This window comes from Streptomyces vietnamensis (assembly GCF_000830005.1).
In the GTDB taxonomy this organism is placed as follows: domain Bacteria; phylum Actinomycetota; class Actinomycetes; order Streptomycetales; family Streptomycetaceae; genus Streptomyces; species Streptomyces vietnamensis.
Genome location: NZ_CP010407.1, coordinates 1026843 through 1142185, shown reverse-complemented (window position 1 = coordinate 1142185; position 115343 = coordinate 1026843). Strand labels below are relative to the sequence as shown.

At 71.3% G+C, this 115343-nt stretch carries 99 protein-coding genes and 4 pseudogenes (2 of these 103 cut by a window edge); 49 read left to right on the top strand and 54 right to left on the bottom strand.

All coding sequences use genetic code 11. The annotated features are described in order from the left end of the window. The 3 genes from SVTN_RS04900 to SVTN_RS04890 form a co-directional block, all read left to right on the top strand. Window positions 1–200, top strand: partial view of a TetR/AcrR family transcriptional regulator gene (locus tag SVTN_RS04900; protein WP_041127946.1) — the 3' end only. It extends 496 nt beyond the left edge of the window; the window shows 200 of its 696 coding nt (coding positions 497–696); the start codon falls outside the window, past its left edge; it ends in the stop codon at window positions 198–200. A 99-nt stretch (window positions 201–299) separates the two neighbouring features. Beyond that, window positions 300–1499 (top strand): sensor histidine kinase, encoded by a 1200-nt coding sequence (locus SVTN_RS04895; protein WP_078908209.1) that lies wholly within the window; start codon window positions 300–302, stop codon window positions 1497–1499. Window positions 1500–1534: 35 nt separating this feature from the next. Next, window positions 1535–2200: a response regulator transcription factor gene (locus SVTN_RS04890; RefSeq protein ID WP_041127944.1), complete on the top strand. Its 666-nt coding sequence runs from the start codon at window positions 1535–1537 to the stop codon at window positions 2198–2200. A gap of 68 nt (window positions 2201–2268) precedes the next feature. On the opposite strand, the gene SVTN_RS04885 is transcribed toward SVTN_RS04890, so the two are convergent. The 11 genes and pseudogenes from SVTN_RS04885 to SVTN_RS41855 all read right to left on the bottom strand — a co-directional run. Further along, window positions 2269–3012, bottom strand: a complete 744-nt coding sequence (locus SVTN_RS04885; RefSeq protein WP_041133595.1) for a maleylpyruvate isomerase family mycothiol-dependent enzyme — start codon at window positions 3010–3012, stop codon at window positions 2269–2271. A 33-nt stretch (window positions 3013–3045) separates the two neighbouring features. Continuing rightward, window positions 3046–4269: an MFS transporter gene (locus SVTN_RS04880; protein ID WP_041127943.1), complete on the bottom strand. Its 1224-nt coding sequence runs from the start codon at window positions 4267–4269 to the stop codon at window positions 3046–3048. 145 nt (window positions 4270–4414) lie between these two features. Then, window positions 4415–5473, bottom strand: coding sequence for a recombinase RecA (gene recA, locus SVTN_RS04875; protein WP_052498973.1), 1059 nt, complete (start codon window positions 5471–5473; stop codon window positions 4415–4417). After that, the gene (locus SVTN_RS44170) at window positions 5454–5768 is read right to left on the bottom strand and encodes a hypothetical protein (protein WP_159026422.1); all 315 of its coding nucleotides are present in this window, start codon (window positions 5766–5768) and stop codon (window positions 5454–5456) included. The genes recA and SVTN_RS44170 overlap by 20 nt, the downstream gene beginning before the upstream one ends. 29 nt (window positions 5769–5797) lie before the next feature. Then, a complete protein-coding gene (locus SVTN_RS04865; RefSeq protein ID WP_052498972.1) occupies window positions 5798–6280 on the bottom strand; it encodes a single-stranded DNA-binding protein in 483 nt (160 codons plus the stop codon). Beyond that, window positions 6277–6912: a zinc finger domain-containing protein gene (locus SVTN_RS04860; protein ID WP_159026421.1), complete on the bottom strand. Its 636-nt coding sequence runs from the start codon at window positions 6910–6912 to the stop codon at window positions 6277–6279. The genes SVTN_RS04865 and SVTN_RS04860 overlap by 4 nt, the downstream gene beginning before the upstream one ends. A 224-nt stretch (window positions 6913–7136) precedes the next feature. Beyond that, window positions 7137–7649 carry a hypothetical protein gene (locus SVTN_RS04855; RefSeq protein WP_041127940.1) on the bottom strand — a complete coding sequence of 171 codons (513 nt, stop codon included), beginning with the start codon at window positions 7647–7649 and terminating at the stop codon, window positions 7137–7139. After that, complete coding sequence (locus SVTN_RS04850) at window positions 7646–8572, bottom strand: ATP-binding protein (RefSeq protein WP_041127939.1); 927 nt, start codon at window positions 8570–8572, stop codon at window positions 7646–7648. Before SVTN_RS04850 ends, SVTN_RS04855 begins: the two co-directional genes overlap by 4 nt. Before the next feature lie 251 nt (window positions 8573–8823). Continuing rightward, window positions 8824–9867: a Holliday junction branch migration DNA helicase RuvB gene (gene ruvB, locus SVTN_RS04845; RefSeq protein ID WP_041133592.1), complete on the bottom strand. Its 1044-nt coding sequence runs from the start codon at window positions 9865–9867 to the stop codon at window positions 8824–8826. A 59-nt stretch (window positions 9868–9926) separates the two neighbouring features. Continuing rightward, a complete protein-coding gene (gene ruvA, locus SVTN_RS04840) occupies window positions 9927–10553 on the bottom strand; it encodes a Holliday junction branch migration protein RuvA (protein ID WP_041133591.1) in 627 nt (208 codons plus the stop codon). Window positions 10554–10808: 255 nt separating this feature from the next. Beyond that, window positions 10809–11255: pseudogene (locus SVTN_RS41855) on the bottom strand (crossover junction endodeoxyribonuclease RuvC); the annotation flags it as partial. Window positions 11256–11433: 178 nt separating this feature from the next. Here SVTN_RS41855 and radA point away from each other — a divergent pair. From radA to SVTN_RS04820, 4 genes are all read left to right on the top strand, one after another. After that, window positions 11434–12882, top strand: coding sequence for a DNA repair protein RadA (gene radA, locus SVTN_RS04835; RefSeq protein ID WP_041127938.1), 1449 nt, complete (start codon window positions 11434–11436; stop codon window positions 12880–12882). A 9-nt stretch (window positions 12883–12891) separates the two neighbouring features. Continuing rightward, complete coding sequence (locus tag SVTN_RS04830) at window positions 12892–13896, top strand: RecB family exonuclease (protein ID WP_078908207.1); 1005 nt, start codon at window positions 12892–12894, stop codon at window positions 13894–13896. Beyond that, the gene (locus SVTN_RS04825) at window positions 13847–15073 is read left to right on the top strand and encodes an ROK family protein (RefSeq protein WP_041127937.1); all 1227 of its coding nucleotides are present in this window, start codon (window positions 13847–13849) and stop codon (window positions 15071–15073) included. Before SVTN_RS04830 ends, SVTN_RS04825 begins: the two co-directional genes overlap by 50 nt. Before the next feature lie 186 nt (window positions 15074–15259). Next, on the top strand, window positions 15260–16039 hold the full coding sequence (locus tag SVTN_RS04820) for an SAM-dependent methyltransferase (RefSeq protein ID WP_041133589.1): 780 nt from the start codon (window positions 15260–15262) through the stop codon (window positions 16037–16039). A gap of 10 nt (window positions 16040–16049) precedes the next feature. On the opposite strand, the gene SVTN_RS04815 is transcribed toward SVTN_RS04820, so the two are convergent. Together SVTN_RS04815 and SVTN_RS04810 are read right to left on the bottom strand one after the other, a co-directional pair. Continuing rightward, window positions 16050–16634, bottom strand: coding sequence for a DUF4865 family protein (locus SVTN_RS04815; protein WP_041127936.1), 585 nt, complete (start codon window positions 16632–16634; stop codon window positions 16050–16052). A gap of 28 nt (window positions 16635–16662) precedes the next feature. Further along, complete coding sequence (locus SVTN_RS04810) at window positions 16663–17238, bottom strand: TetR/AcrR family transcriptional regulator (protein WP_041127935.1); 576 nt, start codon at window positions 17236–17238, stop codon at window positions 16663–16665. Window positions 17239–17385: 147 nt separating this feature from the next. Between SVTN_RS04810 and SVTN_RS04805 the strand changes: the two genes are divergently transcribed. From SVTN_RS04805 to SVTN_RS04795, 3 genes are read left to right on the top strand one after another with little or no spacing between them, the layout of a single operon-like run. Further along, window positions 17386–17685 (top strand): SHOCT domain-containing protein, encoded by a 300-nt coding sequence (locus tag SVTN_RS04805; protein ID WP_041127934.1) that lies wholly within the window; start codon window positions 17386–17388, stop codon window positions 17683–17685. Continuing rightward, window positions 17682–18452 (top strand): ABC transporter ATP-binding protein, encoded by a 771-nt coding sequence (locus tag SVTN_RS04800; protein WP_041127933.1) that lies wholly within the window; start codon window positions 17682–17684, stop codon window positions 18450–18452. The genes SVTN_RS04805 and SVTN_RS04800 overlap by 4 nt, the downstream gene beginning before the upstream one ends. Continuing rightward, window positions 18449–21007, top strand: coding sequence for an ABC transporter permease (locus SVTN_RS04795; RefSeq protein WP_041127932.1), 2559 nt, complete (start codon window positions 18449–18451; stop codon window positions 21005–21007). Before SVTN_RS04800 ends, SVTN_RS04795 begins: the two co-directional genes overlap by 4 nt. 19 nt (window positions 21008–21026) lie before the next feature. Here SVTN_RS04795 and SVTN_RS04790 read toward each other — a convergent pair whose 3' ends face one another. Both SVTN_RS04790 and SVTN_RS04785 read right to left on the bottom strand, forming a co-directional pair. Then, window positions 21027–21620 (bottom strand): ATP-binding protein, encoded by a 594-nt coding sequence (locus tag SVTN_RS04790; RefSeq protein ID WP_174518231.1) that lies wholly within the window; start codon window positions 21618–21620, stop codon window positions 21027–21029. A gap of 172 nt (window positions 21621–21792) precedes the next feature. After that, window positions 21793–22110, bottom strand: coding sequence for a hypothetical protein (locus SVTN_RS04785; RefSeq protein ID WP_041127931.1), 318 nt, complete (start codon window positions 22108–22110; stop codon window positions 21793–21795). Window positions 22111–22297: 187 nt separating this feature from the next. Here SVTN_RS04785 and cds1 point away from each other — a divergent pair, with 187 nt between their 5' ends. After that, on the top strand, window positions 22298–23428 hold the full coding sequence (gene cds1 / locus SVTN_RS04780; protein ID WP_041127930.1) for an L-cysteine desulfhydrase Cds1: 1131 nt from the start codon (window positions 22298–22300) through the stop codon (window positions 23426–23428). Here the strand turns inward: cds1 and SVTN_RS04775 are convergent. The 3 genes from SVTN_RS04775 to SVTN_RS04765 all read right to left on the bottom strand — a co-directional run bounded on the left by SVTN_RS04775 (window position 23388) and on the right by SVTN_RS04765 (window position 25277). Then, on the bottom strand, window positions 23388–23888 hold the full coding sequence (locus SVTN_RS04775) for an SRPBCC family protein (protein ID WP_041127929.1): 501 nt from the start codon (window positions 23886–23888) through the stop codon (window positions 23388–23390). The two genes, cds1 and SVTN_RS04775, sit on opposite strands and share 41 nt — an antisense overlap. A 121-nt stretch (window positions 23889–24009) precedes the next feature. Further along, window positions 24010–24450 carry an SRPBCC family protein gene (locus tag SVTN_RS04770; protein WP_041127928.1) on the bottom strand — a complete coding sequence of 147 codons (441 nt, stop codon included), beginning with the start codon at window positions 24448–24450 and terminating at the stop codon, window positions 24010–24012. Further along, window positions 24447–25277, bottom strand: a complete 831-nt coding sequence (locus SVTN_RS04765; RefSeq protein WP_041127927.1) for a DeoR/GlpR family DNA-binding transcription regulator — start codon at window positions 25275–25277, stop codon at window positions 24447–24449. The genes SVTN_RS04770 and SVTN_RS04765 overlap by 4 nt, the downstream gene beginning before the upstream one ends. A 134-nt stretch (window positions 25278–25411) precedes the next feature. Here SVTN_RS04765 and SVTN_RS04760 point away from each other — a divergent pair, with 134 nt between their 5' ends. After that, on the top strand, window positions 25412–27796 hold the full coding sequence (locus SVTN_RS04760) for a hypothetical protein (protein WP_041127926.1): 2385 nt from the start codon (window positions 25412–25414) through the stop codon (window positions 27794–27796). Here SVTN_RS04760 and SVTN_RS04755 read toward each other — a convergent pair. The 5 genes from SVTN_RS04755 to SVTN_RS04735 form a co-directional block, all read right to left on the bottom strand. Then, complete coding sequence (locus SVTN_RS04755) at window positions 27766–30186, bottom strand: right-handed parallel beta-helix repeat-containing protein (RefSeq protein ID WP_041127925.1); 2421 nt, start codon at window positions 30184–30186, stop codon at window positions 27766–27768. The two genes, SVTN_RS04760 and SVTN_RS04755, sit on opposite strands and share 31 nt — an antisense overlap. Window positions 30187–30380: 194 nt before the next feature. Further along, window positions 30381–30989, bottom strand: coding sequence for an Rv1733c family protein (locus SVTN_RS04750; RefSeq protein WP_041127924.1), 609 nt, complete (start codon window positions 30987–30989; stop codon window positions 30381–30383). Window positions 30990–31135: 146 nt separating this feature from the next. Then, window positions 31136–31969 (bottom strand): MOSC domain-containing protein, encoded by an 834-nt coding sequence (locus SVTN_RS04745; RefSeq protein ID WP_041127923.1) that lies wholly within the window; start codon window positions 31967–31969, stop codon window positions 31136–31138. A 53-nt stretch (window positions 31970–32022) separates the two neighbouring features. Beyond that, window positions 32023–32523, bottom strand: a complete 501-nt coding sequence (locus SVTN_RS04740; RefSeq protein WP_041127922.1) for a DUF6643 family protein — start codon at window positions 32521–32523, stop codon at window positions 32023–32025. A 382-nt stretch (window positions 32524–32905) separates the two neighbouring features. Continuing rightward, complete coding sequence (locus SVTN_RS04735; protein WP_041127921.1) at window positions 32906–33691, bottom strand: IclR family transcriptional regulator; 786 nt, start codon at window positions 33689–33691, stop codon at window positions 32906–32908. A gap of 128 nt (window positions 33692–33819) precedes the next feature. Here SVTN_RS04735 and hutH point away from each other — a divergent pair, with 128 nt between their 5' ends. The 3 genes from hutH (at window position 33820) to SVTN_RS04720 (ending at window position 38848) form a co-directional block, all read left to right on the top strand. After that, entirely contained in the window at window positions 33820–35355 is a 1536-nt protein-coding gene (gene hutH, locus SVTN_RS04730; protein WP_041127920.1) for a histidine ammonia-lyase, read from the top strand. A 102-nt stretch (window positions 35356–35457) separates the two neighbouring features. Next, entirely contained in the window at window positions 35458–38175 is a 2718-nt protein-coding gene (locus tag SVTN_RS04725) for an aminotransferase class I/II-fold pyridoxal phosphate-dependent enzyme (protein ID WP_099055162.1), read from the top strand. A gap of 103 nt (window positions 38176–38278) precedes the next feature. Next, the gene (locus SVTN_RS04720) at window positions 38279–38848 is read left to right on the top strand and encodes a HutD/Ves family protein (RefSeq protein WP_041127919.1); all 570 of its coding nucleotides are present in this window, start codon (window positions 38279–38281) and stop codon (window positions 38846–38848) included. Between the two features lie 92 nt (window positions 38849–38940). On the opposite strand, the gene hutG is transcribed toward SVTN_RS04720, so the two are convergent. Both hutG and hutU read right to left on the bottom strand, forming a co-directional pair. Next, on the bottom strand, window positions 38941–39921 hold the full coding sequence (gene hutG / locus SVTN_RS04715; protein ID WP_052498971.1) for a formimidoylglutamase: 981 nt from the start codon (window positions 39919–39921) through the stop codon (window positions 38941–38943). Further along, window positions 39918–41603 carry a urocanate hydratase gene (gene hutU, locus SVTN_RS04710; RefSeq protein ID WP_041127918.1) on the bottom strand — a complete coding sequence of 562 codons (1686 nt, stop codon included), beginning with the start codon at window positions 41601–41603 and terminating at the stop codon, window positions 39918–39920. Before hutU ends, hutG begins: the two co-directional genes overlap by 4 nt. Window positions 41604–41788: 185 nt before the next feature. Between hutU and hutC the strand changes: the two genes are divergently transcribed. After that, the gene (gene hutC / locus SVTN_RS04705; protein ID WP_052498970.1) at window positions 41789–42565 is read left to right on the top strand and encodes a histidine utilization transcriptional repressor HutC; all 777 of its coding nucleotides are present in this window, start codon (window positions 41789–41791) and stop codon (window positions 42563–42565) included. Between the two features lie 53 nt (window positions 42566–42618). Here the strand turns inward: hutC and SVTN_RS04700 are convergent, their stop codons facing one another. Next, entirely contained in the window at window positions 42619–43455 is an 837-nt protein-coding gene (locus tag SVTN_RS04700) for an IclR family transcriptional regulator (RefSeq protein WP_041127917.1), read from the bottom strand. 145 nt (window positions 43456–43600) lie between these two features. On the opposite strand from SVTN_RS04700, the gene SVTN_RS04695 reads away from it, so the two are divergent. After that, window positions 43601–45028 carry an amino acid permease gene (locus SVTN_RS04695; RefSeq protein ID WP_041127916.1) on the top strand — a complete coding sequence of 476 codons (1428 nt, stop codon included), beginning with the start codon at window positions 43601–43603 and terminating at the stop codon, window positions 45026–45028. Between the two features lie 42 nt (window positions 45029–45070). Here SVTN_RS04695 and SVTN_RS04690 read toward each other — a convergent pair whose 3' ends face one another. Continuing rightward, window positions 45071–45880, bottom strand: coding sequence for a bestrophin-like domain (locus SVTN_RS04690; protein ID WP_041127915.1), 810 nt, complete (start codon window positions 45878–45880; stop codon window positions 45071–45073). Window positions 45881–46053: 173 nt separating this feature from the next. Beyond that, complete coding sequence (locus tag SVTN_RS04685; protein ID WP_041127914.1) at window positions 46054–47232, bottom strand: glycosyltransferase; 1179 nt, start codon at window positions 47230–47232, stop codon at window positions 46054–46056. Window positions 47233–47290: 58 nt separating this feature from the next. On the opposite strand from SVTN_RS04685, the gene SVTN_RS04680 reads away from it, so the two are divergent. The 9 genes from SVTN_RS04680 to SVTN_RS04640 all read left to right on the top strand — a co-directional run bounded on the left by SVTN_RS04680 (window position 47291) and on the right by SVTN_RS04640 (window position 58028). After that, entirely contained in the window at window positions 47291–48082 is a 792-nt protein-coding gene (locus SVTN_RS04680; RefSeq protein ID WP_041127913.1) for a glutamate racemase, read from the top strand. 130 nt (window positions 48083–48212) lie between these two features. Then, the gene (locus tag SVTN_RS04675; protein ID WP_041127912.1) at window positions 48213–48785 is read left to right on the top strand and encodes a hypothetical protein; all 573 of its coding nucleotides are present in this window, start codon (window positions 48213–48215) and stop codon (window positions 48783–48785) included. Between the two features lie 82 nt (window positions 48786–48867). After that, a complete protein-coding gene (lnt, locus tag SVTN_RS04670; protein ID WP_041127911.1) occupies window positions 48868–50466 on the top strand; it encodes an apolipoprotein N-acyltransferase in 1599 nt (532 codons plus the stop codon). A 61-nt stretch (window positions 50467–50527) separates the two neighbouring features. Continuing rightward, window positions 50528–51010, top strand: coding sequence for an NUDIX hydrolase (locus tag SVTN_RS04665; RefSeq protein ID WP_041127910.1), 483 nt, complete (start codon window positions 50528–50530; stop codon window positions 51008–51010). 55 nt (window positions 51011–51065) lie between these two features. Next, window positions 51066–51905: a 3-hydroxybutyrate dehydrogenase gene (locus SVTN_RS04660; RefSeq protein WP_245727442.1), complete on the top strand. Its 840-nt coding sequence runs from the start codon at window positions 51066–51068 to the stop codon at window positions 51903–51905. A 68-nt stretch (window positions 51906–51973) separates the two neighbouring features. Then, the gene (locus tag SVTN_RS04655; protein ID WP_041127909.1) at window positions 51974–53869 is read left to right on the top strand and encodes a helix-turn-helix domain-containing protein; all 1896 of its coding nucleotides are present in this window, start codon (window positions 51974–51976) and stop codon (window positions 53867–53869) included. Window positions 53870–53994: 125 nt separating this feature from the next. Further along, window positions 53995–55386 carry a DHA2 family efflux MFS transporter permease subunit gene (locus SVTN_RS04650; RefSeq protein ID WP_041127908.1) on the top strand — a complete coding sequence of 464 codons (1392 nt, stop codon included), beginning with the start codon at window positions 53995–53997 and terminating at the stop codon, window positions 55384–55386. A gap of 135 nt (window positions 55387–55521) precedes the next feature. After that, window positions 55522–56415 carry an alpha/beta fold hydrolase gene (locus SVTN_RS04645; RefSeq protein WP_041127907.1) on the top strand — a complete coding sequence of 298 codons (894 nt, stop codon included), beginning with the start codon at window positions 55522–55524 and terminating at the stop codon, window positions 56413–56415. A gap of 65 nt (window positions 56416–56480) precedes the next feature. Further along, window positions 56481–58028, top strand: coding sequence for a class I adenylate-forming enzyme family protein (locus tag SVTN_RS04640; protein ID WP_041127906.1), 1548 nt, complete (start codon window positions 56481–56483; stop codon window positions 58026–58028). A gap of 61 nt (window positions 58029–58089) precedes the next feature. On the opposite strand, the gene SVTN_RS04635 is transcribed toward SVTN_RS04640, so the two are convergent. Beyond that, a complete protein-coding gene (locus SVTN_RS04635) occupies window positions 58090–59460 on the bottom strand; it encodes an MFS transporter (RefSeq protein ID WP_041127905.1) in 1371 nt (456 codons plus the stop codon). 510 nt (window positions 59461–59970) lie between these two features. On the opposite strand from SVTN_RS04635, the gene SVTN_RS46360 reads away from it, so the two are divergent. Beyond that, window positions 59971–60231: a hypothetical protein gene (locus SVTN_RS46360; protein WP_174518230.1), complete on the top strand. Its 261-nt coding sequence runs from the start codon at window positions 59971–59973 to the stop codon at window positions 60229–60231. 111 nt (window positions 60232–60342) lie between these two features. On the opposite strand, the gene SVTN_RS04625 is transcribed toward SVTN_RS46360, so the two are convergent. After that, window positions 60343–61818 (bottom strand): APC family permease, encoded by a 1476-nt coding sequence (locus SVTN_RS04625; protein WP_078908205.1) that lies wholly within the window; start codon window positions 61816–61818, stop codon window positions 60343–60345. Window positions 61819–62269: 451 nt separating this feature from the next. On the opposite strand from SVTN_RS04625, the gene SVTN_RS04620 reads away from it, so the two are divergent. Further along, the gene (locus SVTN_RS04620) at window positions 62270–64432 is read left to right on the top strand and encodes an ATP-binding SpoIIE family protein phosphatase (protein WP_041127903.1); all 2163 of its coding nucleotides are present in this window, start codon (window positions 62270–62272) and stop codon (window positions 64430–64432) included. A 43-nt stretch (window positions 64433–64475) separates the two neighbouring features. Here the strand turns inward: SVTN_RS04620 and SVTN_RS04615 are convergent, their stop codons facing one another. Next, window positions 64476–65120, bottom strand: coding sequence for a TetR/AcrR family transcriptional regulator (locus SVTN_RS04615; RefSeq protein ID WP_041127902.1), 645 nt, complete (start codon window positions 65118–65120; stop codon window positions 64476–64478). Window positions 65121–65293: 173 nt separating this feature from the next. Beyond that, on the bottom strand, window positions 65294–66565 hold the full coding sequence (locus SVTN_RS04610; RefSeq protein WP_099055278.1) for a flavin monoamine oxidase family protein: 1272 nt from the start codon (window positions 66563–66565) through the stop codon (window positions 65294–65296). A gap of 806 nt (window positions 66566–67371) precedes the next feature. On the opposite strand from SVTN_RS04610, the gene SVTN_RS04605 reads away from it, so the two are divergent. From SVTN_RS04605 to SVTN_RS04585, 5 genes are all read left to right on the top strand, one after another. Further along, a complete protein-coding gene (locus SVTN_RS04605) occupies window positions 67372–68721 on the top strand; it encodes a flavin monoamine oxidase family protein (protein ID WP_041127900.1) in 1350 nt (449 codons plus the stop codon). An 8-nt stretch (window positions 68722–68729) separates the two neighbouring features. Beyond that, window positions 68730–70439, top strand: coding sequence for an aldehyde dehydrogenase family protein (locus SVTN_RS04600; protein WP_052498968.1), 1710 nt, complete (start codon window positions 68730–68732; stop codon window positions 70437–70439). 70 nt (window positions 70440–70509) lie between these two features. Further along, complete coding sequence (locus SVTN_RS04595) at window positions 70510–72075, top strand: long-chain-fatty-acid--CoA ligase (protein WP_041127898.1); 1566 nt, start codon at window positions 70510–70512, stop codon at window positions 72073–72075. Between the two features lie 100 nt (window positions 72076–72175). After that, window positions 72176–73063: a 3-hydroxybutyryl-CoA dehydrogenase gene (locus tag SVTN_RS04590; protein ID WP_041127897.1), complete on the top strand. Its 888-nt coding sequence runs from the start codon at window positions 72176–72178 to the stop codon at window positions 73061–73063. A gap of 145 nt (window positions 73064–73208) precedes the next feature. After that, complete coding sequence (locus SVTN_RS04585) at window positions 73209–74189, top strand: NAD(P)H-dependent flavin oxidoreductase (protein ID WP_041127896.1); 981 nt, start codon at window positions 73209–73211, stop codon at window positions 74187–74189. A gap of 156 nt (window positions 74190–74345) precedes the next feature. Here the strand turns inward: SVTN_RS04585 and SVTN_RS04580 are convergent, their stop codons facing one another. The 3 genes from SVTN_RS04580 to SVTN_RS04570 all read right to left on the bottom strand — a co-directional run bounded on the left by SVTN_RS04580 (window position 74346) and on the right by SVTN_RS04570 (window position 77756). Further along, window positions 74346–75950 (bottom strand): sodium:solute symporter family transporter, encoded by a 1605-nt coding sequence (locus SVTN_RS04580; protein ID WP_041127895.1) that lies wholly within the window; start codon window positions 75948–75950, stop codon window positions 74346–74348. A gap of 4 nt (window positions 75951–75954) precedes the next feature. Further along, window positions 75955–76140 (bottom strand): hypothetical protein, encoded by a 186-nt coding sequence (locus tag SVTN_RS04575; protein ID WP_041127894.1) that lies wholly within the window; start codon window positions 76138–76140, stop codon window positions 75955–75957. A gap of 362 nt (window positions 76141–76502) precedes the next feature. Next, the gene (locus tag SVTN_RS04570) at window positions 76503–77756 is read right to left on the bottom strand and encodes an acyl-CoA dehydrogenase family protein (protein ID WP_041127893.1); all 1254 of its coding nucleotides are present in this window, start codon (window positions 77754–77756) and stop codon (window positions 76503–76505) included. Between the two features lie 554 nt (window positions 77757–78310). Here SVTN_RS04570 and SVTN_RS44165 point away from each other — a divergent pair. Then, window positions 78311–78766: a Zn-ribbon domain-containing OB-fold protein gene (locus SVTN_RS44165; RefSeq protein ID WP_159026420.1), complete on the top strand. Its 456-nt coding sequence runs from the start codon at window positions 78311–78313 to the stop codon at window positions 78764–78766. A gap of 407 nt (window positions 78767–79173) precedes the next feature. Here the strand turns inward: SVTN_RS44165 and SVTN_RS04560 are convergent, their stop codons facing one another. Next, window positions 79174–80469 (bottom strand): flavin monoamine oxidase family protein, encoded by a 1296-nt coding sequence (locus SVTN_RS04560; protein WP_041127892.1) that lies wholly within the window; start codon window positions 80467–80469, stop codon window positions 79174–79176. A gap of 1381 nt (window positions 80470–81850) precedes the next feature. Continuing rightward, entirely contained in the window at window positions 81851–82339 is a 489-nt protein-coding gene (locus SVTN_RS04555) for a hypothetical protein (RefSeq protein WP_041127891.1), read from the bottom strand. Between the two features lie 518 nt (window positions 82340–82857). Between SVTN_RS04555 and SVTN_RS04550 the strand changes: the two genes are divergently transcribed. From SVTN_RS04550 to menC, 3 genes and pseudogenes are all read left to right on the top strand, one after another. Continuing rightward, the gene (locus tag SVTN_RS04550; protein ID WP_041127890.1) at window positions 82858–83490 is read left to right on the top strand and encodes a TetR/AcrR family transcriptional regulator; all 633 of its coding nucleotides are present in this window, start codon (window positions 82858–82860) and stop codon (window positions 83488–83490) included. A gap of 290 nt (window positions 83491–83780) precedes the next feature. Further along, a complete protein-coding gene (locus tag SVTN_RS40895; protein ID WP_052498966.1) occupies window positions 83781–84344 on the top strand; it encodes a TetR/AcrR family transcriptional regulator in 564 nt (187 codons plus the stop codon). A gap of 310 nt (window positions 84345–84654) precedes the next feature. Next, window positions 84655–85435 (top strand): annotated as a pseudogene (gene menC, locus SVTN_RS04540) (o-succinylbenzoate synthase); the annotation flags it as partial. A gap of 514 nt (window positions 85436–85949) precedes the next feature. Here the strand turns inward: menC and SVTN_RS46355 are convergent. Beyond that, window positions 85950–86294, bottom strand: a complete 345-nt coding sequence (locus tag SVTN_RS46355; protein ID WP_342669707.1) for a hypothetical protein — start codon at window positions 86292–86294, stop codon at window positions 85950–85952. A 165-nt stretch (window positions 86295–86459) separates the two neighbouring features. Between SVTN_RS46355 and SVTN_RS04535 the strand changes: the two genes are divergently transcribed. After that, complete coding sequence (locus SVTN_RS04535) at window positions 86460–87569, top strand: DUF6183 family protein (RefSeq protein ID WP_041127889.1); 1110 nt, start codon at window positions 86460–86462, stop codon at window positions 87567–87569. A gap of 39 nt (window positions 87570–87608) precedes the next feature. On the opposite strand, the gene SVTN_RS44160 is transcribed toward SVTN_RS04535, so the two are convergent. After that, the gene (locus tag SVTN_RS44160) at window positions 87609–87776 is read right to left on the bottom strand and encodes a hypothetical protein (RefSeq protein WP_159026419.1); all 168 of its coding nucleotides are present in this window, start codon (window positions 87774–87776) and stop codon (window positions 87609–87611) included. 42 nt (window positions 87777–87818) lie between these two features. Then, complete coding sequence (locus SVTN_RS44955; RefSeq protein ID WP_174518229.1) at window positions 87819–88532, bottom strand: toxin-antitoxin system YwqK family antitoxin; 714 nt, start codon at window positions 88530–88532, stop codon at window positions 87819–87821. A 301-nt stretch (window positions 88533–88833) separates the two neighbouring features. Between SVTN_RS44955 and SVTN_RS04520 the strand changes: the two genes are divergently transcribed. Beyond that, the gene (locus SVTN_RS04520) at window positions 88834–89760 is read left to right on the top strand and encodes an IS630 family transposase (RefSeq protein ID WP_425428945.1); all 927 of its coding nucleotides are present in this window, start codon (window positions 88834–88836) and stop codon (window positions 89758–89760) included. 28 nt (window positions 89761–89788) lie between these two features. On the opposite strand, the pseudogene SVTN_RS45350 reads toward SVTN_RS04520, so the two are convergent. The 6 genes and pseudogenes from SVTN_RS45350 to SVTN_RS04505 form a co-directional block, all read right to left on the bottom strand. Beyond that, window positions 89789–89878: pseudogene (locus tag SVTN_RS45350) on the bottom strand (IS5 family transposase); the annotation flags it as partial. A 78-nt stretch (window positions 89879–89956) separates the two neighbouring features. Continuing rightward, window positions 89957–90085, bottom strand: a pseudogene (locus tag SVTN_RS46555) (transposase); the annotation flags it as partial. A 335-nt stretch (window positions 90086–90420) separates the two neighbouring features. After that, window positions 90421–91245, bottom strand: a complete 825-nt coding sequence (locus SVTN_RS44155; RefSeq protein ID WP_218922678.1) for a hypothetical protein — start codon at window positions 91243–91245, stop codon at window positions 90421–90423. A 683-nt stretch (window positions 91246–91928) separates the two neighbouring features. Beyond that, on the bottom strand, window positions 91929–93446 hold the full coding sequence (locus SVTN_RS04515) for a type 1 periplasmic-binding domain-containing protein (RefSeq protein WP_041127888.1): 1518 nt from the start codon (window positions 93444–93446) through the stop codon (window positions 91929–91931). Beyond that, entirely contained in the window at window positions 93443–95410 is a 1968-nt protein-coding gene (locus SVTN_RS04510; RefSeq protein ID WP_041127887.1) for a hypothetical protein, read from the bottom strand. Before SVTN_RS04510 ends, SVTN_RS04515 begins: the two co-directional genes overlap by 4 nt. Before the next feature lie 855 nt (window positions 95411–96265). Further along, window positions 96266–97222, bottom strand: coding sequence for a transposase (locus SVTN_RS04505; RefSeq protein WP_245727441.1), 957 nt, complete (start codon window positions 97220–97222; stop codon window positions 96266–96268). Window positions 97223–98222: 1000 nt separating this feature from the next. Between SVTN_RS04505 and SVTN_RS04500 the strand changes: the two genes are divergently transcribed. Continuing rightward, window positions 98223–98585 carry a GNAT family N-acetyltransferase gene (locus tag SVTN_RS04500; RefSeq protein ID WP_245727440.1) on the top strand — a complete coding sequence of 121 codons (363 nt, stop codon included), beginning with the start codon at window positions 98223–98225 and terminating at the stop codon, window positions 98583–98585. Window positions 98586–98844: 259 nt separating this feature from the next. On the opposite strand, the gene SVTN_RS04495 is transcribed toward SVTN_RS04500, so the two are convergent. Further along, window positions 98845–100041 (bottom strand): agmatine deiminase family protein, encoded by a 1197-nt coding sequence (locus SVTN_RS04495; RefSeq protein WP_041127885.1) that lies wholly within the window; start codon window positions 100039–100041, stop codon window positions 98845–98847. A 156-nt stretch (window positions 100042–100197) separates the two neighbouring features. On the opposite strand from SVTN_RS04495, the gene SVTN_RS04490 reads away from it, so the two are divergent. The 3 genes from SVTN_RS04490 (at window position 100198) to SVTN_RS04480 (ending at window position 101725) form a co-directional block, all read left to right on the top strand. Next, window positions 100198–100653, top strand: coding sequence for a hypothetical protein (locus tag SVTN_RS04490; RefSeq protein WP_041127884.1), 456 nt, complete (start codon window positions 100198–100200; stop codon window positions 100651–100653). A 155-nt stretch (window positions 100654–100808) separates the two neighbouring features. Further along, on the top strand, window positions 100809–101081 hold the full coding sequence (locus tag SVTN_RS04485; RefSeq protein WP_159026417.1) for a hypothetical protein: 273 nt from the start codon (window positions 100809–100811) through the stop codon (window positions 101079–101081). A 23-nt stretch (window positions 101082–101104) separates the two neighbouring features. Beyond that, a complete protein-coding gene (locus SVTN_RS04480; RefSeq protein ID WP_041127882.1) occupies window positions 101105–101725 on the top strand; it encodes an HNH endonuclease in 621 nt (206 codons plus the stop codon). Here SVTN_RS04480 and SVTN_RS04475 read toward each other — a convergent pair. Both SVTN_RS04475 and SVTN_RS41820 read right to left on the bottom strand, forming a co-directional pair. Beyond that, window positions 101708–102283 carry a GNAT family N-acetyltransferase gene (locus SVTN_RS04475; protein ID WP_041133576.1) on the bottom strand — a complete coding sequence of 192 codons (576 nt, stop codon included), beginning with the start codon at window positions 102281–102283 and terminating at the stop codon, window positions 101708–101710. The two genes, SVTN_RS04480 and SVTN_RS04475, sit on opposite strands and share 18 nt — an antisense overlap. Before the next feature lie 497 nt (window positions 102284–102780). Continuing rightward, window positions 102781–103089, bottom strand: a complete 309-nt coding sequence (locus SVTN_RS41820) for a response regulator transcription factor (RefSeq protein WP_342669655.1) — start codon at window positions 103087–103089, stop codon at window positions 102781–102783. Here SVTN_RS41820 and SVTN_RS46350 point away from each other — a divergent pair. Beyond that, window positions 102995–103351, top strand: coding sequence for a trypsin-like serine protease (locus SVTN_RS46350; protein ID WP_342669654.1), 357 nt, complete (start codon window positions 102995–102997; stop codon window positions 103349–103351). The genes SVTN_RS41820 and SVTN_RS46350 overlap by 95 nt on opposite strands. Before the next feature lie 522 nt (window positions 103352–103873). On the opposite strand, the gene SVTN_RS04465 is transcribed toward SVTN_RS46350, so the two are convergent. After that, window positions 103874–104728, bottom strand: coding sequence for a hypothetical protein (locus SVTN_RS04465; protein WP_052498965.1), 855 nt, complete (start codon window positions 104726–104728; stop codon window positions 103874–103876). A 394-nt stretch (window positions 104729–105122) separates the two neighbouring features. On the opposite strand from SVTN_RS04465, the gene SVTN_RS04460 reads away from it, so the two are divergent. The 4 genes from SVTN_RS04460 to SVTN_RS04445 are packed head-to-tail and all read left to right on the top strand — an operon-like array spanning window position 105123 to window position 110482. After that, window positions 105123–107204, top strand: coding sequence for a HAMP domain-containing protein (locus tag SVTN_RS04460; protein ID WP_245727867.1), 2082 nt, complete (start codon window positions 105123–105125; stop codon window positions 107202–107204). Window positions 107205–107209: 5 nt separating this feature from the next. After that, window positions 107210–108961: a poly-gamma-glutamate synthase PgsB gene (gene pgsB / locus SVTN_RS04455; RefSeq protein WP_041127879.1), complete on the top strand. Its 1752-nt coding sequence runs from the start codon at window positions 107210–107212 to the stop codon at window positions 108959–108961. Continuing rightward, the gene (locus SVTN_RS04450; protein ID WP_041127878.1) at window positions 108958–109440 is read left to right on the top strand and encodes a poly-gamma-glutamate biosynthesis protein PgsC/CapC; all 483 of its coding nucleotides are present in this window, start codon (window positions 108958–108960) and stop codon (window positions 109438–109440) included. Before pgsB ends, SVTN_RS04450 begins: the two co-directional genes overlap by 4 nt. After that, complete coding sequence (locus tag SVTN_RS04445; protein WP_041127877.1) at window positions 109433–110482, top strand: C40 family peptidase; 1050 nt, start codon at window positions 109433–109435, stop codon at window positions 110480–110482. The genes SVTN_RS04450 and SVTN_RS04445 overlap by 8 nt, the downstream gene beginning before the upstream one ends. 238 nt (window positions 110483–110720) lie before the next feature. Here the strand turns inward: SVTN_RS04445 and SVTN_RS46095 are convergent, their stop codons facing one another. The 4 genes from SVTN_RS46095 to SVTN_RS04425 form a co-directional block, all read right to left on the bottom strand. Continuing rightward, a complete protein-coding gene (locus tag SVTN_RS46095) occupies window positions 110721–111113 on the bottom strand; it encodes a DUF4158 domain-containing protein (RefSeq protein ID WP_078908200.1) in 393 nt (130 codons plus the stop codon). Window positions 111114–111601: 488 nt separating this feature from the next. Next, window positions 111602–112474: a DUF4436 family protein gene (locus SVTN_RS04435; protein ID WP_041127875.1), complete on the bottom strand. Its 873-nt coding sequence runs from the start codon at window positions 112472–112474 to the stop codon at window positions 111602–111604. A gap of 21 nt (window positions 112475–112495) precedes the next feature. Further along, entirely contained in the window at window positions 112496–113656 is a 1161-nt protein-coding gene (locus tag SVTN_RS04430; RefSeq protein ID WP_041127874.1) for an agmatine deiminase family protein, read from the bottom strand. A gap of 250 nt (window positions 113657–113906) precedes the next feature. Then, complete coding sequence (locus SVTN_RS04425; RefSeq protein ID WP_174518228.1) at window positions 113907–114533, bottom strand: TetR/AcrR family transcriptional regulator; 627 nt, start codon at window positions 114531–114533, stop codon at window positions 113907–113909. Between the two features lie 99 nt (window positions 114534–114632). Here SVTN_RS04425 and SVTN_RS43065 point away from each other — a divergent pair, with 99 nt between their 5' ends. Then, on the top strand, window positions 114633–115343 hold the start of the coding sequence (locus tag SVTN_RS43065; protein WP_099055159.1) for a serine/threonine-protein kinase. The gene runs 894 nt beyond the window's last position; 711 of the gene's 1605 nt are visible here — the first part of the coding sequence; the start codon lies at window positions 114633–114635; its stop codon lies off the right edge, out of view.

Here is a 115343-nt window from a genome sequence, read left to right as displayed (position 1 = left end):
TCCGCATCAGTGCCGACATCGCCCCCGACCTCCCGCCGCCCCTCGCCGTCGCGCTCGTCGCCGCCTGGGCGCAGCTCTTCGGCCTGGTCTCCTTCGAGGTCTTCGGCCAGTTCGACAACGTCGTCGAGGACCGCGACACCTTCTTCGCGACGGCGGCCCGCCGACTCGGCCAGGACGTCGGCCTGCTCCCGCGCGGCTGACACGACCACCCGGGACCGTCCCGTACTCCGGCGGGAGTAGGCGCGACCACCCCGCCGGGCTGACGTGCGCGCGGGGCGGGCGCGGCTAGCGTGACCGGTATGGACGCCGGTATGCACAGGAAGTGGCCGCGCGGGCCCTGGGAACGGTGGGAGCACGGCGCCGGCCTGCCCTGGCGCTCGACGGTGCTGATCGCGGTCCTCGTCATGGTGGGAACCGGGTTCTCCGCGCGGAACCAGCCGGGCCGGGAGGCGCTCGACGCCGTCGGGCGGATCCTGCTCCTGCTCGGAGCGGTCCCGCTGCTGTTCCGTCACCGCAGGCCCGTGCCGGTGGTGTTCGCCGTCGCGGCCGTCACCCTCGGCTACGTCGCGGCGGGATACCCGTACGGCCCGGTGTTCGTCATGGTCGCCGTCGCCTGCTTCGCGGCCGTCGTCCACGGCCACCGCACCGCCGCCTGGTGGGCCATCGGCCTGCTGTGGGCGGGCCACCTGCTGCTCTCGCACTGGCTCTACCGATGGCTGCCCCCGCCCGGCGACGGGCCCGCGCCCTGGGGGCAGGAACTGCCGTCCGCCGCGTTCGTGGTGGCGGTGCTCGCCGCCTCCGAGGTCGTCCGGGTCCGGCGCGAGCAGTGGGCGCAGCAGCGGGCCGAACGGGCCGCCGCCGAGCGCCGCCGCGCCGACGAGGAACGGCTCCGCATCGCCCGCGAACTCCACGACGTGCTCGCCCACTCGATCTCCGTGATCAACGTGCAGGCGGGCGTCGGCCTCGCCCTCCTCGACTCAGACCCCGAGCAGGCCCGTACCGCGCTGACCACCATCAAGGCGGCCAGCAAGGAGGCGCTCGGCGAGGTGCGGCAGGTCCTCGCCACCCTCCGTACCCCCGGCGACGCCCCCCGCGCCCCGGCCCCCGGCCTCGACCGGCTCCCCGAACTCGTCGAACAGGCCGCCGCCACGGGCCTCACCGTCACCGTCTCCACGAGCGGCACCCCGGCCGCCCTGCCGCCCGGCGCCGACCTCGCCGCCTTCCGGATCGTGCAGGAGGCGCTCACCAACGTGGTGCGCCACTCCGGTTCGCGTACCGCCCGGGTGCGCATCGGACACGGCCCCGCCCGCCTGGAGCTGACCGTCGACGACGACGGCCCCGCCACCGGCACCGAGGCGGGCGGCAGCGGCAACGGACTCGCCGGAATGCGGGAGCGGGCCGCCGCCCTCGGTGGCACCATCGAGGCGGGCGCCCGCCCGGACGGCGGCTTCCGCGTCCACGCCCTGCTCCCGCTCCGCCCGGAGGGAAGAACCCCGTGACCCCGGGAGACCCCGACACCCCAGGAGAGTCGTCCGTGATCCGTGTCCTGCTCGCCGACGACCAGTCGCTGGTACGGGCGGGGTTCCGCGCGCTGCTCGACGCCCAGCCCGACATCGAGGTGGCCGGCGAGGCCGCCGACGGCGACGAGGCGGTGGAACGGGTCCGCGCCCTGCGCCCCGACGTCGTCCTCATGGACATCCGGATGCCCCGGCTCGACGGCCTGGAGGCGACCCGGCGCATCACCGACGACCCGGACCTCGCCGAGGTCCGGGTCGTCATGCTGACCACCTTCGAACTCGACGAGTACGTCTTCGAGGCGATCCGCGCCGGCGCCTCCGGCTTCCTGGTCAAGGACACCGAGCCGGAGGAGCTGCTGCGGGCCGTGCGCGCCGTCGTCCACGGGGACGCGCTGCTCTCCCCGGGCGTCACCCGCCGGCTCATCGAGGAGTTCGCGGCCCGCTCCAAGGCCCCGGCGGCGACGGCCGCGCTCGGCGCCCTCACCGAGCGGGAGCGGGAGGTGATGGCCCTGGTGGGGATCGGCCTGTCGAACGAGGAGATCGCCCGCCGCCTGGTCGTGAGCCCGCTCACCGCCAAGACCCATGTGAGCCGCGCCATGGTGAAGCTGGGCGCCCGCGACCGCGCCCAACTCGTCGTCCTCGCCTACGAGTCGGGCCTCGTCAGGCCGGGCTGGCTGGGCTGAGCGGGTGGGCCGGGCGGTACGGGAGGCGCGCTGACCCCCGTACCCCCGGCCGTTCCCGGTGCTCAGCTTCAAATGATCGCCGAGGTCTCCCGCCACAGCCGGGCGAGTTCCTCGTCGCCGGTCACCGTCACGGCGTCGACGGGCAGCCGGTTCCAGAGGGTCAGGTACAACTGATCGGCGGGACCGCTCAGTTCTGTGTCGGCGACCCCGTTCTCGCTGTCCCGCTCGGTCCGGGGCGGCTCGGTCGCCGACAGGTGCACGGTCCAGACGTCACCGGTGTCCGTCGTCCGCACCCGCAGGGTCCGGGGCTCGGGCGTACGGACCCGGCTGCGGTCGCGGGCGTGGAAGCCGGCGAGCAGTTCGTCGACGCCGTCGGCGGCGAACGCCGGAGCGACCGGCTCCGGGGTGCCCGTGAGCGCGGACTCGGCGTCCACGCGGTGGACGGTCGTCTCGTGCGCCTGCCGCCGCGCCCAGAAGGCCAGCGGGGACGGAGCCGGGAGAAAGGCCCAGCAGTCCAGCGACTCGGGGGCGGCGCGGAGCGTGGCGACCAGGTCGGCGTGCCCCTCGCGGAAGAACGCCAGCAGCTCCTCTCCGTCGAGCGTCGTCTCGCCGAGGTCCCTGATCGGCGTGGTGCGGGCCTCGGCCACGAAGGTCGTGGCCCAGCGGTGCACCATGGTCGTGTGCCGGAGGAGGTCCCGGACCTGCCACCCCGGGCAGGTCGGCACCTCGGCGTCGGTCCCGGCCTCGGCGGCAGCGTCCGCGAGACCGCGGCCGGCCGCCTCCAGTGCGTCGATGTACTCGGCGTTCTTCAGATCATTCATGGGGTGGATTCTGGCACCCCGGGGTCAACTCTCCCGGCTCGTAGCCGCGTTACGAGCCCCGTAGCCCATGGCGGCCGCACCGGCGGCGAGGACGGCGACCGTCGTGAGGGCCACCGGCAGGGAGAGCCAGTCGGCGAGGAAGCCGATCGAGGGCGGACCGAGGAGCATGCCCCCGTAACCGAGGGTGGAGGCCGTCGCCACCCCGCCCGGGCCGGCGACCGCGCCGGCGCGGGCCACGGCGACGGGGAAGATGTTGGCGAGGCCGAGACCGGTGACGGCGAAGCCGAGGAGAGTGGCCCAGACGCTCGGAGCGAGCGAGCCGAGCAGCATGCCCAGGGCGGCGAGGGAACCGCCCGCGACCAGGGTGCGGGTCTGTCCGAGCCGTTCGAGCAGCGCGGTGCCGGAGAGGCGCCCGGCGGTCATGGCCAGCGCGAAGACGGAGTACCCGGCGGCCGCCACGCCCGGGTGGGCGTGCAGGTCCTGCGCGAGGTGGAGGGCGCCCCAGTCGGCCAGCGCGCCTTCGCCGTACGCCGTGCAGAGCGCGATGACACCGAAGACGAGGACCGTACGGCGTGACCCGCCCGCCCGCGTTCCGGGAGCGGTCGGCGCCGGAAGGGTCTCGGGAAGCACGGGGGAGGGGGAGCGCAGGAGTACGGGCCCGGCGACGGCCGTCAGGGCCAGGCCGACGACCGTGAGGCCGAGGAGGTGGGCGGTCGGGGACAGGCTTCCGGCGAGCAGCCCGCCGAGGCCCGCGCCGAGCATGCCGCCGAGGCTGAACGCGGCGTGGAAACTCGGCATCACCGGCCGCCGCAGCGCGGCCACGAGATCCACGGCGGCACTGTTCATGGCCACGTTGATCCCGCCGTACGCGGCGCCGAAGACGAGCAGGACGAGACCGAGCGCGAGCGGGGACCGGGTGAGCGCGGGAAGGGCGACCGACAGGGAGAGGAGGACACCGGTGGCCACTGTCACGGCGTGGGAACCGTACCGACGGCAGAGCCGGCCGGTCAGCGTCATCGTGATCACGGCGCCGGCGGACACGCCGAGGAGGGCGAGGCCGAGGTCTCCGGCGGAGGCGCCGGTCTGCTGCTTGACGGCGGGGATCCGGACGACCCAGCCGGCGAAGAGGAAGCCGTCGAGGGCGAAGAAGAGGGTCAGGGCGGAGCGGAGGCGGGACAGGGAGCGGGTGGCGGTGTCTCCGCCGGGACCCCCCGATACGGCCGTCCGTACTTTGTTTAGTAGCGGCACAAACTCAGGATAGGGGCGACCGAGGGCGGCAATCAAGCGGGCGGTCCGGAGCCGGAGGCATCCACGTCTTCCCCGGCCCGGACCTCGGCGTACTGTCCGTCGGCCCGCCCCGGAAGCGACTGCGCCCGGAAGCGACTGCGCCGGGTCAGAACTCGACGGGCACGGTGGGGACGGCATCGGGGCCGGACTCCGCCGCCGATTCCTTCGGCCGCGCCCCGATGCCCAGCTTCTCCTTGATCTTCTTCTCGATCTCGTTGGCGAGGTCGGGGCGGTCCCGCAGCAGGTTCCGCGCGTTCTCCTTGCCCTGGCCGAGCCGGTCGCCCTCGTACGTGTACCAGGCACCCGCCTTGCGGACGAAGCCGTGCTCGATCCCCAGGTCGATCAGCTCGCCCTCGCGGCTGATGCCCCGGCCGTAGACGATGTCGAACTCGGCCTGCCTGAACGGGGGCGCGACCTTGTTCTTGGCGACCTTGACGCGGGTGCGGTTGCCGACCGCCTCCGTGCCGTCCTTGAGGGTCTCGATGCGGCGGATGTCGAGGCGCACCGAGGCGTAGAACTTCAGGGCGCGGCCACCGGGCGTGGTCTCCGGGGGACCGAACATCACGCCGATCTTCTCGCGGAGCTGGTTGACGAAGAGCGCGGTGGTCCCGGACTGGCTGAGCGCGCCGGCGATCTTCCGGAGGGCCTGGCTCATCAGACGGGCCTGGAGACCCACGTGCGAGGCGCCCATCTCGCCCTCGATCTCCGCACGCGGGACGAGCGCGGCGACGGAGTCGACGACGATGAGGTCGGCGGCGCCGGAGCGGACCAGCGTGTCGGCGATCTCGAGGGCCTGCTCGCCGGTGTCGGGCTGGCAGACGATGAGGTCGTCGACGTCGACGCCGAGGTTCTTGGCGTAATCGAGGTCGAGGCCGTACTCGGCGTCGATGAACACCGCGGTCCCGCCGGTCCGTTGCACGTTGGCTATGGCGTGCAGCGCGATGGTGGTCTTCCCGCTCATCTCCGGGCCGTAGATCTCCACGATCCGGCCGCGGGGCAGGCCGCCGACGCCCAGGGCGACGTCGAGGGCGACGGACCCGGTGGGGATGACCTCGATGGGGGCCCAGGGGTCGTCGCCGAGGCGCATGACCGAGCCGCGGCCGAACCGCTTCTCGATCTGGGCGAGGGCGAACTCGAGCGCCCTTTCACGGTCCTGTTCTCGCATGGCGTCCGCCTCGGGTGGGTTGGGATGTGTCGGCGCGGCCGACGGTCAGGGCCGCCGGCGCGGTGGTTCGTGGGGACGTCGCCGGGGCCGCGGTCTCGTGGGTCGCCACGGGGCACCATGCCTCCCCGCGTTCGCCCGGGAGCGTCTCGACGCGGGCGTCCGGGTGGACCGGGGAGCGGACCGGGGAGGCGTCGTCCCGGTATTCGGGGTGGCAGGCGGTGCAGACCAGGCCGAGGGCGGCTTCCGGGGTCCAGTCCTCGAGCCGGTCCCGGTCGCCGGGAAGGCAGGTAGTCATGGCGATCACCCAGCAGTGTTTCGACCGGGTCAGAAGGGATGCCTGACGCTCTCGTCGGAGGCGCTCTCGTCGCCGTGGGGAACCCTCGGCGCGCCGTTCGGCGCGGAGGGGGCGGCGTCGAAGAGGGCACCGTCGGGGGCGCTCATGCGCGAGGTCTTGTCGACCGTCGTGGTGGCGTAGCGCAGGGAGGGGCCGATCTCGCCGACCTCCAGCTCGATGACGGTCCGCTTCTCGCCCTCCCTGGTCTCGTACGCCCGTTGGTGCAGCCGCCCCTGGACGATGACGCGGGTGCCGCGGGTCAGGGACTGGGCGACGTGTTCCGCCGTCTGCCGCCAGGCCGAGCAGCGCAGGAAGAGCGTGTCGGCGTCCTTCCAGTCGTTGGTCTGCCGGTCGAAGGTGCGGGGGGTGGAGGCGACGGTGAAGTGCGCGACCGTGTCGCCTGACGGAGTGATGCGGATCTCGGGGTCGTCGGTCAGGTTGCCGACGACGGTGACGACGGTCTCGCCGGTCATGACGGTTCCTCCTCACGCATGGACAGGGGAGTCGGCCGGCCGACGACGGCGCTGCCGTTTCGGGGCGCCTTCAGGCGCATCGCCCGGTCCCCCTTCTCTTCTCGTTCGACGGGCCCCGCCGCGGTCAGTCTCGACACGTGGGCCGGAGCGTTCTTCAGCGGGATGCCGAGCCGGGGAATGGTGCAAGGACGGCCGGCGGCGGCCCGGCACCAGGGGCACGGCACGTGGAGGGCGTGGACGTGGAGGGCATGCCTCGAGCGCCTGGCGAGAGCGGGGGGCGGCTGGGCCGGGACGGCGGGCGTCCGCTTGACGCGCTGCCCCGAGGCGAGCGCGGTCACGATCGCCAGGAGTTCCGCGCGATAGCGGCGCGGGTCGTCCGGGTCGGCGTACGGGAGGGGCAGCGGGTCGCGGGCGAGCCGCTCCTCCCGGATGGCGCGCACCTCGGTGCGGATGTCGGCGGGGTCAATGTGGGACTGCCGGCGGCCCAGCCGGATCACGGCCTCCCGCGTATCGGCGACGTCCAGGTCGGCGAGCAGGAGGTGCCAGGCGTCCGTCGTGGTCTCTTCCAGGTGCATCGAGGGGCACATCGCCGCGACCAGGGCGGCGAGACCCGCGGTATCGGCCGGTGTCATCCGTTCTTCCCTTCCGCGGGAGGGCTCCCCGGGTGACGCCGGTGCCCTGCCTCCCGCCCCGTCCGCCGGCTGCCGGTACTGGTAGAGGACGGTCCCGCAGGCGCAGTGCAGCCGTCCGTCGTTCCCGAGGCTCCAGCGGCCGCAGCCGAGGTGACCGGCTCGTGAGATCAGGAACCACAGGGTGGCGGGCGAGCCCCTGTCGGAGTACACCGTGGCGGTGGTCATCACGTCTCACCGCCGCCGAGGACGAGCAGCCGGCGCAGGTCGATCTCGCCGGTCTGCCAGGCCCGGGCGATCCGTTCCGCTCCGCCGGGCACGGGCCGCAGGCTGAACGAACGCGGTTCGGGGGCCGCCGCCACCGCAAGTCCCGGGATCACCTCGCCGGTGCGCGGGTCGGCGACCGGGGCGAAGCGGGCGAGCCGGGCGAGGAATTCCCGCTGCCAGCCGGAGCGCACCCGGACGAGTGTCTCCACCTCCCCGGGGTGGTTCTCGGCCACCCAGGCGGTGAAGGCCGCCTCGTCGGCGATCACGACCGCCGACTGGGGGTCGATGAGCGTGATGGTGGCCACCGGGATGTCGTCCGACAGGGTCACCCGTATCGACTTGAGGCCGAGTTCGGCACGGGCCGCGCACAGCCCGTCGAGGACCTCGCGGCGCGTGGCCTGGTACTCGGCCTCCACCTCGTCGCGCAGCACCCGGAGCACGACGACCTTGGTGGCCTGGTCCTTGAGGTTCATGCGGCCTCGGCCTCCCGCTCGAGCTCCTTCCCCGCCTCTTTCTCCTTCTTCGCCGCGGTACCGCGGCGCACGATGATCTCGCCCAGCGTGGTCGATGCCCCGCCGGGGTCCAGGACGGCGGCGGCGAGCAGGTTGTGCCGGCGCACCTCCTCGTAGAGGAGGTGGAACTCCTCGTAGGTGGTGTTCGGGTCGAGGGCGGTCGCGAGGTAGTCGGACGCGCTCGGGGTGGGCTTGCCCGCGTTGAGCCAGTCGAGGACGGCGTCGGCGAATTCCACACCCGGTTTGCGGATCACGAGCCCGGAGAGCGGCTTCGCCCGGGACTTCGAGATCACGAGGGTGTTCTCGTGGTCGAGGTCGCCGACGACGTCGAACTCGTACTCGATGCCCTCGCGCTGCTCGGGCTTGAGCCCGACCTTGCGGGGCACCTTGCGCCCGCGGTCGTCGGTGTCCACGACGTATTCGGTCTTGGTCCGCATGGTGACGATGAGGTGGCCCGGGTAGGCGAGCAGGGCGTCGATCATCGCCCGCTCCAGAGGGCGGGCCTCCTTCCAGCCGGCGAAGCTGTTGCCCGCTCCGGTGCGCTTCGCCGCGTTGTCGACCTGCTCGAGCATCCCGCCGGCGCCGGACCAGAAGTGGGAGAGCGAGTCGACGATCACGACGTCGTAGCCGTCGTGGGCGGCCACCGCGAGGGCGTCGACGAGCGCGGGCGGCTCGAACGTCGTGAGCTGGAGGGTGTCGAAGTCGAACTCGTCGGCGTACTTGGAGGCGCTGCCGTGCTCGGTGTCGACGAGGGCGATCCGCTCGCCGAGCGCGGTGCCGATGACGAGTGCGGTGTAGGTCTTGCCCGATCCGGTGGGCCCGGTGAGCGCGATGCGGGCCTTTGCCTGTTCCTTGGTGGCGGGGACGAAGGTGAAGGTGTTCACGCCATGCTCCTCTGGCGTATTCGACGGCGGTTCGGGGTGGGCTTGGGGACGGACGGATTCAGGTCCTCACCGCCAAGACGTGCACCCACACGGCCGAAGCTTCGATTCGAATGCTAGTTCGAAATCGCCTGTAATTTCATAATATGGGCGAATAGGTGCGGAATCAACACTTCTGTTGGAAAAGCGTCGACGTCTGTGACGTCCGTACGGGAGCGTGTCCCGGGGGCGGGCGAGGCGGCGGTCCCGGCGCGTCACGCGGCCGCACCGCCCTGTTGTGGCGGCGCGAGGCCGAAGTGCTCCCACGCGGCGGGGGTGGCGATCCGGCCGCGCAGCGTGCGCGCCAGCAGTCCCTCCCGTACCAGGAACGGCTCCGCCACCTCTCTCACCGTCTCGTGCTCCTCCCCGACGGCGACGGCGAGGGTGGACAGGCCGACCGGTCCGCCGCCGAAGAGCTTGAGCAGGGCCTCCAGGACGGCGCGGTCGAGCCGGTCGAGGCCGCGGCTGTCCACCTCGTACACGCTCAGGGCCGCCTCGGAGATGGCGCGGGTGATCACTCCGTCGGCCCTGACCTGGGCGTAGTCCCGGACCCGGCGCAGCAGGCGGTTGGCGATGCGGGGCGTGCCGCGGGAGCGGCCGGCGATCTCGGCGGCGCCGGCGGGGTCGATCTCCACGTCGAGGAGTCCGGCGGAGCGGTGGATGACGCGCTGGAGCTCGGCCGGGTCGTAGAACTCCATGTGGGCGGTGAAGCCGAAGCGGTCGCGCAGCGGCGGCGGCAGGAGCCCCGCCCGTACGGTGGCGCCGACCAGGGTGAAGGGCGGCAGTTCCAGCGGGATGGCGGTGGCCCCCAGACCCTTGCCGACGATGACGTCGACGCGGAAGTCCTCCATCGCCATGTAGAGCATCTCCTCGGCGGGCCGGGACATGCGGTGGATCTCGTCGAGGAAGAGGATCTCGCCCTCCTGGAGGGAGGAGAGGACCGCGGCGAGGTCGCCGGCGTGCTGGATGGCGGGGCCGGAGGTGATGCGGATCGGGGCGCCCATCTCGGCCGCGATGATCATCGACAGGGTGGTCTTGCCGAGGCCGGGGGCGCCGGAGAGCAGCACGTGGTCGGCGGTGGCGCCGCGCTGGCGGGCGGCCTTGAGGACGAGGTCGAGCTGCTGGCGGACCTTCTCCTGGCCGACGAACTCGCTGAGGTCCTTGGGCCGCAGGGCCGCCTCGACGGCCTGGTCGTCGCCCTCGGCGGAGGCACCGACGAGGCGCGCGGCCCCGGTCTCCGTCTCGGTGGAGGCGGCCATGATCCGGCCTATGAGGGCGGCGGTTTCGGCTTCGTCCCGGGTCATGCGGTCCACTCCTCTCAGCGGGCGCGGTTCAGCGTGCGCAGGGCGGCGCGCAGCAGGGCCGAGACGCTCGGGGCGACGCCGTCGGCCGCTGCCGCCTCGACCTGCGGGGTGACGGCGGCGATCGCCTCTTCGGCCTCCCGCGGGGCGTACCCGAGGCCGACGAGCGCTGCGTGCAGTTGCTTGCTCCAGGGCGGGGGAGCGGCGGTACCGGCCGGGGAGCCGGTGGCGGCGGTTCCGGTCGGTTCACCGAGCCGGCCGGCGAGCTCGAGGAGCAGCCGCTGGGCGCCCCTCCTGCCGATGCCGGGGACGGCGGTGAGGGCCTTCTCGTCGCCCTGGGCGACCGCGCGGCGCAGCGCGTCGGGACGGTGCATGGCGAGCATCGCCTGGGCGAGGCGCGGCCCGACACCGCTGGCGGTCTGCAGGAGTTCGAAGACCTGCCGCTCGTCGTCGTCCGCGAACCCGTAGAGGGTGAGGGAGTCCTCGCGGACGACCAGGGAGACGGCGAGCCGGGCGTGCTCACCGACCCGCAGGGCGGCCAGGGTGCCGGGGGTGCACTGGACGGCCATGCCGACGCCGCCGACCTCGACGACTGCGGCGTCGGGTGCGAGTGCGGCGACCGGGCCGCTGATGAAGGCGATCATCGGGTAACCCCCTTCCGGGGTCGTGCGCGTGGAGGGGCGCCGCGGCGGACGCCTGCCGGAGGCGGCCCGGCTCCGGGGCGCGCAGACGTGGCAGATGGCCAGCGTCAGGGCGTCGGCGGCGGCGTCGGCCGGTCCGGTGGCCGGCGTCAGAGCGTCGGTGGCGTCGACCGGTCCGGTGGCCGGCGTCAGGGCATCGGTGGCGTCGACCGGTCCGGTGGCCGGCGTCAGGGCATCGGTGGCGTCGGCCGGTCCGGTGGCCGGCGTCAGGGCGTCGGCGGCGTCGGCCGGTCCGGGCGGTGCGTCGAGCTGCAGCAGTCGGGTCATCACGGCCCCGACCTGCGCCTTGCCGGCGTGGCCGTTGCCGGTGACGGCGGCCTTGACCTCGCCGGGGGTGTGCAGGGCGACGGGGATGCCGCGCCGGGCCGCGCACAGGATGGCGACCGCGCCGGCCTGGGCGGTGCCCATCACGGTGCGGACGTCGTGCCGGCTGAACACCCGCTCCACGGCGACCGTTTCGGGTCGGTGCTCGTCCAGCCAGGCCTCGATGCCGCGCTCGACGAGGAGGAGCCGGTGGCCGGTCTCGGCGTCCGTCGGGGTGCGCACCACGCCGGCCGCCGTCACGGTGAGCGGCCGTCCGGGGAGGCCCTCGACGACGCCGAGGCCGCACCGGGTCAACCCCGGGTCCACGCCGAGCACGCGCACGGTGCCCTCCTCGGGTCCTGGCCGGTGGAATGTGGCTTTTCGTGCAGGTCCGACCTAGCCTGGACTTCATCGTAACTCGAACAAATGTGCTAAAACAGGCATGGCGGTCACGCGGGCCCCATCCCACGGAGACCACGCCCACGACCGCCCGGCCGGAAGCCACCGCTGTGGAGGGACCATGGCCGCCGGGAGCCGTACGACGATCGCGCACCGCCCCTCCTACCGCTGCACCGAGTGCGGTTGGACCACCGCCAAGTGGCTCGGCCGCTGCCCCGAGTGCCGTGCATGGGGCACGGTCGAGGAGTACGGCGGCGCGCCCGCGGTCCGTACGACCGCCCCCGGCCGCGTCACCGCGCCCGCACGGCCCATCGCGCAGGTCGACGGTCGCTCGGCGACCGCGCGCAGCACCGGCGTGCCCGAGCTGGACCGGGTCCTCGGCGGTGGCCTGGTGCCCGGCGCCGTCGTGCTGCTCGCGGGCGAACCGGGCGTCGGCAAGTCCACCCTCCTGCTCGACGTGGCGGCCAAGGCGGTCGACGATCAGCACCGCACCCTCTACGTCACCGGCGAGGAGTCCGCGAGCCAGGTCCGGCTGCGCGCCGACCGGATCAACGCCCTCAGCGACCACCTCTACCTCGCCGCCGAGACCGACCTCGCCGCCGTCCTCGGCCACCTCGACGCCGTCGAGCCCTCCCTGCTGGTCCTCGACTCGGTGCAGGCCGTGGCCTCCCCCGAGATCGACGGCGCGCCCGGCGGCATGGCCCAGGTGCGCGAGGTGGCGGGCGCGTTGATCCGGACGTCCAAGGAACGCGGGATGTCCACGATCCTGGTCGGCCACGTCACCAAGGAGGGCGCCATCGCGGGCCCGCGACTCCTGGAGCACCTGGTCGACGTCGTCCTGTACCTCGAGGGCGACCGGCACGCCCGCCTCCGGCTGCTCCGCGGGGTGAAGAACCGGTACGGGGCGACCGACGAGGTCGGCTGCTTCGAGCTGCACGACGAGGGCATCACGGGGCTCGCCGACCCCTCCGGGCTCTTCCTGACCCGGCGCGACGAACCGGTGCCCGGGACCTGTCTGACGGTCACCCTGGAGGGCAAGCGTCCGCTCGTCGCCGAGGTGCAGGCACTCACCGTGGCCTCGCAGCTCCCCTACCCCCGGCGCACCACCGCGGGTCTGGAGACCTCCCGGGTCGCGATGATGCTGGCGGTGCTCGAACAGCGCGGGCGGATCCACCGGATCGGCAAGTGCGACGTCTACAGCGCGACGGTCGGCGGGGTGAGGCTGTCGGAGCCGTCGGCGGACCTGGCGGTGGCGCTGGCGCTTGCCAGCGCGGTGAGCGACACCCCGCTGCCGAAGAACCTGGTGGTCATCGGCGAGGTGGGCCTGGCCGGCGAGGTGCGCCGGGTGACCGGTGTGCAGCGGCGGCTGGCGGAGGCGGCCCGGCTGGGCTTCACCCGTGCGCTGGTGCCGCCGGACCCGGGGAGGACGCCGGACGGGATGCGGGTGACGGAGGTGGCCGACGTGGGCGAGGCCCTGCGGGTGCTGCCCCGCCCGTCGGCCGACCCCCCGAACCCACCGGAACGATCACCCGGGAACCGGTCCGGTGGCCTCGGGAAGGACCCGGCGTAGGGTCGGAGTATGTCCCCGTCCGAGGCCTCCGACCCGTCGGACACGGCCCCGCCCGCACCACCCCGGCCTGCTCCGGCTGCGCCGTCGTCGCTGTCGCCGTCGCGCGCGAACGACTTCATGAGCTGCCCGCTGCGGTACCGGCTGCGAGTGATCGACAAGCTGCCGGAGCCGCCGAGTCCGGCGCTGGCACGGGGCGCGGTGGTGCACGCGGTGCTGGAGCGGCTCTTCGACGCACCGGCCGGGCAGCGCACCGCGGACCGTGCCCGCGCACTGCTGCGCCCGGAGTGGGAGCGACTGCTGGGCAAGCGCCCGGAGCTGGCCGGTCTCTTCCCGGAGGACCCGGACGGTGCGGCGCCGGCCGGGGCGGAACAACTGCTCGACCAGTACTTCCGCATGGAGGACCCGAACCGGCTGGAGCCCGCCGCGCGTGAGCTGTACGTGGAGACGGTGCTGGAGCCGGGCCTCAAACTGCGCGGCTATGTCGACCGGCTGGACGTCGCCCCGACCGGTGAGATGCGGGTGGTGGACTACAAGACCGGCAAGGCGCCCCCGCGGGACTTCGAGGACAGGGCCCTGTTCCAGGTGAAGTTCTACGCCCTGGTGCTGTGGCGGCGGCGCGGGGTGGTGCCGCGGCGGCTCCAGCTCATCTACCTGGGCAGCGGCGACGTGGTGACGTACGACCCGTCCGAGGCGGATCTGCTGGCGGTGGAACGGAAGCTGCGGGCCTTGTGGGAGGCGATCCGGCGGGCGACGGAGACGGGCGAGTGGCAGCCCCACCCGAGCCGACTGTGCGACTGGTGCGGCTACAAGGCCCTCTGCCCCGTGTTCGGCGGCACTCCACCGCCCTACCCCTTGGCCGTCAGCACCGTTCCGGCCGTGGAGGACGACGGACACCCGGCGGTCTCCACCGAGGCCGAACCGCCCTGGGAGCGGCCCCCCGCCCGATCATGGGAGACTCACCCCCATGAACGGCAAGGCGACGACGACCCGGACACGGCTGGACAGGGGGCGTAACGCGCTCGGCCCCGCACTGGAACTGGTGCACACCGGCAGGGCGCCGACCCGGGCCGTCCTCACCGCCGAACTCGGCGTCACCCGGGCCACCGCGGGCGCCGTCGCCGCCGAGCTGGAGGCCCTCGGCCTCATCCGCGTCGACTCCAACCCCGGCGCCGCCGCCGGCTCCCAGGGCCGCCCCTCGCACCGCCTCGCCGTCGACGAGAAGGGCCCGGTCGCCCTCGCCGCCCAGGTCCACGCGGACGGCTTCCGCGCCGCCCTCGTCGGCCTCGGCGGCACCATCGTGGCCACCGCGCCCGGCTGTGTCACCGTCTCCGCCGACCCCGCGCAGGTCCTCGGCGCGGTCGTCGACGCGGGCGCCGCGCTCCTCGCGGAGAGCGGCCGCCGCTGCGTCGGCGCCGGACTCGCCGCACCCTCCGCCGTCGCCGAACCCGAGGGCACCGCCCTCAACCCGCTCCACCTCGCCTGGCCCGCCGGGGCGCCGGTCCGGGAGATCTTCGCCGAGCGGGTACGGGCCGCCGGCATCGAAGGCCCCGCCTTCACCGGCAACGACGTGAACCTCGCCGCGCTCGCCGAGCACCGCCACGGCGCGGGGCGCGGCGCGCGGGACCTGCTCTGCGTGGCCACCGGCCACCGCGGCGTCGGCGGGGCGCTCGTCCTCGACGGCCGCCTCCACACCGGCAGTTCCGGCCTGGCCCTGGAGGTCGGCCACCTCACGGTCAACCCCGAGGGCCGCCCCTGCCACTGCGGCAGCCGCGGCTGCCTCGACGTCGAGACCGACCCGCTCGCGTTCCTCACGGCCGCGGGCCGGATCCCCGGCCCCGAGGTGTCGCTGCTCCAGCAGTCCCGCGACCTGCTGCGCACGAGCCCCGACGACCCGGGCGTCCGGGTCGCGGTGGGGGAGCTGATCGACCGCCTGGGTCTGGGCCTCGCGGGCCTGGTGAACATCCTCAACCCGGACCGGATCATCCTCGGCGGGCTCCACCGCGAACTCCTGGACGCGGACCCCGAGCGGCTCCGTGCGGTGGTCGCGGACCGCAGCCTCTGGGGCCGCAGCGGCGGCGTGCCGATCCTCCCGTGCACCCTGGACCACAACAGCCTGGTCGGTGCGGCCGAACTGGCCTGGCAGCCGGTGCTCGACGACCCGCTGGCGGCCCTGGGGCGCGAACCGGCCTGACGGGGTCAGCCCTGGGGGCCGGGGCGCCCCTCAGCCAGGGCGGCGAGCGGTCCGGGGCCATGCGCGTGGTGTACACCCCTCCCAGGTCAGGGCCTGTCCGACGGATCAGGGTCGGACAGGCCCTGGCGAGGACGCCGTCGGAAAACCGGTATGCGGCGGACGGGGTACGACGTACCGTTCCGCATCATGATCACTTCTGAGTCGGCGGCAGCCGACCTTCCCCCGCGCCTCGGCAGCCTCACCTTCCACGGCCCGCTCTCCGAGGCCCGCGCCACCCGCATGATCGAGCGGCTCGCGGCCACCGCGCCCGCCGACGCGCTCGACATCGGCTGCGGATGGGGCGAGTTGCTCCTCCGCCTCCTGGAGGCGGCCCCCGCCGCGAAGGGCACCGGCATCGACATCAACGCCGAGGACCTGGCCCGCGGCCGGGCCCTCGCCGAGGAGCGCGGGCTCGCCGACCGGGTGGCCTTCGTCGAGGAGTCGGCGCTCGGCACCGACCGGGGACCCGTCGACGCGGTCCTCTGCCTCGGTTCCAGCCAGGCGCTCTGCGACCCCGAGCTGCCGTACGACCCCGCCGCCGTCCTGCGCGAGCTGCGCCGGCTCGTCCGGCCCGGCGGGCGGGTCGTGCTCGGCGAGGGCTTCTGGGAGCGCACCCCCACCGAGACGGAGCTCGCCGCGATGTGGCCCGGCGCGAGCACCGACGACCACTACTCCCTCGGCGCCCTCGTCGACCTCGCCGTCGAGGCGGGGTTCCGGCCCGCGTGGATCGAGACGGCGAGCGCGGAGGAGTGGGAGGAGTTCGAGTCGGGCTACCGCTACGACACGGAGGTCTGGCTCGCCGCCCACCCCGACCACCCGCTCGCCGCCGAGACGCGCGAGCGCGTCGACCGGCAGCGTGCCGGCTGGCTGAACGGCTACCGGGGCGTCCTCGGCATCGCGTACCTCACGCTCGTCGCGGTGGCGTAGGGCGACAGCCTCACCACTGCCGCCCGGCGCCGAGCGCCGATCGGCCCGGTGCCGACAGGTGCAGCACCTGGAAGCGCTCGCCCTCGTCGGCGGGCGCTTCCGGGCCCGCCCACAGGGTGAAGGCGAGCAGTTCCCAGTGGCGCGGGTCCACCGCAAGGGCGGAGGCCACCACCCCGTCCCGCCGCGCCTCGCGCGCGTGCCGGGCCACCGCCTCCGCCACGGCCTCGCCCGGCGGGACCCCCTCCCCGAGCGGGGTCCTGCGGCGCGTCGCGGCGCCCGGCGCCGACGCGGCCGCCGGCCCCTCCTCGTACGCCAGACCCGTCCAGTGCTGCACCACCGGCCTGCCGAAGTCGTTCACGATGCCCTGGAAGCCGGGGCCCCAGAGGAAGGAGTTCATGCCCTCGGGGGAGGCCCACAGATAGAACGGCGCGTACTGGTTCACGGGAGACCCGGCCTCCCGCTCCCGCATCAGATACGCCTTCAGGCCGAGCCCGGGGAAGGCGTCGAGCAGGTGCCCCTTGGTCGCCACCCGCTTGCGGATGATCTCCATGTCGTAGTCGGCGGGCAGGGTGATCTCGTACTGCATCGCGTGCACGGGAGGGCTCCGATTCTCCGAGGTGGGGTCAGGGGGCGAGCAGGGTGAGCAGTCCGCGTACGGCGGTGTCGAAGGGTGCGCGCGAACCCGTCGCGCGGGCGAGCACGTACCCGCCCTGTACGGTCGCGAGGACCGTCGCCGCGATCTCCTCCGGATCGAGACCGCCGCTCAACTCGCCGCTGTCCAGGCCCTCCTGGACGACCTCGGCGATCCGGGCGCGCACCCGGCCGAGCACCTCCTCGACGGGCGCGCGCAGCTCCGGGTCCGCGATGACCTCCGGGTCCATGGTCAGCCGCCCCACCGGGCAGCCGCGCAGGACGTCGCGCTCGCGCAGCAGGTACGCCTCGATCCGGGCGTACGCCGAACCCGTACCGCCCAGGACCGCCTCGGCCGCCGCCCCCAGCTCCTCGGCCGAGCGCCGGATGGCCGCGAGCGCCAGGTCCTGCTTGCCGGCGAAGTGGTGGTACATGCTGCCCTGGCCCGCGCCCGCCGCCTGCTGGACGGCCTTGGGGCTGGTGCCGACGTAGCCGCGCTCCCACAGCAGTTCGCGGGTCGCCTCGATCAGCCGCTCCGAGGTGTTCATGCTCATGGCGGCACTGTACATACCAGTAGGTACAGAACGGAAGGAGTGCCGACCGGGGCGACGTACTCCCGGTGTCGTACGCCAGGAGCCGCTGCCCGTACGACGACCCGGACCCCCTTCCGGAGGGAGCCTCGAACCACGGACAACACACCGAGGAGCTGAACCCTCATGAACACACTCGCCTACGCGGGCCCCGGCCCGTGGGTCCTCTTCTTCCCCCTCGTCTGGGCAGCCGTCGTCATCGGCGTCGTCACCGTCGCCCGCCGCGCCGGCCGGCGCAGGGGCCGCGACTTCCGCTTCGGCGGCGACGTGCGCCGCGACGCCGGACCGGACGAGAACTCGCCCCTCACCCTGCTCGGCCACCGCTTCGCGGCCGGGGAGATCGACGAGGACGAGTACTGGCGGCGCCTGAGCGTCCTGGAGGAGCAGTTCGGCCGCGCCGCGAACCCCAAGGGGCGCCGGACATGACGACTCCCGCCCCGCTCCCCGCCGCCCGCGTCGTCGACGCCGTCAAGGTCTACGGGCGCGGCGACACCGAGGTCAGGGCCCTCGACGGGGTGAGCGTCGATTTCCCCGTCGGCCGCTTCACCGCCGTCATGGGCCCGTCCGGCTCCGGCAAGTCCACCCTGATGCACTGCGCCGCCGGACTCGACACCCTCACCTCCGGCGCCGCCCTCGTCGGCGAGACCGACCTGTCCACCCTCGACGACCGGCGCCTGACCCTGCTGCGTCGCGACCGGATCGGCTTCGTCTTCCAGGCCTTCAACCTGCTGCCGACGCTCACCGTCGCCGAGAACATCACCCTCCCGCTCGACCTCGCGGGGCACCCCGTCGACCGGGCGCGCTTCGACCGGCTCGTCGACACCGTCGGCCTGCGCGACCGCCTCCACCACCGGCCGAGCGAACTCTCCGGCGGACAGCAGCAGCGCGTCGCCGTCGCCCGGGCCTTCGCCGGCGACCCCGACGTCGTCTTCGCCGACGAACCCACCGGCAACCTCGACTCGCGCTCCGGCGAGGAGGTCCTGCGCCTGCTCGGCCGTACGGTCCGCGAGACCGGTCGTACGGTCGTCATGGTCACCCACGACCCGGTCGCCGCCGCCCACGCCGACGAGGTGATCTTCCTCGCGGACGGCCGGCTCGTCGACCGGATGACCGGCCCCACGGCCGACCTCGTCCTCGACCGCATGAAGGCCTTCGACACGGGCACCGCGACGGTCTCCGGAGGTGCGGCATGAACACCCCCGCCACCCTCAAGCTCGCCCGCTCCTCGCTCCGTGCCCACCGGCGCCGCTTCCTCGGCACCTTCGTCGCCGTCCTCCTCGGGGTCGCCTTCCTCACCGGCACCCTCGTCATGGGCGACACCCTCCGCACGAGCTTCGACTCGATGTTCACCAGCGCCACCCGGGGCACCGACGCCATCGTCCGCAGCTCCGTCACCGTGACCGCCGCCGGCGAGGCCCAGGGCACCCGCGGCCCCGTCGACGCCGCCCTCGCCGAGCGCCTCGCCGAGGTCCCCGGGGTCGCCGCCGCCGCGCCCCGCATCGAGGGCGCGGGCCAGCTCGTCGCCGCCGACGGCAGCGCCGTCGGCGGCAAGGGCCCGCCCACCCTCGCGGGCAACTGGATCGAGGACCCGGCCCTCAACCCGTACCGCCTCGCGGAGGGACGCGCGCCGAGCGCCCCCGGCGAGGCCGTCGTCAACCGGGGCGCCGCGAAGACGGCCGGTCTCGCCGTCGGCGACACCACCGTCCTGCGCACCCCCGACCCGGTGAGGGTCACCGTCGTCGGCCTGGCCACCTTCGGCGGCGCGGACGGCATGGGCCAGGTCACCTGGACCGGCCTCACCCGCGCCGACGCCGAGAAGTACCTGACGGCGCGCCCCGGCGAGGCGACGAGCATCGCCGTACGCGCCGCGCCCGGCGTCTCCCAGGACGAGCTGGTCGCCGCGCTGACGCCCGCGCTGCCCGACGGGGTCGAGGCGATCACCGGACAGCGGGCCGCCGAGGAGAACACCGAGATGATCTCCGGCCGCTTCCTCGACCTCTTCACCACCTTCCTGCTCGTGTTCAGCGGGGTCGCCGTCCTCGTCTCCGTCTTCACGATCCACAACACCTTCGCCGTCCTCGTCGCCCAGCGGACCCGCGAGAACGCCCTGCTCCGCGCGATCGGCGCCGCCCGCCGCCAGATCGTCACCGGCACCCTCGCCGAGGCGCTCGCCGTCGGACTGCTCGCCTCCCTGGCCGGGCTCCTCGCCGGGATCGGCGTGGCCGCAGGCCTCCAGGCGCTGTTCCCCGCGATCGGCTTCCCGTTCCCCGAGGGCGACCTCGTCGTCGCCGGCACCTCCCTCGTCCTCCCGCTCGGCGTCGGGCTCGCGGTCTGCGCCGGTTCGGCGCTGCTGCCGGCCGTACGGGCCGGGCGCACGGTCCCGCTCGCCGCGCTCCGCGAGACGGACGTGGACGACTCGGGCACCTCACGCCGTCGCGCGCTGACGGGCGGCGCCCTGCTCGCCGCCGGCGTCGGCACGGTCCTCGTCGGCGTCCTCGGCACCCCGTCGCTGTGGCTCGCCGGGACCGGGGCCGCGCTCGCCGTCGCCGCGTTCGTGGTCCTCGGACCGGTCGCCGCCTCGCTCGCCGTACGGGTGCTCGGCCGCCCGCTGCGCGGGGTCAACCGCGGCCTCGCCCGCCGCAACGCCCTGCGCAGCCCGGGCCGTACGGCGGCGACCGCCACCGCCCTGATGATCGGGGTCGCCGTCGTCACCCTCTTCACGGTCTTCGGCGCCTCCCTCAAGGCCACCATGGACCGGACCGTCGACCGCTCCTTCGCCGGCGACGTGGCCATCAGCACGCCCTCGTTCGGCGCGGGCGGCAGCGGGCTCAGCCCCCGCCTCGCCCCCGCGGTCGCCGCGCTGCCCGAGGTCGACACCGCCGTGGGCCTGGGGCGGGGCGTCGCCGAGGTGAACGGCAAGGGCCGCGCCCTCACCGTCACCGACCCGGCCGCGCTGGCCCGGGCGCTCGACCTGGGGGAGGTACGGGGCTCCCTCACCGGACTCGGTACGGACGGGCTCGCCGTCGCCGCCGACGAGGCGGCCCACTCCGGCCTGGCGCCCGGCCGGACCGCCGTCCTGACGTTCACCGACGGCAGCCGGCACACCTTCACGGTCCGCGCGGTCTACGAGCGCTCCGACCTCGCCGGCGACTACCTCGTCACCCGGGCGGCCTGGGCCCCGCACCGCACCCAGGACGCCGACCGGCTCGTCGCCGTGTCCTTCGCGGACGGCGTCGGCGCCGAGGAGGGCAAGGCAGCCGTGACGAAGGTCGCCGACCGGTACGGCCATCCGGAGGTGCAGACCCGGGAGGAGTACGCGGAGGCCTCGGCGGGCGGCATCGACATGATGCTCACCCTCGTCTACGCGCTCCTCGTGCTCGCGGTCCTGATCGCGCTGCTCGGCATCGCCAACACGCTGACCCTCTCCGTCCACGAACGGACCCGTGAGCTCGGCCTGTTGCGGGCCGTCGGGCAGACCCGGACCCAGCTGCGGGCCATGGTCCGCTGGGAGTCCGTCCTGGTCGCCGCCTTCGGGACGGTCGGCGGGCTCGCGCTCGGCGGCTTCCTCGGCTGGGTCCTCGTCCGCGCCTCGGGCGGATCGGGCGACAGCGCCCTCGCGTTCGCCGTACCGGCGCTGCGGCTCGCGGCCGTGGCCCTGGTCGGCCTGGTGGCGGGGGCCGTGGCGGCCTGGCGCCCGGCCCGCCGGGCGGCCCGCCTGGAGATCCTGCGGGCGATCGCCACGGAGTGACGGGGCCCGAGGGGCTCGGTCAGCCCGCCCGGCCCGCCAGGACCGGGCGGGCCACCGACGGAGCGGGGACCGGGTCGGCCGGGGCGCTGAGCGGCACACCGGGGAGCCGGCTGTACCCGACGCCCGCGAACGCGGCCTCGGCCGCGGCGCCGTACACGGCACGCGCGCACTCCTCGACCGGGTCGGCACAGGGCGGCGCCGTGAGGGTGAACCACACGACCTTGCCGTCGGCACCGCACGGGCGGATGCCCCAGCTCTCGCTGACCGCCCCGACGATGGCGAGCCCCCGGCCGGAGGTGGCGAGCGCGTCGGGGTCGTCCAGCAGCCCGAACGCCTCCACGGGGCCGACCTCGGGAAGCCGGGGATCGTGGTCCCGGACCGAGACGGTGAGCCGGTCGAGCAGCAGCTCGACCTCGACCCTGCATCCCTTGTCCGGCTGGGCATGACGGTGCACGTTCGTCAGCAGCTCGGTCACCCCGAGGACCGCCTGGTCCACCAGGGCGTCCAACTGCCAATGTCGAAGGTGCGCGGAGATGATGCGGCGGACCTGTCCGATCCGCGACGGCAGGGCCTGAAGCTCCACCGCGTAGTACCTGCTCGGCTCGCTGATCACGGCTGCGACTCCCCGAAGTGGTCCGGAAGAAGACGAAGATTCGGATCTGTCAATGCGGTACAGAAGGGGCGGTGACCTGATCGCAGCGTCACCACCGCTGAACCCTCAGTGAGGTGGGTTCCAGACTGGACCAGCCGTGACCGCCCCGCAACTCGCCGCGAGCCGTCGCAGCTCAGGAGCGTCGCGCGGCCTTCTTCAGCGCGGCGAGGAAACGTCCCGAGGCGTGTGACTCGCTGTCGTGGTCGCGGTCGCCGTCCTGCAGCGTCAGCCGGTACCGCGTGCCGTTCACGGTCGCCACCGTCTCGTCCGCCTTCGCGAACCACGGCCGCCCCGCCCGTACCGCCGTCACCGGCGCGCTGTCGATCTCGCTGCCGTAACTCGTGAGGAGCGCGAGGCGTCCGTCCTCGATCCGCACCTCGCCCGCGCGCGTCAGCGAGCGCGGCCAGCGCGCGATCCGTACACCCCTGGCACTGAACTCCGGCTCCGCCATGGCGATCCGCCCCTTTCACCCGGTTGCCGTACCCAGTGTGCCGGGCCGTCGCCGCCCGCACCAGTAGCCCGTCGGCGGCCCGTCCACAAGCGATCCCTATGGATCGTCAAAGGGAACGTTTGCCCAGGTGAGAGCGGTATTGTCGGCAGTGGGGGAGCCATGGGGCGACACATGAGGAGAGGGACGGATGAGCACCACCCACGAGACTGCGGCCACCGCGACGGCCACCGTCGACGTCGACCGCAGCGACCCGGCGTACCGGTCCTGGCTGAAGGAGGCCGTGCGCAAGGTCCAGGCCGACGCGAACCGTTCCGCCGACACCCACCTGCTGCGCTTCCCCCTCCCCGAGGAGTGGGGCATCGACCTCTACCTCAAGGACGAGTCGACCCACCCGACCGGCAGCCTCAAGCACCGGCTCGCCCGTTCGCTCTTCCTCTACGGCCTCTGCAACGGCTGGGTCCGCCCCGGAAAGCCCGTCATCGAGGCCTCCAGCGGCTCGACCGCCGTCTCCGAGGCGTACTTCGCGAAGCTCATCGGCGTCCCCTTCATCGCCGTCATGCCCCGCACGACCAGCCCCGAGAAGTGCCGGCTCATCGAGTTCCACGGCGGGCAGTGCCACTTCGTCGACGACTCGCGCACCATGTACGAGGAGGCCGCCGCCCTCGCCGAGCGCACCGGCGGCCACTACATGGACCAGTTCACCTACGCGGAGCGGGCCACCGACTGGCGCGGCAACAACAACATCGCCGAGTCGATGTACCAGCAGCTGAAGCTGGAGCGGTACCCGGAGCCCGCCTGGATCGTCGCCACCGCCGGCACCGGCGGCACCTCGGCGACCATCGCCCGCTACGTCCACTACATGCAGCACGACACCCGGATCTGCGTCGCCGACCCCGAGAACTCCTGTTTCTTCGACGGCTGGACGCACCACGACCCGAACGCCACCGCCGACTGCGGCTCGCGCATCGAGGGCATCGGCCGCCCCCGCATGGAGCCCAGCTTCGTGCCCGGCGCCGTCGACCGCATGATGAAGGTCCCCGACGCGGCGAGCGTCGCCGCCGTCCGCGCCCTGGAGACCGCGATCGGCCGCAAGGCGGGCGGCTCCACCGGCACCGGCCTGTGGAGCGCGCTGAAGATCGTCGCCGAGATGGTCGCCGAGCGGCGCACCGGCAGCGTCGTCACCCTGATCTGCGACGGCGGCGAGCGGTACCTCGACAAGTACTACTCCGACGGCTGGCTGGCCGCCCAGGGCCTGGACATCGCGCCCTACACCGCCGCTATCGAGCGGTTCCTGGCGACGGGGGTCTGGCCGGAGTGAGCCGCCGGTCCAGTCGGCGCGCCGCGTCCCGGAAGGAGAACCCCACGCCCGGCGCCGCGAGGCGCAGCGCGAGCCGGAACGGGGCGGCGCCGTCGGCGGCCATGGTCCAGCGCAGCCGGGTCCCCGTCCCGGCGGGGGAGAGGAGCCACTCCTCCGCCATGGCCGTCACGCCGGGGGCGTTCGTCGTGTCCACCCGGTACGCGTAGCGGAGGTCGGGCTCGGAGGCCAGGATCGTCTCCTCGAACGCGATCCCGCCGCGCAGCCGGATCGTCCGGCCCGCGCCGTCGCCCGTCGGCACGGCGGAGGTCACGGCGGTGAACCAGGACGGCATGCTCCCCACCTCCACGGCGACGGAACGGTAGACGACGGGCGGGGGCGCGGCGAGGGTGGCGGAGAAGACGAGGCGGACGGGCGCGGACGCGGTGAAGTCGAGCTCCACCGGCTTGAGTCGGCGCGGCATGGGCCCTCCCGGGGGACGCGAACGGATGCAGCACCTTAGCTGACGCACTGTCAACAGCACAGGGGGCCGCACCTGCGTGGGCCCCGCCCCGGGCTGGGCGGCGCCCACAACGGGGGGCGGGTCACCGTTCTCCGAGCAGGCCCTTCAGGGCTCGGCCGAAGACCAGGCGGCCCGCGCTCGCCAGTAGTCCGTCGAAGGCCGTCGGGACGCCCCGCACCGAGAGGTCCTCCGTCCAGAGGACCCGGGTGCCGCCCGTCCGCGTGCCCACGACCTCCACCTGCGCCCAGCCCCGTACCACCCGGCCCGACTTCTCCAGGCGGCAGACGCCGGGATGGTCCGCCGCCGGGGGTTCCCAGCGCACGACCTCCATCGGGTCGTCGAAGGCGAGGCGGCCGAGGCCCGTGCGGGCGGTGAACCGCGTCCCCGGCCCGTTCGGCCCCGGCGTCAGGACGATCGTCCGGGTCAGCGGCACCTGACGGCCGTGCGCCGGCCAGTCCGTGAGGCGGCGCCACGCCTCCTCCGGAGCCAGCGGCACCGTCCGCTCGATCCGGAAGAGGGTCACGCCTCTTCCTCGCCCGGCACCACCAGACCCGGCAGGTGCTCCGTCACCTCCGCGCGGACTCCCTCCGGCAGGCCCCGGTCCGTCACCCAGGTGTCGACCTCGTCGAGGGTGGCGAAGGAACTCAGGCCCACCGTCCCCCACTTGGTGTGGTCGGCGACCACGACGACCCGCCGCGCCGAGCGCATCAGGCACCGGTTGGTCTCGGCCTCCGCCAGGTTCGGCGTGGAGAGCCCGGCCTCCACCGACACGCCGTGCACGCCGAGGAAGAGCAGGTCGAAGTGGAGCGAGCGGATCGCCCGGTCCGCGACCGGCCCGACCAGCGCGTCGGACGGCGTGCGGACCCCGCCGGTCAGGACGACCGTCGCCGCCCCGCGCCGCGCCTCGCCGCTCCCGCCGCCCGTCTGCTGCGCCTCGTGGAACACGTCGGCGACCCGCACCGAGTTGGTGACCACCGTCAGGTCCGGCACGTCCAGGAGGTGGCGGGCGAGCGCGTAGGTCGTCGTCCCGCCCGAGAGGGCGATGGCCGTGCCCGGTGCGACCAGGGCGGCCGCCGTCCGGGCGATCTCGTCCTTGGCGCTCGGTTCGAGGACCGACTTGGCCTCGAAGCCCGGCTCGTGGGTGCTGGCCTCGACGACCGGAACGGCCCCGCCGTGCACCTTCGCGACCATGCCCTGCCGGGCCAGCGCGTCCAGGTCGCGGCGGATCGTCATGTCCGAGACGTTCAGACGCCGGGTCAGTTCGTTGACCCGTACACCGCCACGCCGCCGTACCTCGTCGAGGATCAGGGCACGCCGCTGCTCCGCGAGGAGGTTCTGGTTGTCAGTCACCGCCGGGGCCGGTCCTTCCGCAGGAGACAAGGGAATGAGTGTCGGATTCGGTGAGGGACCGTGCGCGGTCGCACGGCCTTCCGCGATCCTGTTGCCGACGTCGCATCTTCCCACCCTGAGAGGAAGTCCCCTCAGTGTCCCCTGCCACACCCGCCCCGGAGAGCGGGGGCGCGGCGCTCGAACTCCTCGTCCACGGAGTCGGCGGAGCCACCCCCGAGTCCATGCTCGACGACCCCAGGACCGTACGGGTCACCGGCGACCGGACCGCCGCCGTGTACCGGCGCGCCGAGGACCTCGACGCCGAGGACCACCCCGAACGGTACGCGGCCCGTCCCGTCCCGGAGGCGTACTGCTGGTCCAATCTGACCTCCGGCGACGGCGCCCGCGCCCTGTGGCTGCTGCTCCTGCCCTTCATGGTGGCCAACCTGGCGCACTGGATGCGGCCGCCCGCCCAGGGCAGGCCGGGGCTCGTGCGGTTCTACGGGGTCCTCGTGCGGCTCGTCGCCCTCACCCTCACCGTGCTCCTCACCGCCGCCGCCTGCGAGGTCGCGCTCGACCTGACGGCCTGGCAGTGCGCCGCCACCCCCGCCTGCACCGACGCGTACTCCTGGCTCGGTTTCCTCTCCGAGGGCCGCGGCGGCTGGTGGTCGGCGCCCGGCCGCCGTCTCGCCCTCGCCGCCGTCGTGCCGACCGCGCTCGTCGGTCTGCTCTGGTACCTCTCCAACCGGACCTGGAGCGCGTACGAGGCGCAGCGCCCGCCCACCGGATACGACGTCCCCGTCCCCGAGACCCCGTCCGACACGGAGGCAGCGGACGCCGCCGACCCGGCCGGTCCCGTCGAGCTCCGCCCCGCCCTCGGCCGCCCCGGCTTCTGGTACGGCCGCCGGCTCGTCGCCCGTCTCCGGGCCGCCCACACCGCCGCCGGCTTCCTCACCGTCGCCGCCGCCCTCGTCACGGCCGCCGCCCGCCAGGACGCCGGCGCCCCCGGCCTCCACCCCGTCCTCGGCCGGGTCCTCCAGGCCGCCGTCGCCGTCCTCGCCGTCGTCGTGCTCTGGGTCGTCTGCCGGCGCGGCCGCAGCGAGCGCCGCCTCGACCTGCGCGTCGAGCGCGCCCTCGTCTCCTGGCTGCCCGCCGGCTCCCTCGCCCTCCTCGTGCTCACCGCCGTGCACGCCGGCTGGTCCCGCCCCGGCCGGCCCTCCTCCGGAACCCTTCCCGGCAACGCCGCCTTCGGCGCGCTCACTCTCGTCCAGGGCGCCCTCGTCGTCGCCCTCGGGGTCGTCGCCCTGCTCCTCCAGCGGCCCCACAGGGACCCCCGTACCGCGCTGCGCGGACTCGGCGGGCCCGCCGTCGCCATGCTCGCCTGCGCGCTCGGCGGGGTCATGTCCGGGGGAGTGGCGCAGCGCGTCGCCGACTGGCTCGGCGGCCCGGCCGCCCGCGGCGGCGTCCGCATCGGCCCGCCCGTCCTCCTCAGCTGGCAGGCCTCGGTCATCCCCGTCCTGCTCCTGCTGCTCCTCGCGCCCGCCGCCCTCCTCGTCGTACGGACGCTCCTCGACGCCCGGCGCCTGCGCTCCTCGGTCGAGGCCGACTACGGGGTCGCAGGCGAACCCGACCCGGTCCGTACGGGACAGATCGCGGCCGACCGGGCCCGCGCCTCGCTCACCGACTCCGCGCCCGTCCTCGTCGGCGTCGTCTCCGGCGCGACCCTGCTCCTCGGGGCCGCCTCCGTCGCCGGCGCCTGGGCCAGCGGAAACGTGCCGGGGCGGGCCTTCGACGGGGCCCACCCGGCGATCGCCTCCCTCGCCTCCGCCGCCCAGGCCATCGGCTCCTGGATGATCGGCCTCGGCTTCCTGCTCTTCGTCACCTGGGGCCGCCGCGCCTACCGGGACGCCTCCGCCCGCCGCACCATCGGCATCCTCTGGGACGTCGGCACCTTCTGGCCCCGCGCCGCCCACCCCTTCGCCCCGCCCTGCTACGCCGAGCGCGCGGTCCCCGACCTGACCTGGCGGATGAGCTCCTGGACCCGGAGCACCGGCGGCCGGCTCGTCATCTCCGGGCACTCCCAGGGCAGCGTCCTCGCCGCGGCCGCCGTCTGGCAGCTGCGGCCCGCCACCCGCGGCCGGGTCGCCCTGCTCACCTACGGCTCACCCCTGGAGCGGCTCTACGGCCGTTGGTTCCCCGCGTACTTCGGCCCCGAGGCGCTGCGTGCCCTGAACCGTACGGTGCACTGCTGGAGCAATCTGTACCGCGCCACCGACCCGATCGGCGGCCCCGTCCGGGTGCCCGCCGAGGACGGCCGGCCGGCCGTCGACGGAGCGGTGCTGCTCGACCCGGTCGCGTACGGCCGCACCCGCGAGCACCCGCTGCCCGAACCGATCCTGGGCCACTCCGACTACCAGGCCGATCCGGCCTTCGCCCGCCACCGCTCCGAACTCCTCGACCGGCTCCCGCCCGCCCTGCCCCACCAGCGGGTGCCGAACGAGGCCGCCGATCAAGGCAGTTCGGGCAGGTCCTCCGGATAGAGCAGGGTCAGGTCGTCCGTGCTCGCCTCGGCGAGCGCGGCGACCCGGCCCGCGTGCCGCTCCACCATCGACTCGAAGGTCTGCCGCGCCGTACGGCCGTTGCCGAACGCAGGGCCCTTGGGGAGCTTCTCGAAGTACGCGAGCAGTGCCTCGTCCGTGCCCGGCGCGAGCCGGTACTCGTGCTCGTCCGCCTGCTGGCCGACGATCCGGAGGAGTTCCTCCGGCTCGTAGTCGCCGAAGGTGATGGTCCGTGAGAAGCGCGAGGCCACACCCGGGTTGACGGTGAGGAAGCGCTCCATCTCCGCCGTGTACCCAGCGACGATGACCACCACCGCGTCCCGGTGGTCCTCCATCAGCTTCACCAGCGTGTCGATCGCCTCACGGCCGAAGTCCCGCCCCGAGTCCTCCGGCGAAAGGGCGTACGCCTCGTCGACGAAGAGGACGCCGCCGCGCGCCCGGTCGAAGGCCTCCTGCGTGCGGATCGCCGTCGAGCCGATGTGCTCGCCGACCAGGTCCACCCGGGAGACCTCCACCAGGTGTCCGCGCTCCAGGACCCCGAGCGAGGCGAGGATCTCGCCGTACAGCCGGGCCACCGTCGTCTTGCCCGTGCCCGGGTTGCCCGTGAAGACCAGATGGCGGCGGACCGAGGCCGCCTTGAGCCCCGCCTCCTGGCGCCTGCGCCCCACCTCGATCATGTTGGTGAGGGTCCGCACCTCCAGCTTGACGCTCTCCAGACCCACCAGGGCGTCCAGCTCGCCCAGTACGTCCTGCGAGGAGCGGGCCTCCGGCGCGGGCGCGGCCACCGGCGGAGCGGCCACCGGCGGCACGGCCATCGGGGCGCGCGGCGCGGGCACCGTGCCGAGCAGGCCCGTCGACTGGGTGGCCGTCAGGACCGTGCCGCCGTCGGGCACGGAGGAGCGGACGGCGCTCTCGTCGCTGGTGCAGTCCTCGGCGCTCGCGCCCTCCTCCGGGAACTCGTAACCGCCGCGCGCACACCGCTCCGTACGGCACTTGCGCAGGATGGTCCGGCAGCCGTCCGTGACGTGGAAGCCGTACCCGCCGCTGCCCGTCACCCGGCAGCCGTGGAAGGAGCCGCGGCCCTCCGCCGACACGTAGAAACCGGCCTCGGCGGGCGAGGTGACCGTGCACCGGTCGATCGTGGGATCGGCGCCCTTGGTGACGATGACCCCGGTCTGCACGGAGTCGATCGTGCAGCCGCCGAGGGTGCCGCCGCTGCCGTGGTCCCGGAACCAGGCGCCCGTGGAGGCCTCCCGGATGCGGCAGTCGTCGAGCTGGGCGGTGGCCCCGTCGCTCACCGACACCGCCGTGTTCCGCACCTGCGTCAGGTCGCTGTCGACGACGTCCACGCGCGAGCCCCGGTCGAGGACGAACAGCGCGTCCGGCACGTCGTGCACCCGGCAGGCGTCCAGGACGGCGGTCGCCCCGTCGCTCACCCACACCGCCGGGTAGTCGCCCGTACTGTCGTGGATCTCGCACTGGTTGGCGTCCACCCGCGTCCCCGGGTCCCACACCGACAGGCCGTTGCGCCCGAAGCGGCGGACGGTCGACCGGGTCAGCGTCAGGACCGAGCGCGAGCGCAGGTCGACCGCGTTCTCCGGGACGTCGTGGATGTCGCAGTCCGAGAGCGTCAGCACCGCGTCCGTGTCGAGCGTGATGCCGTCCGCCGAGGTGCGGTGCACCGAGGAGTCGCTGAGGTGGGCGGCGGCGCGGGCCGCGATCTGCAGACCGGCGCCCTTGATCTCGTACACCTCGCAGCCGACGCCCTCCAGGCCGCTGCCCTCGCCGGTCACGGCGATCCCCGCGCCGGAGGCGTGGTGCACCCGGCAGCGTTCCAGGCGCGGATGCGCCCCGCCGCGCACCGAGACGCCCGCCTGCCCGGCGGAGACCACCTCGCACTCCTCGAACACCCCGCCCGCGCCGTCGAGCACGGCGATGCCGACCCCGGCCGGATTGTCGACCGTGCAGCGGCGGACCGTCGGCCGGGCGGCGCCCCGCACCTCGATCCCGGCGGCCGAGCGGGTCATGATCCGCAGGTCGAGCAGTTCGGGCGTGCCGTCCTCGACGAGCAGCGCGGGCGCGGCCACGTCCTGCCCCTCGATGTGCAGGTCCTGCACGGTGACGGAGGCGCGCAGGGTCAGCGGCACCCCGTCCGGGGGCGCGATCCGCACCGTACCGACGCCGCCCTCGGGGCCGCGCAGGGTGACGGCCCGTCGGATCACGAGGTTCTCCCGGTAGGTGCCGGGCGCGACGGTGAGCACGTCCCCGTCGCCCGCGGCCTCCAGGGCGGCGGCGAGAGAGGGGTACTCACCCGTGCGGCGCCGCCACCGCGATGTGCCGGTGTGCGTCACCTGGACCGTGCCCTGTGCCATGGGTGTGCCCTGCCCCCGCCTCATGCCTCGCCGCTGATCCGATGCCCCACCGTAGCGCGCGCGGCGCCGCCGGGTTGACGGGTCACCGGCCCCCGCCCGTACCGGAGGCCGATGGCCACCGGGCAGGCGTCAGCGCCGGTCCGGAGCGGTCGACCTCGATCGGGGAGCGATCGAACTCGAACGTGCCGCCGAGGTCAGCTTCCCGTGCCCGTACGGCCCCAGTCGGGACCCGCCGCCGCCCACGCGCGGTCGAGGCGCGCGTACCGCCGGACCACCAGTCTGCGGACGGCGAGGCGGCGGACGAGCTCCACCAGGAGGCCGACGAGCAGCGCGGCCGTCAGGCCGGCGATGACCGCGTGCGCACGGGCCGTTCCCGCCTGCATCGGCGGCGTCACCGGCCGCCCGTCCCGGTCCGTCCAGAGCCGGAAGGAGGCGCCGGGCGCGGAGTGCTGCCGGGCCGTCGCCACCGTCCCCGTGCGCGCCGAGCCGTTCGGCGCGGTCCAGCGGGCCACCACGGAGCGCCGCAGCCGCTCCTCCCCGGCGGTCTCGACGGACTTGGGGCCGCTCACGGGCCCGTCGGCGAGCCGCACCACCCGGGCCGTGGTCGCCACCCGCTGCTCCTGCTGCGTACGGACCGCGCGGGACAGCGAGCCGTACGCCGACGTGCCGGCCGCCCAGCCGGTCAGGGGCACGGCGAGGCAGAGCAGTACGGCCGCCGCGAAGGCGACCCACGCCTCGACGAGATCGGTGGTCCGGCGCAGGGGATTGTGCCGCCAGCGCCAGAGTCCGGTGGCTGCGCGCACGTGTGGACCCCCTAGTTGTTCACCACTCCTCGTTCACCACTGCTCCAACGAGTGTGCCCCGGGCACGGGTTCCCCGCCTGTCGGGCGGGCGAAGTGTGATGCGAACTCTCTGGGTGAACTCTCCGGGCGAACTCCCTGGGCCGTCCTCAGTCCAGGATCTTCACGGCGTCGCCGACCCGGACCGTGCCGGTGTGCTCGGGGACGAGGTTCTGCCCGAAGTTGACCTTGCCCTCGCTCGTGCGGTGCCGGGCGAGGGTGCGCAGCGGCTCCTTGCCCCGCTCGGCGGTGAGCTGGTTCGTCGTGGTGACGACGCAGCGCCCGCAGGGCCTGGCGACGCGGAAGGTGACCTCTCCGACCGCAAGCCGCTTCCAGCCGTCTTCCGCCCAGGGAGCGGTGCCCTCGATGACCAGGTTCGGCCGGAAACGGTTCATCGGCAGGGGGCCCTCGTCGGCGTGGTCGCCCTGGGCGATCAGGGAGTTGAGGGCGTCGAGCGAGGCGGTCGTGGTGACGAGCAGCGGATAGCCGTCCGCGAAGCTCACGGTCTCGCCGGGCAGCGCGTAGTCGGGGTCGACCGGCCGGCGGTGCTCGGGCGCGTCCATGTGCACGAGGCGTACGTCGCTCTCCAGGTACGCCGAGAGCCAGGCGGCGGCTTCGGGGCCGGCCGGGACCGCCTCCACGAACTTGCCGAAGATCTCCACCGTGACCGTGGGCGTGACAGGTGGGGGCGTCGGCACCCCGACCTCCAGCGTGGGGTGGCCGGGGGCGGACAGGGAGATCCCGCCGCCCGGCAGCGGTTCCGCCGTGGCCAGTGCCATCCGGGGGTGACGGCGCTGGGTCACCACCTCGTTCGAGGCGTCGACGACGGTCCAACGGCGGTCGTCGGCCAGCCCCCAGGGCTGTACCTCGGCCTCCGCGCGGGCCAGCGCGCGCATGGCCTTCACCGGGTGGATGTGGACGGAGCGGAGCGCAGGAGTCGGCATGTCCTCATCCTGCCAGCCGCCCCGGCCCCGGTGGGGGCCGGGGGGCGAGCCGGTCAGTAACCTCCGCCCTGGTAGGGGCGGTTGTACGGGTCGTCGTACGGCGCGGGGGCCGGGACCGGCGCGGGCCGCGGAGCCGCCGGGCGCATCGCCTCGTAGCCGGTGGCGGCCGGGCGGGGCTGCTGCGGGTACGGGCTGCCCGGGTAACCGCGCGGGGCCACCTGCTGCTGCGGGATGTACGGGGTCGGGGCGGCCTGCAGCGGGACGGGGGCCATCTGCGGCGAGGGCTGCGGGTAGCCGTACCCGCCGTTGTAGGCGGGCGCGGGCTGCGGGCTGGGCGCCGCCGGGAGGGCGGGCAGTGCCGCGGGGAGCGCCGGCAGGTAGGAACCGCTTCCGGCCCCGGCGTAACTGCTGCCGGTGTCGTAGGCGGCGGGCACTCGGATCGGGGCGATCTGAGGCGTGCCCCGCTCCGCGACGAGGGAGTCGTAGATCGGGGTGTCCGGGAAGGACGGCGCGGTGTGGTAACCGCCTCCATAGGTGGAGCGGGGGGAGGTCATGGCACATAAGTTAAGCCCACGATGTGCCGGTTGGGGAGACCCAATCTTCGGGTCATCCGTTTTACGCTGTTTTTGTCGGCCTGACCTGCCAAAACATCGTTAAAGTCTGCGTTAACGACGGGGGATTTTTCACTCGGACGGCCGCGCGGTCAACGAGAAGTGGCGGAAGGCCCGCAAGGGTGACCCACCCGCGCCGGCCAGGGCGGATGGTTTTCGATCTTGAGCGCCTCGAAACTCAGGATTATCGAGCTATTACCTAAAGTAATCGAGTCCGGGATCGAGTCCGGGAGGGCGTCCCGGCCGCGGGATCTCGTAGGTCGTCAGAAGTGTTCCTCTTGCGTGGTGGTGGCACCCGTTTCCTATGCGGTGGTGGCTCCGCCTCCTATGGGGAAGGGATACCCGGGGCGGGCGTCGCGCCGCCGACGCGGCGGGTCAGTTCCCGTGCCGTCTGTGCCACGTGCCCCGCGATCCGTCGCCGCTCCGTCTCGTCGACCGCCTCGTCGGGGAAGGTGACCGCGACTCCGGCGATCGGATGCGCGTGGTGGTCCAGGACGGGTGCGGCGACCGAGGAGAAGCCCGGTGTCACCTCGCCCTCCTCCGTCGCGTACCCGCGGCGCCGTGCCTGGGTCAGCAGGGCGCGCAGCGCCGTCAGCGTCGCGGGGCCGGCGCCGTGCCGCTGCACGAACGCCGACCGGTCGGGGAAGATCGCCCGCACCTGCGCAGGTGGCAGCAGTGCGAGCACGGCCCGGCCGCTCGCCGTCAGATGGGCCGGCAGCCGGACGCCGACCTCGCTGACCAAGGGCGGGCGGCCCGGGGCGCGTTCCTCGATGACGTAGATGACCTCACGGCCGTGCAGGACGGCGAGGTTCGCGTTGTGCCCGGTGCGGTCCACGAGCGAGGCGAGCGGGGCCCGCGCGAGCCGCTGGAACGGCGCCTGGCGCTCGTACCCGGAGGCCAGCTCGAAGGCGCTGAGCCCGAGACCGTAACGCCTCTCCTCCGGCAGGTGGACCACGAAGCCGTCCGCCGCCAGGGTGTCGAGCAGGTGGTAGGTCGTCGAGCGCGGCAGCCCCACGTCACGGCTGATGGCGGCCGCGGGGACGGGCGCGGCCTGGCGGGACAGATAGCGCAGGACGGCCAGCACCTGCGCGGCCGCAGGGACGATGCTCATGGGGCGAGAGTAGACCAGGGACGTCCCAAACCAACTGTCTGGGATCCCAGACCGGATATCTGGTATCCCAGACAGGAGCTGCCCCGCGGGGCTCGCGGACCCCTTCCCGCCTGCGGCTTCATAGGGGCATGAACGTTGTTGTTGGTGTCGGTGCCCTCTCCGCCGACGAAGTCGTGTCCGTTGCCCGTCTCGGGGCCCAGGTGACCCTCGCCCCCGAGGCGCTCCAGGAGATCGCCCGCAGTCGCGAGGTCGTCAAGGCCCTCGCCGACGACGCCAAGCCCCACTACGGCGTCTCCACCGGCTTCGGCGCCCTGGCCACCCGCCACATCCCCACCGAACTGCGCACCCAGCTCCAGCGCAGCCTCGTGCGCTCGCACGCCGCGGGCTCCGGCCCCGAGGTCGAGCGCGAGGTCGTCCGCGCCCTGATGCTGCTGCGCCTGTCCACCCTCGCCACCGGCCGCACCGGCGTCCGCACCGAGACCGCCGAGGCGTACGCCGCGCTCCTGAACGCGGGCATCACCCCGGTCGTCCACGAGTACGGCTCGCTCGGCTGCTCCGGCGACCTGGCCCCCCTCGCGCACTGCGCGCTCGCCGTCATGGGCGAGGGCGTCGTCCGCACCGCCGACGGCGAGCGCAAGCCCGCCGCCGAGGCCCTCGCCGAGGCCGGCATCACCCCGGTCGTCCTGGAGGAGAAGGAGGGCCTCGCCCTCATCAACGGCACCGACGGCATGCTGGGCATGCTCGTCCTCGCCGGCCACGACCTGCGCCGCCTGCTGAGCACCGCCGACATCGCCGCCGCCATGAGCGTCGAGGGCCAGCTCGGCACCGACGCCGTGTTCGCCGCCGACCTGCAGGCCATGCGTCCGCACCCCGGCCAGGGCGACAGCGCGGGCAACCTGCGCTCCCTGCTCGCCGACTCGGCGATCATCGCCAGCCACGCGGGCCCGGACTGCACCTACGTCCAGGACGCCTACTCGCTGCGCTGCACCCCGCAGGTCCACGGCACCGCCCGCGACACCCTCGCCCACGCCATGCTCGTCGCCTCCCGCGAGCTCGCCAGCGCCGTCGACAACCCGGTCGTCACCCTCGACGGCCGCGTCGAGAGCAACGGCAACTTCCACGGCGCCCCCGTCGCCGCGGTGCTCGACTTCCTCGCCATCACCGTCGCCGACGTCGCCTCGATCTCCGAGCGCCGCACCGACCGGTTCCTCGACCCGGCCCGCAACCGCGGTCTGAACGCCTTCCTCGCCGACGACCCGGGCGTCGACTCCGGCCACATGATCGCCCAGTACACGCAGGCCGCGATCGTCTCCGAGCTCAAGCGGCTCGCCACCCCGGCCTCCGTCGACTCGATCCCCTCCAGCGCCATGCAGGAGGACCACGTGTCCATGGGCTGGGCCGCCGCCCGCAAGCTGCGCCGCGCCATCGACGGCCTCGGCCGCGTCCTCGCCGTCGAGCTCTACACCGCCGCCCGCGCCCTCGACCTGCGCGCCCCGCTGACCCCCGCCCCGGCCACGGCCGCGGTGCGCGACGGCCTGCGCGAGACCGTCGAGGGCCCCGGCACCGACCGCTGGCTCGCCCCCGAGATCGAGGAGGCCGTCCAGTACGTGGCCTCCGGCCGCGCCCTGGCCGCCGCCGAGTCCGTGACCGGCGCCCTGGTCTGACCGGGACGCAGTCCCTCGCGCCTTCCGGGTCCCGCGCGGGACCCGGAAGGCGCGGCAGGCCCCCGCCGCGCATGCCCAGCCCTCAGAAGGAGCCGTTCCCCGGTGAATGACCTGCCGACCGCCACGGTGCACAACAGCGTCGGCCAACTGCGCGCCGACGCCTGGAGCTCACTGACGGACCTCACCCACCGCCTCGCCGCACAGGGCGCGGACGGCCGCCCGGACACCGCCGCGCGCATCCGGGAACTCATCCGCCTCCTGGCACCCGTCGAGCACTGCTGGGCCTTCCCCGGCACGGCCGCCCTGAAGGAGCTCCGCGGGCTGTACGACCAGCGGGAGCACCGGCAACTCGCCCAGCGCACCGAGGAGTTGTATCGCGCCCTCGCCGGACACCGGCACCACGGCACCGCCCCGCACACCGCCGCCGCCCCGGGCGCCGCGCCCGACGAGACGACGGACACCGCGCACACCCCGCCCGCGCCCTCCGCCCCGTACTTCGAGGTCCTCGTCGTCGGCGACCTGGACGCCGCCGAGGAACAGGCGCTGCGCGTCGAACTGCGCCGCCTGCGCCGCTCCGACGACGAGTTCGCCTACGAGATCGTCGTCGCCCCGAGCTTCGAGGACGCGGTCATCGCGTCCCTCGTCAACTCCAGCCTCCAGGCCGTCGTCATCCGCGACCGGTTCACCGACCGCTCCCGCCACGACCTCAGCGTCGTCCGCCGCTTCTTCGACGAAGCCGCCGACACCGCCGCGACACCCGGGGACGGCGGCGAACGGATCCACGCCCTGGGCGACCGACTCCTCGCCCTGCGCCCCGAACTCGACCTCTACCTCGTGTCCGAACGGGCCGTCGAGTCCACCGCGGGCCGCCTCAGCCGCCGCTTCCGGCGCGTCTTCCACGCCCACGAAGGCCTTCTCGAACTGCACCTGTCGATCCTGCAGGGCATCGCCGAACGCCACCGCGCCCCGTTCTTCACCGCCCTGCGCGCCCACAGCCGCAAGCCCACCGGCGTCTTCCACGCCCTGCCCGTCTCCCGCGGCGCCTCGGTGCTCAACTCGCCCTGGATCCCGGAGATCGCCGACTTCTACGGCCTGAACATCTTCCTCGCCGAGACCTCCGCCACCTCCGGCGGCCTGGATTCCCTGCTCGCCCCCACCGGCCCGCTGCGCGAGGCCCAGGACCTGGCCGCCGAGGCCTTCGGCGCCCGCCAGACCTACTTCGTCACCAACGGCACGTCCACCGCCAACAAGATCGTCGTGCAGGCGCTCGTACGCCCCGGCGACATCGTGCTCGTGGACCGCAACTGCCACAAGTCCCACCACTACGGACTCGTCCTCGCCGGCGCCCACGTCGTCTACCTCGACGCCTATCCCCTCGACGAGTACGGCATGTACGGGGCCGTACCGGTGGAGGAGATCAAGCGGAAGCTGCTGATGCTCAAGCACGAGGGCGTCCTGCACCGCGTCAAGCTCCTCATGCTCACCAACTGCACCTTCGACGGGATCGTCTACAACCCCTCGCGGGTGATGGAGGAGTGCCTGGCCCTCAAGCCGGACCTGGCGTTCCTGTGGGACGAGGCCTGGTTCGCCTTCGCCCGCTTCCACCCCGTCTACCGCCGGCGCACCGCCATGGCAGCGGCCCGCACTCTCACCGACCGCTACCGCGACCCCGGGTACGCCGACGCCTACGCGGCCCACCGCGCGGGCCTCGGCGACGACCCGGACGACGAGACCCTCGTCCACACCCGCCTGATGCCCGACCCGGAGAAGGCCCGCGTCCGCGTCTACGCCACGCAGTCCACGCACAAGACGCTCACCTCGATGCGCCAGGGCTCCATGGTCCACGTCTTCGACCAGGACTTCCGCCACAAGGTCGCCGAGGTGTTCCACGAGGCGTACATGACGCACACCTCGACGTCGCCCAACTACCAGATCCTCGCCTCGATGGACCTCGGCCGCCGGCAGGCCGTCTTCGAGGGCTTCGCCCTCGTGCAGAAGCAGCTGGAACAGGCCGGCGTGCTCCGCGACGCGGTCGCCCAGCACCCGCTGCTCAGCCGCTACCTGCGCATCCTCACCACACCGGAACTCGTCCCGCCCCGCTTCCGCTCCTCCGGCATCGAACAGCCCCTGCGCACCGGCCTCGCCCGGATGGAACGGGCCTGGGAGGAGGACGAGTTCGTCCTCGACCCCACCCGCGCCACCCTGCACATCGGGCTCACCGGGATCGACGGAGACACCTTCAAGCACGACCTCCTGATGGACCGGCACGGCATCCAGGTCAACAAGACGACCCGCAACACGCTGCTGTTCATGACGAACATCGGCACCACCCGCAGCGCCGTCGCCTACCTGATCGAGGTCCTCGTCCGCATCGCCGAGGACCTGGAGGAACGCATCGGCGAGATGAGCCCGCACGACCGGGCCGCACACGACAGCGCCGCCACCGGGCTCGACGCGGGCTCCGCCGCCCTGCCCGACTTCAGCGCGTTCCACCCGGCGTTCCGGCCGAGCCCGCGCACCCCCGAGGGCGACATGCGCTCCGCGTTCTTCCTCGCCTACGACGACACCGAGTGCGAGCACCTCTCGGTGGACGCCATCACCGACGCCATGGCGCAGGGCCGTACGGTGGTCTCGGCCACGTTCGTCACCCCGTACCCGCCCGGCTTCCCCGTGCTGGTCCCCGGACAGGTCGTCAGCAAGGACGTCCTGACCTACATGGCCGCCCTCGACACCCGCGAGATCCACGGATACGACCCGGCGGCCGGATACCGGGTCTTCACCGAGACCGCCCTCGAAACCCGCCACACCGCCGAGCGCTAGCCCGACCCGTCCCGACCCGACTCGACCCGACCCACGCACCTCCTCTCCCGCGGCCCCAGGCGGCGGGGGAGGAGGTCGCGTTTTCCCGAAGGAGCGACACTTCATGGCACCCCGGATCCTGCGCGCACACGACCGGACCCCCGCACCGTGGAAGAACGGCGGCGGCATCACCACCGAGGTCCTGGCCCACCCCCAGGGCGCCGGCACCGACGACTTCGCGTGGCGGATCAGCGTCGCCGACGTCGCGAGCAGCGGCCCCTTCTCCGCGTTCGAGGGCGTCGACCGGATCATCACCGTCGTCGAGGGACCGGGCATGGCCCTCACCGTCGACGGCACGGAACACGTCGTCGACACCCGCTACGCGCCCTTCGCCTTCTCCGGCGACGCCACCACCGACTGCCGCCTCCTCGACGGCCCCATCGTCGACTTCAACGTCATGGTGCGGCGCACCGAGGCGAAGGCCGACGTGTCCGTCGAACGCCGCTCCACGGTGCTGCGCCCCGCCCCCGGGACCCGCGTCCTCGCGGTCGTCCTCGACGGCACCGCGACCCTGGACCGGGAGTCCGTCCGCCTCGGCCGGCTCGACGCGGTCCTGCTCCACGACGACGAGGACCCCGTCGACATCGTCGTCGACGGGGTCCTCGCGATCGTCGCCCTCATGGACATCCACTAGGGGAGCCGAGCGGATCCGGGCGGGAAGGCCGCGGCCGCCAGGCCGCGGCTCTCGTATGCCGGGCGGCCTGGCGGCCTGTTCAGGGGAGGGCGTCACGCCCAGGTGGTGACCGTCCGGTGCACCAGGCGCGCGCCGGCCCGCGCCGTGCGCTGGTCGACGTCGAACTCCGGATTGAGCTCGGCGACGTCGACGACCACGAGCTTGCCGCTGCGCGCGACCCGGGTGCAGACCCGCTCGACGACCTCCATCGGCACGCCGTACGCGGCGGGCGCGCTGACCCCGGGGGCGACGGCCGCCGGCAGCACGTCCAGGTCGATCGTCAGGTGCACCAGGTCGCAGCTCGCGAGGAACTCGTCGACGAACGACTCCACCCGCGCCATGTCGAGCAGCCCGCACTCGGTGTCCGCCAGGTACCGCACCCCGAGCGACGCCGCAGTGCGGAACAGCGTCTCGGTGTTCGCGGCCTGACTGATGCCGAGCACCCAGTAGTCGAGGTCACGGCCGTGCCGCCGCTCGCTCTGCGCCATCTGCAGGAACGGCGTGCCCGAGCTGGGCCGCACGTCCTCGCGGAGATCGAAGTGCGCGTCGAGGTTCAGCACGCCGAGCCGCCCGCCGGCCTTCATCGCCCGCGTCTGCTCCAGACCGCTGTACGTCCCGAACGCGACCTCGTGACCGCCGCCGAGGACCACCACCGGGTGGCCCGCGTCGACGAGGTGCGCGACCGCGCGGCCCAGCCGCCGCTGACCGGCCTCCAGGGCGTCGGCCGCGTCGCCGACGACCTCCACGTCACCGGCGTCGAGCGCCCGCAGCGGCTTCGGCAGCGCCATCGAGGCGAGGGCCCGCCGCAGGGCGTCGGGACCCTGCGCGGCACCCTGCCGCCCCTTGTTGCGGCGTACGCCCTCGTCACTGGCGAATCCGACGAACGCCACGTCGCCCGGCTCCGTCAGCTCCGGATCGAGCTCGACGGCCTTGTGCCAGCGCAGGTGCTCCGCACCGGGCCCGTCGTCCCGGCCCGACCAGGGCCGGGCCGGAACGTCGGTGACCGGGGGAGCGGTCTGCTGGAACGCGCTCACGCCGCGCCGTCCCCGGTCTCCGTCATCGGGACGCGCACGCCGCGCTCCTTGGCGACCGAGGCGGCGTACTCGTAACCGGCGTCGACGTGCCGGATGACACCCATGCCGGGGTCGTTCGTCAGGACGCGCTCCAGCTTCCTGGCGGCCAGCTCGGTGCCGTCGGCGATGCAGACCTGGCCGGCGTGGATGGAGCGGCCCATGCCGACGCCGCCGCCGTGGTGGATGGACACCCAGGAGGCGCCGGAGGAGGTGTTCACCAGGGCGTTGAGCAGCGGCCAGTCGGCGATGGCGTCGGAGCCGTCGAGCATCGACTCGGTCTCGCGGTACGGGGAGGCCACGGAGCCGGAGTCGAGGTGGTCGCGGCCGATGGCGACGGGGGCGGACAGCTCGCCGTTCGCCACCATCTCGTTGAACTTCAGGCCGGCCAGGTGGCGTTCGCCGTAGCCGAGCCAGCAGATGCGCGCGGGCAGGCCCTCGAACGAGACGCGCTCGCCGGCCATGTCCAGCCAGCGGTGCAGGTGCTTGTTCTCGGGGAACAGCTCCTTGATCGCGGCGTCCGTCCTGGCGATGTCGGCCGGGTCGCCGGACAGCGCGGCCCAGCGGAACGGGCCGAGGCCCTCCTCGAACAGCGGGCGGATGTGCGCCGGGACGAAGCCGGGGAAGTCGAAGGCGCGGTCGTAACCGGCCTTGCGGGCCTCGTCGCGGATCGAGTTGCCGTAGTCGAAGACCTCGGCGCCCTTGTCGAGGAAGCCGACCATGGCCTCGACGTGCAGGGCCATCGACTTGCGCGAGCGCTCGGTGAAGCCGGCCGGGTCGGCCTCGCGCTCGTTGTGCCAGTCCTCGACCGAGATGCCGACGGGCAGGTAGGCCAGCGGGTCGTGGGCGGAGGTCTGGTCGGTGACGATGTCGATCGGGGCCTCGCGGCGCAGCAGCTCCGGGAAGATCTCGGCGGCGTTGCCGACGACGCCGATGGACAGGCCGCGGCGCTCGTCGCGGGCCTGGACGGCCAGTTCGAGGGCGTGGTCGAGGTTGTCGGCCTTCACGTCCAGGTAGCGGGTGCCGATGCGGCGGTCGATGCGCGTCTCGTCGACGTCGACGCAGATCGCGACGCCGTCGTTCATCGTCACGGCCAGCGGCTGGGCGCCACCCATGCCGCCCATGCCGGCGGTCAGCGTGATCGTGCCGGCCAGGGTGCCGTCGAACTTCTTGCGGGCGACGGCGCCGAAGGTCTCGTACGTGCCCTGCAGGATGCCCTGCGAACCGATGTAGATCCACGAACCGGCCGTCATCTGGCCGTACATGGTCAGGCCCTCGGCCTCCAGCTTGCGGAACTCCTCCCAGTTGGCCCAGTCGCCCACCAGGTTGGAGCTGGCGAGCAGCACGCGCGGCGCCCACTCGTTCGTGCGCATCACGCCGACCGGCTTGCCGGACTGCACGAGGAGGGTCTCGTCGTCCTTGAGGGTCTTGAGCGTGCGGACGATCGCGTCGTACGCCTCGTGGTTGCGGGCGGCCTTCCCGGTACCGCCGTAGACGACGAGGTCCTCGGGGTGCTCGGCGACCTCGGGGTCGAGGTTGTTCATGAGCATCCGCAGGGCGCCTTCCTGCTGCCATCCGAGGCAGTTCAGTTCGGTGCCGCGCGGGGCCCGGACGACGCCCGGCGCTTCGTGGGAAGGGCTGGTCATGTGTGCTCCTCAGGGGGATCGAGCCGTTGTGCACCCTCATGACACGCGAGCGGCGGAGCCGGGACCAGCGGCGGCGCCCGCATCTCTCGGATCCGAGACACTTCCCCGGCAAGGGGGACCGTCGGCCCGTTCGCCGACGGCACCGCTCCCATAGGATCGTCGCAGGCAGGAGGCAGGGGGAGCGGATGGCGAGGACGGTGGGCGGCGTGGTCGTGGACCCGGCGGAGCTGGCCCGGTGGTACGCGCAGGGTGCGGGCGGTTCCGTCCCCGCGTACCAGCGCGTTAAGGAGCTCGTCGAGCGGCAGATCAGGAACGGCCACTGGCAGGAGGACGACGCCCTGCCCTCGGAGAGCCAGTTCGTCGACGCCCTCGGCCTGTCCCGTATGACCGTCAACCGTGCCCTGCGCGAGCTCGCCGCCGAGGGCGTCATCCGGCGCGTCATGGGCGTCGGAAGCTTCGTCGCCCAGCGCAAGGCCAGCTCCGCGCTCCTGGAGGTCCACAACATCGCCGACGAGGTCCACGCCCGCGGTCACCGCTACGGGGCCCGCGTGCTGTCCCTGGGCGAGGAGCGGGCCGACGAGCGGACCACCGCGCACCTCGGGCTCGGCAAGGGGGAGCCGGTCTTCCGCTCCCGGGTCGTGCACCTGGAGGACGGCGTGCCGCTCCAGCTGGAGGACCGCTACGTCAACCCGGCCTTCGCCCCCGGCTATCTGGAGCAGGACTTCACGCTGCAGACGCCGTACACGTTCCTGTCGAAGGTCGCGCCGCTCGGCCGGGGCGAGCACATCGTGGAGGCGGTCCTGGCGTCGCCCGAGGAGTGCGAGATCCTCGGCATCGGGCCGTCCGAGCCGTGCCTGATGATCCTGCGCCGCACGTGGTCGCGGGACGAGCTCGTGAGCATCGCGCGCCTGCTCCACCCAGGCTCCCGCTACCGCCTCGAAGGCGCGTTCGCCACGCACTGAGACGGCCGGGTCCGGTCTTTCGGCTCGGGCGGCGGTCCTCGGCACCGGTCCGCTCAGGCGGCGGTCTGCGTCCCCGTGCCCGTCGGTGCGTGTCCCGAGACCGCCGCGGTCAGCCGCGCCGCACCCTGCGCCAGGGCCTGGTGCACCTCCTCGGTGTCGTGCCGGCCGTGGTGGCGGCGCCAGGTGGTGCTGATCGCGGCGACCGGCCGTTCGTTGTGGTCGAACGCGGCCACCCCCATCGAGCAGAAGCCCTGGGACACCAGCTCCACCTCCTGCGACCAGCCGCGCTCCCGCTCCCGGGCCAGCTCGCCGGTCAGTTCCGGAAGGGAGCGCGGCCCGCGGCCGGTGCGGGTGGTCAGATCGCCGGGCCGGGGGAACAGCGCCCGCAGCTGTGCCTCCGAGGTGTGGGCGAGGATGGCGCGGCCGTTGGCCGTCAGATGGGCCGGCAGGCGCACGCCGACGTCCGTCACGAGTGCGATGTCGATGTCCCCCGCCCGGGCCGGTGGGCGCTCCTTGAGCAGGTAGACGGTCTCCGCGCCGTGCAGGATCCCCAGGTGCACGGTCTGGCCGAGGCGGCTCGCGGCCGCGCGCAGGATCGGCCGGGCGAGCCGCTCGAGGGGTTCGTGGCGCAGATAGGCCGAGCCCACCTCGAAGGAGGACACGCCGAGCCCGTACGCCTGCTCCGACGGGACGTACGTGACGAAGCCGCGGTCGGTCAGCACGGTGAGGATGTGGTACGCGGACGAGCGCGGAATGCCCAGGTCACGGGCGAGGGTGGCGGCCTGTACGAGACCGGGCCGGGCGGCCAGGTACAGGAGCATGTCGAGGGCGCGCGCGACCGCCGGGGAGGCGCTCGACGCGGTACCGGACGTCTCTTTGCGTTCACTCATCGGATCACCTCTTGACGCACCTGTATAGACAGGAATATACAGGCTGGCATTCGCCGTCGAGAGCTCGGACGACGGGCAGGTGCCGCGAGGCGCATCGCCCGCCCAGGTCTCCTCCGGCATCCGCCCCCCAGAGGGAGACATTCGTTTGCGCACCGAAAACACCGGCCTGAGCCGCGGGCTCAACTCCCGGCACATCCGCTTCATCGCCCTCGGTTCGGCGATCGGCACCGGGCTCTTCTACGGCTCCTCCGAGTCCATCCGGGCGGGCGGCCCCGCCGTCCTGCTCGCCTATCTGATCGGCGGCGCCGCCGTCTTCCTCGTCCTGAGGTCCCTCGGCGAGATGGCCGTGGCGTCCCCCAGCGCCGGCTCCTTCGGCGAGTACGCGAACCGCCACCTCGGGCCGCTCGCCGGCTTCCTCACCGGCTGGACGTACGCCTTCGAGTTGGTCATCGTGGCCGTCGCCGACGTCACGGCCATCGGCGTCTACATGGGCTTCTGGTTCCCCGAAGTCCCGCGCTGGATCTGGGTCCTGGCCGCCGTCCTCATCGTCGGCGCGCTCAACCTCGTCAGCGTCAAGGTCTTCGGCGAGCTGGAGTTCTGGCTGTCCCTCGTGAAGATCGTCGCCATCGTCGCGATGATCGTCGTCGGCATCGTGGTCATCGCCCTCGGCCTCGGCACCGGCCACGTCCACGTCGGCATCGACAACCTGTGGAACAACGGCGGGTTCTTCGCCGGCGGCATCGACGGCTGGGTGGTCTCGTTCGCCATCGTCATGTTCGCCTTCGGCGGCACCGAGATCATCGGCGTCACCGCCGGCGAGGCGGAGTCCCCGGAGAAGACCATCCCGGGCGCGGTGAACTCCATCCCGCTGCGCATCGTCCTGTTCTACGTCCTGACCCTCGCCGTGATCATGTCGATCACCCCGTGGCAGCAGATCAGCGACTCGGGCAGCCCCTTCGTGCAGATCTTCGCCGGTGTCGGCCTCAAGTCCGCGGCCGCGGTCCTCAACGTCGTGGTCCTCACCGCCGCCCTGTCCGCCGTCAACAGCGACATCTTCGCCGCGGGCCGCACCATGTACGGCCTCGCCGAGCGCGGGCACGGCCCCGCCGCCATGCGCCGCACGACCCCCGACGGCGTGCCCTGGGTGACCACCCTCGTCATGATCGGCGCCCTGCTCTTCGGCGTCGTGATGAACGCGGTCGTCCCCGGCGAGATCTTCCTGATCATCGCCTCCATCGCCACGTTCGCGACGGTCTTCGTCTGGGTGATGATCATGCTCACCCACCTCAAGGCCCGCGGCGCGATGTCCCCCGAGGAGTCCGCGGCCCTGAAGTTCCCGGCCCCGTTCTGGCCCTACGGCCAGATCGTCACCCTCGTCTTCATGGCGGCGGTGCTGGTTTTGCTCGGCGTCCACGAGAGCACGCGCGTGGCGCTCGAGGTCGGCGTGGTCTGGCTGGCGCTCCTCACGGCGGTCTACCTCCTGGCGGTCCGCCGCCGGCAGCACCGGCCCGCAGTCGGCACCGCCCCGGCCGACACCCCTGTGGCGGAGGAGCGGGCCGAGATCGCCGTCTGACCTGTCGTGAACGGTCGCCGCGGCCGGATTCCGACCGCGGCGTCACGGTGGGCCGAGCGCCCCCTGCGGCCAGAACCGGGACAGGGACGACTCCTTGAACGGCTGCGGGCTCACGGTGAGGTCGCCCGCGAAGGGCCGGTCCAACACCAGGACCAGGAGCAGACTGAAGCCGATCAGTCCGGCGACGCTCGCCACGAAGAGGAACTGCATCCTCAGGCTGCGCAGGCCGTAGAGGAAGGTCAGCAGGATGATGACCACCGCGCCGCCGTAGACCAGGACCTGGAGCAGCACCGGCAGCTCGTTCCTGGCGATGTTGATCCGTTCCCGCCGCATGGCGGCCGCGTCGTTGAGCCGGGTGACGGCCTCCCCGTAGAAAGCCTGGTCGCGCGCCGTGGGCGGGTCGTATGCCTCCACTGCGTCGTACATCTCGTCGACCTGCTTGGACGTGGTGGCAAAACTCGGTCGGCCGTCGCGCATCCTCGGCCACTGCACCTCGACCACGGCGTGCACGTACTCGCTCACCGCCTTGTCGACCCGCGCCCGCTCCGCGGGCGGGAAGGACCGCGTGGAGCGAACGACGAGAGAGACGTCGGTGGCCTCCTGGAAGACCACGGTCTGGGTGTGGTCCAGCTGGGTCCACAGGTTGACGACCACGAACGCGAGGATGATCCCGTAGATCGCGCCGAACATGCCAAGCACGACGCCGACCATCTCGTTGTGTTCGCCCTCGGCCAGGCGGGGGAACCGACGGCGGGCGAGCGCGCTGCCGCCGACGGCGACGAGCACGATCGAACCGACCATGAGCAGGGCCAGCACGAACGTGCTCAGGTGGTTGAGCAGCCACAGCGCCACAAGCAGCCTCCGGGGAAGTGGGTCACCGCACGCTGACGGTCGAGGTCGACGGCGACCGTCCCGCTCACTCGGCCGCCTCCCGACAGGCTAGGCAGGGCCGCATCCATGCCACGACCTCGTAGACCCGCCTGGCCCAGGGCCTGTCCGGCGAACCACACGACCGCACCGAAGGGTCACCGGTCCGGGGCCGCCTCCGGGCGCGCGTACGTCCGGCCCTTCCACGCCGCGCCCCGGCCCCGGTAGTGACGGACCGCCGAGTCCACCGTCATCAGGAGATAGAGGAACGCGGTGAACGGCAGGAGCGGGGCGAGCCGGAGCGGCTGCCGGTAGTAGCGGAGCATCGGCACGTACGTCCCCGCCATCACCGCCCACGCGACCCCGCCCGCCCACGCCGCCGGCGCGTCCCCGGTCCACACTCCCGCCACCAGGGCCACCGGCGGCAGCAGGTACACCAGCGCGAGCCCCGCCACCGTCCCCACGAGCAGCAGAGGGTTGTGCCGCAGCTGCGCGTACGCGCTCCGCGCGATCATCCGCCACAGCTCGCCGAGCCCCGGATACGGGCGGACGCTGTCCACCCGCTCCGCGAGCCCCAGCCAGATCCGGCCCCCGGCCCGCCGCACCGCCCGCGCGAGCGACACGTCGTCGATCACCGCCTGCCGGATCGCCTCCGGCACGTCCGCCGCCACCGCCGTCTCCGTCCGCAGCAGCACGCAGCCGCCCGCGGCGGCCGTCGCCAGCGGCCGCGCCCGGTTGATCCACCGGAAGGGGTAGAGCTGGGCGAAGAAGTAGACGAACGCCGGGACGACCAGGCGCTCCCAGAAGCTCGCGACCCGGAGCCGGGCCATCTGCGACACCAGGTCCAGGTCGTGGTCCACGGCCGCCGCCACGAGCCGCCGCAGGCTGTCCGGCTCGTGCGCGATGTCCGCGTCCGTCAGGAGGAGGTACTCCGGCCCACGCGCGCGTGCCTGCGCCATTCCGTGCCGCAGCGCCCACAGCTTCCCCGTCCAGCCCGGCTCCGGCTCTCCCGGCGACACCACGGTCAGCGGCAGCCCGCCGTACCGGCCGGACAGCTCCACGGCCAGCTTCCCCGTACCGTCCGTACTCCCGTCGTCGACGAGGAAGACCTCCGCGGTCCCCGGATAGTCCTGTACGAGGAGCGAGGGCAGGCTCAGCGGCAGCACCTCCGCCTCGTCCCGCGCCGGCACCACGACCGCCACCCGCGGCCACGGCTCGGGCCGTGTCCGTCGCTCCGGCGGCAGCCGCTGATCCGTGCGCCAGAAGAAGCCCTGGCCGAGCAGCAGCCAGACCCAGGCGGCCAGGGAGATCGTCGAGAACCAGGCGAGGGTGCTCATTCGCGGCAGTCTGCCCCAGATCGCGGGGCATACACGGCTCATCGGCTAGGGTGACCGGGTGAAGATCGCGCTCATGGACTCCGGAATCGGCCTCCTCCCCGCGGCGGCCGCGGTGCGCCGGCTCCGGCCGGACGCGGATCTGCTGCTCTCCAACGACCCCGACGGCATGCCGTGGGGCCCGCGCACCCCCGAGGACCTGACGGGGCGCGCCCTCGACGTCGCCCTCGCCGCCGCCGAGCACCGCCCGCAGGCGCTCATCGTGGCCTGCAACACCGCCACCGTGCACGCCCTGCCCGCCCTCCGCGCCGCCCTCGAACCGGACGTCCCCGTCATCGGCACCGTCCCCGCGATCAAGCCGGCCGCCGCGGCCGGCGGCAAGGTCGCCATCTGGGCCACCCCCGCCACCACCGGCAGCGCCTACCAGCGCGGACTCATCCGCGACTTCGCCGAGGGCGCCGAGGTCACCGAGGTGCCCTGCCCCGGGCTCGCCGACGCCGTCGAGCACGCCGACCGGGACGCCGTGGACGCCGCCGTCGCCGCGGCGGCCGCCCTCACCCCGCCCGACGTCCGCGCCGTCGTCCTCGGCTGCACCCACTACGAACTGGTCGAGGAGCGGATCCTCGCCGCCCTGGAGGTCCACCGCCTGGCCGGGCTGCCGCCGATCGTCTTCCACGGCTCCGCCGACGCCGTCGCCGCGCAGGCCCTGCGCCGGATCGGCGCCGAGCCCGCGCCCGACGCGGCCCCCACCGGCACCCTCTCCGTCCTGCTCAGCGGGCGGCCCGGGGACCTCCCCGCCACCGCCCTGGCCTACGCCGAGGGCCGCACCCTCGCGCCGGCCGCCGTGCGCTGAACGCTCCCGGGGACGGCGTACCGGACATCCCGGCGCCGCGCACCGACACTCCTCGCCGACCGTCACCGAGCGTCACGGGGCGATCGCGTTCCGGCGCGCTGATCCCGTGGAACCTGGGTACCCTCCCCTTATGAGGGAGCATTCCCGGAACCCGCACCCCCGCGCCGACGAGCCGGCGCCCGCCGTCTGGACCGGTCGCGCCACCAACCGCTTCCAGTGGATCGCGGCCGTCGCCGGCGCCGCCTGCATGGCCCTGGGCATCACCCTCGCCGTCGAGTCCCCGTGGACCTCCGGCATCGCCGCCCTCCTCATGGCGGTGATCGGCTGCGTCGCGGCCGGACTCCTCGTCCTCTTCGGCACCCTCGCCTTCGTCCACGTCGCCGTGAAGGTCGACGACCGCGCCATGGAGGTCCGCTGCGGCCACATCGGCGTGCCGCGCCGCCGCATCCCGCTCGCCCAGGTCGTCGGCGCCGACTTCGCGCCGAGCGTCACCCCGCGCCAGTGGGGCGGCTGGGGCTACCGCTGGCGGCCCGAGAAGGGCACGGCCGTGATCGTCCGGCGCGGCGAGGGCCTGGTCCTGCGCCTCGGCGACGGCCTCACCTTCACGGTGACCGTCGACGACGCCGAATCCGCGGTCCGCGTCATCCGCGCCCGCCTCCGCCACCCGGCGCCGCCGGTCCCGCCCGCGGCGACCGGTGTGTGACCCGACGGGGCAGTTCACGGGGGCTTCGGGCCGGGCCGTACCGCTCTCCTCGCGGCCGGGGACGACACGTAGACTCCGCAAGGTGAGCGCCACCATCACCCCCGTCGACGCGTCCGGACCCGACACCGCACCCACGCCGGTCTCCCGGCTGCGGCGGTTCGTGCGGCCCGGGGCGGCTCTGCTGTCCGGGTTCCTGCTCTTCCTGAGCTTCCCGCCGCGCCCCCTGTGGTGGCTCGCGCTGCCCGCCTTCGCCCTGCTCGGCTGGACCCTGCGGGGCCGCCGGCTCCGCGCCGGGTTCGGCCTCGGCTACCTCGCCGGACTCGGCTTCCTGCTCCCGCTCCTCGTGTGGACCGGTGAGGAGGTCGGCGCCGGTCCGTGGCTCGCGCTCGCCGCCGTCGAGGCACTGTTCGTCGCCGCCGCCGGACTCGGCATCGCAGCCGTCTCCCGGCTCCCCTGGTGGCCCTTCTTCGCCGCCGGGGTGTGGATCCTCGCGGAGGGGGCACGCGCGCGCGTGCCCTTCGGCGGCTTCCCCTGGGGCAAGGTCGCCTTCGGGCAGGCCGACGGCCTCTTCCTGCCGCTCGCCGCCGTCGGCGGCACCCCGGTGCTCGGCTTCGCCGTCGCCCTCTGCGGCTTCGGCCTGTACGAGGCGTACCGGCGGTTCCGTGCCTGGCGGGCCACCGGCGCCGTGCCGCGCGGCCCGCTCGCCGCCGCGGCGCTCTCCGTCCTCGTCCCGGTCACCGGCGCCCTCGCCGCACTGCCCCTCGTCGACGACTCCGCCGAGGACGGCACCGCCACCGTCGCCGCCGTCCAGGGCAACGTGCCCCGCCTCGGCCTCGACTTCAACGCCCAGCGCCGGGCCGTCCTCGACAACCACGTGGCCCGCACCCGCGAGCTCGCCCAGGCCGTCAAGGAGGGCCGCGAGCCGCAGCCCGACTTCGTGCTGTGGCCGGAGAACTCCTCCGACATCGACCCGTACGCGAACGCCGACGCGGCCGACGTCATCGACGGCGCCGTCAGGGCGATCGGCGTGCCCACCGTGATCGGCGCCGTCGTCACCCCCGAGACCGGCAAGCTCCGCAACACCCTCATCGAGTGGGACCCCGAGCGCGGCCCCGTCGCCACGTACGACAAGCGGCACGTCCAGCCCTTCGGCGAGTACATCCCGATGCGGTCCTTCGTACGGATCTTCAACAGCAACGTCGACCGGGTGGCCCGGGACTTCGGCGCCGGCACCAAGGTCGGCGTCTTCGACCTCGCCGGTACGAAGGTCGGCCTCGCGACCTGCTACGAGGCGGCCTTCGACTGGGCCGTGCGCGACACCGTCACCCACGGCGCCCAGCTGATCACCGTCCCCAGCAACAACGCCACCTTCGGCCGCAGCGAGATGACCTACCAGCAGCTCGCGATGAGCCGGGTGCGCGCGGTCGAGCACAGCCGGTCGGTCGTCGTGCCCGTCACCAGCGGGGTCAGCGCGATCATCCGCCCCGACGGCGAGATCGTCGCGCAGACGAAGATGTTCACCCCGGACGTCCTGGTCGAGAAGGTGCCGCTGCGCTCCTCGCAGACCCCCGCGACCCGCCTGGGCACCCTGCCCGAGGCCCTGCTCGCGGTGCTCGCGGCGGCCGGTCTCGGCTGGGCCACCGCCCGCGCGGTGCGCGCCCGCCGCACCCCGGCGGCCTGAGGCCCCGAGGAGGCCCGCCGCACCCCCCGGCCCCGATCCGCAGATGATCTAGGGTCGGGGCATGGGTACTCCTGACTTCATCCGCGAACTGCGCGAGACGGCCGGCCACCAGCTGCTCTTCCTGCCGGGCGTCAGCGCCGTCGTCTTCGACGACCAGGGACGGGTCCTGCTCGGCAAGCGCGCCGACAACGGCCTCTGGGCGATCATCGGCGGCATCGTCGACCCGGGGGAGCAGCCCGCCGACGCCGTGGTGCGCGAGGTGCACGAGGAGACCGCCGTGCGCTGCGTGCCCGAGCGGATCGTGCTCGTGGAGACCCTGCGCAAGCCCGTCGTCTACCCCAACGGCGACATCTGCCAGTACATGGACGTCGCGTTCCGCTGCCGGGCGGTCGGGGGCGAGGCACGGGTCAACGACGACGAGTCGACCGAGGTCGGCTGGTTCGGCGTGAACGAGCTGCCCGAGATGAAGCGCTTCTCGTACCTGCGGATCGAGAAGGCGCTCGCCGATGAACCCACATGGTTCCGCACCACAGCGACCAGCTGAACTATGGGCCCGGCGCACATCGGTGGGGGACGGGCCCGTTCATAGGGTGCGGAGCATGAGCGCCCCCATCACCGTCCCCGGCACCGAGCCCGGCGCGGACGTCGCCTCGCCCCTGCCCCGCGCCGCGGGCCTCGCCCTCGACCTCACCGGCCGCACCGCGCTCGTCACCGGCGCGGCCGGCGGCATCGGGCGCGCCTGCGCGCTGCGGCTCGCCGCCGCCGGGGCCCGGGTCAGAGCCGTCGACCGGGCCGCCGAGGGCCTTCGGACCCTGGCCGAGGAGGCCGACGCGCTCCCCGGCACCCTCGAGACCCAGCTCCTCGACCTGACCGACCTGGACGCGGCGGAAGCCGCGGCCGTCGGCACCGACATCCTCGTCAACAACGCCGGGATCCAGCTGGTCCGCCCCATCGAGGAGTTCCCGCCGGACGTCTTCCACACCGTGCTCACCGTGATGCTGGAAGCGCCCTTCCGGCTCATCCGGGGCGCCCTGCCCCACATGTACGAGCAGGGCTGGGGGCGGATCGTGAACCTCTCCTCCGTCCACGGGCTGCGCGCCTCCGCCTTCAAGTCCGCCTATGTGGCCGCCAAACACGGTCTGGAGGGCCTCTCCAAGACCGCCGCCCTCGAAGGCGCGCCGCACGGCGTCACCTCCAACTGCGTCAACCCCGGCTACGTCCGCACCCCGCTCGTCGAGAAGCAGATCGCCGACCAGGCCGCCGCCCACGGCATCCCGCCCGAGCGCGTCCTGACCGAGGTCCTCCTCAAGGACTCGGCGCTCAAGCGGCTCATCGAACCGGAGGAGGTCGCCGAAGCCGTCCTCTACCTCTGCAGCCCCCAGGCCTCGTTCATCACCGGCACCTCCCTCACCCTCGACGGCGGCTGGACCGCCCACTGAGCCAGGCCCCTGGACCGTTCGTCCACAGGGGTGGTGCGACCACACGTACGGCAGGTATCCCTGTGTCCATGTCCCATGAACACGTCTCCTACCTGGAACTCCTCGCCCGGGGAGCGGCGTCGGAGGCCTACGACCGGCCCGTGCTGCTCGCCCGCGCGAGCGGCGCGGGCCCCGAGGCGCTGGCCGAGCTCGAAGCGGCCAAACAGCTCGCGCTGCGGGTCCGGGCCGAGCTGGAGGGGCGGCGGCGCCGCGAGGCGGAGCTGTCCGCGCTCTTCGCCACCGCCCACGACCTCGCGGGACTCCGCGACCTCGACGCGGTGCTGCGCGCCATCGTCCAGCGAGCCCGCTCGCTCCTGGGCACCGAGGTCGCCTACCTCAGCCTCAACGACCCGGCCGCCGGCGACACCTACATGCGGGTCACGGAGGGCTCGGTCTCCGCCCGGTTCCAGCAGGTCCGCCTCGGCATGGGCGAGGGGCTCGGCGGCCTCGTCGCCCAGACCGCCCGCCCCTACGTCACCGAGGACTACTTCCAGGACCCGCGCTTCCAGCACACCCGCACCATCGACGCGGCCGTACGGGACGAGGGCCTCGTCGCCATCCTCGGCGTGCCGCTCAGCCTCGGCAGCCAGGTCATCGGCGTGCTGTTCGCCGCCGACCGCAGGGCCAGGGTCTTCGAGCGCGAACAGGTCGCGCTGCTCGGCTCCTTCGCCGCGCACGCCGCCGTCGCCATCGACACCGCCAACCTGCTCGCCGAGACCCGCTCGGCCCTCGCCGAACTGGAGCGGGCCAACGACATCATCCGCGAGCACAGCGCCGTCATCGAGCGGGCCTCCGAGGTCCACGACCGGCTCTCCGAACTGGTCCTGCACGGCGGCGGCGTCCACGACGTGGCCGACGCCGTCTCCGAGGTCCTCGGCGGCACCGTCGAGTTCACCGAGACGGGCGCCGGCTCGGCCCGCCGCGCCGGGGGCCACGCGGTCCGCGAGGGCGACGACTGGGTGGCCGCCGTGTCCGCCGGCGGCGAGACCCTCGGCGCGCTCGTGCTCCACGGACAGCCCGAGCTCGACCCGGTCGACCAGCGCACCCTGGAGCGCGCCGCCCTGGTGACCTCCCTGCTGCTGCTCGCCCGCCGCTCGGCGGGCGAGGCCGAGCAACGGGTGCGCGGCGAGCTCCTCGACGACCTCCTCGACGCCCCCGACCGGGACCGCCGTCTGCTGCGCGAGCGCGCCGCCCGCCTCCGTACCGACAGCGAGGCCCCGCACGTCGTGCTCGCCGCCCGCATCGACCGGGCCGCCGACGCGGCCGTCGCCGACCCCGACGCGGGCGGCCGCGAGAGCGCCGACCGCCAGCGCCTGTGGTCGGCCGCCTCGCACCTGGCCGCCACCCGCCACGGACTCGCCTCGGCCCGCGACGGCGGCACGGTCCTGCTGCTTCCGCTCGGCCCGGGGGAGAGCGCCGCCGACCTCGCCCGGCAGACCGCCCGGGACCTCGGCGGCACCCTGCGCGAGCCGGTCACCGTCGGCGCCTCCGCTCCCGTACGGACGCTCCTCGACCGCCCGGACCAGGTGGCCGTCGCGTACGAGGAGGCCCGCCGCTGCCTGGACGCGCTCGTCCTGCTGCACCGCTCGGGCCAGGGCGCGGCCGCCGAGGACCTCGGCTTCCTCGGCCTCCTCCTCGCCGACGGACGGGACATCGACGGCTTCGTGGGCCGGACGATCGGCCAGGTCGTCGACTACGACCGGCGGCGCGGCACCGATCTGGTCCGCACCCTGGACGCCTACTTCGCCAGCGGCATGAGCCCGGCCCGCACCAAGGACGAACTCCACGTCCACGTCAACACGGTGGCCCAGCGCCTGGAGCGCGTCGGCCGGCTCCTCGGCCCCGACTGGCAGTCCCCGGCCCGCGCCCTGGAGATCCAGCTCGCGCTGCGCCTGCACGCGATGTCGGCAGCCGTCGCCCGCTGAACGGCGGCGGCGTGCCGCGCCGGTGAGATCGATCCGATGAGCCGGCGTCCTGCGGGCTCAGGACGGGGAGCCCGTGACGGCACGGGCTCCCCGATCGTTGTCGGGGCGAATCCCGAGGGAGGCGCATGCCCAAGGAACGCCTTGATCCCGCCCTGCTCAGGCTCTGCGGCGTGCTCGCCGTGGGTGCCTTCGCCCCGCTTCTCGACAGCACCATCGTCTCCGTGGCGGTCGACGCCCTCGCCGACGACCTCGGTGTCCCGACGACGACCGTGCAATGGGTGAGCACCGCCTACCTGCTGGCGTTCGCGATGGTCATGCCGATGAGCGGCTGGGCCGGTGACCGGTTCGGGACGCGGCGGGTCTGGCTGGGGGCGCTGGCACTGTTCTCCGTCGGTTCGCTGCTGTGTGCCTGCGCCCGGAGCGTCGAGTCGCTGGTCCTGTTCAGAAGCGTGCAGGGGGCCGGTGCGGGGCTGATGACGCCGGTCCTGCAGACCATCGTCGTCCGAGCCTGCGGGGGCCGAGGGGTCGGCCGGCTCGTCGCGGTGGTCTCGTTGCCGGCTCTCCTCGGCCCGGTCCTGGGGCCGGTGTTCGGCGGGCTGCTGCTCGGGCACCTCAGCTGGCGCTGGATCTTCTACGTCAACCTGCCGGTCTGCGCGTTCGCGCTGTTCCTCGCCTGGCGGGGGGTGCCCCGGGATCGCCGGCAGCGTGCTTCCCGCCCCGACGTCGTAGGGCTGGTGCTGGTCTGTCCGGGCCTCACCGGGCTCGTGTACGGGCTCTCGCAGTGCGGCGGCCAGGGCGGTGCGGGAGAAGGGCGTGCACTCCTGCCGATGGCGGCGGGGGTCGTCCTGGTCGTGGCGTTCGTCGGGTGGAGCCTGCGGAGCAGCGCGCCCCTCATCGACATGCGCCTGTTCAGGCTGCGCTCCTTCGCCGCGACGTCGGTGCTGATGTTCGCCTGCGGTCTGACCATGTACGGCGGGATGTTCCTGCTGCCCCTGTACTGCCAGCTCGTGCTCGACAAGGGCGTCGTCGCCACGGGTCTCCTGCTCGTTCCGCAGGGCGTCGGCGCGCTGGCGGCGCGGGTGGCCGGCGTGCTCACCGACCGGATCGGGCCCCGTCCGGTCGTGGTGACCGGCCTGCTGTTGAGCGCGGTCGCGACGTGGCCCTTCGCCGCCTCGGTGGGTGAGGGCGCGGTGATCGGCGTCGCTCTGTTCTTCCGCGGCCTCGGAATGAGCGCCGTCAACCTCGCCGTCACGGTCGGCGCCTATCAGGGCCTCGAGGACTCCCAGGTCGCGGATGCCAGCACCACGACGCGCATCCTCCAGCAGCTCGGCGGTTCCTTCGGCATCGCCGCTCTCGCCGTCCTGCTCCAGCGCGGTGGCCACTCCGCGACGGCGTTCGCCCATGCCTTCGGCCTGACGGCCGCCCTCACCGTCTGCACCGTCGTCGTGGCAGCACTGCTGCCCGGCCGCCGAGCCCCGGCCCCGGCACCTCTGGCGACCGCCGAAGGACGGACCTGACGGCTCACCGCCGCCGGCCCGGTGGCCCGTGTGCCCCGCAGGGGCCGGATGGTTTCCGGACAGGCACAGGGGAGGAGACCGGTCACATGATCGCCGAACGCGTGACCTTTGTCCGCGCGCCCCGGTTGACCGGGCATGAATGCTGAAAGGATCCGTCACCTCACCTTCGACGGCTTCGGCTACCAGTGCCGGATCGTCGAGAACGCCGCTCCCGTCACCGAGCCCGTCGTCGTACTCGGTGGCGCTTTCCAGGACATGTACGCCTATCAACGGCTCGAAGCACTCTGGGCCGCGTCGGCGACCGTCGTCAGCGTGGACCTGCCGGGATCGGGCGCGGCCGACGTGCTGCCCGCCTCGTACGGCTTCGACTTCCTCACCGACGCGCTGGCGGACCTGGTGGGCCGACTGGGCCTGGGACGCGTGAACCTCTTCGGGGCCTCCTACGCGGCGCCGATCACCTACCGCCTGGCCCAGGAGCGTCCCGAGCTCGTCGCCCGCCTGGCCCTGGTGGGTGCCGCTCCCGTGTACCCGCCGGACCAGCGCGCCGCGCTCCAGGCGATGGCCGACGCCCTGGAGTCCGGCGACGCGGACGCCTACGCCCGTATGAGCATCGCGGCGCTGCTGTCCCCCGGCGAGCGGGACGTCCACAAGCGCGCGGTCGTCACCCGCGTCCTCGCCCGCACGATGGGATCGGTCACGCGGGCCGACATCCCCCGGCACCTCGCCTCCACCCGCCGTGTCATCGACTGGCAGGGGCTGTGGCCGGGCGGTGTCCGGGACGTCCCGGCGCTGGTCTTCACCGGCGAACACGACAGCCTCACCCATCCCGACCTCGGGCGCGAGGTCGCCGGCACCATCGCCGGAAGCGTCTTCACCCTCATCAGGGGCGCCGACCACCTCTGCCATCTCGAACGGCCTCTGGAGATGTCCCAGTTGCTGGATCGCTTCTTCACCGATCAGCCCCTCGACGACCTGACGTACCTCACTCCCCTCGAACATCACGCCAGGCCGGCCTCCCTGGTCCCGTGACGGCTCCGAAGCGCACCCCGGCCGATCCGTCGCCGCACTCCTCCCACCGACCACAAGGGGCACAGATGTCCGACCTCCGGCCCGAGACGGCCGACCAGGGCTTCGTCACCTACGCACAGGCCATCCTCGACGTCCTGGCGCGCAGTCCCGGCCAACCCGTGATCATCTGCCATGACCGTCGGCAGATCACCGCGGACGAGCTGCGCGACAGCGTCCACCGGCTGGCCCGGGAGCTGATCGCGCGTGGCGTCCGGCGCGGGCAGACCGTCTCCCTGCTCACCGGCAACACCCCTCAGGCGCTCATCGCCCGTTACGCCGCCAACCTGGCCGGCGCGCGCGTGACACCCCTGTACGACGGTCTGAACGCGGACACCCTGGCGCACCTGGTGGACTTCGCCGACACCGAGCTGCTGCTGGTCGACCCCACCCGGTACGCGGACCTGGACCGGCTCGAGCCGCTTCTGAAGGTGCCGATGCTGGCGACGCTGGGCCCGCACCCGGTCGCCGACGACATCTGCGCGGCGGCGAACGGGCAGCCGTCGGCGCCCGTGACCGTGCCCGTCGGCACCGAGGACGACTGGTGCATCCGCCACACGGGCGGCACCACGACCGGGCTGCCGAAGAGCCTGCAGATGAGGCACGGCCCGTACCGGCGCACCCTGGAGAACCTGTGCTCCCCCGAGGACGCCCCGTTCCGCTATCTGGCGTGTACGCCGCTCACCCACATCGCCGGGCTCTGGGCGGACCTGGCGCTCCTTCAGGGCGGATCCGTCGTCCTGCAGCCCGCGTTCGATGCCGGCGAGGCCCTCGCGGCGATCGAACGCGAGCGGATCACCCGGCTGTTCCTCCAGCCGCCCCTCCTGCACCGGCTCCTCGACCATCCAGCGCTGCCCGCCACCGACACGTCCAGCATCCGGCGGGTCACCTACGGCGGCAGCCCCGCGTCGACGGCCAGACTGCGGCAGACCGAGAGCGTCTTCGGCAAGGTGCTGCAGAGCTGGTACGGGCAGAACGAGACGCTCGGGCTCACTGAAGTCCGCCCCGAAGAGCACGACCTCGTCGGCCGGCACGGGCAGATCACCGTCGGCCGCGCCATGCCCGGCGTCGAACTCCGCATCGTCGACCGGCACGGCGGCGTTCTCCCGGCAGGCAGCGAAGGCGAGGTCCACGCCCGCGCCCACAGCGCCATGAACGGCTACTGGAAGCAGCCCGAGCTGACCGCCCGCGTGCTGCACGACGGCTGGGTGAGCACCGGCGACATCGGCTACCTCGACGACGACGGCTACCTCTTCCTCACCGACCGCGGCCACGACACGATCACCGTCGACGGCGCACCGGTCTATCCCAGCGAGATCGAGGAGGTGTTGATGGCCCATCCCGCCGTCGCCGAGTGCGCCGTCTTCGGGATGCGCCATGAGGACACCCCCGAGCGCGTCCACGCCGCCGTCGTGCCCGCCCGCGGTCACAGCGCCGACATCGACGAGCTGCGCGACTTCGTCGCCGCCCGGAAGAGCGGTCGCCATGTCCCCCACACGTTCCACGTGTTGAAGGCCATCCCGCTCAGCGGCATCGGCAAGCCCGACAAGCACGCCCTCCGCCGGGCGCTCTCCTGAACGAGCGGCCCCCTCCGCGGGGGCGGAGGGGGCCGCTCGGGGTCGGTGGTCGGGACTCGGATCAGACGTCGGCGCGGACCGGGGCAGTGGCCTGCGGGGCGTCCTCGGCGATCTCGCCGAGGTCGCGCTCGCGGGTCTCGCGGGCGCAGACGATCGCGACGACGGTGAGCAGCGCGGCGGCGATCACGTACAGGGCGATCGGCGTCGAGGAGCCGTAGTCGGCGAGGAGCGCGGTCGCGATGAGCGGCGCGGGCGCGCCGGCGGCCACGGAGGAGAACTGGGCGCCGATGGAGGCGCCGGAGTAGCGCATCCGGGTCGCGAACATCTCCGAGAAGAAGGCCGCCTGCGGCGCGTACATCGCCCCGTGCAGGACCAGACCGACGGTGACGGCGAGCAGCAGCGCGCCGAAGCTTCCGTGGTCGATCAGCAGGAAGAACGGGAACATCCAGGCGCCGACGCCGACCGCGCCGATCAGGTAGACCGGCCGACGGCCGATCCGGTCGGAGAGCGCGCCCCAGGCGGGGATGACGGCGAAGTGGACGGCAGAGGCGATGAGGACGGCGTTCAGGGCGGTCTGCTTGCTCAGGCCGACCTGGGTGGTCGCGTACACGAGGATGAACGCGGTGATCACGTAGTACGAGATGTTCTCCGCCATGCGGGCGCCCATCGCGATCAGCACGTCCCGCCAGTGGTGCCGCAACACCGCGACCAGCGGCATCTTCTCGACCTGCCCGGCGACCGCCTTGCGCTCCTCGGCGGCGGCGAGCGCCGCCTTGAACACGGGCGACTCGTCGACCGACAGCCGGATCCACAGGCCGACGACCACCAGGACGCCGGAGAGCAGGAACGGGACGCGCCAGCCCCAGGAGGCGAAGGCGGCGTCCGAGAGCAGCGCGGTCAGCGCGGACAGCACACCGGTCGCGAGCAACTGCCCGGCGGGCGCCCCGGTCTGCGGCCACGAGGCCCAGAACCCGCGCCGCTTCGCGTCCCCGTGCTCGGACACGAGCAGCACGGCCCCGCCCCACTCGCCGCCGAGCGCGAAGCCCTGCACCAGGCGGAGCGTCGTGAGCAGGACGGGAGCGGCGGAGCCGACGGTCGCGTGCGTCGGCAGCAGCCCGATCGCGAACGTCGCCCCACCCATCATCAGCAGGCTCAGGACCAGCAGCTTCTTCCGCCCGAGCCGGTCCCCGTAGTGCCCGAAGACCAGCGCGCCGAGCGGCCGCGCGGCGAACCCGACCGCATAGGTCAGGAACGACAGCAGCGTCCCGACCAGCGGATCGGACTCGGGGAAGAACAGCTTGTTGAACACCAGCGCGGCGGCCGACCCGTACAGGAAGAAGTCGTACCACTCGATGGTCGTGCCGATGAGGCTGGCGGCGACGATGCGCTTGAGGGAACCGGGTGGTGTGGGGGAGGGAGTTGCGGCGGCCATGTGCACCACTTCCAGGCAGGTACGGGGGACGTTTCGGTGTCGCCACACCGTAGGAAGCAGCAGGTCAGGGGCGTATGTGGTGGGACACCATAGTTCGACGCCTTCGCATGCGCCCGGCCGCCATGGCTCTCCTTTGTGGCCTCGCGGAGTCCTGCGGAGCGGCCGAATCAGTGCCTGTCCGTGTTGCGTCGATCGGGAATGATATGGGGCCACCGTGCTGACTCCCGTGCTGGTTTCGTGCTGACTGAAACCCCATGTCAGCGCCCGTGTTCACCTCTCCCGTGCTGACTTGGTGCTGACTACGGAGAGTGGAACCTGCGCACATGGGGCGGACCGGGCATGGTCGTCACGGCAGCGGCCGGCATCATTCCGCTTCGGATCTGGACGGGTCTTCTACATGCCGGCGGCGGCGAAGGGAGGCAGGTTCATGTGAGCTCTGCATGAGGGTGTGGGGTCCACCGGCGGCGGCCTGCTCGGAACATTGCGGCCCCGCGCCTGCGAGTGGGGCAGATGTCGGTGTTGTGGTGGAACTTCGTGGGCCGCACGGACGAGGAGAACCGTACGGCCCGGGAGCAGTGGATGACGGGCGACCGCTTCGGCGAGGTGAAGGGGTACGACGGCGACCGCTTGGACGCCCCGGAAGTGCCGGTGACCCAGCTGAAGGCGCGAGGGTGGTGCGCTGAACTGGGTTTTCTCTGCCGGTCCGATGCCGCACAGTCGGCGGGCGTGTTTTCAGAGAGTGCCCGTGCGCGAGCAGGTCTGGTCAGCTGAATGCTGACCTTTGCCGAGTTTGTTCACGGTACGTCAGGTAGGTGAGCGGCTTCTCAGCCTATCCGCGGTAGGAGGGAAGGTGGCGTTTGTTCAGGTCCGGAGCCGGTTCGGCTACTCAGGCATGGGTGCCTTCGTCGTGTGCAGGGCGGTCACTCCCACCCTGTCCTCTTCTTCGGCCGTAGTGATTCTCGAGCGACCTGCCGCGAACGCGCCGATCACGGCGGCAGCGGGAAGAGCCCAGGGGAGGGCGTTCACCCAGGTGGTGCTGGTGCCGGTGAGCGTCGAGTAGTTGTCGATCATCAGGACCAGTCCGCCGACGAGTCCGAGGGCGCCAAGTGCCGGAGACATGAGGGTGCCCCATATGGACTCGTCCTGCCGGTGGTGGCGGCGGAGGAAGAATCCGACGATCGAAACGGCAGCGATGCCTTGCAGGAGGACGATGCCGAGCACGCCGAGGCCGAACAGGCTGATGCTCATGCCCAAGTAGGGGTGCTGGCCCGCGAGGGTGAAGCCGCAGGTCGTCAGGACGAGCAGGCCGAGCTGCCATGCGCTGGCCGTCACAGGAGAGCCGTGCTTGGGGTGAATCCGGGCCATGGATTGCGGCAGCAGGCCGTCCCGGGCAAGGGCCACGTGGTAGCGGGAAGTGCTGAAGTGGAAAGCCAGGAAGGCTGCGAACAGGCTGGTCATCACCAGGATCCCCATGATCTCGGTGTAGCCCTGCCCGAGCAGGTTCGTGCTGACATCGAAGATGTAGTTCTCCGGGTCGGCCTTGGTGGCGCTTTGCGCATGATCGACCCCGGTCGCCGAGATTGCGGCCCAGGTGGTGAGCAGGTAGAAGACGGTGATGACGGTCAGGGATATGTACGTGGCCCGGGGCACGGAGCGGCGCGGGTTGCGTGCTTCCTCCCCGTACAGCGCGGTGGCCTCGAAGCCGACGAACGAGCCGAACGCGAACATCAGGCTGACTCCGAACCCGCTGCCGAGCACGACGCTCGGTTCGAAGACTTCGAGGGAGAAGCCCTTGAACCCGCGCTCGATCAGAATCGCGGCGTCGAGGCCGAGCAGCGTCAGCACCTCGGCGACGAGCGCCACACCGAGAACCTTGGCACTCGTCGTGACCTCGAAGTAGGACAGCACCGCGACGATGACGAATCCGACCGAGGCGGACAGCTGCCATGGCACCGGTGTCCCCAGCAGTTCGGTGAAGACGTGGCTGCTGAAGTAGGCGAAGCTGCCGAAGATACCGATCGTGGCGGCGTTGTAGGCCAGCAGCGCGACGTACGCCGTGGCGCCACCGGCTCGGCGGCCCAGACCCTCCCGGGCGAAGATGTAGAAGCCGCCCACATTGGCGATCCGCCGGCTCATGCGTACGTAGCCGACGCTGAACAGCGCCAGGATGACGCCCGCGATCAAGTACGTGCCGGCTGCACCCGGGCCGTTGCCCAGTGCTATCGCGAGCGGAAGCCAGGCCACCGAGACCCCCATGGGGGCCACGCCGCCAAGGACGAAAAAGACGATGTCGGCGGTGCCCATGGCGCCCGCGTCGAGACTGCCTTGGGGGGTGCTGGTGGAGTTGCGCGTCGGCATGCAGAGGTCCCCTCTCCGTGGAGGCCGGGGTCGGTTCGCCCGCGCCCCTGGTTCAGACCCTTGAGGCGTTGAGATGGAAAAGTAAGTCGGGCGACCGACTTTGATAGTCGCTCACGCTAGGGCTGCATCGGCGCACTCGCAAGGGGATCGCGGCAACGCTTCTGTCACCGACCAGGGAGGCCGCCGTGCAGAGCTGATGTGCGCGGCAATTGGGCTGGCATGAGGTCGAAGGGAGCCTATGTGCCGCAGGTTGCGGCCGGGTTTCAATCAGGATGCCGCACCAGTCGCGACTCGGAGAGCGGGTGGCATGGCTAGGTCAGTATTGGTCGAGCGTCCGACTTTGGAATGGCTTCTTGAGATCGGCGGGGCCCCGCGCCTTGCTTGCGACGCGGAGGGACGCGGCCGTAAAGGACAAGGGGCGCATGACTTGTGCGTTCCGTAGGCTCGTCCTATGAGGCCTGATGCCGAAGAGTTGCTCTGTCGTCTCGCCCGGGAGTTCAGGCCTCGGGTGGAGCAGTCGGCCGAGGTGCTGCTCCAGGTCGTGCGCGAGGAGCTCCCCGCGTTGTTGGGGCACGAGGACCTGGTGGCGCTGGCGCTGGAGGAGGGCGTCTCGCACGTCTCCACCTTCCTGGAGGTGCTCGAAGGGCGTCTTGACGTCACCGAGGTGGAGGCGCCGGAGGTGGCCCTGGAGGTCGGCCGTCAGCTCGCCCGGCGTGGCGTGTCGATCGGTGACTCCCTGCGCGCGTACCGGCTCGGCCACCTGAGCCTCCTGCGGCAGCTGCAGGAGGAAGCCGTCCGCCTCTCCGACGACTGGGAGCTGATCAACGCCGCGACGGTCGAGCTGGTCTCCATCGCGTTCGAGTACGTGGACCGTGCCTCGGAGCAGATCGTGGCGGTGTACCAGGAGGAGCGTGACCTGCTGCTGCAGCGGCGCCTGCTCCTCGCCAACGAAGCGGGCAAGCGGATCGGGACGACGCTCGACACCGTGCGTACGGCTGAGGAACTGGCCGAGGTGGGCACGGACGGGTTCGCCGACGTCGTCACCGTCGACCTGCTCTATTCCGTTCTCCACGAAGAGGACAGGCGGCCGGCGCAGGGCACACCGGAGCTCCGGCGCATCGCCCACCGGTCGGCGCTCGACGACTTCCCCGTCCCCGCGGTCGGCACGGACGAGGTCTTCACCTACCCCGTGGGATCGGAACCGGCCCGCGCACTGACCACCGGACAGGCCCTCCTGCACCACACGCCGGCGCCGGATGCCCCCGCACGACAGGAGTCACGGGCTCCCGCGCCCGTCCCCGACGCCGGTTCCCTGCTGTTGCTGCCGCTGCGGGCCCGCGGCGGCACGCTGGGCCTCACCCAGTTCCTCCGCCGTCGGCCGGCTCCTCCTTTCGACGAGGACGACCTACTCCTGGCCCAGGAGATCGCGGACCGAGCCGCGATGTCCATCGACAACGCCCGCCGGTACACCCACGAGCGGGACACCGCCCTCACCCTCCAGCGCAGCCTGCTGCCCCGGGGAATGGTGAAGCAGTCCGCGGTCGAGGCGGCCTCCCGCTACCTGCCCAGCGGTGCGCACGCGGGCGTGGGCGGCGACTGGTACGACGTGATTCCCCTGTCCGGGGCACGCGTCGCCCTGGTGGTGGGCGACGTCGTCGGGCACGGCATCCACGCCGCGGCCACGATGGGACGGCTGCGGACGGCCGTCCGGGCCTTCGCCGACATCGACCTGATGCCCGACGAACTGCTCACGCACCTGGACGACGTGGTCATCCGTCTCGGCCGCGAGGAGGAGCGGCACGACGGGGAGACCAGCGCCACCTGTCTGTACGCGATCTACGACCCCGTCTCGCGGCTGTGCTCCCTGGCCAGCGCAGGGCACCCGCTGCCGGCGGTGGCGCAACCATCGACCATCGGCGGCGACGGTCCGGCCTCCCGGTCGGTGGACTTCCTGGACGTGGCGGTCGGCCCCCCGCTGGGGCTGGGGGGCTTCCCCTTCGAGACGGCGCAGTTCGAACTGGCGGAGGGCAGCCTGCTGGTCCTGTTCACCGATGGTCTCGTCGCGCGTTCCGGTCGCGACGTGGATTCCTCCCTGACGGTGCTGCGCGAGCTCCTCGGCCACGGGGCCGGCTCGCCGGAGGAGGTCTGCGGCCGGCTCCTGACCGCACTGCTCCCCACCCGCCCGGCCGATGACGTGGCCCTTCTCGTGGCGCGTACCCGGGCGCTCGACCACGGCCACGTCGCCCTCCTGGACCTTCCCTCCGACCCTGCGGCCGTGTCCGGGGCGCGCCGTTTCACCTCCGCCAAGCTAGCCGAGTGGGGACTGGAAGAGCTGTCCTTTTCCACGGAGCTGGTGGTCAGCGAGCTGGTGACGAACGCGATCCGGTACGGCAGGAGTCCCGTCCAGCTGAGGCTGATCCTTCAGGACACCCTGACGTGCGAGGTCTCGGACGCCAGCAGCACCGCTCCTCATATGCGTCGCGCGCGGACCTTCGACGAGGGCGGGCGCGGCCTGCTACTGGTCGCGCAGCTCGCCGGACGCTGGGGCGCCCGGTACCACCGGGAGGGGAAAGTGATCTGGGCGGAACAGTCCCTCCCCTCCGGGTCGCGGTAGCGGCCCTGCCCGTGCGGTGCTGTTGCAGGCTCGCGTTGCCGTATCAGCCGTGCCGGTGCGCCGCGCGTGACGCGTAGGTTTCCAGATAGGCGGTCACCACGCGGCGTGCCTCGTCGATCGTGGTGTCGTCACCGTCGGGCGAGTTCCGGAACGCGACGTGGAAAAGCTGGTCAGCGGCCTCGAAAGCGAGCTGAAGGACCAGGAGTGGCAGGTCGGCACGGACGAGGCCACGCCCGACGAGGAGGTCCCGGACCTTGCCGGCCTGGGTCGCATCGAACGCGCGGACCAGCTTGCTGATCGTCGCTGTGCGTCCCTTGACCCACAGCTCGATGCCGCTGGGGTGCCGGCGGAAGTAGTCGAGCATCAGGTCGAAGACAGCGTTCACGGTGTCCGGCAGGGTGGGCGGGTCGCTTTCCGCCAGGACGGCGCTGACGAGGAAGTCGAGCTCGCGCATGTCGCGCTGCAGCAGTTCGGCGTCGACCTGATGGCGGTCGGAGAAGTAGTGGTAGACGGAGGCGACGGGGATGTGTGCGCGCGCTCCGATGGCTCTGATCGTGGAGGCTTCGTAGCCCTGTTCGCCGAGCAGCTTCTCGGCAGTGCTGAGAATCATCTGCCTTCGCTCCGTGCTGCGGCGTTGCGCTGGGGCTGGGCGAGTCCGCGCCTGAACGACCGGCTCTCTGTCACGCATGATTCGAAATCGTCTCAGTCGGGCGATGGGGTCGCGATACGGCAAGGGAATGGCCGTCGAGGGTGGGCAGGCGGGCCCCGAACCCCGCCGCGAGAGACGCGGCGGGGTTCGCGACCACTTGGGTAGGCGAGGTGTGACTCCCTGACCCTGGGGGCGGTGCCGACTTCATGTCTTCACCGCGCGGTGTGCGCCAAGCTCTTGATCACTTCGCGAGCGGCGCGTTCGCCGGATTCGATGGCGCCTTCGATGTATCCGGCGTGCTCGCTCGCCGTCTCGGTCCCGGCCCAGTGGAGGGCTCCGACCGGTTGGGACGGCATGGGGAGGTATCCGTCGGTGGTCCCCGGAATCGCCAGTGCCGCGTATCCGCCGCCGACGTGTTCGTCGAGGTGCCACGACTTCTCGTGCCAGCTCACGGGGGTGAGAACCTCGGGACCGAGACGCGGGACGAGCCGGCGCAGCAGTGCCTGACTCCGGCCCGCGGCGCCCAGCCGGTCGAGTTCCCGGGCTTCCGTCCCCGCCACGAGGACGCACAAATGGCCCGGGCCGTCGGGCGACGTGGTGTCGAACACCGCACCGCCGGGACGGTCCAGGAGCAAGAACTCCGCATGCCCGTTCCGCTCCCTCCAGAAGGGCCGTTCGTAGACCGCGATCGCCTTGTAGACCGAGCCCATGTAGGTGTTCTTCTCAAGAGCGGTCCTGCTCGCGGGCAGCGGAGGATCGTAGGAGATCCGGGCCGACATGGGCGGCGGCACCGACACGATCACCTTGTCGGCCCGAACGGCGCCGGAAGCGGTGTGGAGCGTCGCGCCGCTGCCGTCGTGGTGGATCGAGGTCACCCGGTGGCCGGTCAGCACCCGTGTGCCGAGGTCGGCGGCCAGCCGTTCCGTCAGCGTTCCCGCGCCCTCGACGATCAGACTCTCCTGGGCGCCGCCGTTCGTGGACAGCATCGCCGTGAGGCCGCCCTGGTAGCGGACCGCCTCGACGAAGGCGTGCATCGAGTAGCGGTCGAGGTCGGCGGTCACAGAGACCGAGACGAGTACTTCGAGCAGCCTGCGGGCCTTACGGCCCGGCACCCTGCGCAACCACTCGTCGACCGTCTGCGAGGCCCACTTGCCGGGTGCTCCGCGCCTTGCCCGCGCCTCCCATGCCAGGAGTACCGCGCTGACCGCCAGCATCGTCGGGCCGACGGTCGCGATCCTGCCGGAACCATCGACGACTTCCGGGACCTTCGGCGTGTGCATGGGGAACATCTCGGCGCCCAACTCGGCTGCCAGGGCCGTGAACCGGTGATGGCCGTGACCCACCCACTGGCCGCCCAGGTCCAGGCGCGAGCCCAGCGAAGACGTCTCGGCCATCATCCGTCCCCCGGGACGGTCGGCCGATTCCAGCACGAGTACGTCGATGCCCTGACGGCACAGCTCCCTTGCCGCGATCAACCCGGACATGCCGGCGCCTACCACGGCCACCGTGGTGTCGACAGGTCGTTCTCCTCGACAGGGTGCCTCTGCCCGCCCATGACTCACTGTATGTCTCCTATCGGTTGCACAAGGTGACCGTCGCGGCAGGCGGGTTGTGGGCGCCCGGTCGGCAGCCGAGAGTGACGAGCGGGTGGCTTGCCCCCGCCCTTGTCGAGCGTCTCATGGTCGCTCTGGGCCCGGAGGCTCTCGGCGGCGCTCTCGGGAAGCTGTTCGACCGTGGGATCCGGGGATTCCGCTCTGCGTCGGACCGACATCGGTGCGGTCTCGACGTTCGGTGTTCCGTTCGTCGACAAGTATCGGTCACTTGTCCGAGTCAAGGTAGAGACGGCAGTAGTCTGGGGCAAGAGGTTGGATCGAACCTTTGCGCATGGCTCGGTACCCCATCCGGTCGTGCCGTCGCATCGTGCGCGCCGTCGACGAGCCGTCCGGACCCTCACGCATGGCCGAGGCGGTGGTGGATGTCCCCGTGATTGCTTCGTGAGTCCCGTGGGTCATCGGTATCGCAGATGTCGGCGAATTCCCTGGTGGAGTGCCTATTTCGCACCGCGATGCCCTTTGTCTGCGCGGCATGTGGCGGGGCGGGTGTGATTCGACGCCGATAACCCGCGCCGCCCCCGGTGCGCTGCGGACGAGCGTCGCACATGGCGGCGCCGAGGCTGTTGCGCCTCCGCCGCCCACCCGGTCGTGACCCCTTGTTGGTGAAACCGTCGCCCGCTATTCTCGGCCATCCAGTTCACAGTCGTACAACCGACCGACTTTGAGGGTGTGTAGCGATGAACGTCGATGTTGTCGTGGTGGGGGCCGGTCTCGCAGGACTCGCCGCCGCCCGGGCCGTACGTGCAGCGGGACGCAGCGTGATGGTGCTGGAGGCGCGGGACCGGGTCGCGGGGCGTAACCTCGGCCACCGCCTGGCCGACGGGACCCCTGTCGAGCTGGGCGGTCAGTGGATCGGCCGGACCCAGACCGAAGCCCTCAAGCTCGTCAGCGAGCTGGGACTGGAGACCTTCCCGACGTACGACGACGGCGCAGCCGTGACGCTGTACAACGGGAAGCGCACTCAGTACGCCGACGAAACCTTCGGCCTCTCCTACGAGAGCGCGGTGGAGGTCGGCCGACTGCAGCAGGAGCTCGAAGGGCTCGCCGACCAGGTTTCGCTGTCCTCTCCCTGGTCCTCGCCGGCCGCCGCCGAACTCGACCGGCAGACTGTGGACGCATGGCTGCGTGCCAACACCGACAACGCCGAGGCACTGGCGTTCTGGGGCGCGATCATCCCGGCGGTGTTCTCCGCCGAGCCCGCGGAGATGTCGCTGTTGCACTTCCTCTTCTACATCAAGTCCGGCGGCATGATCGACAACCTTGTCTCCACCACCGGTGGGGCGCAGGAACTGCGCGTCGTCGGCGGCACCCACCAGATGTCCGAGCGTCTGGCCGACCAGCTCGGCGACGCCGTCCGGGTGAACGCCCCGGTCAGACAGATCTCCCACGACGACAACGGGGTGCAGGTCGACTACGAGGGCGGCCGGATCACCGCGCAGCGGGTCATCGTCGCGATCCCGCCCACTCTGGCCGGGCGGCTCGTCTACAAGCCCGCGCTGCCCGCGTCCCGTGACGGTCTCACCCAGCAGATACCGATGGGCTCGGTCATCAAGGTGCAGGTCGCCTACCCGACCCCGTTCTGGCGAGACGCCGGACTCAGCGGTTTCGGCTTCAGCCTGGACGACGAGCTGAGCGTCACCATGGACAACTCGCCGCCGGACGGTTCGTGCGGTGTCGTCGTCGGGTTCTTCGAGGGCGCCCATGCCCGCAGCGCCGCTCGCTTGTCGCTGGAAGAGCGTCGGGCCGCCGCCGTGGCGACGCTGGTGAAGATGTTCGGGCCCGAGGCCCAGAACCCGATCGAGTACGTCGAGCAGGACTGGATGGAGGAGGAGTACACCCGGGGCTGTTACGGCGGCCGGCTGGGGGCCGGTGTGTGGACCCAGTACGGTGCCGCGCTCGCGGAGCCGGTCGGACGCATCCACTGGGCGGGGGCCGAGACCTCCGAGGTGTGGAACGGCTACATGGACGGGGCCATCCGTTCCGGCCATCGAGCGGCGGCCGAAGTGCTCGCCCAGCTGGAAGCGTGAGGACCGGCATGAACACCGTGAACGACCACCCCCCGTCCCTCGACACGCTGGTGGAGGAGCTCCGCCGTGGCGAGGAGACCTGGGGCTCGATGTCCCTCTCCGCGCGCCGGGACCTGCTCGCGGTCCTGTCGGAAGCTCTCCAGCAGCATGCCCAGGAGTGGGTCGACGTCGCCTGCTCCATCAAGCGGCTGTCGCCCACGTCCCAGCTCGCCGGTGAGGAATGGATCAGCGGGCCCTACGCCGTGCTCAGTGGGGTGGGGGCCCTGTCCGCGACGCTCGCGGCCCTTGAGGGCGGACGCAGTCCGCTCGACGGCTTCCACCTCTCGCAGGCCCCCGATGACCGGGTCGCGGTCCGGGTCCTTCCCCACACCCTGTTCGACCGGCTCCTGCTCAACGGTTTCACCGCCGAAGTGTGGTCCAAGCCGGGCGTGACGGCCGATCGGTTGCGGAAGGCCGCAGGACTCGGCCAGCGCACGCCGAAGGAGACCGGCGGTATCGGCCTCGTCCTCGGGGCCGGCAACATCTTCTCGATCGCGCCGCTCGACACGCTCTACGAGCTGTTCGCCCACAACCGGGTCGTCCTGCTCAAGCTGAACCCGATCACGGACCCGCTGCTGCCGGTGCTGAACAAGGTGTTCGCCCCCTTCATCGAGCTGGGCCTCCTGCGGATCGTCACCGGTGGTGTCGAATTCGGTGCGGCGGCGGTGGCGCACCCGGGGATCGGCCACGTGCACATCACCGGCAGCGTCACGTCCCATGACGTCATCGTGTTCGGCCCCGGTGAGGAAGGCCGGGCCCGGCAGACGCGCGGCGAGGTGCTCCTCGACAAGCCGATCACCAGTGAGCTGGGCGGTGTGTCGCCGACGATCGTGGTCCCGGGGAACTGGTCGAAGCGTGACCTCGCCTTCCAGGCGGAGCACATCGTGACCCAGAAGCTCCACAACAACGGGTACAACTGCATCGCGTCCCAGGTCCTCGTGCTCAGCAGCGACTGGGCCCAGAAGGACGACTTCCTCAAGGCCCTGCGCAAGGCCTTCACCGACGCGGTCGCACGTCCCGCCTACTACCCGGGCAGCGACGACCGGTGCGCGGCCGCGGTGAGGGACCACCCCGGCACCGCCAAGCAGGTCGCGGACGGCTCCCGTGTGCTGCTCGAGGAGATCCCCGTCGGCGACGACATCGCCTTCGCCGAGGAGTACTTCGCCCCCGTCCTGGCCGTCACCAGCCTTCCCGGACAGGGACGCGACTTCCTCGACCGCGCCGCCGCTTTCGCGAACGACCGGCTGTCGGGAACCCTCGGCGCGAACGTCGTGGCGCACCCTCGGACCATCAGGGCGCTGGGCGCCGACTTCACCCGGTTCATCGCCGATCTGCGCTACGGCACGGTCGCGGTCAACGCGTGGACCGGCGTCGGCTACCTGACCGCCCGCGCCACCTGGGGCGCGTTCCCCGGCCACACCCTCCAGGACGCGCAGAGCGGCATAGGCATCGTCCACAACGGGCTCCTGCTGGACGGCACCGAACGGACCGTCGTGCACGGACCGTTCCGTCCTTTCCCACGGTCGGTGCTCACCGGCCAGTTCACTCTGTCTCCGCGGCCGCCGTGGTTCGTCACCAACCGCACCGCGGCCGTGACCGGACGCCGGCTCGCCGCCTTCGCCGGCCGTCCCGGGTGGGCCAAGCTCCCCGGCATCTTCGCCTCCGCACTGCGCGGCTAGGGCCTGTCTCCGGACCGGGCCCAGGACGATGAGACCGCCGGAAACCCTCCCAGATCCAGAAAGAGCCGCCATGCCGTCCTACAACCTCGCCGACCTGCTCGAAGGCAGCGCAGCGAAGTACCCCGAGCGGACCGCGATCGTGCTCGGCGACACCCGCCTGAGTTACGCCCAGGTCGACGGCGCCGCCAACCAGGTCGCCAATCTGCTGGTCTCCCGTGGCGTGCGGCCCGGGGACAAGGTCGCCCTGATGATCCCGAACCTGCCGCACTTCACGATCATCTACAACGGCATCCTCAAGGCAGGTGCCACCGTCGTCCCCCTGAACATGCTCCTCAAGGGCCGCGAAATCGCCTACCACCTCGACGACTCCGACGCCGTGGCCCTCTTCGCCTTCGAGGGTTCGCCCGATCTGCCCATCGGTCAGGAGGCCTACGCCGGGTTCCAGGATTCGGCCGGCACGAGGGACTTCTTCGTGGTGACCGCCGACCCGGTCGCCGCGAGTCCCGTCGCGGGTGCCGAGACCTTCGGCGCCGCGGTGGCGGATCAGGCGCCGGACTTCGAGACGGTCCGGACCGACGAGGACGACACCGCGGTCATCCTGTACACCTCCGGGACGACCGGCCGGCCCAAGGGGGCCGAGCTGCGGCACCGCAACATGCGGGACAACGCACTCGTCAGCAAGGAGCTGTTCGGTGCCGACGAGCACCGTCCGGACACCTACCTGTGCGTGCTGCCGCTGTTCCACTCCTTCGGCCAGACGGTGATCCAGAACGGCGCCGCCGCCTACGCGGGCACCGTCGTGATGCTGCCCCGGTTCGGAGCCCAGGCAGCGATCACCGCCATGCTCAAGGAAGCCGTGACGTTCTTCGCCGGCGTCCCCACGATGTACTGGGCGCTGCTCGGGATCCTCGACGAAACCGTCGACGTCGCCACGCTCGCGCGCAACCTGCGCATGGCCGTCTCCGGAGGCTCGGCCCTGCCGGTCGAGGTCCACAAGGAGTTCGAGAGGCGGTTCGGCGTCGTCATCGCCGAGGGCTACGGCCTGTCCGAGACCTCACCCGTCGCGGCGTTCAAGCCGCATGGTGCCCCGGCCCGTCCGGGATCGATCGGCACCCAGCTGCCCGGGGTCGAGCTCAAGCTCGTCGAGCCCTCGTCCTGGAGCGAGGTGCGATGGACGCCCGACGCCGTCGGTGAGATCGCCGTCAAGGGCCACAACGTCTTCAAGGGCTACCACAACCGCCCGGAGGAGACCGCAGGAGTGCTCAGCGAGGACGGCTGGTTCCGCACCGGCGACCTCGCCAGACGCGACGAGGACGGCTGGTACTACATCGTCGACCGCGCCAAGGACATGATCATCCGCGGCGGCTTCAACGTGTACCCGCGGGAGATCGAAGAGGTTCTCCTCACCCATCCGGCCGTCTCGCTCGTCGCCGTCATCGGCGTGCCGCACGGCACCCACGGCGAGGAGGTGAAGGCGATGGTCGTCCTCAAGAGCGGGGCCGACGCCACGGCCGAGGAACTCGTCGCCTGGTCGCGGGAACAGATGGCGGCCTACAAGTACCCGCGGATCGTCGAGATCGTCGACAGTCTGCCGATGACCGCCACCGGCAAGATCCTCAAGCGTGAGCTGCGCTGATGCACGCCGGATCGCCACCCGACGCGGCTCCTGAGGCCGTGAACCGCGTCCAGCTGATCAGTCTGGTCAGCGGCCTGCCCCGCACCCCTGGAGGTACCTGATGAACGACGGAAATCCCGACATCCGCAAGGTCGGCGTGGTGGGCTGTGGATTGATGGGGTCCGGGATCGCCGAGGTGTTCGCGCGCAGCGGCCTGCACACGCTGGTCCACGAGGTGGACAAGGCGGCGCTGGACTCCGGCCGGGAGCGGATCGGCCGGTCACTCGCGCGGGCCGTGGAGCGTGGCAGGCTCACCCCCGAACAACTGGAGCGGGTGGAGGCTTCCCTGGCCTTCACCACCGACTTGGAGGACTTCGCCGACCGGGACCTGGCCATCGAGGCCGTGCCGGAGATCGAGGACCTGAAGGTCGGTGTCTTCACCACGCTCGACCGCGTCGTCCAGCGGACCGACGCCCTGTTCGCGTCCAACACGTCCTCGATCCCCATCATGAAGCTCGGTGCTGCCACGTCACGGCCGGGGCAGGTCATGGGCCTGCACTTCTTCAACCCCGTCCCGGTCCTCGACCTCGTCGAGCTGGTGCCGTCGCTGCTGACCGACGACAGCGCCTGGACGAGAATGCGGCACTTCGTGAGCACCGTCCTGGGGCGGCACGTCATCGTCTCCCAGGACCGGGCCGGTTTCGTCGTCAACTCCCTCCTGGTTCCCTACCTGCTCTCGGCGATCCGCATGTTCGAGTCGGGCTTCGCCGTCGCCCACGACATCGACGAGGGCATGGTGCGCGGCTGCGGCCACCCCATGGGGCCGCTGGCCCTGGTGGACCACATCGGTCTGGACACGACATTGGCGGTCGCCGAGTCCCTGTACGCCGAATTCAGGGAACCGCACTACGCGCCGCCGCCCCTGCTGTCCCGGATGGTCCAGGCCGGCAACACCGGACGGAAATCCGGGCGGGGCTTCTACACGTATCCGACGGCTGCCTCCCGGTAACGGGACTCGGCGCGAAGGTGCCGTTCCCCATCGAAAGCGCCGTTTCCCACCCCCTCGACCCCGTCGCCCTTCGACCCCGCCCCGACGGTCGGAGGGCGACGGTTCTTTGCCCCCACGCACCACCCTCACCCTCAGGAGTTCCACCATGCTGACGACCCGATTCACCCAGGAGTTCGGGGTACGCCATCCCGTCGTGTGCGGAGGGATGACCGGTGTCGGGACGGCACCGCTCATCGCCGCCGTCGCCGAAGCAGGCGGGCTCGGCTTCCTCACCGCGCTCACCCAGCCGACTCCTGCCGCCCTGGCCGACGAGATCAAGCGGGTCCGGGACCTCACGGACCAGCCCTTCGGAGTCAACCTGACGATCCTGCCCACCGTCGCGGCAGTCGACTACGAGGAGTACCGCGATGTGATCGTGGCCTCCGGCGTCCCGTTCGTGGAGACGGCGGGCAGCAACCCCGAGCCGTTGCTCCCGTACTTCCACGGCGCCGGGATGAAGGTGATCCACAAGGCGACCTCTGTGCGGCACGCGCTCAAGGCCGAACGGCTCGGCGTGGACGCCGTGTCCATCGACGGCTTCGAGGCCGCCGGCCACCCCGGCGAGGACGACGTCCCCGGGCTGGTGCTGATACCGGCCGCCGCTCAGCGTCTGTCCATCCCGTTGATCGCCAGTGGTGGGATCGCCGACGCCTCCGGGCTGGTGGCGGCGCTGGCGCTCGGCGCCGACGCCGTCAACATGGGCACCCGGTTCGTCGCCACCCGGGAATCCCCCGTGCACGAGGCAGTCAAGCAGCAGATCGTGACGAACGACGAACGTTCCACGGTGCTGGTCTTCCGTAAGTTCCGGAACACCGCCCGCGTGGTCCGCAACGCCGTCAGTGAGGAGATCCTGCGCATCGAGGCCGACCGTGGAACCGACTTCTCCGACATCGCCCACCTCGCCTCCGGCAAGCGCGGCCGACAGCGCGTGCTCGCGGAAGGGCAGACGGACGACGGCATGTGGTGGGCAGGCCAGTCCCAGGGACTCATCACCGACATCCCCTCGGTCGGTGACCTGATCTCCACCCTCGTCACCGACGCCGAGCTCCTCATCACCCTGCGCCTCAACGGCCTCGTCAGCTCGTAGGGACACCCGAAACGGTTCTCCGCGGAAGCCCCCTCCTGCCCCGCCTTGACGGCGGCTTCCGCGAAGACCTCGGCAGACGCAGACGCCGACCCTGCGGTTCTCCGCAGGGTCGGCGTCTGTGTGAGGTGCCGGCCTGTTCAGGCGAGTGCCGCTGCCCTACCGGCCGACGTCACGGGAGAGGGCGCGGCGGAAGGCACCGCGCGTGTCACCGCCCGACGCGTTGCTGCCGAGCCACCCGAGGACAAAGGCAGCAGGCACGGCGACCAGACCCGGTGAGTGGTACGGATACCAGCTGAAGTCGACGTCGGGCCACACCGCGTACGAGGTGCCGGACACGGTGGGCGAGAAGAACGTCAGTACGGCGCACAGGAACAGTCCCCCGTAGACGGACCACAGCAGTCCTCTCCTGTTGAAGCCCTCCCAGAAGAAGGAGTAGACCAGCACGGGGAAGACGCACGCCGCGGCAACGCTCAGGGAGAAGGTCACGAGGAACTCGACGGGCTGTCGGTGGACGGCCACGGACAAGGAGAGGCACAGGACGCACAGGCCGACGACGACAGAACGCAGCACCCGTACTTCTCCTTGGTCGGTACGGCTCCGCCCGGCGCGCGCGAACACGTCGTGAGTGAGGGAGACCGCGGCGGCGAAGCTGATGCTGGTCACACCGGTGAGGACAGCCATGAAAGCGACACACGCCATGACGGTGATGAGCACGATCCGGGGGTCCGATCCGTACCCGAGCACGCCCGCGGCCAGCAGGACCGGCGCGGCTTGTCCGTTGGGGTCGACCGAGGCGATGTCCTTGCTGCCCACCACGGCCGCGGCCGCGAATCCCGTCGTGATCAACAGGAGGAAGAACGCGCCCACCAGCCCTGTGGCGACGCTGACGGACCGACGCGCCGTGTGCGGCGTGCTGGAGGCGCTGACCCGCAGGATCAGATGGGGCAGCATGGCCGTGCCGAGGACCACGACGACATGGTCGCTGACGGTGTTGAGGGAGCCGAGGCCCGCCGTGTGCGCCCAGAGCCCTGGCGCCAGAAATCCCTCCGGGTCCACGCTGTTCCTGGCTGCTGTCTCGAGGAGCACGCCAGGGTCCCACTCCATTTTCCTGAGGCTCAGCAGCGCGACCACCGCGAGCACCAGCAGAGTGACGGGGACTTTGACGACCTGGAGGAGGCTGGTGCCCTTCAGGTCCGCCACAGCGGCGAAGCAGACGATGAGGCCCCCCATCAGCACGGTGCACGCGATCTGGGCCGCGGAGGACGACTTGCCGATCAGCAGCGCCGCGCTGATGCCGCCGGCCCGCAACTGGATCACGAGCAGGGGGATCGTGATGACCAGGGTCACCACGGCCGCGGCCGTACGAAGGCCCTGCCCCGACGCACGCAGGGTGAACAGCCCCCCGAGCGTGTAGCGGCCGCTCCTGCGAATTCGCTGGGCCAGGAGGAGCAGGACGGCCAGTGCGACGGCACTGTCGACGGCGGTGGCGAATCCGTCGTATCCGAAGAGGGCGACCGCGCCCGTCGTGGCGAACAGGCTGACGACCGATATCTGCTCGCCGGCCATCGCGAACCCGTTGAAGACGGGGGAGAGGGAGCGGCCGGCGGTGTAGAGGCGCTCGGGGTTCTCGTCCTGTGCGGCGAGTGTGAAGACCCACAACAGACAGACGGCGACGAAGACGAGGAACGCCGTGATCACCGCTCCGCCGGCATCGGAGCCGACGGGGTTGAGCAGGCCCGAGCTCATCGTGTGTCGGGTCATCGGCTCACCACCCGTCCCGGGAGGTACCGGTCTGCGGGAAGGCGTCGAGGGGATCGGACAGGCGGGTCGCCTGCCTCTCGTACCACCAGGTGGAGGTCATGAGGAGGGCGAGTTGGAGAAGTCCCCACACGATGCCGAGAGTCAGTCGCGCGTTGACGCGGACTTCGGCGATCTGGGTGGAGCAGGACATCACGACCCCGACGCCGAGGGAAGCCGCGTTGAGGACGAGGTAGGTGCGCAGGGCGCCGTGGAGGGTTCTGCGGTGCCCTTCACTGTTTTTCCGGGGGGCGCTGGGCGCGTCCTGTGATGTCGGCGCTGGGCCTGAGGAGGAGGCGGGGTGCACGGGAGGCTCCGGGCGGGTGAGGTGAGGGGGCGGGACACTGAGGGGTACGGGGGGAGGCCGGGCTGGCACCGGGGACACGGGCAGGGCCGGGCCCGGCGGGACGACCGCGTGTGCGCGCCGGCCACCAGTGAAGCGGGTGGCCGGCGTTGGTGCGGGCCGGGCGCCACCGTGGGGTGGTGACGCCCGGCCCGTCGGGTTCGCGTCGTGGATCAGCCCGTGACGTCGCGACCCAGCACGCGGCGGGCGATGACCCACTTCTGGATCTCGTTGGCGCCTTCGTAGATTTCGCCGATCTTGCTGTCGCGGTAGAGGGTCGACACCACGGAGGTCGCGCCGTCGGCGCCGCGTTCCTGCACGAAACCCATGCCGCCGAAGACCTGTACGGCGTCCCGGGCGATGTCGACTGACAGGCGCGTGCCGAGGAGCTTGGCCATCGCCGCCTCCGGCTCGGGGAAGTCGACTCCCTCGTCCATGCGCAGTGCGGCCTTGAGGTAGGTGCTGCGTGCCGCTTCCAGCTGCGTCGCGTACTCCGCGACGGCGAACTGCCAGTGCTGGTTCGCACCCAGGGGCTTGCCGAAGGCGTGGCGGGTGGTCAGGTGGGCCGTCATGTGGTCGAAGGCGGCCTGGGCCATGCCCACGCCGGCGGCGCCGATGCCGATGCGGCCGTAGGTCAGGGTCTGCAGGGCGATCTTGAGGCCTTCGCCGGGCCGGCCGAGCACGTCGTCGTCGGTGAGCCGTACGTCGGAGAAGGTGACGTCGGCGGTGAGCTGGCCTCGGTTTCCGATCTTGCGGTCGGGTAGGCCGACGCTGACGCCGGGGGCGTTGGTCGGGACGATGAACGTGGTCAGGCGGTCGTCGGTGCGCGCCAGGACGACGACGAACGCGGCGACCGGAGAGTTGGTGATCCACCGCTTGGTGCCGTTGAGGACCCAGCCGTCGCCGGTGCGGTCGGCACGGGTTTGCACGGCGGTGGGCGCCAGGTCGCTGGAGGCTCCGGGCTCGCTGGTGGCGAAGGACCCGACGATTTCTCCGGCGACCAGCGGGCGCAGCCATTGCTGCTTCTGCTTGTCGGTGCCGTGCTTGAGCGCGTTTCCAGCGAGGATGCAGTGGACGTCGAAGACCGCGGCGACGCTGTTGGAGTGGTAGGCGATCTCCTCGACGGCGACCGCGGTCGCGGTGGCCGGGTGAGTCAGGTCGTCGCCGCCGACGTCGCCGGCGAACGGGATGCGGAACAGCCCGCGGCGGGCGAGCTCGTCGAACACCTCACGGGGGAACCCCTCGACCCGCTCGTCCCCGGTGGCGATGGCGTGGGCCGCGGGGGCGACGACCTCGTCCGCCATGGCGCGGACGCGCTCACGGACGGCGAGGACCTCCTGCGGGCTGAGCCGATCGTGGTACATCCGGTCGTACAGGCGAACCACGGAGGCGGTGGCGCCCGTCGGCGTGACTGTCGAGGTGGTCATAGTCGATCTCTTTCAGGTTGGGAAGGCGCTCGGCAGGGGGAGAGACGGCCGAGGCTGCAACAGGGCGAGGAGGAGATCCGAGTCGTGGAGACGGCTCTCTTCTCGTTACTGCCGGTGCGCGATCGGCTGTGCGCGTGAAGCTGTCCTGCGACGTCGGACAGGGGTCCTGGGAGAAGCCGATCAAAGGATCGCTACAGCGCATGGTCAGCTAGATTCGGTCGTACGTCCGACTTAACATAGAGGCACGTACGCTCAAGGCGCAACGGCGGGGTTTGGTCATGACTCGGCCGTCCGGGCGAAGCGCCCCGCAGAGGCTGTTCAGCTGGAACGGATTGCCTGAACCGGGCGAGAAAGGGTGCGGGGTCGCGGCCGGGGTGGTCACGTCGAGTGCGTGCTCCAGGTCGCGGCGTCCGCGGTCAGCCCTCCCTCTTGTGTGCTGTGAGGGGTTTGCCTACGCTAAAAGGCGGTCGCTTGACCGAGTTTTAATGTTCGCGGATAAGAGGGCCCGCTCCGGGCGCGGTGGATCGCCGACCGGTGCGCTTCCGTCCCGGCAGGTGAAGCGGACGCCGGGGCATCCCCGGGCCGCCGTCAGCCGTCATCCCGTGATCGAGAAGGGCAGCACCACCATGTACGTGAAGACGGTCGAGCACGAGGCACTCGTCGGCCCGCCGAAGACGGTCACCGAGCTCTGCTTCCAGCGCTGCACATGGTGCACGACTGCCGTGCTGCGCACGTCCCTGCTGTGCCCGGTCTGCGCGTCAACGGATCTGGAGTGGGTGAGCAGCAAGGGCCGTGGCCGGATCCACGGGTCGGTGACGGTGCGTAGGCAGGGTGCGCGCCCGCGGACGATGGCGGTGGTGGACCTGGGCGACGGCGTCAGACTGCGTGGAGCCGTCGATGGTGTGGCCCCGGGACTCGCCCCCTACGGGGCACCCGTGAGCGTACTGGAGATCACCCCTGACGGGGTGCCGGTGTTCGAGCTGGAGCCGCCGCTCCGCGATGACTGGTAGACGTCTCGCCGTCAGCCTGAGGGCGGGGCGCCGTCTCGACGATCCCGGCAGGATGCGCGTCGACCCACCCCATGGCGGTCGAGGAGGCTTTCGGATCTGCCCGGTCCTCGGGATTCGAGCAGGCTCCTCCGCTCCACCGCGGGGTCAAGTGCCGGCATCGCGGAGGCTGCACAGGCCGGACCGGCGAGGGCGGCTCCTCGACCCGATCCGGTCGACGGACCGAAACCCGTCTGCCTGTCGGGCTCCGGACACCAGGCAGGGCAAGGTCGGGGAGACCTCGCCTCATGCGTCCGGTCGCCGACTCCCGCGTGGCCAGGCAGAACCTAGGCGCGGCGTGGCGTGCAGCACGCCACGCCGCGCCTCGGTCCGTCCGGCAGCCGGGTGGCGAACTCCGCAGCCTCGGCCGATCACAGCGCCGTGAGCACCTCTTCGGCGACCCGCTCCCCGGACAGCACGGCGCCTTCGAAATAGCCGCTGTAGCGGGGCGAGGTCTCGGTGCCGGCCCAGTGGACGCGTCCCACCGGTTGCGCGCCGGCCGTGCGGACAGCCTCAAGAGAGCCGGGACGGGGCCACGCCATGTAACCACCCAGGACGAACTCGTCCCTGTGCCAGGACTTCTCGTGGAAGCTCACCGGATGGCGGGCGAGTTCGCCGAAATTCCGGGCCAGTTCGGCCAGGACCGTGGCACGGCGAGTCTCCTCGGTCAGGTCGTCCAGATTGCGGGCGCCCCGGCCGGGTACCAGAACGCACAGGTGGCCCCGGCCGCCGGGCGGCGAGACGTCGAAAGCGGAAGGGATCGGGCCGTCGAGAGCGAAGAGTTCGCCGCTGTACCCGTCGGCACGCCAGAACGGCGAGTCGTAGACGATGACGGCCTTGTAGACCGTCCCCATGAATGTGTCCCGCTGCACCAGCTCCCGCGCCTCCGGGAGGGCGGGCCGGTGAGCGATCGCTTTCGCCACAGGAGGTGCGGCCGTGACAACGACCCGGCGGGCGCGAGACGCCCCGTAGGGGGTGCTGACCGTCACGCCGGCTCCATCGCGGGCGAGTCCGAGGACTGGCTGATTCAGCTGGATCACCGGCCCAAGCTCGGTGGCGATCGCTTCTGCGAGTCCGCCGGCACCGCCCGTCAGTAGAGCGTCTTGCGCTCCGCCTTCAATGCCGAACATCTCGCGCAGACCTCCGGCGCCCCTGATCCCTTGCGCCACGGCCCGGACGGAGACCGACTCGGGGTCGGTGGCAGTGACTTCCCCCAACGCCACCTCCAGGAGCCGGCGCGCCCGCCGGGGACCGACCTTCGCCAGCCACGTGGCGAGGGTCTGGTCGTCACGCGCCCCCAGCCCGAACCGCTCCGCCACAGCAAGCCTCGTAAGGGCCGCGCCGACGGCGACACCGGTCGCCGAGAGCATCGACACGTCGCGCCCCCGGTGACGGATCAGTGCTTTGCCCTCGGTGTGGGTCGGAAACAGGGATACCCCGAACTCTTCCGCCAGGGAGCGCACCTTCACGTGATCGTGACCGATCCACTGACCGCCCAGGTCCACGGCTGTGCCGGCCGCCGACGTCACCGTCATCGCCCGGCCGCCCACGCGGTCGGCCGCTTCGAGAACCTGGACCGTGAGCCCACTGTTCAGCAGGCTGCGGGCTGCGATCAGACCCGCGTACCCCGCACCGACAACGACGACATCCACATCCACATCACTCATGACCGCCCCTTTGTGCAACAGACGTTGTGTAACTAGTGTTGCATACGTCGAGAGGTCATCGGCGACTGAGGCCGTAAGGCTCTGTCGGCGCTCCGAGGCTCTCGACTGACCCTCGATCAAGCCGACTTCACCTGCTCCGGAACTTGAGGGGGCGATGTCGGCACCGTTCGACGAGGGCAGTCTCGGTAGCTCTGCACCCGTGAGACAGGCGCAGTGCAGCGGGTTGGCCGCCACCGGGAACGGGGGGCGGGAGCGGATCCGGCCGCAGGCTGCGGGAGAAGAACTGGGAGACAGTTGCCGCCCTGTGAGTCGGCGAGCGGTCGGTGGAGCCGCCAGTGGCGCGAGCGGGGCGAGATCGAAGTTCTGTCGAAGGGCCCACCCGGGCGACCGAGGGTCAATGAGAAGCAGGCCGCCAAGCTGGAGCGGGAGTTGGAGTGCGTCCCCTGGCCTACGGCTCGGGTGATCAGCGGTGGACCCTGGCCGGTTGCAGTCACGCAAGAGGCTTGGTCGGCGCCGGGGCGCTGGTGAAACTCATCGCCGCAAAGTCGATCGCCCCCGTTCGGGAGACACTCGGCGTTTCGCCTTACCCCAGGGGTGCGTTGACGCACGCAGAAATGGAAACCCGTGGTGCTGACGTGAGTGCGAAAGACGGGATGCTGGAGGAGCCGAGAAACCTTGATGTCACGGCGCGCAGCGTGGCCGGGTGCGGGTGCGGGTGCGGGTGCGGGTGCGGGTGCGGGTGCGGGTGCGGGTGAGGGTGAGGAGCGATGTGGCTGCTCATGTGCGACGCGATGTGCGAGCGCAGGGTGAGTGCGGCCGAGCATGTCGACGTCTTGTCGTCGTGCCCGGCGGTCTCGGCGCCGTGGAGGAGGGCTTCGAGGTGTGGACGGGGAAGCGGACCTGGTCCGACGAGGTCCCGTGCGGGCCAACGTGTGGACCGTTCGGCTCCGGGGACGGTCGAGATCGCCCGCGGCATCGAAGAGCGGGCGCCGGAGAATCTCCCGGCAAAGGCAGAAGGGTGAACGCAGGCCACACAGCAACTGGTGGGACGCGCATCGGGCTCGGACTGAGTCGGCCGCTCGAACATGGACGTATCGCGCGCATTGCGCTCGGCGCCTCGGCTCGTTGGCGTGGCAGGTCGACTCAACCGTAGCCGGGCGATGAGTGACGCGTCGGGCAGCGAGAACGTTCTCACTGCCCGACATCACCGCCGGTTGGTGCGCACGCCCGTTCCGGGGGCACGCGGAGCAGCCTGGCGGGTGGACCGGCGCTCTGGCCATCTCAGACGGCCGCGACGGCCGAGAATCTCGCCGGCGCCCGGCTGTACTACGGGGCAGTCGATGGATTCATCAAAGCCTCTGGGCTTCGGGCCGTCGGGCCGTCATGAGAACAGTTCCTTGTTTTCGTACTTCCGGAAGAATTCCTCCAGCTTCGGAGTGATATCCGAGAAGCGCCCGCTCAGTGCAAGCTGCATCATTTCGATCTGGATGACTTCCTGGTCGACCATGTAGTCGAGGAATGCCTTTCCGTCCTTCGGTCCCGTTCCGCGAACGCGGCGAAGGTCTTCCAGATACTTCACGGTCTTGGGGTACGCGAACTTCAGAAGCGGGCGGAGCATGAACTTGGGCGTTGCTCCGATCAGCGTGCCCCTGGTCTTGGTCCAGCCGGTCGGCTTGGCGTTCATGCCCCACCTCTGCGCGGCTTGCTCGTAGCGAGGGACGTTGAACCGCTCGAGTTCGCTATAGCCTCCCCAGAAGGAGAGTTGTGGGTCACCGTGCAGGCGCCTCGCGACGCCTGACATGGAGATCAGGGCGAACTGGCGGTTCTGGAGTTCGTAATCGAACCCTTCCCTGAATTCTATGGAATACATATCAGCTCCAGTCCTTCTACTGTGCGGATGGCGGCGGAATCTGGCTCGATGCTTGCGCGTGCGGGCAGTGCCGGAGGCCCTTGGTGAAATTCTTGAAATCCATGTCAGTTTCCCTTCACTCTTCTCCAGCTGGCTGCATGAGGCATGTGCGTGTGCCTCCGCGCTGATCGCAAGACACATGCTTCGGTAGCTCGCCGCGAGAACGGGGAACGGAAGCCCCTGATGCAGAAACCGCTGGGGCGACCCATCGGGGGCGATTGCAGATGCCAGGCGCAACGGGCAAGTGCGCAGCACGATGGTTCTGCATCAGATGCACCGCTGAAAGCGGAGCCCGGTGACCGTCTGGGAGAGCCTTCACCCAAGCCCCTGGACGGACTACCCGATCCCGAGGGTGCCGCAGGCCGCCGTACCCTCGCTCACGTTCAGAGTCGTACGTCCGACCGAGTTTAAGCTAAAGGAGCTCCTCGTCTCGCACAAGAGGTGTGCGAGACTCAACTGACCGAACGAGGAGGCATCGGGTGGCCTACGTCAGGGCAGCGGAGCGCGAGGAACAGATCGTCGCGGCAGCCATGCGAGTACTCAGTTCTGCGGGCGTGCCCGCCATGACCCTGCGCGCCGTGGCGGCGGAGGCCGGCATTCCTCTGGGCACGTTGCACTACGTCTTCCCCGCCAAGGACCAGCTGCTGCGCGCGGTCATGGGCAAGGTCATAGGGGACATCTCGGAGGCGCTTCGCGCCGAGGTGGAGCTCGACCGCGGAGTGGAGCACGCCTTCAGGCAGGGCATCGCCGGCTTCTGGCGCCGGCTGGTGGAGAGCGGCATCGGCCTCCAGGTCATGCAGTACGAGCTGACCACGTACTCCGTGCGGACGGAGGGGACGGGAGGCCTGGCCCAGTCGCAGTACGAGCGCTACAGCTCCCTGGTCACCGAGCTCTGCGAACAGGCGGCGCAGGCCGCGGGAGAGCGCTGCGCCATCGGATTCGACGCGCTGGGGCGCCTGACGCTGGCCCTGGTCGACGGCCTCATCCTGCAGTACGTGGCGAATCCCGACGCCGACCGCGCACGTCGTGACCTCAAACACGCGGTGGACATGATCATCCTGCTCGCCGACCCCCAGCCCGTCGCGCTCAGGAAGAAGGTCCGGGCCGATTGAACGGATCCCGTCGGCGGCCGTGAGGGGAATCCCGGTGCGCCCTGTTTCGACTCGGACGTCCGGCTGAGCTTTGTCGCTCGTCGGAGCCTTCGCCACCAGTGAACCCGGAGTCTCCAGGGACCTGGCGCCCACCGCCGTGAGGCTCGGCCGCGCCGCTGTTGAGGGCGTCCCGCTGTGCGATGTCCCGTCGTGCCGGTTGGTGATTCCACGGTGCGCACCTGGCCCGCGAGGCAAGGGAGAGGGGATGCGTATTATGAAACACGTGTTGCGTTTCCGGTTATGATGACGGCATGCCCCGCCAGATAGATCAGGCCGCGCGACTGGCGGCCATTGAGGACGCCGTGGTTGCCATCGCGGCCGACGCAGGTTTCGAAGCCGTGACGATCCGTGCTGTCGCCAAGCGGGTGGGGGCCTCGACATCGGTCGTGACTCATTACGTGGGCAGCAGGGAAGAGTTGCTGTGCAACGCCGTCCGTCGGGAACTCGACAGCCGCCGCGCCGAAGCCGACGCGGCAGCGCGTGCTCTTGACGGTCAGGCCGCTCTGCGTGCGGTGGTGGAGTGGGCCGTCCTCAGTCCCACCGAACGCAGCCATCGGTTCTGGCTCGCTCTCGTCCTGAACGCGGCCGGACAGCCGACCCTGCGAGGCGAGCTCAACCGGTTCAACCAGTGGTGGAACCAGCGGATCGAGCAGCTGCTCCACGAAGCGGGATCGGCTGACCCTGCGAAGGAGGCCGACCTGGTCAGCTTGTTCGTCGACGGGATAGTCGTCTCCGGGTTCGACGCCGGCCGGCCCTGGACACCGGAACGCCGCACAAAGCTGCTCGACGCCGTCTGGGCAACTCTGAGTTTCTGAGGAGACCAGCGGCCGGCCTTGAGCTCCCTTAGAGGCCCTAACATGATCTTCGCGGGCAGGCGTCGGGTAGGGGGCCGGTTCAGCAGCGGGTCGCGCAGGGAGGCGACGACGAGGTCGGTGAGGGCAGGGTCGTACGTGTGCATGGTGGGCCTTGGTGTTGACGATCAGCGAGCCCGGCCGGGCAGGGGCGGGGCCGAAGGCCAGCCAAATCGGCGCCCGGGTACGAGGGTTCGGTCTCTGTCACAGCTCTGGGGTGGTCGCTTCGTCCGCTCGACCGAACCCGAGGCCCGGCGCGGGGGTGCTCCGGCGAGTCCTCGACGCTCAACTCCAACTGTCGGGCGAGTCCATCCCGGCCCATCTGGGCGCTGCCCGCGACCGTGTCCCCTGCGGCGTCTCCGTCGGCATCATGGACTCGATACCCGAGCTCCTGGACGCGGTGGCGGGCTGCGTGGCCGAGGGCTACGTCCGGATCCAGCTGAAGATCGAGCCCGGCTGGGACGTCGAACCGGTCCGCGCCGTCCGCGAACGCTTCGGAGACGACCTTCTCCTCCAGGTCGACGCCAACGCCGCGTACACCCTCGTCAACACCCAACAGCTCGCGAAGCTAGACGACTTCGGCCTCCTGCTCATCGAACAGCCCGTCGCCAACGATGACATGGTCCAGCACGCCCAGCTCGCCAAGCTGTTGCGCACCCCGATCTGCCTGGACGAGTCCATCGAGTCCGCCGCCGACGCCGCCGCGGCCATCTCGCTGGGCGCCTGCTCGATCATCAACATCAAGCCGGCCCGCGTCGGCGGCTATCTCGAAGCCCGCCGCATCCACGACATCGCCCGCGCCCATGGTGTTCCCGTCTGGTGCGGCGGCATGCTGAAGACCGGCATCGGCCGCGCCGCCAACGTCGCCCTGGCGGCCCTCCCCGGCTTCACCCTCCCCGGCGACACCTCGGGCTCCCACCGCTACTTCGCCACGGACATCACGAAGCCGTTCGTCCTCGCGGACGGCCACCTCGACGTCCCGACGGGCCCGCGGCTCGGCGTCGAGCCGCTCCCCGAACGAGGTCACCACCTCCACCGAGCGGATCGAGCTCTGATCTCTTCACAGTGAGCGGCCGATCCTCCCGAAGGCTCCCTGGACGCAATCACGACCAGGGAGCTTTTGCCGTACCTCGTCGACGGATACGGAACAACCCCGCTGGATTCTGCCCCCAGCACGAAGGAAAGAGCCCGCCGCTCCGGCACATTGGAACCGCCGCACCGCGTGCCGTCAGGAGCTCTTACACCCGCGAGCATCCACGACGCCACGCAGCCCGCCCGCCCGCCTGTCGACTCGGCTGAACCACAGTTCCCGACGGCGAGTGGGTCCCAGGACTCCAGCTGCAGGATCCGCGCCACCTGTCGGCGCAAATTCCTCTCCAGGGGCGCCTGCTGAGGTCAGCCCCCTCACCGGCCCGGCCCGCTGTCACTCACGGTGATTTGCCGCGACATCGACGAGCCGTCCAGAGGGCGGCGAACCGTCCGGCGAACGGGCTTGATGGCGTAGGTGCTGCTGACGGCCCTGTTCTCCCCAGATCCTCCCCAGCGCTTCCGGATCCCCAAAAGGCCAGCTCAGAGGGCCTGTGAAGGGGAGCGCGAGGAGATCACCCGCATCACTTCTCCCCAGCGCCCCGTATGGGTGGTCTGCGCGGCGATGTATGCGCAAACAGTGCGCGGCGCGTCTTTGAGACAGGTGCCCGCTACGGCCGGCCTCGCCGCTTGAAAATCACGTACAAACTGCCTCATGCCACCTTCATCAAGCCGAGGGTGAAGGGTACCCGAGGCCCAGCGCAGCTCCGGCATGGAGTCGAAGCTCATGCCATAAACAGTTCCCACCAGTGTGGGAGCAAAGGAAATCGCCGCCCCCGAGAAGACCTTCTTGAAGTCCTCGCCCTTAACCCGCTGACCTGCGTGGATAGTCGAGTGAGGTCTGCTGAGCTGCGACTTTGCAGATTTCCGGGGCTTTCATATTGATCAGAAACTGATGGGGTTCTCGTCCAGGATGTAGCGGACGTGCGGGCCGCCGAAGTAGCCGCGGACGATATGGGCCGGGGGTAGGTGAATCGGCATAGGCTCGCCCGCGTGGCTGATGACATAGCTGAACTCGTGCGGGATCTGCCGGGCCTGAAGAGTGTGACGGGTGTGTGGCGGCTCGCCGAGCAGTGGTTGGCGGCCGGGGACAGCGAGCGGGTCGCCGAGCTGGGTGTCCGGCTCGTTGGGGAGTACCGCGGCCGAGAGCAGGAGTTGTGGCAGTACGTGACGATGCGGGACGGGCTGCTGCGGCTGCTCGCCCGCACGCCCGGCCCCGGCCAGGTCCTCGCCACGGGTCGGCTGGCCCAGGCTCTTGGCGGCAGTCACTTCCCGAGCCTGGCCGCCTCCCTGCTGGTCTCGGCGCAGCAACCAGCAAACCTGGAAGCCCTGTTCAGTGACGGGGCGGATGGACCGGACGAGTTGCGGGCCTGCCTGGTACAGGAGTTGGTGGTCCGAGGAGTCGACCTCGCCGGGCTGCCGCAGGTGGCCAACTGGGCGGGCGCTTCGCGTCAAAGACACGGTCGGTTCGCCTGGCTGCCCCTCAGTCGTGCCGAGTTCGAGCTCGGCTACCCCGTGCCGGCCCGCTTCCCGGACGGGGAGAGCCGCACCCGGCAAGAGGCGCTCACGTGGCACTCCGGCAGCGCCCCGGTGCCACTGCCCGGCGTGAGGGAGACCACCGCGGCAGCGACCGGCGAGCTGATCGCTGCCGCCGCGCGGAACTGGGCCGAGGACTCGAACGGCTGCCTCGAGGCCCGGGTGTTCGAGTTCGTCGATCCCCTGACGGCGGCCAGCCTGCCTGCCGCCCTCGGGGCGATCGGTCTGAAGTGCACGGCCGCGGCGGCCCAGGTGAGCCTCAGCCGCTGCTTTCCGGTGGAGATCTGGGAAGTCCTGTTCGACGCCGCGGCCGAGGGAGGAGCGTATGAATCGGCGGAGTACGGCGCCTATGGCCGCCTTGCGGCCTGGCGTTCCCTGGCCGGACTGACGGGAGTAGAAGAGGGCACCCCGGTGGCCGAGGTCGAGGCGTTGGCGGCGGCCTACCGGTGGTACAGCTTCGGCACCGACAGCGGGTGGTTCTTCCGCCAGCGCTGGGACCTCGCCATCGTGGCCCTCTCACCGAACGGCCGCCGACTGGCTGTTCTGGCAGCCACGGACACCTACTGAGCGCCAGCGCATCCGAGGCAGACGGTCAGCCCCCATCTGCTAGCCCGCCACGACGGTCCCGCCGATCCGGGCTTCGACGGGACCACCGGCGGACTGTCTGACGTACTGGTCGTCGCCGTTCTCCGATGCGACCCAGTCCGCCGCGAGCCAGGAGTGCGAGGCGGCGTCGACGCCGACGGCCACGGAGCCACGACGGGCGTCACTCACGCCGACTCGCCGAACGAGCGCTCCAGTGATCCTGCCTAAGGATCAGGCCCGGCGCGTCACGTGATCCATGATCAGCTCACCTACGGCATTCCAGCGCTTTCTCGACATCTCCCGACCGTTCTCATCGAAAACGACCACTTCCGACGGCCGGCCGTTGGCGTGCCAGTACCGCCACTCACCTACCGCGGCACCCATGATGGCCACGCCCTCGGCCCGCTTGGTCCCGTCCGGCCACCACTCCTGCTGCCGCCCGTGCTCGATGCCCGAGCAGTAGGTGCCGAGCAGCTCGGTGTGCCCGTTGTCCGCGACTTCCTCGACCTCCCCAGTGAACAGTTCCCCTGCGTGACAGGTGCGTCCGTACTCGTCCAAGTAGGTCTGATCGCCTTTGATACGCATCGCCCGTACTGAAGTCGGCGTCGCCCCGAGCGGTTTCGCCGGCGGCTCGGCACCACCACGAGCCTCGGTGGTGGGCCCTGACTCGCGCTCGGCGGTGCGCTGAGCTGCCAACTTGCGCCTGAGCTCTGCGCGCCAGCGCGCGGCGTTGCTGCCGTCCAGTTGCCCGGCGAAGGCAGCACGGGCGGCGTCGACAAGTTCGGCAGGGGCCCCCGGACCATACTTGGCGATCTCCCACAGCGCGTCATCCGTTGCCATGTCGAGCCCAGTGCAGGTCCGCAAACCCTGGCCACTGAGCACCTCTTCCAGCACGGCGCCGAAAGTCCTCGTCAGCTGGTCCTCGGTCAGCCGATCACCGCGCATGGACCCACCCCTCCCCGAAGCGAACGAACTGTCCCGTCCCTGTACGACGCCCGGCGCGATCGGGCGGGTTCCCGCCGCCGTCACCGCTCGCATCCTGCCGAACGATCCACCCGGCGACAACAACGCCGTCGAGCCGAAGCTCGGTAGTTGTCACATATTGATCTGAAACGGTTTGGGTTCTGGGGCGTTGGTGGGGAATGAGCAATCTGGTGGGGGACGCGCGGCATCTGTCGCCGTCGGCGCAGGAGACCCTGCGACTGCGGGCGGTGGCCGCGTTGGTGGCGGGCGGGACCGCGAGGACGTGGCAGCGGTCTTCGGGGTGTCGCCGAAGGCGGCCGACACGTGGTGGGCGAAGTGGCAGGCCGGCGGCCGGGAGGCGCCGGCCATGCGGCCGCGGGGCAAGCCGGTCGGGGTGCACCAGGTGCTCGGGGAGGCCGAGCAGGCCGCGGTGCGGCAGGCCGTCCTCGACCACCGGCCCTGTGACGTGGGACTTTCCGGGCAGTCGTGGACGCGGCGGCTGATCGGTGACCTGATCGCGAAGCCGTACCGGGTAGAGCTGACCGAACCGGAGGTGGGCAAGTACCTGAGGCGTCGGGGCTGCCCTTCCAGCGTCCGGACAAGCCGGGCCGTCGAGCAGCACTCGAAGGCCGTGCGCCGCCGGCACGGGGAGACCTGGCCGGCGATCCGGGCCAAGGTGAAGAGGGACGGCGGCGAGATTCTGTTCGCCGACCAGGTCGGCATCCGCTCCGACCAGGTCACCGGCCGCACCTGGGGCGAGAAGGGCAGGACACCCGTCGTGCGGCGGAGCGGGAACCGGTTCTCGGTGAACGCGATGTCGGCCATCAGCGCCAAGGGCCGGATGCACTTCGTGGTCTTCACCGAGAGCTTCACCGCCGAGGTGATGTGCCGTTTCCTGGACCGGCTCGCCGGCCACTTCGACCACAAGGTCCACCTCGTCGTCGACGGGTACTCCGCCCATCGGTCCAGGAAGGTCCGCGACTGGCTCGCCGCCCACCCCGACGACGTCGAGCTGCACTTCCTGCCGCCCTACGCACCCGAGCTGAACCCCGACGAGCTGGTCAACGCGGACCTCAAGCACAGCCTGCCCAAGCAGCACCGGGCCCGAGATCAGGCCGAACTCGCCGCCGAGACACGCCGCTTCTTCCACAGACGCCAACGCCAGCCACACATCGTCCGCGGCTACTTCGGCGGCCCGCACGTCCGCTAAATCCTGGACGAGAACCCCATCAGTTTCTGATCAATAGGGACAGCGGGCGGCAGCGGCCCTCCGCAACCAGGTGGATTTTGGTCGTCAGTCCGCCGCGAGAGCGGCCAAGGGCTTGACCTGGCGCACCGCCTCCTCCAGCAGGAGCCCAGGGTGATGTGTGCGGGCAGCAGAATTGATCTTCGCAGAGCCCAGTGCTGAGCCGGTGAATGATTCCGTTGATCACTTGGCGGTGATCCGGCCACCGGCCGCAGCGGTTGTTGCTCACCGGCAGCAGCGGCTCCAGCGCCGCCCACTCGTCGTCGGTCAGGTCCCCTCTGCTGAGCATGCCCAGGACAACGAACTGCCTGATCGAAGAGACACCCCCTGGTCAACCACTCCCGCGCAGCAGGGGAACCTCAGTATGAAACGTGTCATCGGCGTGGCCGTCGGTCAGGGCGCGGCTTATGGCCGACCAGAGGGGGCCGACTGGAGTACCGCGATAAGGGGCAGCATGCACGGCACCGGCAATCCGGCGTGGCAGCCACCCCTCAAGCACCGGGTCGATGGTGGCCGCGGCCATCGGGGCGGCTCCGGCGGGCATTCAATGCCCGTCGGACCCGTCGGGTCCGAGCCGGTTCGCGCCTACAGTGCCTTGAGGCCGTCGCGGTCGGCCGCAGCAACTCAGCGTAGGGTCACAGTCGTACACGAGTCGTCCGCGAGAGTCGCGCCGCTGCCGATTCGGTTCGCCGGCCAGACTTCGGCAGTGATTTCGTAGCGTCCGCCGGTCAGGTCACGGGGGATTTCGATCTGCCGGGTCACGTTCTGTCGCCCTACCGTCAGAGGGACGTCGTCTCTGTCACCGGTGCCATTCGTGTGATCGTTCCCCGCGTTGTCGTAGAGGCCCGCTCCGAGTCCAGCGTGTACGGGTGTCGGGGCGTAGATTTCATAGGTCAACTTGATCTTCTGGCCGCGTTCTGCGTGCTGCAGGTTATCCGGCATTTTGCATGTAACCGTCATCCCTCCGGGGGGAGGCGAAGACATCGTCGGCGACGAGCCGGAACTCGCATGAATGGATTGAGGCGGAGGAGGCGACTCAAGAGACCTGTCCGGGTTCCTGTTGAGCGCATTGACCGCGACAAGCGCAACGGCGACGGAGCCCATAACCGCAAGGACGGCGACAGCATCGCCTACGCCAATGCCCCCAGAGGGAGGAGGAGCGTTCTGGGCCACCACTGCCGGGCCCGCCACGTTATACCTCGGTCCGCCGGTCTGGGCGGTGCTGTCTTCCACAACGGTCCTGCTGGAATCGTCATCGCTATCGAAGTCGACCGCAGCAGCCACAGTGCCGCGGGTCTGCCAAATGGCAAGGATGACACCACCCGCCGTAGCCGCCGCTCCGACGATGTTGGCGATCTTGTCAGCCCTGTCCAGGCCGACCCAGATGCAGAAGGCACCTATACACAACAGAAGCAGCCCTGCGAGCAGGGCCAACTTTCGCCTTGTCATTCTGTCATGATGGCGCATCAGGTATGAGGTTGACCATGATTCCTTAAGTTACTCGCACGTTGCCCGACAGGCAGGCGAGATGTCATCCGCGTGGCGGACGATGCGCCAGTTCGGTCGGCCGTATCGGCGGCGATGCGTCCGCCGGATCGTCCCTCGGATTTCCTCGCGCAGGCAGCTGAGGACTATTTCACAGATGAAGAGTGCGACCTGCTGGATGACGATTGGGTCGACCAAGCGGTCACCGAGGCAGCGGGGTCCGTCCGAGGCTGTCTCGCCCCGCTACGCGTGGTACGACCCCGCCGATAGCGCCTGCATGTCCGTACCCCGATTCCGTGTCGTGTTCCGTGCTGTGCTGTCACCCATGGGACATGAGACAAGCGGGGCGCAGGAACGTGACAGGCACCCAGATGACCCGCGTCACACGCCGGTGGTGGTGGGGGGCAGAGGCCCAGGCGCGTCCGTGGCCACCCCGCTTCCGGCTGCCGATCACTTCGACGCTCACTCCCGGTCATACGCGGGACTTCGCAGGAGACGCGAACCGAATACGCCGGCCTGCCTGCGGGCACCGCGTGACCTCGACCGCGGAGGCGGAGCTGACGACGACGGTCCCGGGACCTCCCTTGCGCAGGGGCGGGCGCCCGGTAGGAGCCGGCCGGGAGATCCCGGCCGGCCGGGGTAGTCGTTCAGTTGGCGATCGAGCAGTTCGGGTCCGGAGCATGGCCCAGGGGCCAGGCGACGCCGTCGAAGACAGCGGTCTTGGTCGCCGGGTCGAGGTGGACGATGGAGACGGCCTTGTTGTTCGGGTTGCCGTACTGGTCGAGGCAGATCCACCCGCTGGCGCCTTCCACCCGGGAGGTTCCCTTCAGGCGCAGCCAGCTGTCGGTCACGTTCCTGAGCGAAGGCATCGTCACGGTTTTGGTCGTCTCGTTGCGGATTCCGGTGATGGCGGTGGTGACGGCGTCATAGGTGATGATGATGCGGCCATCGCCCAGCCCGGCGGGGCCGATCGCATCGGGTGTCGTGCTGTCGCCGGCCCGGAGCAGTTCGCTGAGCCCCTTCATCGCGGTCCTGGAACCGCCGGTGGCCTCGGTGCTCTTCTCTCCCCAGGCATCGGGGTGGGCGAGGGCGGCGTAGCGCACGGTGATGCCGGAGCCCTTGTTCAGGACGTCCCACTTGTCGGCGAACTTCTCGTCGACCATCAGCGTGGAGGCGTGCGAGCCGGTGATGACGGTGTAGTGCTTGGTGCAGGTTCGGTCGCCCAACTCGATCAGGAACTGCCGCAGTTGAACAGGGCGGCCGGCGAAATAGATGGTGGTCGCGGGGGAGGCGCAGATGTCCGGCACCATCTGGTGGAAGTCGTTGGCGAGGTTGCTCTCGTCGTTGAAGTCCGGGGGCGACCGGAAGGTCTCCGGCGCGATGGGGGCGTTCCGGGCGAGCCGTTCGAAGGTCTTGCGCAGGCTGCTCAGGTAGTTGTCGCCCTCGCGGATGTCCTCGACGACCAGCGACTTCTCGGGCTTGATGGCTGCCCCGTATGCGGCGAGGGCGTTGGCCTGGTCGGTGTTGCTGGGGGCGATCCGGGCGAGCCCGGGGTAGCGCTGCGGTTGGGCCGCGGTGTTCATGATGTCGTCCGCTGTCATCGGGCCCGCGACGACCGGGATTCCCTTCTCCTTGGTCAGGTAGCGGATGGCCTGCTCGGTCTCCGGGATGCTGATGTTGATGCCGACGACGGCCCTCAGGTTCTGCTTCGGGTCCGCCGCGGCCGAGACGAGTTGGTCGGAGACGGCCCGCCAGTGCCGGTAGCTCGGGCCTGGATTCGCGAGGAGCAGGCGGATGGGCGGCTGCTTGTTGTTGGCTTCGTGGTTGGCCTTCCACTGGGCGAGGTAGGCGCCCTGGACCTGCTCGACGAACTCCCGCCGCTCGGCGGCCGCCTGGGAGACCATGGGGATCATCAGCGCGATGGTGGCCGCGGGCTTGTCGGCGAGGCTGTCGTTCTCCGCCTTGATGCGTTCGCTGACCTGCCTGAGGGCGGGAGTGAAGACGAAGCTGCCGTCGGTGACTCCGACGCACTCCTTCTCCCGCTTGTACACCCCGGGGGCGCAGGAGTCGTCCGGGGTCAGGACCCAGAATCCCACGGCACCCAGGCACGCGAGGACGACGACGATCAGCAGCGAGCGGGTCAACGGACCGTTGGGCAGTGTCATCGGTGGGCCTCTCCCCAGGTCGGCAGGTCGGGTGCCTGGATCCAGTTGTGCAGGAGGAGCTGCGGCCAGGTGGCGTGCGCCTCGCCGAAGATCCGCTCCGCGTCGCCGTCAGTGACCTCGGTCAGGATGCTCAGCTGCCGCTCGATCCGGGCGATCGTGACCGAATCGGGCGGCGCGAGCGGTTGCGACTGCGCCCACAGGCCCTGCACAAGGCGTTCCACCGCTGTGTGCACACGGCCGTTGTCGGGGCCGCAGGCCGGACAGGGCGTGGTCGCCGGGTCAGGCAGGTTCTCCGGCGGGCGCGGCGCGGCGCAGATCAGGTTGAGCGAGGCGAGCCACGCGGCGGCGTCTCCGTCGGCCAGCCGATCGTGCAGGACGCCGGCGACGGTGGCACTCTCCCCGGAAGCGAGCGCGTGGTACAGAGCGCGGTCGTCGACCTGCTGGTCCGGGCCCGGGGCGTACCGGTCCCGAGCGGCCTTGTGCGGGCCGAGCCACCCCGCCGCCTCGGTCGTCGCCGTCGCCCGGACACGGAGGTCGTGCAGCAGCAGGGCCCGCAGCGGCCGGTCGGCGATGAACGGACCATCGGCACCGGGCCGAGCGCCCTCCGCAGGGCCCGCCTGTGCCAGAAGCTTCGCGACGTCGGCAAGCCGATTGCCCCGGGAGGGACTGGTCGGGGCGGTGACTCGCAGGGCGGTGGCGGCGTCGACGTCCAGGGCCGGTGAGAAATGGGCCAAGAGAGCGCGGTCGGTCTCTTCCTCGGACACCAGGGTCCGAAGCAGGAGCTCGTACGCGGGCAGGTCCGTCCCGTCCGCCGCCCCCAGGTCTAGGAGCTGCTCGCACGACACAGACCCGTGGGCGTCCCACTCGTGCCGGGCGGCCCGGGCCAGGGTGCGCGCGATGCCGACTCGCCCCGCGCTGAACCGGTGGATCACCCGCGAGACGTCGGATGGGAGTACCTCCGCGCCCGGCAGTTCCCAGACCTCTTCGCGATTCAGCTGCGCCATCGACACACCCAGCACCCAGTCGGCCGGCGTCCCCGCCGGGTCCTGGCGCCAGAACTCGCCGGACACGACACGGGTCGACGGGGCGGTGCCGCCCGGTTCGGGGAAGGCCGGCTCCGGTGCCAGGGCCGTCACCACCACCCCGGGACGGGTCCGGGGAGCCCGTACGAACCAGGCCTCTTTCAGCATGCCCAGGAATCTGACGCCCAGTTCGCAGTGGGCGTTGTCGAGAAGCAGCAGCGGGCGCGGCAGGCGGTTCATCCGCCGGAGCAACGTGTAATGGTCGGCGATGTCCTCCAGGAAGGCGGCCACGAGATGCTTCTCCGCGAACCGCCGGCCATCGGTGCTCTCGGGCTGTCCGGGGGCGACCCGGAAGCGCATGGCCAGGGTGGTCAGTTGGGCGTACCCGTCACCCTGGGCGCGCACCCCGCGAGCCTCCCACCACAGCAGGCCGTCCCGGTTGGCGCGCGGGCCGAGCACCTCGGGAGCCACCAGACCGATCAGCTCCGACACCAACGTGCCTGCCGCAGGGACGAGTTCGGCCGCAGCGGGCCCGAGCCGCTCAACCGCGCGGAGCACTCGGGCACGGCGGGCATCGACGTCGGGTTGGCTCGCCTGCAGCAGTTCCACCAGGTTGCGCATGGAGGATTCCAGACCGGCCGGTCCGGCGGCCTGCCAGTTGGTCACCGCGAGCAGCCCCTGGGTGAGCCGGGGGAAGGCGATGCCGGTACCGAACTTCTTCGGCCTCTGCCTCAGTTCGTACAGCAGAAGGAAGAGCAGGTCGGAGATCCGAGAGGCGTTCGGCACCACCTCGTCCGGTGGAGGGGGCAGCAGCCCCGGCTGCCCGAAATCCCTCTTGTCGAGGTCCACGTACGCCTGCGGAAGACGCTCGGCGTACCGATCCTCCAGCTCCCGTAAGAGCGCCGTCTTGCCGGTGAGCCGCCCACCGGCGCACTCGACCAACAACGGAGTGCCGCGCGGCCTGCGCCGCCACCCTCCCTTCCCAGGCTCCAGTCCCACCAATGAAGGAACGACGTCTTCGAACACCGCCGCTCGCCCGTGCAAGACCACCCGTGCCCCCCAGTCACCCGGCCTGGCGTATCTCTCCCCGTTACGGGACGAGAATAGGGGAGGGCACCGTCGTACCCCAGGGCTCAGAAGCCGCCTGTTACCTCAGTTGCCAAGCTGTGACGAGCGGTATCCGCAACCCCCACGAGTCCCTGCTGCCAGTGATCGAATTACCACGTGAAATCGCCGGCCAAGGGGTTGGCGCGGGTGGCGGGCAGGACGCTCGGACTGATGGGGGCGAGATCGTGAGCAGGTGATCGTCCGTCACGGGCCGGTGCCGAGGAGGCCGGTCGTGCCCCGTTCGGCTCTTCGTAGGGTCGGCTGCGGGAGGGACACGTATGGCAGACGTGGACGCTCGAGCAGCGGGTTCAGCCGGGGTAGCGGGCCGAGCGGTTACGGAAGGAACTGGCGGAGGTCGATGCCGAGGCGGCCGGCTGGAGTCCGCCGAGGTGGTGTACGGCCAGTGGCCGAGGCAACGGACGGGGGACGGCAGCCGGCCGGTACTACCGTTGAGCCGGAGCCGAAGAGCACCGGTTCAAGCGTTTCCGCTGGTCGACGATCAGGGCTTCCGCACGCTGCCTTGCCATCAGGGAGCGAACCGGCGATGAGAACGCACCGAAGGTGCTCGCAACTACGCTGGGTGACACGTCTCGCGTTCTCGAGAATCCTTCGACGGGCCCAGCCGAGCGGTCTAACGAGCTCGTGCGTGGTTAGCGGTGCGACGTCGAAAGGTGCAGGTCGGTCCGGTGATCACTGTGCCTGACGGTCCGTGCGGGTGGCGGTCTGCTGGTGTGAGAGCAGGCTGGCGACGGCTTGGATCGTGTCGCTCATGTGCTCGCGTCGGCCGTGGTGCCGGGCGAGTGCCCGCCAGTTCTTCAGGTGTGCGATGCCGTGCTCGACCCGGATACGGCGTGAGGAGTGGGCCTTGCGCCGGCGTTCGTAGATCTCCTCGTACCACTGTGGCGGGTTCTTCTTGAACTTGCGGTGTGGTGGTGTCACCACGCGGCCGCCGGTCTGGGCGCCCAGGCCTTGATAGCCCGCATCGGCGAGGATCTCCACGGGCGGGCCGTCAGTCAGGTGCTTGACCAGGCCCCACTGCCGGGCGTGTGTGATGTCGGCACAGCTTGCCGGTTGGGCGGGACTGCAGAACAGGAGCCTGCCGCTGGCGTCGGTGAGGATCATGGCCTTGACGGCGTTCTGCTTGTTCTTGCCGGAGATGAACTTTTCCCGATCCTTACGGCCGGCAGCGGGTCTGCGGACCCGGATCTCGGTGCCGTCGACGATCCCGGTCTGCCCGCTGGACCCGAGGTGCTCGATGACCTCGGCGAGGGTGCGGAGCCGGACACCGGCTGCGATGGTGCAGCCCCGCTCGGCGAGCAGCGGCCGCACCTCGCCGATCGCCCGGGTGACCGTGGAGCGGTCGACGCCGAACCAGCAGGCCAGCACGTCGTGAGTAGCGCCGTGGCGAAGGTGGACGAGGGTTGCCAGGAGCCGGTCGATGAAGACCAACCGGTGCTTTGCACCCGCGCCGACGGCCCGCTTCCGTGGCCTGGACTCCAGTCTCGCCTGGTGTCGCTCGTGCCATAACGGACCTACCTCGGCGACTAGTTCGGCGATCACATCGGCCGACAGCCCCGTGATCCTCCGGTCGCTGATGATCGCTGCACGAGACCCGTTCCTCACCACACGAACATGATCAGCGATCACGACCCAGCGTCGCACCGCTAACCACGCACGAGCTCGTTAGTTGCCGCTCGGGTCGGCACCGGCTCGTTCCCGTGCTGGTTCGGTGCTGACCTTCACCGCCCAATAGCCGGAAAGTCGCAGGTCCTAGCGCTGTTCGGATGAGTTGTCGTACCACTCGATGGTCGTGCCGATGAGGCTGGCGGCGACGATGCGCTTGAGGGAACCGGGTGGTGTGGGGGAGGGAGTTGCGGCGGCCATGTGCACCACTTCCAGGCAGGTACGGGGACGTTTCGGTGTCGCCACACCGTAGGAAGCAGCAGGTCAGGGGCGTATGTGGTGGGACACCATAGTTCGACGCTCCCGCATGCGCCCGGCCGCCATGACCCTCCTTCATGGGACGGACCGGGCGCCGTCGTCACAGCAGCGGCCGGCATCATTCGGCTTCGGATCTGGACGGGTCTTCTGCATGCCCGCAGCGGCGAAGGAGGCAGGTTCATATGGGCGCCGCCCGAAGGACGTGGGGTCCACGGCCTGAGGGAGGAGTCAGCGACGGCCTGATCGGAACATCGCGGCCCTGCGTGTGTTGGCGGAACGGATGTCCGTCCTGGGGTCTTCTCGGCCGAGCCGATGGAGGGGCGAGGGGTGCCCGGCTGTGTCCGTGGCTGTCGTCGCGACTGCGGGAGGTGGCGTATCGCCGCCCCTGCCCGTCGCGCAGTCGATGGGTGCGCTTTCCAGGGTGTGCTCGTGTGTGAGCAGGTCTGGTCGGCTGGATGCTGACCCACGCGCTAAAAGAAACGGCATCGGCCTGAGCCTCTACCAGGTCGTCCGTGAGCTTCAGTTCCTCCTCGCCACCTGGGCCGGCGCCTGCCCTACCTGCCACCGCGACATGCTCGCATCCATACGGACCTGACCGAGCCCTACTGGTGCTCTGACCGGGAAGGTCTACCGGGTTTCGCTTCGGTCCGAGCGTCGCGGAGAACTCGGATGCGGCCGCATCGTGTGCCGGCGAGCACGCGTCGTTGTGGAGATCAACAACCTTGTCGTCCGCCGTGCGGTCGACTCCGATGCCGCTGCGGTGGCCGAGGTGTGGCCGCGTTCCTTCGCGGCGGCTCTTCCGAGCGTGCGCCGGGCGCATACGGACGACCAGGTCCGGGCCTGGTTCCGGGAGATGGTCGTGCCCGGCCAGGAGACGTGGGTGGCGACCGTCGAAGACTCGGTTGTCGCGATGGTGGTGCTGGACGGCGAGGACCTGGACCAGCTCCGTCTCGCCCCGGCCTGGCAGGGCCAGGGCATCGATCGGGGAGCCGTCGGTTCAGTCGTCATCCTCAGGCAGGTGGAAGTAGACGGTCCCCGACTGCCAAGGGCCGTGCTCGGTCATCTCTGACGAGATCACCACGTCCTGGATCTCGGCGGGGCCCAACTCTTCGATGGAATCCGCCAGACGTCGCAAGAGGGCCGGAACGCTGTCGCAGCCGGGGCCGGAGGGGTTGGCCTGCGAGAAGTGGCGAACGGTCCGATGCGCCGAATCATCGATCATGATCTGATCGTATGCCCTGGTTGAGGGCGGGGTCTGGCGTCAGACGGAGGGGCATCGTCACCCGCTGCACCACCCTCCGACCCTCGGCCTGGTCGGCGGGTGTCGGTCAGGCGGCGGGTTTGCCGGGCTGCTCGTGGGTCGAGCAGTGGATGCCGCCACCGCCAGAGGCGATCGTGTCGATCTGCAGCTGCACGACCTCCCGCTCGGGGAAGTGCTCCTGAAGGATGGCCTTGGCCCGCTCATCCGCCGTCCGGTCGCCGAACCTGGGTAGGAAGACCGAGTCGTTGGCGACGTAGAAGTTGGCGTAGGTGGACACGAAGTCGTCGCCCTTGCCGGTGATCTTGTCCAGGTCGGGCTGCGGCAGGTCGATGATCTCGAAGCGCCGGCCGCGGGCGTCGGTGGCCTTGCTGAGTACGGAGCGGGCCTGGTCGGAGGAGCGGGACCAGGAGTCCGGGGGATTGCCGGGAAACGCCTGGTCGAGCAGGACCACGCCGGGCGCGGTGAACCGTACGAGGCTGTCCACGTGCGCGTCGGTGATGTCCTCGCCGCGGACACCCGCCAGCCAGACCACCTTCTCCACCCCGAGGGTCTCGACGAGCTCGTCCTCGATCTCCTGCCGGCTCTTGCCCGGGTTGCGGTTGTCGTTGACGATCGAGCTCTCGGTGACGAGGAGGGTGCCCTCGCCGTCGGTCTCGAAGGAGCCGCCCTCGGCGGTGAGCGGCGCCCGCTCCCGTGGGATGTGGTACCGGGCGAGGAGCTTGCGGCCCACCTGGGCGTCGTTGGCGTGGGTCTGCTTGTTGCCCCAGCCGTTGAAGTTGAAGTCGACACCGATCAGCTCGCCGTCGTCCTCCACGAAGACGGGCACGGTGTCACGGGCCCACAGATCGTCGACCTCCAGGGGGATGACCTCCACCTGCGAGCCGACGGCCCGCTGGGCCGCCGCCACCTGCTCTGGACGCGCCATCATCACCACGGCCTCGAACTCCCCGACCGCCCGGGCGATCCGTGCGATGTCCTCCCGTACGTAGGGCAGGTCGTCCCCCCACACGGAGGCGAGGGCCGGCCAGGACATGAACGTCCGGGTGTGGCTCTCCCACTCGGCGCCGAACCTGCGCCCACCGCCGGCGCCGGAGGAGGCCGCGGAGCCGCTCGGAACAGGGCTCACCCCGGCCTGGGCCGAGCCGTCAGTGCCGTTGGAGCCGCACGCCGTGGCGCCGAGAGCAAGACCGCCGACGAGGCCGGCGAAGGCGTGCAGGGCGGTGCGTCGGGTGGGGAAGAGCTGGGGCACGGTGCCTCCGATCATGGGGCTGGTGAGGCTATCTGCCGGCGGCGGGCGGGACACGGTGCCGCGCACAGCGGCGGGTATCGCGGCCCGGGCTTCACGCGAGTGGCCGCGGCAACGACTCTGCCGGGGGCGCGAAGTGCCCCACCAGCCAGCCGGTGAGGGCGTACCGCACCGGTGTCGCAGCTCGGATCCGAAGCGTACTTTCTTGCCGCCGCCCCTCAACTGCTGGAAGCCCTCACCCGTGAGGGCGGCGTGCGCATCGAAGCGTTCGCCGGCATCCTGATGGAGAAGCTGCGGCGGCTCGAAAGCGAGCACCTCGCGGGAATCCCGGTCAGGGACGTCCACGACCCGCCCGGCGCGGCACCGGTCCCTTTGTCGGGTGACGCCCTCAAGAACCTCCACTTCGCCGTCGTGGCGGCGGGCAGGACACGATTTCTGCGCATCCTGCGGCATTCCCGCGAAGTGGCCGACCACATCTGGGATTTCGCGGAATCCGACGCATTCGCCGTGGCCGTCTCCAGAGCCCACGAGCACACCACCGGTGAACCGTGGCAGGGCCCCCTGCCGGGATTCCATACGGTCGAAGCGGACGACACGGTCTCTGCCGCGGCCGGAATTTCCCCTGGCTGAGTCTCGCCCTCCACGGCGAAAGCGACATTCCCGCGGCGTACTTCGACGCGGCGACCTCCGTGGCCGAGATGATCCAGGACGACCCGCGCTGGCGTACGTGGTGGTCACACGCCGCACCGCGCGACCTGACCATCGAGGCCGCATACGGTCCCCGTGTGGAACGGAGCACCTTCACCACCCGCGAGGGACGATTCTGGGCGACCTTCCGCAGGAACAGTTCACGATTCCGCGGCCTGAACAAGAACGACCTCGCCTACCTGGCCGCCATCGACCTGCAGTCCTTCTTCGCCGAGGCGTCCACGTCCCTGAGCCTCCCCGCCCCGCCCCCCGTCCCCCTCCCGTCACACGCCACTCCACCGCCAGAGCGCCGTGACGCGGCCCGCACCCGGCTGGAGGAGCTGCGCCGCCGGCACGGCCGACGCCCCTGACTCGGTGCCGCAGAATGAGGCCCATGACCGAGGAACCCGCGGACGCCGGACACCGGGACGAACCCACCCGTGCGGGCCGCCGCCATGTCGTCGAGGTGAGCGGGGGAAGCCCTGGGCGCTGGGAGTTGGAGGTGCTCGACGAGGAGCGGTGGGGGCGTCTGACGGAGGAGGAGAGGAGGGCGGAGACGAGCAGGGCGGTCAGGAGGCGGCAGGGGCGCCGGAGGACCCGGCGGCTACGGGAGAACGGGCCGCGTGACAGGTACACGGTGGAGCAGGTCGGGGAGCGGGACGGCTGGGAGTGCGCGATCTGCCGGTACGAGGTGAGGCGCGGGTTCCGGGCGCCGCATCCGTGCGCGCCGAGCGTCCATCACGTGGTCGAGGTCTCGGCGGGCGGGGCTGACAGCTGGGGCAATGTCGCCCTCACCCATCTGTTCTGCAACAGCGACGCGCACACCTGGGGGCAGAAGGCACCTGCGGTGGCGAGGCGGCGGTTGGCGGATCGGGTGCTGTACGGGAAGCACGGGCCCGGGCGACGGGAGCGGGTGCCTGACGCGGAGGCCGCGGCGTTGGCCGAGGAGATCCTGATCGCCGGCACCAGCGCGAGTGTGGCCGGGCAGGAGGCGGCGTCAGGCTCGACCGCCTGATCGACCGCCCATGTCCGCGGCCAGCGCCGCGTAGATGTACTCGCTGCCCCAGCGATCCCCGTCGAGGTCGTTCTCGACCAGGTGCGCCTCCCGACGCATCCCGAGGCGCTCACAGACCCGCACAGACCCGGTGTTCTCCACATCCAGCCGTGCGTAGAGCCGGTGCACGCCCAGCCTGTCGAAGGCAAACCCGGCCAGCGCCACGGCCGCCTCGGTCGCGTAGCCGTGCCCCTGGTGACGTGGGGCGAGAGTCCAGCCGATCTCGGCCTGGGCGGCGCGGGCATCGGCCAGCGTGAGCGTCACCTCGCCAAGGACGCCGGGCTCGTCGCGTCGGCACACGGCAAGCGCCAGCTTGTCCCCGTCGGCGCACCACACCGAGTGGGCCGCGCGCTCGGCCGCAACCTGCTCGCTGCGCTCCCGCGTGTGCGCCGGCCGGTACAAGTAGCGCGCCACGCTCGGCAGGCTCTGGTAGGCGTACAGGTCGTCGGCGTCGCCGGGAGTGAACAGACGCAGCGACAACCGGGGCGTGGTCATCGGCAGCAGCGAGGCGATGTCCATGAGGACCTCCAGGACGCGGATTTGGATCAAGACGCGGATTGTCGCATCACGACTGACGGGCAGCCCACGCCTTTTCAACAGCAGCGCCCGGCAGCCCCAGCTACCACGAGGCGCGGCATTCCAGGAGTTGTTCACTGACCCACGCTCCTGGCTGACGGCTGCTGTTGTGCCTGACGCGGCGCTTGTCAGAGTCCTCGAAGCAGCGCATCCACTTCAGAGATGCAGCTGCGCCGACCGAAGGGAAGTTCAACGAGCACTCTCGCGAACCACACCAGCGGCACCGTCACTCCGGCAATCCCGTCGGATCAGGGCACCCGCACCACGAGTGCGGGCCAGGCGGAATGATCCGTCCGGTCCAGGGCCCGTTGGGAGAGTGCCGGTCGCAGCCCATTCGTCGATGGCTGTGACCAGCACTGTCGTTTCGTGGCGGAGGCGAGCGTGTCCTGACGCACCGGCCGGAGCCAAGGGCTGGGACCTCGAGGCGCAGTTTCACTTCGTCAACGGCGTGGAGGCAGCCGGGCCAAGGCACAGGAGCTTGCGGGTGACCGCATGGTCGAGGTCGCCGGCGCGTCGGCGGGTGGGGGTTCCCCACTGGCTCCCCGTCGTGGGTGGAGCTCCCCCGTGGGCTGCTCGGCGTCGGTGTCCAGAAGGCCCGCGCGTTCTGCGATCACTGCGGCCTGCACCCGGTTGGCCACGCTGATCTTTCCGAGGATGGCGCTGACGTCGTCCTTGGCCGTGGCCACCGAGAAGTGCATCCGGGCGCCGATCTCGCCGTTCGGCAGGCCTTGTCCGATGTATCCGAGCACTTCTCGCTCCCGCGGCGGCAGCCTGATCGCCCCCGTCGTCGTGCTCACCGCCGCCCACTGTGCCGTCGACGCCATGGTCGGCAAGCCGGAGGCCACGGTCGGGCGCACCGTGCTCTCCGACAGACGTCAGGGCCGCGTTCGCAAGGTGACGGAGTGCGACAAGGCCGTCCACATCTGCGCCAGTAGGGAGAACAGGGATTCCTGCCAGGGTGACAGCGGCGGCCCCCTGTTCGGCAACGGCAACGGCAACGCCAGATGCTGACTAAATTATCAGCACGATTCATCTTGGCTGCCGCACAGGGCGCGGCCGAGCCCGCATCGCCAGAACTCGGGCCGGGCGGGGGCGCCATAGGGGTGTGCCCGCCCGGGCACCCCGTCTCGCCCGCTCCGTAGGTTGCGGCGCGCCACGCGAACCCGTCGGCGACGGGAGCCCGCAGCCTGGCCTATTTGCTCATGAAGGTCGGGTTTGCGTCCTTCCAGTTTGACTGAATTTTCAGTTCAGGCCAGGATGCGGAACCTCCCCGCCCTCCATCCAGGGAGTTTCATGGACATGCGAGTCACCTCTTGCCGCCGACTGTTCCGGTCGTGTGCGGCCGCTGTGCCGGTCCCCGCACTCGGTACGGAGTGGCCGACGGTCGCCTCCGCGGCAGCGGACCGATCGCGGGCCACTCTGCGGATGCCGGCGAAGGCCGACGCGTATGTGCGTACTTTCATGGCCGGGCCCAGGCCGTCGCCGAGTTGCTGCGGTGCGGTGCGCCGGGAGATCCCCCTCCCTTACGCCAGTTCAGGACGGAGAGGCGGAAGCGGAAACCGGAGCCGGGCCGTCGGCCCAGGACCGGGCCACTTCGCTGAGAGCACCCACCGCGTCCTCGGTCGGTTCTTTACCGCTCCGCACCGACCGGCTGAACTCGACGTGCAGGAACGGCACCCGGAGCGTGTCGGCCCGGACACCCTGGACGTTCTTGCGGCCCTCCAGATCGCCGCAGCGGTCCCGCTCGGCGCGGCACACCGCCAGGCCGCGCACGGTGAGCGCCTCCGCGAGCCGGCCCGCCTGCTGCTGCGCCGTGTCCCCGCGTCCGGTGGAGACGATCACGTCCTCGTCCGGCAGCGAGTCGTCGGCGTAGCCGTGCACCTGCAGCGCCGGCAGCCCCTGCCCGGCGAGCATGTCGCAGACCGCGTCGAACACGGTGTCCGTGCGGTGCGCGGCGTCCGCGCTGCCTCCCCGGCCCGCGTCTCGGTGCGCACCCGCCAGGACCAGGACTCCGCGGGGCACCGCGAGCAGCGTACCGACGGCAAGCTGTTCACTGTGCAGATCGGCGACCGGGTGCGGTGCCTGCACCGTCCAGCGCGGCCGTCCGTCGCCCAGGCTCACGTACACGCGCCCCCAGCCGCGCTTCCCGGCCGCGTCGTCATCCTTGTCGGCCAGCTCGGCGAACGCGCGGCCGTGGGTCCGGTCCCGCAGGGCGCGAACGGTCCAGTCGACCGTGGCGAGCCGCTTTCTCGCGGAAGACAGGTCGCCGTCGAGTGCGTACCGGACGCCGTCCGCCACCGCACGGCGCTGCGCGGGGTCCGGCCCCTCGTAGCCGCGGTTCGCGGAGATCCGCCCGGTGAATGCGGTGATCCGGCTCCTGAGGTCCACGACTTCCTCGGCCGACGCCGCGGACCCGGAGGGGTGCGGTGTGGCCGACGCCCCGCCGGAGTCGCTCAACCCCTGGGAGCAGCCGGTTGCACCGAGCAGCACGAGTGTGAGCAGAGCCGTGAATCCCGCGGCGAGAGGAAGCCGGGTGGCCGCCGCGGAGCGGGGCCCGGTCCGCTGGTCGCGATGCACGGCGCGCACGCCGACCCGAGGAACTGAACGGGAAATGAACGAAGTCCACATAAAAGCTGATTCAACAGGATGCCGTGCCCGTCCCGCGTCCGGCCCCCCTCCCGCCGTCTCGCCGCCGCGCTCACGGCGGCGTCACAAGACCCGGCGCCGCGCCGATATGCCCCTGCTCGGGGGTGTCCGCCCTCCCATAGCCGCCCTGTTGGCCGTGTTGGTAGCGGTGGCCGCGACCACGGTCGTGCTGCTGCGCGACCAGGAACGGGCCTCCGTCGACAGTGCGGTGCTGACGGTTCAGGAGCGCATTGCCGAGGACGGCGCGTTGTCGCTGCGTGCCTCGCTCGACGAGAGCGTCGTCGACCTGCAGCGTGCGGCCCGTTCCTTCGACGGGGTCGGCGGCCGGTCCGACGCGCAGATCCTCGACGGGCTCGACGCCGCCTACGACAAGTGGCGTGGCAAGGCGGTGATCGACGCGGGCCGCGGCACCCTGCTCGCGGCCAGCGGCGAGACGATTCCGCTGGGTTCGGTCGGTGACCGCCGGACCGCCGACGGTGTCATCCAGCCCAAGCTGGTCCGGCTCGGCACCGGCGAGGTACGTGTACTGGTCTTCGCGCCGCTCGCGGCGCGGCCCGGCGCCGGGCCGCGCCTGCTGGTGACGTCCAGCAGCCTGTCGGTGCCGACCCCCGCCAGCGGCGACACCCGCGCGACGAGCGTGCTGGGCCCGGACGGCAAGGTCTTGGCCGCGAACGGTCCCGCTGAGGCGCGGAAGGCGCTCGGGGATGCGGGCGGAGAGTTCGCGGCCGCCCGCGGCGACGGCACCGGAAAGGCCCCCAGCGGGTCGCGCGCGGTAAGGCACGGCGACAGCAGATTGGCGACCGGCTACGGGGCGATCGCGGCGGCCGACGGTGAACGTGCCACTCCCGCCCAGAGCCTCGGCCTGACCGTGGCGACCGCGGTCCGTGTCGACGACGACCCGGTGGCACTGAGCACCCAGATCTTCGGCCTGGCCTGTGCCGGGCTGCTCATCGCCGTCGCCCTGCTGGTCTCCCTACTGCTGTACCTGTTCCTGCAGCGTCCTCTGCTGAGGCTCTACGTGGAGAGCCGCCGTGTCGCCGACGGCGACACGGCCCGTGAGGTGTCGGCACCCCGCTTCGGCGAGGCCGCACGGATCGGCCGTGCTCTGGAGCGTCTGCGCCTGCGCCTGCTCGGCACGCCGCACGGCGTTCTGCCCGAGCCGGTCCGCCGTCGAGTCGGTGCGGGGTTCGTCCTCGCGCTGTGTGCCGTGCTCGTCCTGCTGTGGTCGGTCCCGTTGCTCTTCCTGGTCCAACGGGGGGACGACACGGTCGCGGTGCCGAAGCGGTTGGTGACGGACCATCAGCTGCGCACGGAGACGACCGCGGCGCGGGTGCGCAAGGCGCTCGCCGAGGGCTACGCCGACCTCGCGGCCACCGCGCAGACGGTCGGCGACCTGAAGCAGGACGCAGCCGACGACCTCCTGGACCGCATGCGGGCAGAGAGCAAGCGCTACCGGTCCCTGTACGTCGTCAGGGACGGCAAGGTGACGGCCGGCTCCGGCGACCGCCCGCAGGACGCAGCGGTCGCCAAGCTCCGGGCCGGCAAGGTCGTCCAGGTCAACGACTCGGGTAAGGAGCCCGTGATCGCCGCCTACGCGGCCGTACCCGGGCAGAAGGGCACCACCGTGGTCGGCGAGTACGACCCGCGGTTCCTGGTGACCTTGGTCAGCAGGCCCGGCATGGGCCGCGTCCACCTCGTCGACGTCGGGTGCAGGACCGTCGCAGCCGACAGCCGCGAGGGATTCCTCGCCTTCGACCGGCTCTCCGGCCACGGCCTGGACCAGCTGTGCCAGGAGGCGGCACGCAGCCATCGGTCCCAGTCCCGGGTGGTGCGCGGAGAGCAGACGGTGATCACCGCCGTGGCACCGCTCCAGGGCACCGGCGCCACTCGAGAGCTGGGCTGGCAGGTGGTCAGCGCTCAGCCCGGCGCCTGGACGACGCTGCCCGAGTACGTCGCCCAGCGCCGCACCATGCTCGCCGGGCTTCTCGGCAGCGCCGCGGCCGTGGCCTGCCTCGGCTGGCTGTACATCGTCGTCGTACGCCCGCTGCGCTCCCTGGCCGCGCATGCCGAGAGGCTCGCCGACGGCGACCTGCGCACCGTGCTGTTCCCGCAGCACCACGACGAGGTCGGCGCCGTGATGCGCACCATGGAACTGATTCGCCGGCAGATCCACGAAGAGCCGCGCACGCGTGTCGTCGCCCCCCATGGAAGGAACTGACTGTCGTGCTCTTTCTCTATCTGGTCCTGCTGATGTCGAGCACGGTGGTGCTGGTCGCAGGCGTCGTCGAGCAGCGGAGGCACTACGCGAGTCTCGCGTCGATTCCGACCCGGGTCCTCGTCAACGGCATTCGCGGCAAGAGTTCCATCACCCGGCTGTGCGCGGGCGCCCTTCGCGGCGGTGGCGTGCGGACGGTGGCCAAGACGACCGGTACGGCAGCACGGTTCATCCACCCGGACGCCGCGGAGGAACCCGTCTACCGCAAGTTCGGGATCGCCAACGTCGTCGAGCAGATCGGCATCGTGCGCAGGGCCGCCGCCTATCGGCCCGACGCGCTGGTCATCGAGTGCATGGCCGTGATGCCGGCCCTCCAGGAGGTCAACCAGAGCAAACTGATCCGCTCGACGATCGGCGTCCTGTGCAACGTGCGGGAAGACCATCTGGAGGAGATGGGGCCGACCTTGGACGACGTGGCCCGCTCGCTGTGCCGCTCCATGCCCTACGACGGCATCTGTGTCACCGCCGAACGAGACCGGCTGGACATCCTCCAGGAGGAGGCCGACCGGCGCCGCTGCACCCTGATCCCGGTCGACCCGGAGACCGTCACGGACTCGGAACTGCGCGGATTCAGCTGGTTCACCTTCAAGGAAAACGTGGCCATCGCGCTGAAGGTCGCCGAACTGCTCGGCGTGGAACGGCAGACGGCCCTGCAGGGCATGTACGACGCGCCCCCGGACCCGGGCGTCCTCTCCGTGGAGCGATACGAAGCGCCCGGCGGCAAGCGGCTGCGTTTCGCGAACGTCTTCGCGGCCAACGACCCCGAGTCGACCCTGATGAACATCAACCAACTGCTCGAACTCGGCGCGATCCAGCGGCCACTGAACGTCCTGATCAACTGCCGTCCCGACCGCGTCGAGCGCAATGGCCAGATGGGCCAGATCGTCCCCGACCTCGCCCCGGACCGGGTGTTCCTGATCGGCCAGCCCACCAAGAGCGCTTCGGACGCGATTCCCGCCGAGTGGCGCGACCGTGTGGTCGACCTCGGCGGCGACCGCAGGGACCCCCGTGACGTTCTGAACCAGATCGTCGACCACCTCGGGCCCCGCACCTCGCTCGTGGCCATCGGCAACATCCACGGCCAAGGAGAACTGCTCCTGGAAGAACTGGCCGAGCTGCCCGCGGACGACGATCCGGGCGAGTGGCCGGACGAGTGGCGCCCCGACCCGGAACCTGTGAGCGGCACCTGGGCGAGCGACGAGACCGCTCCGTACGGCACCCGTCCCGACGGTCACGGCGGCGGTGCAAGGGAGAGCCACGCCGCGTACACCGCAGTCGACGCCTACGCCCGTCCCTCCGAGCCCGGACCGATGGACCACACCATGCGCCTCCCCGGCCCGGTACCTGCCGATCGCACGACACCCATGCCCGTGTTCGTGCCCGCTGTGTCCTGGTCGACGGAGCAGGGCGAAGGCGTGACGGATCGGGGTGGCACCCGCGGCCTGGACCGTACGGAACAGCTGCCCGCCCACGTGTCGGAGGCGTTCGGGAGGCACCACGCCCCCGCCCCCGAGTACGACGAACACGGCACCACTGCTCCGTACGCCGTGCCCGGCGGCCCGGACGCCCACCCGCCCCAGGGGGCTCCCGGCGGAATCCCGCCCCACGGCCGGCACCCCACCACACCGAACCTCCCCCGTCGGACGACCGGGGACCCCGCGCCGAACGACTACTGGAACCCCACAGGAGAGCCCCGTTGATCCCCGCCGTCCTCACTCCGGAGACAGCCGCTCTCGGCATCGCTCTCGGGCTCTTGTTCTCGCTGGTCTGCTACCTGACCACGAACCTCTCGCCCGGCGGCATGATCACGCCCGGCTGGCTCGCGCTCACCCTGGTGCAGGACCTGTGGCTCGCCGTCATGGTCCTGGGCATCACGGCCGCCACCTACGCGGGCTCGGTACTCCTCCAGAAGTTCGTCATCCTCTACGGCAAGCGACTGTTCGCCGCCGTCGTGCTGATGGGAGTGCTGCTTCAAGCCACGGTGTACGTGGTGCTGCGGAAGGAATTCCCCCTCCTCTACGGAACGCAGACCCTCGGATTCATCGTGCCCGGCCTGATCGCCTACCAGCTCATCCGGCAGCCCCGGGGCGCCACCATGTTCGCCACCAGCACGGTCGCCCTCGCCACCTACGTGGTGCTGACGGTCGGAATCCTGCTCGGAGTGATGCCCCATGCCTGACACGACCCGTCACAAGCGCCGGATGCGCGGCGCTCTCGCGGCAGTCGCCGCCGCCCTCCTGCTCGGCGCGTCCGTATATCTGACCGGCGAGCTGCGCAAGGACAGGGCCGTGCCCTCACCACCCGTGGTGGCGGACAAGGCAACGGCACGGGCCTCCGACAGCGCGCTCACCTACGAGCGACTCAGCGACCCGAACCGCACGGTGGCCCGCGGCGGCGACGGCTCGGTGGTCGCGAGCTTCACCGACGGAGCCCGTACGGCCGTGCTCGCCGGACCCGTCCGTACCTTCACCGAAGCGCGTTTCACCAAGGCGAAGGTGGTCACGGACCGATGGGTGCGGCTCCTGCCCCGGCCCTGGACAGCCGGTGCCGAGAAGGCCCGCTGGTTCACCGTCTGGTTCGACGCCGAACGGACCAGCACCGAACCCGACCTGATGGCCTTCGCTCACGAATACCTTTACGGGGCGAAACTCAAGAAGGACGCGCAAGGGGCCGCCTACGCCGGTGACGCGAGCTTCGGACCCGTCAACCCCGACCCCACAGGCGACAAGCGACTGGAGGAGTCAGACTTCTACGACTACCTCGGCATCCCCTACACCTTCCGCGACGGCACCACCGTTCAGCCCGACAAGAGCCGCTACCGCGCCCTCGACTGTTCCGGCTACATGCGCCTGATCCTCGGCTACCGGGCACGCTTCCCGCTGGCCCCGAGCGACACCGCCGGCGACGGACTGCCTCGCACCTCGAACGCCATGGCACGCAGCAAGGTCGGCGTGGACATTCTGGCCCTCACCGGGCAGCGCCCCCGCTCGCTCGGCAAACTCCAGCCCGGTGATCTCGTGTTCTTCGAGATCGACGCCCGCACAGGACCCCGGCTCGACCACGTTGGCATGTATATGGGCCTGGACACCGACGGAAAGCCCCGCTTCGTCTCCAGCCGCGAGGAGGCCGACGGCCCCACCTTCGGAGACCTGGGCGGCACGGCCCGGCTCGACGGCAACGGCTTCTACGCATCGGGGCTGAGAAGCGCGAAGCGTTTGTAGCGCCGTACACGCACGGCTGAGCGGATCGCCGGAAGAGCGAGGAGCCCCCAACAGGTCGCTCGTCTCACTGGCCCGGCCCCGGGCAGGCGGACAGGCGGAGGATGCACGCAACGCCGACGACAGCACGGCAACAGGGTCGCGTAACGAGCGGTCGCCGACGGCGCGGGCCAGGCCCTGAAGGTCCGCACGTGCCGGTCGGTCTCCGGCGGCATCCGCAAGGTGACCCCTGACGGCGTGGTCACCGGTGCGGCCACCATGCCTGACAGCGTGTCCGCACGGGCGAACGAAGGTCACCGACGGTGCACCGTCGACGGTCACCCAGCGCCCTCTCGTCCGCGACCGTCGACGGCCGGAACCCCAGGGCCTCGCGGATCTGCTTGCGGTGGTACTCGGCAGTCCGGCCGACCAGCGTGTACTTCGCGGAGTCGGCGGCCGGGACCTTCACCGGATCCGCGACGTACTCCACCGCGGCCGGCGGGGCCTCTTCCAGCACATCGGGGAACCGGCCTTCCAGCTGGTCGGGAAGCGCAAGGTGCGGCTGGACGGATCGATCGAATGGGGTCTCCCCTGCTCGAGCGAAGCCGAGAGCTCGGGGAAGGGTGGACAAGCGCGCGAAGCTCCTGACAGACACGGGTGATCTTGGTCGAGAACCCGTCCATCAGGAGCTTCGTCGTTGTGCAGGCATGTCCAACTCGCGTTCAACACCGCCGGCTTGGAAAAGGCTCAGGGCCACCACCCGAGGCTGCCTGGACGGCGCGGTCTTCCGCTCCGACCGCGGATCCCCATACGCGAGCCGTGAATTCTCCATCCTGCGCGGCGAGTTGTGCGAATACCGGCACCAGTGGGAGTCCGATAGGCGCACGCCGGCCGCCTGATCGCCCGAACGCGCGTCCACTTTCTCGGGGAGGGCCGCTGCTCGCCACTGCCACTATCAGGCGGACGACTCGTAGATTCGATCAGCTCTCCCCTCCTGGTCGCGATTCGGTAGCGCGATGCGGTCCGGAGCGAGGACGCGGCGGTGCCCCAGGGGGTGGGCTTCGCCTCCCGAGCGGAGCCAGGACGGCGCAGGCCGGCCCAGACGCCGGCAAGCCCGCCGGTACCGGCGGGCTTGCCGGGGGACTACTCGGTGCTCGATGTCCGGCGCTCGGTTCTGAAGCCCGTGACGACCACGGTGGCGAGGCAGAAGGCGACGACGGTCTCCGCCCACAGGAAGGCGATGTAGTCCATGAGGCAGCCGATCGGTGGCGTGCCCGGGGCCGTGTTGCGGAAGGCGGCCAGGGCGAAGAGCGTGGCGGCCATCCAGCCGAGGGCGGGCCAGGTGAGGCCTTTTCGTCGGGTGACGAGGAACCATGCTCCGGTGAGAACCGAGAGGGCGAGGCCCCACATGGCGGCCATCATGAAGGCGGTGAAGACGAGCACGCTGTCGGAGCGTCCCAGGCCGACGTCGAAGGCCGCTGTCCCGTCGTCGTCCGAGACGTCGTCCACCGACGCCGAGAAGAGCGCGTCGCTGTTGGTCAGCGCCACGTGGACGGGGACCTTCTCGCCGCCCTGGGTGGCACTGAACTCGATGGCCGCGTCGTAGGCGTCGAAGGGGTAGTCCGTGATCGAGCCGCCCGTCATGGTGACGGGCAGGTCTGTGGTCGCGATGCGGCTGTGCGCCTTGAAGGACAGGTCGCCCCGGGTGGAGGTCGATGTCTGGACCGTCAGGTCCTCGGTGGGTGAGACGCCGCCGGCCTCGGCGAGCTCTCCGCGCGGGGTGACCTGGACGCGTAGGGTCAGTTCTCGTCCGGCGGCGTCGACACGTTGGATCGAGGCCTCGATGTCCACTCGGTCGGGGGCTGAACCGCCCGCGCTGTACACCCGGTCCAGGGCTTGGCGTTCGCCGAACTGGAGCCACGTACCCAGAGTGATGGCCGCCACGATCAGGCCGCAGGCCATCGCGGCGGGGAGGAGTCTGCCGCGGGTCGGCTTGTGGCGTCGGATGGAGGGCATGGAGGCTCCCGTGAATCGTGGTCAGTCGACCGGCTTGCCGGGCTGGTCGTGGGTGGAGCAGTGGATCCCGCCGCCACCGGTGGCGATGGTGTCGATGTTCAGTTGCACGATGTCCCGCTTGGGGAAGTGCTCCTGGAGGATGCCCCGGGCGCGGTCGTCGGCCTTCCTGTCGCCGAACTTGGGCATGTACACCGCGTCGTTGCCGACGTAGAAGTTGGCGTAGGTGGACAGGAAGTCGTCGGTGTAGCCGGTGATCCGGTCGGGGTCGGGCTGCGGGAGGTCGATGACCTCGAAGGCGCGGCCCTGGGCGTCGGTCGCCTCGCTCAGCACGGCCTTGGCCTGGTCCGAGGAGCGCGACCAGGAGTCGGCCGGCATGCCTGGGAAGGCGCGGTCCAGGAGGATCACACCGGGCGCGGTGAACCGGACGAGGCTGTCGACGTGGGCGTCGGTGATGTCCTCGCCGCGTACGCCCTTCAGCCAGATCACCTTCTCCATGCCGAGGAGCTCCTTGAGCTCGGCTTCGATCTGGGCACGGGACTTGCCCGGGTTGCGGTTGTCGTTGACGATCGAGCTCTCGGTGATCAGGAGCGTGCCCTCGCCGTCCGTCTCGAAGGAGCCGCCCTCGGCGACGATCGACGTCTGGATGCGGGGGGTCCCGTACTTCGACAGCAGCTTCCGTCCGACCCGGGCGTCGTTGGCGTGGGTCTGCTTGTTGCCCCAGCCACTGAAGTTGAAGTCGACGCCGGTGACCTTGCCGCCCTCCTCGACGAACACGGGGACGGTGTCGCGGGCCCACAGGTCGTCCACGGCGAGGGGGATGACCTCGACGCCCCTGCCGCAGGCCTTCTGGGCGGCGGCCAGCTGGTCGGGCCTGGCCATCATCACGACGTACTCGTACTCCGAGATGGCGCGGGCGACCCGGGCGATGTCCTGGCGCACGTAGGGGAGGTCGTCCTCCCAGACGGACTCCAGCGCCGGCCATGCCATGAAGGTGCGGGCGTGGCTCTCCCATTCGGCGGGCATGCGGAGCTCCTCGTCGGTTCCCGAGGTCGGGCCGGTGGTGCCCCCGGCTCCGGACGGGCCGGATTCGCCGGGGCCGCACGCGGTGGCGCCGAGCGCGAGCGCGCCGATTCCGGCGAGCACGCGCAGGGCCGAGCGGCGCGAGGGGAGGAGGTCGGACATCGGGGTCTCCGATCGTGAGGGGCGGGTGGGGCCGGGATCGATCCGGCGGCGATGGCATCAGGGGAGGTGAGGGGCGTGGATCGCGGCTCTGGGCCCTCCACAGGGTGCGGGCCGGCCCTCTGAACGCCAGCGACGTCGGGCGGGACACGGCCTTCGTGTTGCGCCAACTGTGGCATTGACTGAAAATTCAGTCAAATCTGAGGACGTCATCCCGGACGGAGTTGCCGAGCCCGCGGGCCTGTGGCGAATGTCAGCTGCTCAGTCGCTCGACCTCGATGGAGACCGCCTCCTTCACTATTCTGCGGGCGTGATCCAGCGGCAGCGCGCCGCTGAGCCAGCGCGTGCTGAGTCCCTCCAGGAGGCCGGTGAGCCTCTCCGCGGCTGCCGTGAGGGCCGGCGCGGGCGTCGACGGTCGGACGCAGCTCAGGAGGTCCGCGACATCGTGGATCCAGGTCAGCGTGGCTCTGGCCAGATCTCCGCGCAACTCGGGCTCGAAGATCGCGCTGGCGCGCAGCTCGCCCCATGCGATGCTGTTCTCGCGGACCTCCGGCAGGTTCTGGAACTCCAGGAGCAGGGATTGCTCCAGCTCCTGCAGGGCGTCGTGCGGTCCACCGGGGCCGTCCTCGTCGGATGCGTGCGTGTACCGGTCGGCCCGATCGCTGATGAACTCCAGTGTGTGGCGAAGGACACTGGCCCGGTCCTTGAAGTGGTAGTAGATCAGCGCGGTGGACACCCCGGCCTCGGTCGCCAGCTCATCCATGCGCAGCCCGCGTACTCCCCGCCGGGCTATGACTCGGGCGGCACCTTCCAGGATGGCCCTTCGGCGGTCTGTCGCCACGCGATCCTCCTCTTGAGCGGTCTGAACCAAGAGTGCCATATATTGACTGAATCTTTAGTTAGAGCCATTATGCGTCAGCCGCGTCGGCCGATCCGTTGATGCGCGTCATTCGTTCCACATCGTCGAAAGAGCCACCGCATGTCCGCTCAGCTTCCTGGCTCACAGCCCGCGTACACACACGTGGCGCTGACGGCCGACGACCCGCGAGAGATCGGCGGCTATCACCTCCAGGCTCGGCTGGGCGCGGGCGGCATGGGCGTGGTGTATCTGGCCCACACCCCCGGCGGCCGTCCGATCGCGTTGAAGGTGGTGCGGGAAGAGTTCGCGGGAGATCCCGAGTTCCGCCTGCGGTTCGCCCAGGAAGTGGCCAGCGCCGAGCGCATCCACGGCCTGTTCACCGCACAGGTGGTCGCGTCGGGCGTGGATGCCCCGACCCCGTGGTTCGCCACCGCCTACATCCCCGGTCCGTCCCTGCAGCAGGTGGTCCAGCGCCACGGTCCGCTCCCGGTACGGACGGTGCTGCTGCTCATGGCGGGCGTCGCCGAGGCCCTCCAGGCGATCCACGGCGCGGGCGTCGTCCATCGTGACCTCAAGCCCGCCAACGTACTGATCGCGGAGGACGGCCCCCGCGTCATCGACTTCGGCATCGCGCGTGCGGCCGACGCCGTCGCGTTGACCGGAGTGGGCCTGAGCATCGGTACGGCGGCGTACATGGCCCCCGAGCAGGCGCTTGGCCGGCCGGTGTCCCCGGCCACCGACGTCTTCGCGCTCGGCGCGCTCATCGCGTACGTGGCGAGTGGCGAGACCCCCTTCGGGGCGGGGCCGGAGTCGGCCGCCCTGTACCGGGTG

Excerpts from the sequence above, each read along its gene's own strand:
- SVTN_RS04425 (WP_174518228.1), bottom strand. The coding sequence starts at position 114,533 with ATGGCACTCTTGGTTCAGACCGCTCAAGAGGAGGATCGCGTGGCGACA.
- SVTN_RS04595 (WP_041127898.1), top strand. The coding sequence starts at position 70,510 with ATGCCGTCCTACAACCTCGCCGACCTGCTCGAAGGCAGCGCAGCGAAG.
- SVTN_RS04795 (WP_041127932.1), top strand. The coding sequence starts at position 18,449 with ATGAACACCCCCGCCACCCTCAAGCTCGCCCGCTCCTCGCTCCGTGCC.
- SVTN_RS04685 (WP_041127914.1), bottom strand. The coding sequence starts at position 47,232 with ATGAGCACCCTCGCCTGGTTCTCGACGATCTCCCTGGCCGCCTGGGTC.
- SVTN_RS04600 (WP_052498968.1), top strand. The coding sequence starts at position 68,730 with ATGAACACCGTGAACGACCACCCCCCGTCCCTCGACACGCTGGTGGAG.
- SVTN_RS04605 (WP_041127900.1), top strand. The coding sequence starts at position 67,372 with ATGAACGTCGATGTTGTCGTGGTGGGGGCCGGTCTCGCAGGACTCGCC.
- hutH (WP_041127920.1), top strand. The coding sequence starts at position 33,820 with ATGAACGTTGTTGTTGGTGTCGGTGCCCTCTCCGCCGACGAAGTCGTG.
- ruvB (WP_041133592.1), bottom strand. The coding sequence starts at position 9,867 with ATGGCCGCCTCCACCGAGACGGAGACCGGGGCCGCGCGCCTCGTCGGT.
- SVTN_RS40895 (WP_052498966.1), top strand. The coding sequence starts at position 83,781 with ATGCCCCGCCAGATAGATCAGGCCGCGCGACTGGCGGCCATTGAGGAC.
- radA (WP_041127938.1), top strand. The coding sequence starts at position 11,434 with ATGGCCGCCGGGAGCCGTACGACGATCGCGCACCGCCCCTCCTACCGC.
- SVTN_RS04700 (WP_041127917.1), bottom strand. The coding sequence starts at position 43,455 with ATGAGTGAACGCAAAGAGACGTCCGGTACCGCGTCGAGCGCCTCCCCG.
- SVTN_RS04495 (WP_041127885.1), bottom strand. The coding sequence starts at position 100,041 with ATGATCGGAGGCACCGTGCCCCAGCTCTTCCCCACCCGACGCACCGCC.
- SVTN_RS04555 (WP_041127891.1), bottom strand. The coding sequence starts at position 82,339 with ATGTATTCCATAGAATTCAGGGAAGGGTTCGATTACGAACTCCAGAAC.
- SVTN_RS04740 (WP_041127922.1), bottom strand. The coding sequence starts at position 32,523 with ATGACCTCCCCCCGCTCCACCTATGGAGGCGGTTACCACACCGCGCCG.
- SVTN_RS04430 (WP_041127874.1), bottom strand. The coding sequence starts at position 113,656 with ATGTCCGACCTCCTCCCCTCGCGCCGCTCGGCCCTGCGCGTGCTCGCC.
- SVTN_RS46360 (WP_174518230.1), top strand. The coding sequence starts at position 59,971 with ATGTCGGTGTTGTGGTGGAACTTCGTGGGCCGCACGGACGAGGAGAAC.
- cds1 (WP_041127930.1), top strand. The coding sequence starts at position 22,298 with ATGAGCACCACCCACGAGACTGCGGCCACCGCGACGGCCACCGTCGAC.
- hutU (WP_041127918.1), bottom strand. The coding sequence starts at position 41,603 with ATGACCAGCCCTTCCCACGAAGCGCCGGGCGTCGTCCGGGCCCCGCGC.
- SVTN_RS04640 (WP_041127906.1), top strand. The coding sequence starts at position 56,481 with ATGTCCGACCTCCGGCCCGAGACGGCCGACCAGGGCTTCGTCACCTAC.
- hutC (WP_052498970.1), top strand. The coding sequence starts at position 41,789 with ATGGCGAGGACGGTGGGCGGCGTGGTCGTGGACCCGGCGGAGCTGGCC.
- SVTN_RS04580 (WP_041127895.1), bottom strand. The coding sequence starts at position 75,950 with ATGACCCGACACACGATGAGCTCGGGCCTGCTCAACCCCGTCGGCTCC.
- SVTN_RS04560 (WP_041127892.1), bottom strand. The coding sequence starts at position 80,469 with ATGAGTGATGTGGATGTGGATGTCGTCGTTGTCGGTGCGGGGTACGCG.
- SVTN_RS04745 (WP_041127923.1), bottom strand. The coding sequence starts at position 31,969 with ATGCCGACTCCTGCGCTCCGCTCCGTCCACATCCACCCGGTGAAGGCC.
- SVTN_RS04480 (WP_041127882.1), top strand. The coding sequence starts at position 101,105 with ATGACCGAGGAACCCGCGGACGCCGGACACCGGGACGAACCCACCCGT.
- SVTN_RS46350 (WP_342669654.1), top strand. The coding sequence starts at position 102,995 with ATGGCGCTGACGTCGTCCTTGGCCGTGGCCACCGAGAAGTGCATCCGG.
- SVTN_RS04825 (WP_041127937.1), top strand. The coding sequence starts at position 13,847 with ATGAACGGCAAGGCGACGACGACCCGGACACGGCTGGACAGGGGGCGT.
- SVTN_RS04435 (WP_041127875.1), bottom strand. The coding sequence starts at position 112,474 with ATGCCCTCCATCCGACGCCACAAGCCGACCCGCGGCAGACTCCTCCCC.
- SVTN_RS04810 (WP_041127935.1), bottom strand. The coding sequence starts at position 17,238 with ATGTACAGTGCCGCCATGAGCATGAACACCTCGGAGCGGCTGATCGAG.
- SVTN_RS04585 (WP_041127896.1), top strand. The coding sequence starts at position 73,209 with ATGCTGACGACCCGATTCACCCAGGAGTTCGGGGTACGCCATCCCGTC.
- SVTN_RS04655 (WP_041127909.1), top strand. The coding sequence starts at position 51,974 with ATGTCCCATGAACACGTCTCCTACCTGGAACTCCTCGCCCGGGGAGCG.
- SVTN_RS04865 (WP_052498972.1), bottom strand. The coding sequence starts at position 6,280 with ATGACCGGCGAGACCGTCGTCACCGTCGTCGGCAACCTGACCGACGAC.
- SVTN_RS04720 (WP_041127919.1), top strand. The coding sequence starts at position 38,279 with ATGGCACCCCGGATCCTGCGCGCACACGACCGGACCCCCGCACCGTGG.
- SVTN_RS04755 (WP_041127925.1), bottom strand. The coding sequence starts at position 30,186 with ATGGCACAGGGCACGGTCCAGGTGACGCACACCGGCACATCGCGGTGG.
- SVTN_RS04660 (WP_245727442.1), top strand. The coding sequence starts at position 51,066 with ATGAGCGCCCCCATCACCGTCCCCGGCACCGAGCCCGGCGCGGACGTC.
- SVTN_RS04785 (WP_041127931.1), bottom strand. The coding sequence starts at position 22,110 with ATGGCGGAGCCGGAGTTCAGTGCCAGGGGTGTACGGATCGCGCGCTGG.
- SVTN_RS44155 (WP_218922678.1), bottom strand. The coding sequence starts at position 91,245 with ATGACAAGGCGAAAGTTGGCCCTGCTCGCAGGGCTGCTTCTGTTGTGT.
- SVTN_RS04800 (WP_041127933.1), top strand. The coding sequence starts at position 17,682 with ATGACGACTCCCGCCCCGCTCCCCGCCGCCCGCGTCGTCGACGCCGTC.
- SVTN_RS04820 (WP_041133589.1), top strand. The coding sequence starts at position 15,260 with ATGATCACTTCTGAGTCGGCGGCAGCCGACCTTCCCCCGCGCCTCGGC.
- SVTN_RS04645 (WP_041127907.1), top strand. The coding sequence starts at position 55,522 with ATGAATGCTGAAAGGATCCGTCACCTCACCTTCGACGGCTTCGGCTAC.
- SVTN_RS04805 (WP_041127934.1), top strand. The coding sequence starts at position 17,386 with ATGAACACACTCGCCTACGCGGGCCCCGGCCCGTGGGTCCTCTTCTTC.
- SVTN_RS04570 (WP_041127893.1), bottom strand. The coding sequence starts at position 77,756 with ATGACCACCTCGACAGTCACGCCGACGGGCGCCACCGCCTCCGTGGTT.
- SVTN_RS44170 (WP_159026422.1), bottom strand. The coding sequence starts at position 5,768 with ATGACTACCTGCCTTCCCGGCGACCGGGACCGGCTCGAGGACTGGACC.
- SVTN_RS04895 (WP_078908209.1), top strand. The coding sequence starts at position 300 with ATGGACGCCGGTATGCACAGGAAGTGGCCGCGCGGGCCCTGGGAACGG.
- SVTN_RS04855 (WP_041127940.1), bottom strand. The coding sequence starts at position 7,649 with ATGAACCTCAAGGACCAGGCCACCAAGGTCGTCGTGCTCCGGGTGCTG.
- ruvA (WP_041133591.1), bottom strand. The coding sequence starts at position 10,553 with ATGATCGCCTTCATCAGCGGCCCGGTCGCCGCACTCGCACCCGACGCC.
- SVTN_RS44955 (WP_174518229.1), bottom strand. The coding sequence starts at position 88,532 with ATGCGCGGTGATCGGCTGACCGAGGACCAGCTGACGAGGACTTTCGGC.
- SVTN_RS04775 (WP_041127929.1), bottom strand. The coding sequence starts at position 23,888 with ATGCCGCGCCGACTCAAGCCGGTGGAGCTCGACTTCACCGCGTCCGCG.
- SVTN_RS04675 (WP_041127912.1), top strand. The coding sequence starts at position 48,213 with ATGAGGGAGCATTCCCGGAACCCGCACCCCCGCGCCGACGAGCCGGCG.
- SVTN_RS04445 (WP_041127877.1), top strand. The coding sequence starts at position 109,433 with ATGCCTGACACGACCCGTCACAAGCGCCGGATGCGCGGCGCTCTCGCG.
- SVTN_RS04615 (WP_041127902.1), bottom strand. The coding sequence starts at position 65,120 with ATGCGTGACAGAGAGCCGGTCGTTCAGGCGCGGACTCGCCCAGCCCCA.
- SVTN_RS04625 (WP_078908205.1), bottom strand. The coding sequence starts at position 61,818 with ATGCCGACGCGCAACTCCACCAGCACCCCCCAAGGCAGTCTCGACGCG.
- SVTN_RS04860 (WP_159026421.1), bottom strand. The coding sequence starts at position 6,912 with ATGACACCGGCCGATACCGCGGGTCTCGCCGCCCTGGTCGCGGCGATG.
- SVTN_RS04620 (WP_041127903.1), top strand. The coding sequence starts at position 62,270 with ATGAGGCCTGATGCCGAAGAGTTGCTCTGTCGTCTCGCCCGGGAGTTC.
- SVTN_RS04650 (WP_041127908.1), top strand. The coding sequence starts at position 53,995 with ATGCCCAAGGAACGCCTTGATCCCGCCCTGCTCAGGCTCTGCGGCGTG.
- SVTN_RS04665 (WP_041127910.1), top strand. The coding sequence starts at position 50,528 with ATGGGTACTCCTGACTTCATCCGCGAACTGCGCGAGACGGCCGGCCAC.
- SVTN_RS04735 (WP_041127921.1), bottom strand. The coding sequence starts at position 33,691 with ATGAGCATCGTCCCTGCGGCCGCGCAGGTGCTGGCCGTCCTGCGCTAT.
- recA (WP_052498973.1), bottom strand. The coding sequence starts at position 5,473 with ATGCGAGAACAGGACCGTGAAAGGGCGCTCGAGTTCGCCCTCGCCCAG.
- SVTN_RS04830 (WP_078908207.1), top strand. The coding sequence starts at position 12,892 with ATGTCCCCGTCCGAGGCCTCCGACCCGTCGGACACGGCCCCGCCCGCA.
- SVTN_RS04575 (WP_041127894.1), bottom strand. The coding sequence starts at position 76,140 with ATGTCCTGCTCCACCCAGATCGCCGAAGTCCGCGTCAACGCGCGACTG.
- SVTN_RS04610 (WP_099055278.1), bottom strand. The coding sequence starts at position 66,565 with ATGTCCGGGTTGATCGCGGCAAGGGAGCTGTGCCGTCAGGGCATCGAC.
- SVTN_RS04475 (WP_041133576.1), bottom strand. The coding sequence starts at position 102,283 with ATGGACATCGCCTCGCTGCTGCCGATGACCACGCCCCGGTTGTCGCTG.
- SVTN_RS04590 (WP_041127897.1), top strand. The coding sequence starts at position 72,176 with ATGAACGACGGAAATCCCGACATCCGCAAGGTCGGCGTGGTGGGCTGT.
- SVTN_RS04515 (WP_041127888.1), bottom strand. The coding sequence starts at position 93,446 with ATGACACTGCCCAACGGTCCGTTGACCCGCTCGCTGCTGATCGTCGTC.
- SVTN_RS04635 (WP_041127905.1), bottom strand. The coding sequence starts at position 59,460 with ATGGCCGCCGCAACTCCCTCCCCCACACCACCCGGTTCCCTCAAGCGC.